Below are 113,153 nucleotides of genomic sequence, written 5' to 3'. Positions count from 1 at the left end.
CCTTGCTCGGAGCCGAACAGCTGCTGCAGGTCATCGGGTGGCAGCGGGCGCCCAAACAGATAGCCCTGGGCATAGTCGCAGCGCTCGCTTCTCAGAAATGCAAGCTGAGCCTGTTGCTCGACGCCTTCAGCGATCACGGTGAGCCCGAGGCTATGACCAAGCCCGATGATGGCCCGACTGATCACTGCCGAGTCTGCATTTTCTGCCGCGCGGGCGATGAAACTGCGGTCCACCTTCAGAATGTGCAGTGGAAACTGCTTGAGGTAGCCCAGCGAACAGTAGCCGGTGCCGAAGTCATCCAGCGCCAGCCGCACGCCGAGATCGGCAATGTCCTGCAACGCCGCGAGCACCGAGTCGCTGTGCTGCATCAGCAGGGTTTCGGTAATTTCCAGGACAAGGCTCGTAGGCGGGAGCTGGGTCTCCCGGAGAATGCTGACCAGACGCTCGACGAAGTCAGTCTGTTGCAACTGCCGGATCGACAGGTTCACCGAACAGTAGAGCTGCGCCTGTCCGGCCCGCTGCCAGCCCTGCACCTGGCTGCAGGCCTGACGCAGGACCCACTCTCCGACGCGAAGGATTTCGCGGGATTCCTCCAGGATGGGAATGAACTCCTGTGGCCCGACCATGCGTCCGTCATGTCCCCAGCGCAGCAGCGCCTCGACCCCGGCCAGGTGCGCTCGCCCGTCGACCAGCCGGCATATGGGCTGGTAACAGAGGCTGAATTCGCTTCTGCCAAAGGCCTGCGCCAGACTGCTTTCCAGCTCCAGTTGACGTCGGGCCGTGCTTTGTAGCCCATCGCAATAAAGCGCAAACTGATTCTTGCCGGCATCCTTGGCGCGATAGAGCGCCAGATCGGCTGCCTGCAACGCATCCAGCGGGCGACCGTCGCGCTGTAACGGTGCGATGCCAATGCTGGCACTCAGTGACAGGGTTCGCTCAGCCAGCTGAAACGGCGCTCGCAGCGCGTTGAGCATGCGCTGCGCCACCCGCTCGGCATCGCTGGCACACGCCAGGTCGCCCAGCAAGGCGACAAACTCATCACCGCCAAAACGGGCAAGGTGATCGCCTGGCCGAAGGCAACCGGCCAGGCGGCTGGCCACTTCCACCAGCACCTGGTCACCCACCCGGTGGCCGAGGCTGTCATTGATCAGCTTGAACCGATCGAGATCGACGAAGAGCAAAGCGGACTCCCGTACTCCGATCCGCTGTTGTGCGGCCTTGAGCAGTTCGTCCAGATGGAGCCGGTTCGCCAGCCCGGTGAGTGAATCGTGGCGCGCCGCATATTGCAGGCAACTCTCGGCGATCTTGCGCGCGCTGATGTTGGTTTGCGAGCCGGCCATGCGTCGCCCGCTGCGCTCGTCTTGCTCGACCACGCCGCGTACCAGTACCCACAGATACTCCCCATAATGCGTACGGATCCGGTATTCGTGATTCAACGAAGTCGTTCGACCATCCAGATGGGCAGCAATGGCCTCGCGTAATCCGGCCAGGTCGTCCGGATGCACCCTGCTGAACCAGCTGCTGCTGGAATAGGCCGGCTCGGCCGGAAGCCCCAGCATGGCCATCCAGCGTTCGGAGAGGTACAGCTGATCGGCATCGATGTGCCAGTCCCAGATACCGTCCTCGGTGCCTCTGAGCGCCCGTGCCAGTCGCGCCTCGCTTTCCTCGAGCGCCTGGCGCTGGGCCGCCGTGTAGGTATCGATGGCCAGGATCATGTCGAAGAACACGGCTTTGAGCAGGCTGTCGTAAACGGCGTAGCCTGGAGCATCGCCCAGCAGCTCGGCCAACATGTCGCCAAGGTACAGCCGATAGGCACCCAGATACCATTCCAGGTCCAGTCCTACCCGTTCATGCACGAGTCCGACCTTTAGCCGGTCAATGATATAGCTACGATCGTAGGGGCCGGTCCAGAGGCGCTTGTAGTAGCCTCGCTGGCTATGCTTGAGCCGCGCCAGGCGCTGCGGGTCATCCAGCAGGGCCATCGGTTTCTCGAAGGTGCCCAGATGGCCATATAGACGGTCGATAAACCGGACATGGGCGTCGTCCAGATCTGCAGCCGCACCGTTCAAGCGGGCCCCATCGCTGGCCTGCCATTCCAGAAAACGCAAGCGGGTGAGGATTGCGTCTGGCCCAAGGCCGATTCGGTCAATTAACGCCTTGAGCTCTTTATCCATCCGCACCCTTCCCGGCCCCTAGCCAAGCTGCGTTCGTCCCTGTCCTGCAGATGACAGCGCGCACGCAGCATTAATAGCTATACGCCATCAAGACTGACAGTAGCGTCGAAGGGAGGCATTGATTCAGATCAGCCCGACATCGGGGGCAAAGGCTGGCGCCTTCATCGCAGGGCTACCGGGGCGTTGCGCCCCGGCGTGCATCAATCAGGCAGCCTGCCGGGCGGCAAATTCCTTCTTCAAGCGGCTCTTCAGCTCGGCCATCTGCTCACCCATCTCGACCAGCTGGTCCTCACTGAACAGTTCACGGGCAGAGGGAAACATTTCGGACTCCTCTTCCTCGATATGGTGCTCAAGCAGTTCCTTGCAGACTTTCACGCGCCCGGAGAATTCAAGGGTCGAGGGATCGGTATTCTTCAGGTCGGGCAGCACCAGCGAATCCACGGCGCGGTGCTCTTCCTTGGCCTCGTGGAACATGGTCTTCTCCTCCTTGCCGCCGGCCTCCTTGAATGCCGGGTAGAGGATCTGCTCTTCAAGTTGCGTGTGGATGGAAACTTCCATCTCGAGCTTCTGAAGCAGCTCGGTACGGGTCTTGACAGCGCGTTCGGTGCTATCCGTAAGGCGCGAGAGTATGTCTTTGACTTTTTCGTGGTCGTCGATCAACAGGTCGATGGCGTTCATTCGGTTTTCCTCATCGGTTATCAGGTTCGTGCCGCATCCAGGCTCTTCGGCCCGGTCGTCAACACATGTATCGCAGCCTCACAACGGGGCGAACCTGCGGCAGTGCAGGTCCGCCCTTCGGTTCAGGCGTATTCGTAGGTCGGCAGGCCGGTGCGGCTCTGGCTTTGCAGCCGTGCGATGGCTGGCGACATGCCAGCCTCCAGGGCCAGGTCACGGCGAATCGAGCTGATGACCCATTCCAGCTGGATGTCGGTCTGTGTCTGCCCTTTGGACAGGGCCCGCTTGATGATGTCCCGATCATCGTTACGCAGTGTCAGCAGGAGCCCGCCATCCGGACGAGGTGCGGCGATGACTTCGAACTCGGGAAACGCGGCAGCGAGAATTTTTTCAGCGGCAATCATTATTGTGTACTCCGGTTATGTTCCAGCGTACCTAGCTAGAGCATCGTTCATGCCAACCGGAGAGCTTTGGATAATCCCCTGAATTCAGTGACTTGCGTCACATAATAGCGTTTTGCTCGCATGCAAAACGCATGACGGTTACGCTTACGGCATGCATTCTGCTTTGCAGGAGCGCCGAAGATACCAGCCGTTGTCCTGTGCTCAACCCTTGCGCCAGACGCTTGCCAGCCAGGGCTGCTGGTCCCTCGGCAAGCCCGCAGGCCGGTAAAAGTGCTCCAGCTCGACGAATCCGACCGTCTCCATCAGTTGCCGCCAGGTCGGCCAGTCGTACCAGGTGCCGTATCGCGCTCCGCTCCAACCTTCCTGGTTGTCGCCACGGGGATTCGAGCAGAACAGGACGCCAGCAGGACGTAGGGCCGCACGCAGCCTGGCCAAGACGCTGGCAATTTCGCTGCTGGGAAGATGGAACAACACCGCGTTGGCAAAAACTCCATCAAACGCTTCAGTCGGCAGATCCAGTTCGAGGAAATTCTGGTGCAGCACCTCACATCCGGTATCGGCCCGCGCCATCTCGACGAAGGGCTCCGCACCATCGAGACCGATCGCAATGTGTCCACGAGCCTTGAATGCCTTGAGGTCACGCCCGGGCCCGCAGCCCAAGTCCAGAATACGCAGCGGCGGCTCGCCCTGGATATGCCGCAGCAACGCATCGATGTTCTGGCTGACGTCGTGACCCCTCGTTCCCTCGCGAAAGGCTTCTGCATTGGTGCGGTAGTCGTTCAGCGTGAGTTCGGAAATGGCGCGGTTGTTTTCGTCAGGCATGGCGGGCTCCTATGATCGAGGTGGCAGCCTAGCTGCACAGCGATCCATTGCCAACGCGCAGGCATGAACACGGGAACTACGTGAATTTGGTCAATAACCAGTTGACGGATGGATGCACATCGCTGAACTTGCTGATCAGCTCGGCCTCCAACTGCTCGCCGCGTGGATCGCTGCTTCCGCATTGCTATGTTCATGAAAAGATGAGAATCGCTCCGATGAGCCAAGCACCAGAGAAAGTCGTTCTACTCGTCGAAGACGAACCTCACATCCTGTCCTTGCTGTCCGATTACCTTGCCGGTGAAGGCTACAAGGTGCTCGAAGCAGCAGACGCCGCACGGGCCTTCGAGATTCTGGCAACCAAGCCGCAGCTCGACTTGCTGGTAACCGACTTCCGCCTGCCGGGCGGCGTCTCCGGGGTAATGATTGCCGAGCCCGCGCTGAAGCTGCGCCCGGACCTGAAAGTCATCTTCATCAGCGGCTACCCGATCGAAATCCAGGAATCGGGCAGCAAGATTGCCCGCTCAGCGCCGATTCTGGCCAAACCCTTCTCCCTCGACACCCTGCGTAGCCAGATCCAGCAGCTGCTGGCCTAGCGCACTCACCTACACGGCCCATAACGCAACGAGCCCGCACTGGGCGGGCTCGTCTTTCGATGCATCAGTTTAGTTGACCTTGGGGTCCAACTCGCCGCGGGCATAACGCTCGAACATGGCGTCCAGGGAGATCGGCTTGATCTTCGATGCATTTCCGGCGGTACCAAAGGCTTCGTAACGGGCGATGCAGATATCGCGCATCGCGGTTACGGTCTTCGCCAGGTATTTGCGTGGGTCGAATTCGCTGGGGTTCTTTGCCATGAATTCGCGGATGGCACCGGTGGAGGCGAGACGCAGATCTGTGTCGATGTTGACCTTACGCACACCGTACTTGATGCCCTCGACGATCTCCTCGACCGGCACGCCGTAGGTTTCCTTTATGTCGCCACCGTACTCGTTGATGATCTTCAACCATTCCTGCGGGACCGAGGAGGAGCCGTGCATCACCAGATGGGTATCCGGAATGCGCTGGTGGATTTCCTTGATGCGCTGGATCGACAGGGTATCGCCGGTTGGCGGCTTGGTGAACTTGTAGGCACCGTGGCTGGTGCCGATGGCGATGGCCAGGGCGTCGACCTTGGTCTTGGCGACGAAGTCGGCCGCCTCTTCCGGATCGGTCAGCAGCTGGCTGTGATCCAGGGTGCCTTCGGCGCCGACACCATCTTCTTCACCGGCCATGCCGGTTTCCAGGGAGCCCAGGCAGCCGAGCTCACCTTCAACCGAGACGCCACAGGCGTGGGCGAAGGCTACGGTCTGCTGGGTGACGCGGACGTTGTACTCGTAATCGGAGGGCGTCTTGCCGTCTTCACGCAGCGAGCCGTCCATCATGACCGAGCTGAAGCCCAGCTGGATCGAGCGTTGGCAGATGTCAGGGCTGGTGCCGTGGTCCTGGTGCATGACCACCGGGATATGCGGGAACTCTTCCACCGCCGCGAGGATCAGGTGGCGCAGGAACGGCGCGCCAGCGTATTTGCGAGCGCCGGCCGAAGCCTGGACGATCACCGGGGAGTCGGTCTTGTCGGCCGCTTCCATGATGGCTCGCATCTGCTCGAGGTTGTTTACGTTGAAGGCCGGCACGCCGTAGCCGAATTCGGCGGCGTGGTCGAGCATCTGGCGCATGCTGATGAGTGCCATGTTTTCCTTTCTCCCGGTCAGGGTCGATTAATCATGTAAAGCCTGCCGCAGGGGCCGGCGCTGTTCAAGCACCGCGCGGTATGGCGCGGCATTGTAGTGGTGGATGGCTCAAAAGCCATCAGGACCGGCGAAAACGCCGTAGTACAGGGATCCGCCCGCCTTTAGATATTGATCAGTGACGCGCTGCAGCCGTGAGCCAGCAGTTTGTCATCGGCCAGACGATAGACCAGCGCACCCGTCCCCTTGTCGTGGAAGGCCACAACGCCATCGCTATAGAAAGCACCACGGGTCACGGGTTCCTTGCGCAACCTGTGAACCTCCTCACCGTTGCCGATTTTCAGCTCCACCGTCTGGCGGCTTTCATCGGCATAGCGCCAGGCTATGTTCTGCTGCCCCTGGCACTTCCAGCGAACAAAGGGTGCGTCCGGACCGGATTGCCAGTGACCGCAACCAGTCAGCAGGACCAGGATGGCAATCGGGATAGACAGGCCTTTCATCGATTCTCCAGGGCTGGTTCGGCTGCTTCAGGGGCAGTCCTGAACGTCGGCGGCAGTACCCGCAGTGGGATCACCCGTGCTTTGCATTTCGATGCGCTGATCGTTCTGCGCGGTCGGGCTTTGTACCGGTGGCGGGTCGATCACTTCACAGAGCGAGTCCGGCGAACCTCCGGCGCAACCGGCCAGGCCAAGACAGCAAACAGCTATTGCGGCGTAACGCATGGTGAGTCTCCATTCCTCGTCTGGACAGAACAGAGACAGCAACCAGTCGCAGGGGTTGCCTTTGCCGTTGTGCTTGTAACGACAAAAGGCCACCAGTTGTTAGCCGGCGCGCTGCTCCAGCACTTCAACTGCCGGAAGCACCTTGCCTTCGACGAACTCGAGGAAGGCGCCACCGCCAGTGGAGATGTAGGAGATTTGCTCAGCGACGCCATACTTGTCGATAGCGGCCAGGGTGTCACCGCCACCGGCGATGGAGAACGCAGGGCTTTCAGCAATCGCCTGCGCCAGAACCTTGGTGCCGTTACCGAACTGATCGAACTCGAACACACCGACCGGGCCGTTCCACAGGATGGTTTTCGACGACTTCAGCAGTTCGGCGAAGTTGGCTGCGGTCTGCGGGCCGATGTCCAGGATCATGTCATCTTCGGCCACGTCAGCGACCGCCTTGACCGTTGCTTCGGCGTCTTCGGCAAAGGCTTTGGCGACCACCACGTCGACCGGCAGCGGCACGCTGACTTTGGCGGCGATGGCTTTGGCGGTGTCGACCAGATCGGCTTCGTACAGGGATTTACCCACCGGATAGCCGGCAGCAGCCAGGAATGTGTTGGCGATACCGCCGCCGACGATCAGCTGGTTACAGACCTGGCTCAGGCTGTTGAGGACGTCCAGCTTGGTCGACACCTTGGAGCCGGCAACGATGGCGGCCATTGGCTGCGCCGGGCTCTTCAGTGCTTTGCCCAGCGCATCCAGCTCGGCTGCGAGCAGCGGGCCGGCACAGGCCACCTTGGCGAATTTGGCCACGCCGTGGGTCGAGCCCTGGGCGCGGTGGGCGGTGCCGAAGGCGTCCATCACAAAGACATCGCACAGTGCTGCGTATTTCTGCGCCAGTTCGTCAGTGTTCTTCTTTTCACCCTTGTTGAAGCGCACGTTTTCCAGCAGCACCAGTTCACCGGGCTGTACCTGAACGCCGTCGAGATAATCCTTGATCAGCGGTACTTCACGGTTCAGCGCCTTGCTCAGGTAGTCGGCGACCGGCTTGAGGCTGTCTTCCTCGCTGTAGACGCCCTCTTCCGGACGGCCCAGGTGCGAGCAGACCAGTACCGCCGCGCCCTTTTCCAGCGCCAGTTTGATGGTCGGCAGCGAGGCCAGAATGCGCGCGTCGCTTTTCACCGCACCATCCTTCACCGGGACGTTGAGATCCTCGCGGATCAACACGCGCTTACCCTGGAGGTCGAGGTCGGTCATCTTCAAAACGGTCATGTGATCTTCCTTAAGTTCAAAACGGCGATGTTGGCAGCGGCGGCCCGCTAGGCGCGGTGGGCAACGCGCAGGTAGTGATCGGCCACGTCGAGCATGCGGTTGGCAAATCCCCACTCGTTGTCGAACCAGGCCAGCAGGTTCACCAGTCGAGGACCGGAGGCACGCGTCAGGCTGCCATCGACAATTGCCGAATGCGGGTCGTGGTTGAAATCACAACTGGCATGGGGCAACTCGGTGTAGGCAAGCAGCCCTTTCAACGGGCCGGTTTGCGCAGCTTCCCGCAGGATCCGGTTGATCGTCTGGGCATCGGTATCGCGGGACGTCTGCAAGGTGATATCCAGACAGGACACGTTCACCGTCGGTACCCGCACCGCTTTGGCCTGAATCCGCCCCGAGAGTTCCGGGAGCAGGCGCTCGATGCCTTTCGCCAGGCCCGTTGAGACCGGGATGACCGACTGGAACGCCGAACGGGTGCGGCGCAGATCGTCGTGGTGGTAGGCGTCGATGACCGGCTGATCGTTCATCGCCGAGTGAATGGTGGTGATCGACACATAGTTGAGCCCCACCGCATCGTTGAGAAGCTTGAGCAAGGGCACGCCGCAGTTGGTGGTGCAGGATGCGTTGGATACCAGCCGCTCGGCGCCGGTCAGGCACTCCTGATTGACACCCATCACCACCGTCGCATCGATATCCGCACCGCTGGTCATCGGCTGCGAAAACAGCACGCGCGGTGCCCCTGCGTCGATGAACCGCAGGGCTTCGCTGCGGGTGTTATAGGCGCCTGAACACTCCAGGACGAGATCCACCCCCAATCCGCGCCAGTCGACCGCTTCCGGCGTCGAGTGGCGAAGCACCTTCACGCAGTGACCGTTTATATGCAGGCAGTCGCCCTCGACCGCCACGTCACCCGGGAAGCGGCCGTGGGTGGAGTCGAAACGGGTGAGGTATTCGAGACCCGCCATATCGGCCAGGTCATTGAGCGCGACGATTTCGAAGTCGAACGCAGCGTTGCGCTCGTAGAAGGCACGCAATACGCAACGGCCGATACGGCCGTAGCCGTTGAGGGCGATGCGGTAGGGACGCGGACGGGGTTGGGGCATGGATTCGGCCTGTTGCAAGCCGCTCGAAGGCTGAAGGCTGAAGGCTTGACGAAAAAGCAGCTCGATGCCGTCTGTCGTTCAGCCTCCAGCCTCCAGCCTCCAGCGCCTTGTTAGTCTTCGAGAAGCTCTTCGGCAACCGCAAGAATATTGTCGACCGTAAAGCCGAACTCCTCGAACAGCTGACCCGCCGGGGCCGACTCGCCGTAGGTGGTCATGCCGATGATGCGACCGTCGAGGCCGACGTACTTGTACCAGTAGTCCGCGTGCGCGGCCTCGATGGCGATGCGTGCTCCGACTTCGACCGGCAGTACCTGCTGCTTCCAGGACGCATCCTGGGCATCGAAGACGCTGGTGCACGGCATCGAGACGACACGCACATTGCGGCCCTGTTCAGTCAGCTTGTCATAGGCCTGGACGGCCAGGCCAACTTCCGAACCGGTGGCGATGAGGATCAGCTCGGGCTCGCCAACGCAGTTCTTGAGGATGTAACCACCCTTGGAGATGGACGCTTCGGTTTCGTTGTCGCGGATGTGATAAGGCAGATTCTGGCGCGAGAAGATCAGCGCGCTCGGGCCGTCCTTGCGCTCGACCGCGTGCTTCCAGGCCACGGCAGATTCGACCGTGTCGGCCGGACGCCAGGTGTCCAGGTTCGGCGTGGTGCGCAGGCTGGTCAGCTGTTCAATCGGCTGGTGGGTCGGGCCGTCTTCACCGAGACCGATGGAGTCGTGGGTAAAGACGTAGATGACCCGCTGTTTCATCAGTGCCGACATGCGCACCGCATTGCGGGCGTATTCCATGAACATGAGGAAGGTCGCGCCGTAGGGAATCAGGCCGCCATGCAGGGCCACGCCGTTCATGATCGCGGCCATGCCGAATTCACGCACGCCGTAGTACATGTAGTTACCCGAGGCATCCTCGGCGACCACCGGCTTGCAGCCCTTCCACAGGGTCAGGTTGGAGCCGGCCAGGTCCGCCGAGCCGCCCAGCAGTTCCGGCAGCAGCGGGCCGAAGGCATTCAGGCAGTTCTGGCTGGCCTTGCGGCTGGCAATGGTTTCGCCCTTGGTGGCCACTTCGCGAATGAACGCCGAAGCCTTCTCGGCGAAGTCGGCGGGCAGTTCACCGGCCATACGGCGTTTGAACTCGGACGCCAGGCCCGGGAACTCGGCTTCATAGGCGGCGAAGCGCTTGTTCCACTCGTTCTCCGCGTCGGCGCCCTTCTGCTTGGCGTCCCACTCGGCGTAGATATCGGCTGGGATCTCGAACGGGCCATGCGTCCACCCCAGCGCCTCACGGGTCAGGGCGATCTCGGCGTCACCCAGCGCGGCACCGTGGGACTCTTCCTTGCCCTGCTTGTTCGGCGATCCAAAGCCGATGATGGTCTTGCAGCAGATCAAGGTCGGGCGGTCGCTCTTGTGCGCGGTCTCCAGGGCGATCTTGATCTCTTCGGCATCATGGCCGTTGACGTTGCGGATCACCTGCCAGCCGTAGGCTTCGAAACGGCGCGGGGTGTCGTCGGTGAACCAGCCATGGACTTCGCCGTCGATGGAGATGCCGTTGTCGTCGTAGAAGGCGATCAGCTTGTTCAGCGACAGGGTGCCGGCCAGGGAACAGACTTCGTGGGAAATCCCTTCCATCAGGCAGCCATCGCCCATGAATACATAGGTATGGTGATCGACGACCTTGTGCCCGTCGCGGTTGAACTGCGCCGCCATGACCTTTTCCGCCAGGGCGAAGCCCACGGCATTGGCCAGGCCCTGGCCCAGCGGGCCGGTAGTGGTCTCGACGCCGGCGGTGTAGCCGAACTCCGGGTGGCCCGGGGTCTTGCTGTGCAGCTGGCGGAAGTTCTTCAGGTCGTCGATGGACAGGTCGTAGCCGGTCAGGTGCAGCAAGGAATAGATCAGCATCGAGCCGTGGCCGTTGGACAGCACGAAGCGGTCGCGGTCCGCCCACTGCGGGTTGGTCGGGCTGTGCTTCAGATGGTCACGCCAGAGGACCTCGGCGATGTCCGCCATGCCCATGGGGGCACCCGGGTGGCCGCTGTTGGCTTTCTGCACGGCATCCATGCTGAGGGCGCGGATGGCATTGGCTCGCTCACGACGGCTGGGCATCGCTAGATCTCCTGCGGGGTAGCTTCTGAAACGAAGGGGGCGGAAAAAGGCGGCCATTTTCCCTTACCGGGAGTGGCGGGGCAATGACTGAATGGCTCGACGTCGCCGCCATCGGCCGCATCACTCGAGCAGCACGACACCCTGATTGCCAATGTCGGGCAGATGCGCCAGCAGATAATCCTTCATTCGCGTCAGGGTCAATGCGGTTTCACCCGTCGCAGGCCAGACCAGGTAATAGCTGTCGCCGGAGCGCACTGCTTGCTGGAACGGCAGTATCAACGAGCCCTTCTGGAGCTCGGAGCCGACCAGTGCCAGGTCGCCGATCGACATGCCGTGCCCCTGCGCCGCAGCGGAAATGCCGAGCTCCAGCGTGTCGAACAGCTTGCCCTGCTGCCAGGCGATGCGATCGACCAGACCGACTCGCTGCAGCCAGCGACGCCAGTCTCGGCAGTCGCGTGAGGGATGTATCAATTCGGCACCGGCGAGTCGCTCGGCGGTCCAGGACGATCCGCCCTTGAATTCCGGCGCACAGACCGGCACCAGCCATTCATCGAACAGCTTGATCCGGTTCCAGTCGGCGGGGAAACCGCCGTGGCTCAGCAGGATGGCGCAATCGAAGGGCTCGTTGTGGAAGTCCACCGCATCGAGGTCCATCCAGGCACTGGTCAGTTGCACGCGATCCTGCGGATGGGTGAGCTGGAAATTCTCCAGCGCACCGAGCAGCCAGCGCATGGTCAGGGTCGAGGGGGCTTTCAGCCGGAGCGCATCCTGCTGGCGGTTGATCGCAATGCAGGCGTTTTCGATGGTTCGGAAGCCGACCTTGAGCTCCTGCGCCAGCAGCCGTCCGGTGTCGGTCAGTGCCAACCGCGAGCCGCGCCGCTCGAACAGCTGGCAGCCAAGGCTTTCTTCCAGCGTCTTCACGTGCCGACTGACAGCACTCTGGGTGATGCACAGGCTCTCTGCGGCCTGCGTGAACGACCCGAAGCGTGCCGCGACCTCAAAGGCACGCAGCGCGTAAAGCGGCGGCATGCGCAACGTCATGCCGCCAGCTTCCGGCATGAGTAAAACTCATCGGAGATGGCCGTTTTTTCCATTTTGCAACCCTCCAGGGCCCACCAATACTCGCCGGCAATCGGGCCAGCCATGCGTTGGCACCGACCCAACAAGAGGCCTCTGCCTTGTATAACGCTAGGGAAGGATGACATGCCCACTCGCGAGTTCGATCAACTTTTGTCTGCCAGCATTCGTCACGGGGGGCTCAGTCAGGCGCAGATAGCGGCCATCCTCGATTTCAAGCTGTTCGGCAACGCCAAAGGCTTTCTGCTGCTGGAGGGCACGCAGATCGGCGAAATTCCTCCCACTCCCGCCTCGCGCAGCGAACTGAACAAGCCGGACAACCGCAGCGAACGCTTGCTGCTCCAGGCCACCGCGCTGCTGGGAGAGCCGATCGGCTACGTGCAGGAATCGGGCGGTTGCATCGTCAACAACTTCTTCCCGCAGCAGACGCAGTCACGTGCCGCGACCTCGGACAGCTTCGACACCGAGCTGGACCTGCATACCGAAAATGCCTTCCATGCCATCCAGCCGGATTACCTGCTGCTGCTCTGCCTGCGTCAGGATCCGGCCGCCGAGGCCGTCACCTATATCGCGTCGGCCGAGCGCATCCTCGAGCGGCTTTCCTACGAAGACCAGGTGTTCTTTCTCAACGAGCCCTACAACTTTCTGTCCGACTACGGCCACAGCGAAAAGAACCAGCGCATCGATATCAACAAGCATCAAACCGTACTGTACGGCGACCCTGACGCCCCCTTCCTGCGCTTCGATCCACAATTCATGGTCGCCTACAGCGACCGGGCTCAACGCGCACTGGACCGACTGCGCGCCGTTGCCTGGGAGGTGGTCGAGCCAGTGCGCCTCACCCGCGGCGACCTGCTGATCATCGACAACCGCCGCACGGCACATGCACGCAGCCCCTTCACCGCCCGTTTCGATGGCAGCGACCGCTGGATGCAGCGCACCTTCGCCAGCTGCAACCTGCGCTTCTACACCGAGCGGCTAGGCAAGCAATCGCGCATCTTCGAACTGGTAACCGAGCTATGAACACCACCTATCTCGCCTTCGCTGCCGCGGTCGCCCTGCTGATCGCCTCCCCCGGCCCGGTCGTCGCACTGGTTATCGCCGACGCCCGGCGCAGCTGGCCGGCCTGGACCATTCTCGGCGGTGTGCTCTCGGCACAGATGCTGTTGATCGCTGCGCTGATGGTCATCTACCTGGCCCTCGATCTGAAACCAGTGATTCTCGAATGGGGCCAGGTGCTCGGTGGGCTCTACCTGATCTGGCTCGGTGCCGACGGCCTGTGCGGCGGCGGTGGAGAAGCCAAGGAGCTGCCGCGCCCGCAATCGCATTACTTCTGGCGGGCGATGGCGGTCGGACTGTCCAACCCCAAGGACATTCTGTTCTTTCTCGCGTTTCTGCCAGGGTTCATTCTGCCGGCGCAGCCCTTCGCGCCGCAGGCGCTGGCGCTGATTGCCATCTGGGCGCTGGTCGATGTCTCGATTCTGATCACCTACAGCCTGGTCTCACGTCAGTTGTCGAGCAACGACCGTATCCAGGGGCTGCTCGATCTGCTGCCCAACTTCTTTCTGCTGGCGCTGGGCCTGGTGTCCTGCGGCATGGGCATCAACAGCCTGATCAACTAAGCGGCGCCTTTCCAATATCAAAACTTTTTGATATTGCCATTGCTGGGTGAAAAACGACCGACTAGACTGCATCGCCTATGAGCCTGCGCATTCCCCAGATGTCATTCACCGACAGTGACCAACTCGCCGCCCTATGCAAGGCCGGCGGGGATTCGTTGCGGCTGAACGTGCTGCGTGCGCTGGCCAGCGATTCGTTCGGCGTGCTCGAACTGGCACAGATCTTCGCCACCGGGCAATCGGGCATCAGCCATCATCTCAAGGTGCTGACACAGGCCGGGCTGCTGGCAACCCGCCGGGAAGGCAACGCGATTTTCTACCGCCGCGCCCTGCCCCAACCCGATAGTCTCGGCGGCAAGCTGCATTCGGCGCTACTGGACGAAGTGGATCAGTTGGGTCTGCCGGCTGAGGTTCAGGCGCGTGTCGCCGCGGTGCATGCCCAGCGCAGCGCCGCCAGTGAAGATTTTTTCGCGCGCATGGCCGGTAGCTTCCAGGCGCGACAGGACATGATTGCCGGGCTTCCGCAGTACCGCGACAGCGTGGTCGCACTGCTCGATGCATTGAACCTCACGCCAGCAGCAACCGCGCTGGAGGTCGGCCCGGGAGACGGCGGTTTTTTGCCAGAACTGGCGCGACGCTTTGCTCGGGTCACGGCCGTGGACAACAGCCCGGCCATGCTGGAAATGGCCCGCAGTCGATGTGAACAGGACGCCCTTAGCAACGTCGAAGTCAGACTTGCCGACGCATTACATGACGCCTGCCCGACCGCCGACTGCGTCGTCCTGAACATGGTTTTGCATCATCTGGCGGCGCCGGGTGAAGCACTCAAGCAACTGGCGCGACTGGTGAACGTGGGCGGCAGCCTGCTGATCACCGAGCTGTGCAGCCATAACCAGAGTTGGGCCAGGGAGGCCTGCGGCGATCTGTGGTTGGGCTTCGAACAGGACGATCTGGCCCGTTGGGCCGATGCCGCGGGGCTCACGCCCGGCGAGAGCCTCTACATTGGCTTGAAGAACGGTTTTCAGATCCAGACCCGGTATTTTTCCCGGCTCGACGCTGATAGCCGACGCAACCACCGGTAATTAGGAACCGATTGATGAGCGAATATTCGATTTTCACCTCCGAGTCCGTGTCCGAAGGGCACCCGGACAAGATCGCCGACCAGATCTCCGATGCGGTCCTGGATGCCATCATCGCCGAGGACAAGCACGCCCGTGTGGCCTGCGAAACCCTGGTCAAGACCGGCGTTGCCATTGTCGCCGGCGAAGTCACCACCAGCGCCTGGGTCGATCTCGAGCAGCTGGTGCGCGACGTCATCATCGACATCGGCTACAACAGCTCGGAAGTCGGCTTCGACGGCGCCACCTGCGGCATCATCAACATCATCGGCAAGCAGTCGGTGGACATCGCCCAGGGCGTCGACCGCAGCAAGCCGGAAGACCAGGGTGCCGGCGATCAGGGCCTGATGTTCGGCTACGCCAGCAATGAGACCGATGTGCTGATGCCGGCACCGATCCGCTTCTCCCACGCCCTGGTCGAACGCCAGGCCGAAGCGCGCAAGAACGGCCTGCTACCGTGGCTGCGTCCGGACGCCAAGAGCCAGGTCACTTGCCGCTACGAAGGCGGCAAGGTGGTCGGCATCGACGCCATCGTGCTGTCCACGCAGCACAACCCAGAGGTCAAGCATTCCGACCTGCGCGAAGCGGTGATGGAGCTGATCGTCAAGCACGTGATCCCGGCTGAACTGCTGCACAAGGACACCCAGTTCCACATCAACCCGACCGGCCAGTTCATCATCGGCGGCCCGGTGGGTGACTGCGGCCTGACCGGACGCAAGATTATCGTCGACACCTACGGCGGCATGGCCCGTCACGGCGGCGGCGCCTTCTCCGGCAAGGACCCGTCCAAGGTCGACCGCAGCGCCGCCTACGCCGGGCGCTACGTGGCCAAGAACATCGTCGCCGCCGGCCTGGCCGAGCGCTGCGAGATCCAGGTGTCCTACGCTATTGGCGTGGCCCAGCCGACGTCGATCTCGATCAACACCTTTGGCACCGGCAAGCTCAGCGACGACAAGATCGTCGCCCTGGTGCGCGAGCATTTCGACCTGCGTCCCTACGCGATCACCACCATGCTCGACCTGCTGCACCCGATGTACAAGGCCACCGCGGCCTATGGCCACTTCGGTCGCGATCCCTATCAGATGACGGTCGGTGATGACACCTTTACCGCCTTTACCTGGGAAAAGACTGACAAGGCCGACGCCCTGCGCGCTGCTGCCGGGCTGTAAGCGCGACTGCGCCAGACAGAAGCCCCGCCGGCGCAAGCCGCGCGGGGCTTTTCGCTTTTGAAGCCTGAAGCTTGAAGCTTGAAGCTTGAAGCTAATTCTTCAATCGATAACCCGTCTTGAAGATCCACCAGATCAGCACCAGGCACAGCGCCAGGAAGCCCAGCGTCATAGCCAGGCTGATGCCGACATTGACGTCCGAAACGCCGTAGAAGCTCCAGCGAAAGCCGCTGATGAGATACACCACCGGATTGAACAGCGTGACCTTCTGCCAGAGCGGCGGCAGCATTTCGATGGAGTAGAAGCTGCCGCCTAAAAAGGCCAACGGCATGACGATCAGCGACGGCACGATCTGCAGCTTTTCCCAGCCATCCGCCCAGATGCCAATGATGAATCCGAACAGGCAGAAGGTGACAGCCGTCAGTACCAGGAACAGCGCCATCACCCAGGGATGCGCAATTTCGTAATCGACGAACAATCGCGCCGTGAGCAGGATTACCAGCCCGAGGATGATCGACTTGGTCGCCGCCGCGCCAACGTAGCCGATAACGATCTCCAGATAGGAAACCGGTGCCGACAGCACTTCGTAGATGGTCCCCGAATAGCGCGGCATGTAAATGCCGAACGAGGCGTTGGAAATGCTTTCGGTGAGCAGCGCCATCATGATCAGACCGGGAATGATAAAGGCGCCGTAGGGGATGCCGTGCATCGCCTCCATGCGCGAGCCGATGGCCGAACCAAAGACAACGAAATACAGCGAGGTGGAGATGACCGGCGTGGCGATGCTCTGCAGCAGTGTGCGCCAGGTGCGCGCCAGTTCGAACAGGTAGATGGCGCGGATTGCGTGAAAATTCATGTGCGGCTGCCCTTTACCAAACTGACGAAGATTTCCTCCAGGGAACTCTGACTCGACTGCAGATCCTTGAAGTCGATGCGGTGTTCGGCGAGGCGCCTGAGCAGGTCGGCGATCCCGGTGTCCTCATGCTGGGCGTCGAAGGTGAACACCAGCTGATTGCCCGAGTCGACCAATTCGAGCGGATAGCCGGCCAGTTCCGCCGGAATTTCGGCCAGCGGACGCTGCAGATGCAGGGTGAGCTGTTTGGTGCCAAGCTTTTGCATCAGCGCTTTCTTGTCCTCGACCAGGATGATCTCACCCTTGCTGATCACGCCGATGCGATCGGCCATCTCCTCGGCCTCTTCGATGTAGTGCGTGGTCAGGATGATGGTCACGCCGCGCTCGCGCAGGCGTCGGACCATTTCCCACATGTCGCGGCGCAGCTCGACGTCGACACCGGCTGTGGGCTCGTCGAGAAAGAGGATGGTGGGCTCATGGGACAGCGCCTTGGCAATCATCACCCGGCGCTTCATGCCGCCGGACAGCTCGATGATCCGGGCGCCCTTCTTGTCCCAGAGCGACAGGTCGCGCAACAGCTGCTCCAGATAGGCATCGTTCGGCGCCTTGCCAAACAGTCCACGGGAGAAGCGCACCGTCGCCCAGACGCTCTCGAAGCCTTCATTGAAGAGCTCCTGCGGCACCAGGCCGATCTTCGATCGCGCGGCACGGTAGTCACTGATGATGTCGCAGCCATCGACCAGCACACGCCCGCTGCCCGGATTGACGATGCCGCAGATGATGCTGATCAGGGTGGTCTTGCCGGCCCCATTGGGCCCGAGCAGCGCGAAGATTTCGCCCTGGTTGATCTGCAGGTCGATCTGCTTGAGCGCCGGATGGCCGGACGCGTAGGTCTTGCTCAACTGCTCGATGTTGATCACGGGGTGCACTGATGGATAGCTCCGCAAGGGGTTGGCGGACAATTGTATGCCGCTGGTTGATTGGCTCACCTATCGAATCCTGATTTGCCTGCCTGGAACTGACCTCGGTCATGGCCGTTCCCGCGCCTCAAGCGCATGCTTGACCAACGCTTCTGACGCAGCCTGGGAGGCACAACGCCATGAAACGGGTCCGGCAAACTCTTGTAGCTCTGCTCCTCGGGGTCGTATTGCTCTGGTTGTTGGCGAACGATTTCACGACCGGGAACTACTCCCGTTTCTGGCCGCTACGTACGGACATGGTTCACTTGAGCGGTCTCCTTGCGGTCGCCACGATGAGCGCAGCGGTCTATCTGGCCATCCGACCGCACTGGCTGGAGCGCCTGTTCGATGGGCTGGACAAGACCTACCGTCTGCACAAGTGGCTGGGAATTGCTGCCCTGACGCTGTCGACGGTGCATTGGGGCTGGGCCCAGGTCCCGAAGTGGCTGGTAGGGTTCGGTTGGCTGGAGCGCCCGGCCCGGAGAGGGGCGGGACAGACCGAGGAAGGGTTGCTCGGCTGGCTGCACGAACAGCGCGGGTTCGCCGAAACGATCGGCGAGTGGGCGTTCTACCTGGCCGCGGCGCTGATCGTTCTGGCCCTGATCAAACGTTTTCCCTACCGATGGTTTTTCACGACCCACCGCTGGCTGGCTCCCGTCTATCTGGTGCTGGTGGCGCATAGTCTCTTGCTGATGCCACCCGCCTATTGGCTTTCGCCGCTCGGCGCGGTGATGGCTGCCCTGCTGCTCGCGGGCACGCTGGCCGCCGGCGTTTCACTGCTGCGCCAGGTCGGGCGCAAGCGCCAGGTCGCCGGTCGTATCGACAACTTGGCCTACCACACCGACAACCGGGTGCTCAGCGTCGATATCGCCCTTGACGGAGCCTGGCCAGGACACGAGCCGGGGCAGTTTGCCTTCGTCACTTTCGACCAGAAGGAAGGGCCGCACCCATTCAGCCTGTCCAGTGCCTGGCTGGGCGACGGCAAACTGTCGTTCTCCATCAAGGGGCTTGGTGATTACACCCGCGCCTTGCCCCATTCTCTGCAGATAGGTGATGCGGTTACGGTCGAAGGCCCTTACGGCTGCTTCGATTTCCACGGACACAAGCCAGGCCAGCTCTGGATAGCCGGAGGCATCGGCATTGCGCCCTTCATCGCGCAGCTGCAGGCGCTGGCCGAAGCCGGCAGGGGCAACGACATCACCCTGTATTACTGCACCAGTGCACCGGACCAGGGCTTTATCGAACGCATCAGGCAGCTGGCAGAGCGCGCCCGGATAAGGCTGCAGATCATGATCGCCAGCGAGCAAGGGCTGCTGACGCCCGAGCGCCTGCGCCAGCAGGTGCCTGACTGGGAGCAGCGTGACGTCTGGTTCTGCGGTCCCGCCAGCTTTGGCGATGAGCTGAGGCGCGACCTGACGCGCCACGGCCTGCCGCCCAGCGATTTCCATCAGGAACTGTTCAACTTGCGCTAGCGCACGGTTGCCACGGGGTCGCCAGAGCACAATGGCGACCCACCCCGACGAGCAAGGATGCTCACTTATGTCACGCATGCATGCGATTTGGCTGTGCCTGGTACCGAGCCTGGTCATGGCGGATTGCCCGGACTGGTCAAACGACCGAGCCATGGCGGAAAGCAGTGCGCTGCAGCGCCAGCTGGCCGAATGGAACGATGCCTATCACCGCCGTGGAATCGCGCTGGTGGACGACGAGGTCTATGACCAGGCCAACCGACGCCTGCAGCTCTGGCACGATTGCTTCGCGCAAATCCCATCAGCGCCTCCGGCACCCCTGGTTACGGCTGCTGGCCCGTTGCCGCATCCCATTGTCCAGACCGGGCTGGCCAAGCTAGCCGACGAGGCGGCGGCTGGCGCCTGGATCAGGGCTCGCAGCGATCTGTGGGTCCAGCCAAAAGTCGACGGCGTCGCCGTGACCCTGCAGTACGAGGAGGGTCGTCTGATCCGCGCAGTCAGCCGCGGGGACGGGACACACGGACAGGACTGGACCCTTAGAGCCCTGGAAATTCCTGCCATTCCCAACGAGATACCAGCTGCCGGCGAAGTCATCCTGCAGGGCGAGCTGTACTGGAGGCTGGACAATCACGTTCAGGCAAGCGCGGGCAGTGCCGGCGCGCGCGGTCGTGTCGCCGGGGCGATGGCGAGGCAAACACTGGACGACTCAATCGCTTCGCGAATCGGCCTGTTTGTCTGGGACTGGCCCAACGGACCGGCAGCCATGCAGGCTCGCCTCGATGGACTGGTTGCAATGGGGTTCGCACAGAGCGCAGCCCTGACGCAACCCATCGCGACCGCCGAGCAAGCCCGGCACTGGCGGGACCACTGGTTTCACCACTCGCTTCCATTCGCCAGCGATGGCGTCGTGCTACGCCAAGGCGTGCGACCAGACGCCAGCCGCTGGCGAGCCCAGCCCCCAGAATGGGCAGTCGCCTGGAAATATCCCCTGCGCACCGCGGTGGCCAGGGTTCTCGACGTGGAGTTCACCATCGGCCGCAGCGGCAAGATAACCCCAGTGTTGCAGCTGGAGCCGATACAGCTCGATGACCGTCGCGTCAGTCGCGTCAGCCTGGGTTCCGTAACGCGCTGGAGGAAGGAGGATATTCGGCCGGGCGACCATGTGGCCATCGCCCTGGCCGGGCTGACCATCCCCCGCTTCAACGGAGTTGCCTGGCGGGCGCAGCAGCGCCAGCAGGTCGAGATGCCCGCCGCCGGCCGCTACCACCCTCTGAGCTGCTGGCAAGCCAGCCCCGGCTGCGAACAGCAATTCATTGCACGCCTCGTCTGGCTCAGTGGCAAAAAGGCCCTGAACCTGCCGCAGCTCGGTCCCGGCGCATGGACGATGCTGGTGGAATCCGGGCTGGTCAGGCATCTCCTCGACTGGCTGCACCTCGATGAGCACCGTCTACGGCAGGTTCCAGGCATCGGCGACGCCAGCGCCAGCAACCTGGCCGCCAGTTTCAGGCTGGCCCGTGAACGACCTTTTCGCCTGTGGCTGCACGCCCTGGGCATGCCGCCGAGCGAAGACGCCAATCTGGTCGACAACTGGGACAGTCTGGCGGCAACGACGCTGGCGCAATGGCAATCAAAACCCGGCGTTGGCTCGAAACGAGCCCTGCAACTACAGGCCTTCTTCACCGCGCCGGAAGTCCTCGGGCTTCGCCAGCAATTGAACGAGATCGGGATTGCCGGCTTCTGAGGGCACTTCGCCGACCGGGTCCAGTCATAGAACCTCGAGAACAAGAAAAAGGGAACTGGCATGCCCAGCCGCCAAACTGTCCGCCTTTCATTGCTGCTCAGCCTCTGCTGCGCCCAATCGGCCGTTGGGACGGCGGCCGAGACCGACGCTGCATGCAGCGAAGCGCGCGAGCGCATCAGCCAACAGATCAAGGAGGCGCGCCTGAAAGGCGATATCAGCCAGCGCGCCCATCTTGAGACACAGTTGCAAAGCCTGACCGAACGCTGCCGAGGCGTGGTTGCGCTACAGCCCAATCACGCCGAAATCGAGCGCGCCGCGCGCCTGGCTACCGTCCGCGAAGCGCAATTGCGCGACGCACTGGGCACCGGCGATTCTCAGGTAATCGAAGTGAGCAAACGGCGACTGGATCAGGCTCGCAGGCAACTGGACGACGCCAAACGCTAAGTCGCGAAGCGGCGGTCGTGACTGTCAGTAATTCCGAAATTCCTTGTGACAGGCTTCACAGGCATCCTCCACTTGCTGGAACGCCGGTGCGATACCCTCCGCTGTCACGGGTTTCTGCGCGGTAGCAGTGACCAACGCCGCGGTCCGTGCCTCGAGTTCCCGCGCCATCTCGTTGAAGCGTGCCTGTTTTTGCCAGACATCGTCGCGGGCCTCGCTCTGAGCTTCCTTGACTTCCGGGTAATACTGCCAGGGCTGACGCGACAGCTGATCAAGCTGCACCGCCCCAGCGGTGAAGCCTTCGGCATCGAAGGCCAGGCGGCCACGAAGCATGCCACCCATGTCCTCCTTGACGTCGAGCATCTGCTGGTAGGTGGCCTTGCGCTTGCCAAGCGGTGAGTTGGGATCGATGCGATCACAGCCCAACAGGGCCAGGACGGCGATCAGCGACACACTCAACGGCAACAGCTTCATGGGTAACCACTCGTAATCACAACGGTCGGTGATTATCACCGCTGCAGGCCGTTTAACCAAACCTCAACGGGTCATTGCGACCATTCACCGCCTCCGCTTTCGCAATCGATCTTGGCCTGCGCGTGGTCGGACGCCTTGTAGATATAGGTAACGATACGAGCCTGCTCAGGCAGGGTCGTGGGCACCGGCGTTGCGTTGGCCTGACTGCCCGTAGCGCGTTCATTGGCCAGCGTCGCCGGCGTCAGCGCGGCGGTGCAGACACCAATATGGCCTGAAGGGCAGCTCTGCAGGATTTCCCGCCGCGAATTCTTGATCGCTTCGTTGTTCTGGCAAACCCAGTCGATCTCGCTGTTTTCCATGCCTTCATAGCGGAAACACTTTTCGGTCACCACCGGCGGTGGCACTGCGCCGGACGTCTGGGCGCTGACGTAGCAGGAATTGGCGGCAGCAGGGAGGCTGAATACCGCGGCGGTGGCAAGCAGAACGGAACGAAGCAAGAGGTTCATGTTGGCAGCTCCTGAGGGTCATTCGCCCGGCGAGGTTCACCGAACCTTTCTCTTCGACCGCCCCGTCACGAACTGAGTTCGGCATTTCAGCCAGGCTTCGTTTTCGCCGCAGACCTGCGATTGAGCAGGCACCATTTCGGCCTCCGCCGAGTCCACTCTGCACAGCTATCGAATCCTTCACCGGGGACCCCATGCTCGAACTATCGGCCATTTTCATCAGCCTCACGGCGTTGCTTGCCTATCTCAACTACCGCTTCATCGGCTTGCCGCCCACCATCGGCGTGATGGCCACGGCGCTGGTGTTCTCGCTGCTGCTGCATGGATTGACGGTGTTGGGCCTGCCGCTGCTGGAAGAGCAGATCGAAACCCTGGTCGGCAGGATTGATTTCAATCATCTGCTGATGGATGGGATGTTGTCGTTCCTGCTGTTCGCCGGCGCCCTGCATATCAATCTGGCGGATCTGCGGGCTCGGCGCTGGGCCATTGGCCTGCTGGCGACCGTTGGCGTGCTGTTTTCCACCGCAGTGATCGGGATTGGCAGCTGGTGGATCCTCGACCTGTTTGGATTGCAGCCGCCGCTGATCTATTGCCTGCTGTTCGGCGCGCTGATTTCACCGACCGACCCCATCGCCGTGCTCGGCATCATGCGCTCGGCGGGCGCGCCAAAAGCTCTGGAAACCACCATCGTCGGTGAATCATTGTTCAATGACGGCGTCGCGGTGGTGGTGTTCACAGTGCTGCTGGGTGTGCTGGCGCGCGGAGAAGCGCCGGGGGCTGGCGAGGCTGTCTGGTTATTCTTCGAAGAAGCCGGAGGCGGCATCCTGCTCGGCGCCCTGCTCGGCGCACTGACCTTTGCTCTGCTCAAAAGCATCGACCAATACCAGGTGGAGGTCTTGCTGACCCTGGCGCTGGTTCTTGGCGGTTACACCCTGGCGACCCATCTGCACGTCTCCGGTCCGATCGCGATGGTGGTCGCCGGCCTGATCATAGGCAACCAGGGGCGCAGACATGCCATGTCCGATCACACCCGGGAGAACCTCGACAACTTCTGGGAACTGCTCGACGAGATTCTCAACGCTGTGCTTTTTGTGCTGATCGGCATGGAACTTGTGCTGCTGCCCTTCAGTACGCAATACCTGCTGATCGCTCTCTGCGTGACCATGCTCATCCTCGGCACCCGCCTGGTCACAGTCGGCCCGGCAGCCTTCGTGCTACGCAAGCTGGGGCGCGCGCTGCCCAACGGGACAGTACGCATTCTGACCTGGGGCGGGCTGCGTGGCGGAATCTCCGTCGCGCTGGTACTGGCGCTGCCAGCCAGTGAAGAGCGCAATCTGCTGCTCAACATTACCTACCTGATCGTGTTGTTCTCGATTCTGGTCCAGGGTTTGACCATAGGGCGTCTGGTCCGCCAGATCTGCACTCGCGACAGTTCAGGCGGGTGCTGACGGAGGACGCTGCGCCGGGCTTGGGATTGCGCGCGGTCACGGCTATAATCGCCGGGCTTCACACCGCCGACACCGTTCGGCCGTGCCCGCCACCTGTCCGAGGGGCGCTGCAGCAGGCTTACCATTCAGGGGTCTGTCAGGCTCGGACAGGGCGTTAACCATACGCACCAACGGCGCCCATTCGCACAAAACGAATGGAGAACTCTTCAATGAGCGCTGTCATGACGCCTGCAGGTTTCAACGATTTCAAGGTCGCCGACATTTCATTGGCCGATTGGGGCCGCCGCGAGATCATCATCGCCGAATCGGAAATGCCTGCCCTGATGGGCCTGCGCCACAAATACGCTGGTGAGCAGCCGCTGAAAGGCGCAAAGATCCTCGGCTGCATCCACATGACCATCCAGACCGCCGTCCTGATCGAGACGCTAACCGCCCTTGGCGCCGAAGTCCGCTGGTCCAGCTGCAACATCTTCTCCACTCAGGACCAGGCCGCCGCCGCCATCGCCGCCGCGGGCATCCCGGTGTTCGCCTGGAAAGGCGAGACCGAAGAAGAGTACGAGTGGTGCATCGAGCAGACCATCCTCAAGGACGGCCAGCCGTGGGACGCCAACATGATCCTCGACGACGGCGGCGACCTGACCCAGATCCTGCATGACAAGTACCCGCAGGTACTGGAGCGTGTTCACGGCGTCACCGAAGAAACCACCACCGGTGTGCACCGCCTGCAAGACATGCTCAAGAAAGGCACCCTGAAGATCCCGGCGATCAACGTCAACGACTCGGTCACCAAGAGCAAGAACGACAACAAGTACGGCTGCCGTCACAGCCTCAACGACGCCATCAAGCGCGCCACCGACCACCTGCTGTCCGGCAAGCAGGCGCTGGTCATCGGCTACGGCGACGTGGGCAAGGGCTCGGCCCAGTCGCTGCGCCAGGAAGGCATGATCGTCAAGGTCTCCGAAGTCGACCCGATCTGCGCCATGCAGGCCTGCATGGACGGCTTCGAACTGGTCTCCCCGTACAAGGACGGCCTCAATGACGGCACCGATGCCAGCATCGACACCGCGCTGCTGGGCAAGATCGACCTGATCGTCACCACCACCGGCAATGCCAACGTCTGTGACGCCGGCATGCTCAAGGCCCTAAAGAAGCGCGCCCTGGTATGCAACATCGGTCACTTCGACAACGAAATCGACACCGCCTTCATGCGCAAGAACTGGGCGTGGGAAGAGGTCAAGCCGCAGGTGCACAAGATTCACCGCACCGGCGCTGGCAGCTTCGATGCGCAGAATGACGACTACCTGATCCTGCTGGCCGAAGGCCGCCTGGTGAACCTGGGCAACGCCACCGGTCACCCGAGCCGAATCATGGACGGCTCATTCGCCAACCAGGTGCTGGCGCAGATCCACCTGTTCAACGAGAAGTTCGCTGACCTGCCGGTCGCCGAAAAGACCAAGAACGTCACCGTCATGGTGCTGCCGAAGAAGCTCGACGAGGAAGTCGCCGCGGAAATGGTCAAGGGCTTCGGTGGTGTCATCACCCGCCTGACACCGACCCAGGCCGAGTACATCGGCGTACAGGTCGAAGGCCCGTTCAAGCCGGATAGCTATCGGTATTAAATAGCTGGAAGCTGGAAGCTGGAAGCTGGAAGCAGTTCGGGAGTTCCCGCTGCCCTGGCTTCAGGCTTCAGGCTTCAAGCTTCAAGCTTGGTAAAAAATAAATGACTTCTCCGAATCGCCCCGCCATCAGCTTCGAGTTCTTTCCGACCAAGACCGACGCCGGGCATGAAAAACTGCTGGCCACCGCTCGCAGGCTGGCTGAATACAATCCTGATTTCTTTTCCTGCACCTACGGTGCCGGTGGTTCGACTCGCGACCGCACCCTCAACACCGTGCTCCAACTCGACGGTGAGGTAAAGGTGCCGACTGCGCCGCACCTGTCCTGTGTAGGCGACAGCAAGCAGGAGCTGCGCGAGCTGTTACAGCTGTATCGTAGCTCCGGCATCAAGCGCATCGTAGCCCTGCGCGGGGACCTGCCCTCGGGCATGGGCATGGCCAGCGGCGAGCTACGCTATGCCAATGAACTGGTGGAATTCATTCGCGCCGAAACGGGCGACCACTTCCACATCGAGATCGCCGCGTACCCGGAGATGCATCCGCAGGCGCGCAACTTCGAGGACGACCTGGCCAACTTCGTGCGCAAGGCCAAGGCCGGCGCGGACAGCGCCATCACCCAGTACTTCTTCAACGCCGACTGCTACTTCTACTTCGTCGAGCGTGTGCGCAAGCTTGGCGTGGAAACACCGATCGTCCCGGGCATCATGCCGATTACCAACTACAGCAAGCTGGCTCGTTTTTCCGACGCCTGTGGGGCCGAAATTCCTCGTTGGGTTCGCAAGCAGCTGGAGTCCTATGGCGATGACATGGACAGCATTCAGGCCTTCGGCACCCAGGTGATCACCGAGTTGTGCGAAAAGCTGCTTGCCGGCGGTGCACCCGGATTGCACTTCTACACCCTGAACCAGGCCGAACCCTGCCTGGCTATCTGGGACAACCTCAGGCGCGCTCGCTGAGCAGCTGTTCAGCTCCCTGTGCAAACAGGGAGCTGGCTAATGAACCTGCGAACTGCCACACTGTCCTACCAATGCGGTGTTAACAGGCTCTGTTATACTCCGCGCTTCCGCCAGGTTTACGCCCGGATGTCGTCATCGAAGAGATGCGGCAGGACCGGACGGGATCGCACGCCAGTCGCGATTCGAGCCAGGCATGATCATCCCAGGGCGTCGCCCTACACAAGACAGGATCTCTCATGTCCTTTGCTTCCCTCGGTCTCTCCGAGGCTTTGGCCGGTGCCGTCGAGGCCGCCGGCTACACCCAGCCTACACCGGTGCAACAGCGGGCCATTCCCGCCGTGTTGCAAGGACGCGACCTGATGGTCGCCGCGCAGACGGGAACCGGCAAGACCGGTGGCTTCGCGCTCCCCGTGCTGGAAATTCTGTTCCCCGGCGGACACCCCGACCGTGAACACCGCCATGGCCCTCGCCAACCGCGCGTGCTGGTGCTGACACCGACCCGCGAGCTCGCCGCTCAGGTTCATGACAGCTTCAAGCTGTACGCCCGCGACCTGCCGCTGAAAAGCGCGGTGATCTTTGGTGGCGTTGGCATGAACCCCCAGGTCCAGGCCATAGCCAAGGGCCTCGACGTGCTGGTCGCCTGCCCCGGCCGCCTGCTCGACCTGGCCAACCAGAAGGCGGTTGACCTGTCACACGTGGAAATCCTGGTTCTCGACGAAGCCGACCGCATGCTCGACATGGGCTTCATCCATGACGTGAAGAAGGTCCTCGCCAAGCTGCCGACCAAACGCCAGAACCTGCTGTTCTCGGCGACCTTTTCCAAGGACATTACCGACCTCGCCAGCAAGCTGCTGCACGAGCCGGAGAAAATCCAGGTCACGCCGCCGAATACCACCGTCGAGCGTATCGAGCAGCGGGTATTCCGCCTGCCGTCCTCGCACAAGCGCGCATTGCTGGCGCACCTGATTACCCAGGGCGCATGGGAGCAGGTACTGGTGTTCACCCGTACCAAGCACGGCGCCAATCGCCTCGCTGAATACCTGGACAAGCATGGGCTGCCGGCCGTCGCGATCCACGGCAACAAGAGTCAGAATGCCCGCACCAAAGCCTTGGCTGACTTCAAGGCGAATGCCGTACGCATCCTGGTTGCAACCGATATCGCCGCCCGCGGTCTGGATATCGATCAGCTGCCACACGTGGTCAACTTCGAACTGCCCAACGTCGAGGAAGACTACGTCCACCGTATCGGCCGTACCGGCCGTGCCGGCCGCAGCGGCGAGGCGATCTCGCTGGTGGCGCCAGATGAGGAGAAGCTGCTCAAGGGCATCGAACGGATGACCAAGCAGAAGATACCGGACGGTGACCTGATGGGCTTCGACGCCAGCACCATCGAGGCGGAAAAGCCGGAAGTGCGCGAGCCACGTCAGCCGCGCCCGCCTCGCAATGGCGAGCGCAAGCCGCGGCCCGAGCGCGCCGCGAAAGCAACCGAAGCAGGCGGCGAGTCGAAGGAACGCGATCGCAACCGCCGCGGTCGCAACAAGCCCCGCAACGCGAACGCGGGTCAGAGCGCGCCGGCCCAAGGCGCTGCCGCCGCACCGGTAAGCCGCCCGCCACGTCTACCCAGCGACCGCGATCCGGAAGTGTTTCTCGACGATGAGCTGGACAATTTCGGCAACAAGGTCGATTACGTCAGCCCCTATCAGAACAAGCAGGGCCGTGGTCGGCGCCCGGGTGGTCAACCCGGCGGCCAGCCGCGTGCGGCAAGCCCTCGCGGCGCTGGAGGCCCGACGGCCTCAGCAGGCGCACAGGGTAAAGGCAAGCGCCAGGGTCAGCCAGCCCGTGGCGTTCAGCCACGTCGCAAGAACGAAGGTCGTCGAATCGATGGCGAGGTCGGCGGCGCCCGGCGGGATGCGGCAGAGAAACCAAAGGACAAGCAGCCAGTGATCATTCACAAGGAGTCGAAGATCGACCGCCTGCCGAGTATCGAGCAGCTCGATCAATTGCCGTCCAAGCCTCGCAGCGAAAAGCCAGCATTGCTGACGCGCAATCGCTGAGACCTGGCATATAAAGAAACGCCGCCCCGGCTAACTGCAGGGGCGGCGTTTTTGTTTGCAGTAATCGAACAGTACCGCTACGGGCTCAACCTTCGCTGGGCAGTGGCTGCGCCTGTGCATCCCACCCGCCACCGAGGGCCTTGAACAGCTCGACTTCACTGATCATCTGCGACAGGCGATCGCTGATGAACTGCTGCTGCACTTCAAACAGCTGCCGCTGTGCATCGAGGAGGGTCAGGTAACTGTCAACACCAGTGCGGTAGCGCCGCTCGGCGAGCCGATAGTAGTCCTCACTGGCTTCCAGCAGATCACGCTGAGCCTGAAGCTGGCGCACATAGGTCGCCTGGGCCGCCAATCCGTCGGCCACCTCACGGAAAGCAGTCTGGATCGCCGATTCATACTGCGCTACCTGGATATTGCGGCTGATCTCGGCATAGTCGAGGTTAGCGCGCAGCTGACCGGCATTGAAGATGGGCACACTGATGCTCGGCGCAAAATTCCAGTAGCTGGAGCCCCCGTCGAACAGGCCGGAGAGCTCGCTGCTTGCCGTACCCACCGCGCCGGTGAGGCTGATGCGCGGGAAAAACGCCGCCCTGGCCGCGCCGATGTTCGCGTTGGCTGCACGCAACTGGTATTCGGCCTGGATGATGTCCGGACGCTTGTAGAGCAGATCGGAAGGCAGCCCCACGGGTACCGTGGCCAGCAGGTCGCGTTCCAGCCGACCGTCGGCAGGCAGATCGACGGGAATGCCCTGCCCCAGCAGCAGTGTCAGTGCATTGCGATCCTGAGCCACCTGACGGGTATAGCGCTCGATGCCCACCCGTGCGGTATCGACTGCACTGCGCGCCTGGCTCAACTCGAGCGCCGAGGCAACGCCCACGTCGAAACTGCGCTGGGTAAGCGAGAGGCTTTCCTCGTAGGTATCCAATGTATCGCGGCTGACCTGCAACAGGGCCTGGTCGGCTTGCAAGGTCAGCCAGGCGTTGGCCACGCTGGCGATCAGGCTTATCTGGGCACTGCGCTGGGCCGCCTCGGTGGCGAAATACTCTTGCAGCGCTTGCTCGCGCAGGCTGCCCAGGCGCCCGAACAGATCGAGTTCCCAGGACACGCCGAGGGTTGCACTGTACTGGCTGCTGATCGTGCTTTCACCGGTCTGATTCAGATCGCCCGGCGTGCGGGTGCGACTGCCGGCGCCATCACCGCTCACCAGCGGTAGCACATCGGCCCGCTGCACCCGATACAGGGCTCGATAGGCCTCGACATTCAGGGCGGCGACACGCAGGTCGCGGTTGTTCTCCAGGGCCACGCTTATCAATTCACGCAGGGCGGGATCTTTGAAAAACGTCGGCCAGTCCATCTCCATCTGCTGCCCTTTGGCGGCGCTGGCTGATGCAAGGTAGGCCTCACCCTCCGGCCAGCTGGCAGCAGTTGGCGCCTCGGGTCGCTGGTAATCCGGAATCAACGAGCATCCGCTCAGCGCTGCCATCAGCGCCAGACTCAGTACTGACTTGTTCATTGCGCCTCTCCGTTTTGCTCGACGCCGATGGTCTTTTTGCGCTTGCCCACCGAAGACACCACGACATAGAACAGCGGTACCCAGAAGATCGCCAGCAGCATGGCGCTGAGCATGCCGCCGATCACGCCGGTTCCGATCGCATGCTTACTGCCCGCACCCGCCCCGCTGGATATCGCCAGCGGAAGCACACCCAGCATGAAAGCCAGGGAAGTCATGATGATAGGACGCAAACGGATGCGGCAGGCCTCGATCGCCGCATCCGCCAGGGTCATGCCCTGCTCGTGCAAGGTCTTGGCGAACTCCACAATCAGGATCGCGTTACGCGCCGACAACCCCACGGTGGTCAGCAGCCCGACCTGAAAAAAGACGTCGTTCGACAAGCCGCGGCCCATGGTGAAAGCCAGCGCGCCAACAATGCCCAGCGGCACGACCAGCATGACCGAGAGCGGAACCGACCAGCTTTCGTACAGCGCCGCGAGCGCGAGGAACACCACCAGCAGCGACAGCGCATAGAGTGCGGGCGCCTGCGACCCGGACAAACGCTCCTCATAAGACTGACCAGTCCATGAGTAACCGATGCCCGCCGGCAACTGCTCGGCGATCCGCTCGACCGCAGCCATGGCTTCGCCGGAGCTGTATCCGGGCGCAGCCGCGCCCAGGATTTCCATTGCCGGCACGCCATTGAAACGAGTCAGCTTTGGCGGGCCATATGTCCACTCACCGGTGGCGAAGGCGGTAAACGGCACCATCTCGCCTGCATCGTTGCGCACATACCACTTGCCAAGGTCCTCCGGGTTCATTCGTGAGGTGGGCTCGCCCTGCATGTAGACACGCTTGACCCGACCCCGGTCGATGAAGTCATTGACGTAGCTCGAGCCCCAGGCGATGGACAGCGAGTCGTTGATCGCAGCAAGGGAAACCTGATGGGCACGCGCTTTTTCGTCGTCGATGATCAGGTGATACTGCGGTTCGTCACGCATACCGTTGAAGCGAACGCCCGTAAGGGTAGGATCCTCGGAAGCCAGCTGCATGAACTGGTCGCGTGCCTTGGTCAGGGCTTCATGGCCGAGCCCGGCCTGGTCCTGCAGGTACACGTCGAAGCCGGTGGCATTGCCCAGCTCCATCACCGCTGGCGGCGCGAAGGCGAACACCATGGCGTCGCGCAGGCTGAAGAAGTACCCCTGGGCGCGCTCAGCCAGCTCGAACACCCCCTGCCCGGCCTCGGTGCGCTCTTCCCACGGCTTGAGCATGATGAAGGCCATACCTGAACTCTGGCCGCGCCCCGCAAAGTTGAAGCCGGTGATGGTAAACACCGAGTTGACCGTCTCGCTTTCTTCAGTCAACAGGTATTCGCGCATCTGCTCGACGACTTCCTGGGTGCGACTCGCGGTCGAACCAGCCGGCGTCTGCACCTGGGCGAAGAGTACGCCCTGATCTTCTTCCGGCAGGAACGCAGTTGGAATGCGGGTAAACATCCAGATCATGATGCCGACGATGATCAGGTACATCAGCAGGTAGGGCGCCTTGCGCCGCAGCACGGCAGCCACTCCGCGCTCGTAGCGCAGGGTGCCGCGCTCGAAGGTGCGATTGAACCAGCCGAAGAACCCGCGCTTGCCTTCATGATCGCCGCTGTGCGGCTTGAGAATGGTGGCGCACAGCGCGGGCGTGAAGATCAGCGCCACCAGCACCGAGAGCACCATGGCCGAGACGATGGTGATAGAGAACTGACGGTAGATCACCCCGGTCGAGCCACCGAAGAAGGCCATCGGCAGCAGCACAGCCGACAGCACCACACCGATACCGACCAGTGCGCTCTGTATCTGGCCCATGGACTTGCGCGTAGCCTCTCGCGCAGAAAGCCCCTCCTCGCGCATCACCCGTTCGACGTTTTCCACCACCACGATGGCGTCGTCCACCAGCAGTCCGATGGCCAGGATCATGGCGAACATGGTGAGCGTGTTGATGCTGTATCCGAACGTCAGCAGGATGGCGAAAGTGCCGAGGATGACCACCGGCACCGCCAGCGTAGGGATCAGCGTCGCCCGCAGGTTCTGCAGGAACAGGAACATCACCAGGAACACGAGCACGAAAGCTTCGATCAGCGTGTGCACCACGCCTTCGATGGAGGCGGAAATCACCGGCGTGGTGTCGTAGGGATAAACCACTTCGACGCCCGGCGGGAAGAAAGGCTCGAGCTCGGAGATCGTCTCGCGGACCGCTGTTGCGGTGTCGAGCGCATTGCCACCCGCGGCAAGGCGTATCCCCAGGCCCGCCGCTGGCCGGCCGTTGTACTCGGCGCGGATCGCATAGCTCTCCGCTCCCAGCTCGACCTTGGCCACATCGCGCAGACGCACCTGAGATCCGTCGGCATTGACCTTCAGCAGGATTTTCTCGAACTGCTCAGGCGTCTCCAGCCGGGTCTTGCCGATGATAGTGGCGTTGAGCTGCTGGGTTTCAACTGCCGGCAGGCCGCCGAGCTGACCGGACGACACCTGTACGTTCTGTTCCTGGATCGCAGAGCGAACATCCACTGCGGTCAGCTGGAACTGCTGCAACTTGCCCGGGTCGAGCCAGATACGCATCGCGTACTGGGCGCCGAACACCTGAAAGTCGCCAACGCCGGGCGTGCGCGAGATCGGGTCCTGCACATTGGCGACGATATAGTTGGCCAGGTCGAAGTTGCTCTGCTGCCCGTCCTTGGACACCAGTGCCACCACCATCAGGAAGTTGCGCGCCGATTTCGACACACGAATGCCCTGCTGCTGAACCGCCTGAGGCAGCAGGGGCGTGGCCAGCTGCAGCTTGTTCTGTACCTGCACTTGCGCGATGTCAGGGTTGGTGCCCTGTTCGAAGGTCACATTGATCGTCATGCTGCCATCGGAGTTGCTTTCCGATGAGATGTAGCGCAGCCCGTCGAGACCATTGAGCTGCTGTTCGATGACCTGAACGACGGTGTCCTGGACAGTTCGCGCCGAAGCGCCCGGATAGTTGACCGAAATAGACACGTTCGGCGGCGCGATGCTCGGGTACTGGTTGACCGGCAGATTGAGGACCGCCAGCGTTCCGGCAAGCATCAGTACCAGGGCAATTACCCAGGCAAAGATTGGCCGATCGATAAAGAACTTGGACATGTCTGGTTATTCCCCTTGGCCAGCGGCCGGCGCTGCGCCTGCCTGACCACTGCTCTGTCCCGCCTGCTGGACATTCCCGGCAGGCCGCGGATTGACTTCGACACCAGGGCGAATGAATTGCAGCCCTTCGGTGATCACACGATCACCTGGCTGCAAGCCTTCGCTTACCAGCCAGCGATTGCCGACAGCACGCTCTGTCTTGATCTGACGCAGTTCGACCTTGTTGTCGGCGCCAACCACCATGGCCGTGGGCTCACCTCGGGCATCACGGGTAACGCCCTGCTGAGGTACCAGCAAGGCCTGTTCACGAACACCGGCCAGCAGACGCGCGTGAACGAACATGCCAGGCAGCAGGTCTTTCTCCGGGTTCGGAAACTTGGCGCGAATGGTGACCGAGCCCGTACCTTCATCCACGGCCACTTCGGCGACTTCCAACGTGCCGTCATGCGGATATTCGGAGCCGTCCGGCAGTATCAGCCGGGCCTTCGCTGCGCTGTCCCCGGCTTGCTGCAGCCGGCCGCTCTCCAGATCCCGCCGCAGAGCCATCAGATCCTGCACCGGCTGGGTCACATCGACATAGATCGGATCGAGCTGTTGGATAGTCGCCAGTTCCTGCGCCTGGCCATTGCTGACCAGTGCCCCCTCGGTCACCGCGGAGCGGCCAATGCGGCCGGAGATCGGCGCGAGCACCTTGGTATAGCGAAGGTCGATTTTCGCCCGCTCCAGCTCGGCCTGGGCTTGCAGAGATGCCGCCCGGGCCTCGTCATGGGCTTGCTGGCTCACCGCCTGCTCCTTGACCAGCAGCCCGTAACGATCCGCCAGCGACTTGGCCGACGCCAGCTGCGCCTGGGTGCTTTTCAGGGTGGCCTCGTAGACAGCAGGGTCGATTTGATAGAGCTGCTGACCTTTCTTGACGTCGCTGCCTTCGGTAAACAGACGCTTCTGAATGATCCCGCTGACCTGAGGCCGTACCTCGGCAACACGGAACGCAGTGGTTCGGCCTGGCAACTCGGTAGTCAGTTCGAACGGCTCGGTCTCCAGCGTCACGATGCCAACCTGAGGGGCCGGCTGCCCCGCCGGTGCCGCCGCTTGTTCTTCCTGACAACCGCTAAGCAGCGCTACGGCGATAAAGAGTGGAATCAGAACAGCACTGGCTGGCTTGATTGACATCGGGAGTGACCTCATTGAACAGATGGCCCTGGAGCAGAACAGCCCGGGCAGACTCGAATGGCAGAATGCGGCGAATATACTTACATGCAGGACTGTTTGTAAACAGTCGGTCACGTCTCCCACGGGCTATCGCGCCGATAGCCATAACGTCGTGCCGGGTCTTTCAGGTTTGCTCGGCGCAGTCGTGTCTGTCGGTCAGAAAGAAGAACGCCGGCTAACGCCGGCGTCTGGTGACTGCGATCGATTACTGGCGAATGCCTTCAACCGAGATGATCAGATCAACCGTCTGCGATGCCGGGCCAAGATCCATCTTGATATCGAAGTCCTTCAAGGTGAGCGTCGTAGTGCCCTCGAAGCCCGCACGATAGCCGCCCCACGGATCCTTGCCTTCGCCGAGGAACTTGGCAGCGATGACCACCGGCTTGGTGACGCCGTTGAGTGTCAAGTTACCGGTGATATCGGCAGTACCGTCGCCGGTCGGCTTGACCGAGGTCGACTCGAAGGTCGCAGTCGGGTGCTCGGAGACGTTCAGGAAGTCCTCGCTGCGCAGGTGCTTGTCACGCTCGGCATGGTTGGAAAAAACACTGTCCGTCTGCAACGTCACCTTCACACTGCTCGCTTCCGGGTTGGAAGCATCGAAACTGAAGTTGCCGTCGAACTCCTTGAACGAGCCCCACAACCAGCTGTAGCCGAGGTGGCTGATCTTGAAGTTGACAAAGGCATGCTGGCCTTTGGTGTCGATCGCGTAATCGGCAGCGAGCGCCTGGCCAGCAAAAATCATCGAGCCCAGCGCCAGTGCAGCGAAGCTTTTCTTCAACATGGAATACTCCTTTGGAGGTTTGTCAGGCATCGGCGCGGCCGAACATCCGTTTTAACGTCGGATCGCGATCGATGAAATGGTGCTTCAGAGCCGCCAGGGCATGCAGACCGGAGAAAATCACCAGTCCCCAGGCGAGGTATTCATGTACCAGACCAGCCAAGTCTTCCTGGTCCGGAATCGAGGTGATCAGTGCAGGCACTTCGAACCAGCCAAACACGCTGATGTCGCGGCCGTCCGCTGTCGAAATGAGGTAGCCGGAGATCATCACCGCGAACAGGCCAAGATATAGAGCACCATGACCAACCTTGGTCGCCATCCGCGTCAATTTCCCATGATTGGCGAGTGGCGCTGGACCGCTGTTGAGGAAGCGCCAGAAGACGCGCACGACCATCAAGGCCAGCAAGAGCAAGCCGATACTTTTATGAATGTCCGGCGCCGTACGGTACCAACTGCTGTAATAGGTCAGCCCGACCATCCAGTAACCCAGCGCGAACAGCCCAACCACAGCAACCGCTACCAGCCAGTGCATCGTGATGCTGACCAGGCCGTAGTTACTGGAAGAGTTTCGCCAATGCATTGCTAAGTCCTGAGCTGCAGAAGCGATTAGCCTAACGGCTAACCGATCGAAATGAATCGCATTTTTTCGTTTCAAAATATCGACCGGGCAGATAGATCGGCGCTGACGAGTGCGCCGAGGGTTTCTGCTAGGCTTCGCGCGACGCCGACGCCAAGGAGCAACGATGAGCCTGAATGACAGCTGGATGCAGCGCGACCTGTCCGTACTCTGGCATCCCTGCACCCAGATGAAAGATCACGAACAGCTGCCCCTGATTCCGATCCGGCGCGGCGAGGGCGTGTGGCTAGAGGATTTTGACGGAAAGCGCTATCTGGACGCCGTCAGTTCCTGGTGGGTGAATGTGTTCGGCCACGCCAACCCACGCATCAATCAACGCATCAAGGACCAGCTCGATCAACTCGAACACGTCATGCTTGCCGGCTTCAGCCACCAGCCGGTGGTGGAGCTTTCGGAGCGGTTGGTCAGCATTACGCCTGCCGGCCTCGACCGGGTGTTCTACACGGACAACGGATCGACCGGCATCGAAGTCGCGCTGAAGATGAGCTTCCACTACTGGCGCAACATCGGGCAACCAGCCAAGCAGCGGTTCGTCACCCTCACCAACAGCTATCACGGCGAGACGGTCGCAGCCATGTCGGTAGGCGATGTGGCGTTGTTCACCGACACCTACAAGCCACTGCTGCTCGACACCTTCAAGGTACCCAGCCCGGACTGCTATCTGCGTCCGGACGGCGTGAGCTGGGAAGAACATTCGCGCGCCATGTTCACCCATATGGAGCAGACGCTGGCCGAGCACCATCAGCAGGTGGCCGCGGTCATCGTTGAACCGCTGATCCAGGGCGCAGGTGGCATGCGAATGTATCACCCGGTCTACCTGAAGCTGCTTCGTGAAGCCTGCGACCGATACGATGTGCATCTCATCCACGACGAGATCGCCGTAGGCTTCGGCCGCACCGGGACTATGTTTGCCTGCGAGCAGGCCGGCATCACGCCGGACTTCCTCTGTTTATCCAAAGCGCTGACTGGGGGCTACCTGCCCATGGCCGCCGTGTTGACGACGGACAAGCTGTACCAGGCGTTCTACGACGATTACGCGACGCTGCGCGCCTTCCTTCACTCTCATACCTATACCGGCAACCCACTCGCCTGCGCGGCCGCGTTGGCCACGCTGGACATCTTCGAACAAGACAATGTCATCGAAGCCAACAAGGCGCTGGCGGCGCGCATGGCCACCGCCACCGCACATCTGACCGACCACCCACAGGTGGCAGAGGTGCGCCAGACTGGTATGGCACTGGCCATCGAGATGGTTCAGGACAAAGCCGGAAAGAAGCCCTACCCCTGGCAGGAACGACGCGGTCTCAAGGTTTATCAGCACGCTTTGCAGCGCGGCGCATTGCTGCGTCCGCTGGGTAGTGTCGTGTACTTCCTGCCGCCCTACACCATCACCGAAGAGCAGATCGATTTTCTCGCCGAGGTTGCAACAGAGGGCATCGACATCGCAACGCGCGCCGTCAGCGTCTCCGTCCCCGCGACTGGTCCGGAAGACTTCCGCGACCCCGGATAACCGCGGCAGTGTTCAGGCGCCGTCCGGAAAGCATTAGACTGCCGTTCCTTCATGCCTGCCTGTGCCCTAGCCCATGCGCCTATCCCGCTTTTTTATCGACGCGCCATTGTCCCTCGGCCTCCAGCGCTTGCCGGAGGCCACAGCCCATTACATCAGTCGGGTATTGCGGCTCACCGCTGGCGATGCCGTGCAACTGTTCGATGGCAGCGGTACGGAATTTCGCGGCGAACTGGCCGAGGTGGGCAAGAAACAGGTATCGGTAACGTTACACGAGCAGCTCGCAGGACAGCCTGAATCGAACCTGCGCATTCATCTCGGGCAAGGCCTATCACGGGGTGAAAGGATGGATTGGGCGATCCAGAAAGCCACCGAACTGGGTGTAGCAGAGATCACGCCGGTCGTCAGTGAACGCTGCGAGGTCAGATTGAAGGACGAGCGCGCCGACAAGCGCCTGGCTCACTGGCGCCAGATAGCCATAAGCGCGTGCGAACAGTGCGGTCGATCCGTCATTCCCGTCATCCATCCACCCGTTCAGCTTCAGGACTGGCTGACCGTGGAAGCGGAGCTGAAACTCGTTCTTCATCCGGTGGCCGAGCCGCTGTCGACTCACCAGCCGCCCCGCACGCTGGCCTTTCTGATCGGCCCAGAGGGAGGGCTCAAGGAAAACGAAGTCGACCTGGCGCTTGCCGCCGGCTTCCGGGCCGCTCGCCTTGGTCCACGGGTCTTGCGCACGGAGACGGCACCCGTCGTCGCGCTCAGCGTCGCCCAGCAGTTATGGGGCGATTTTCAGCAATAGAAGGTGCGGCAAAGGGGCTGAAAGGTCATCATATCAGGCCAGCATCCGCGAGCTTTTGTTCCAGGGCCACCAGATCGGGTATGCGCGCCTGGACGTCGCCAAGATTGACTGCATCCAGCTCCAGGGGAGCCAGGCGCACATCGGAACGCGCAAGGCCTGCATCTACCTTGATCGACCGTGGGATACCCTGGACCAGCAGAGCGATGAACTTGACGTGTTCGCGCCCGCCCAGGGCGTTGAGCACCGCGACTCGCGCGCGTGACCCCGCTTCGACCTGGCCACCGGATGCGGCCTCGAAGGATAGCAAGGGCAAATTCAGGTCTCTCCAGGGTACCTGCCCCAGAAACCAGTCCGGCCTGCCTGGTACGGCCTGCGGCGCGCGATAGGAAATCAGCTCCGCGACGGCAACGTTGGGCAGCAGTAGCGTACGGTCGGCCAACGGCACCAGAAGAGCGGTGATGCTGTCGGATGTGTCCTGGGTAACAACGGATTGGCTCATGGGGTATCCGGCTGCAGCGTGGCTAACGGCCGGCTGGCCAATTGCACACAATGGTTGACTAATGCCTGGGCAAGTTCTCGCGGATCACCGCTCTGGGAGCTGTAGCCGCCTTCGCGCAGACTGTCTGGCATGCTCGAGCAGACACAGGAATCCGCACGCTGCGTCCACACACTGGCGCCCTGGCGCAGCACATAGGCTGCCGCGGCGCTTCCGTCGCTGCCCATGCCGCTGAATGCGATGACGCCGCAGCGGTTGCCGTACTGCTGCGCCAGGTTGAGCAACATCTGGTCGATGGATGGGCTATAGGGTTCGGGCCAGCCGCGCCCGCAAAGGCGCATGCTGCCGTCCTCGTCGAAGCCAAGCTCCTCGGCGATCGGCGCAACGATGACTTCACCACAACGTATCCAGTCTCGCTCGCGGACCTGATTCACCTTCCACTGGCTGTGGCGCCCAACCGCCCTCGATAGCGCAGATTCGAAGCTTGCTTCGATGTGCTGGGCGTATATGAAACCTACTGGCAGTCCAGCTGGCAGCGCATCGAGAAACGCCTTGACCGCTTCCGGGCCACCGAGCGAAGCCGCCAGCAGCCAGACCTCGCGCGCCGGCTCGCCAGCCATGGTCAGTCCAGCCAGTGACGATGGCAAATCCAGAAGGCCCGGTCGCTGCTCTTGCTGTTCAAGCACTTCAAGCCGCGGCCCCACCGCACGCGATGGATCACCAACCAACCGCTTTAGCTTGCCAAACAGCCGCCGCTCCCAACGCGGATAATGTTCGGAATGTCGCTCAGGGGCATGCCCCTCACCAAACAGGACAGGGCAACGATCACGCTCCAGCAGTGCGTTGACCAGCGGCGAATCCTCGGTCTGGGCCAGATCCACCAGCCACAGGTCAGCCTCCACCGCCTCCAGAGCTGCATCATCCAGACGCGCCGGGTCGCTGTTCAAAACGACATCGTAACCATTGGCAGTAAGCGCCTGCTGCAGCACGTGACGCTGAAGCGATGTGTCAGCGATAACGCCGATACGTGCAGTCACGGGATCACTCATGATGCTTGACCAGCTGCTGAATCGTCTCAAGCAAGAGAGATTCCTGATAGGGCTTGCCGAGGTATTCGTTCACACCGATGCTCATTGCCCTGTCCCTGTGCTTCTCGCCGGTACGCGAGGTAATCATGATTATCGGCAGGTCCTTCAATCGCTCATCGTGGCGCACCAGCGTCGCCACTTCAAAGCCATCCATACGCGGCATCTCGATGTCCAGCAGCATGATGTCCGGCTTTCTTTCCTGCAGCTGGGTGATCGCATCGACCCCGTCCTTTGCAGTGAGCACATTCATCCCATTACGCTCGAGCAGGCGACCGGTCACCTTGCGCACCGTGACGGAGTCGTCCACCACCATGACCAGCGTCGGGCGATCGACTTCCACCTCAGCCGGCTCTTCGCCTCCGAGCAAACGCTGCGGCTGCTGTTGGGTAAGCAGGTGCGCATGCAACACGCGGATGGTCGCGAGCAGATCCAGAATTACCACCACCCTACCGTCGCCGAGGATGGTCGCTCCGGATATCCCAGGCACGGTGGCGAACTGCGGGCCGAGCCCCTTCACCACGATCTCGCGCGAGCCTGCCAGGCTGTCGACCTGGACCGCCACGCTGTGCTCGTTCGAGCGCACCAGGATGACCGGCAGCGGCAGACTTTGGCCAACCAGCTTGGGACGCTGGCCGTTGTTGAGCAATTCGCCTAGATAGCGCAGCTCGTAGGTCTGACCGGCATACTCGAATCGCGAAGCGCCTGGCTGGTAATAAGCTTCCAGCTCATACGGCGAGACACGCACGATACCTTCGATCGTGTTCAGCGGAATCGCGTAGAGATCGTCACCGGAATACACCATCAATGCACGGTTGACCGACACCGTAAACGGCAGGCGAATCAGGAAGCGAGTCCCTTGGCCCTGCTCGGACTCGATGCTCATCGAGCCACCGAGCTGCTTGACCTCGGAATGCACCACATCCATGCCAACGCCGCGCCCGGAGATTTGCGTCACCTTCTCCGCTGTGGAGAATCCGGCCTCGAGAATGAACTGCAGCATCTCATGGTCGGATAGCTCACTGCCGGGCACGATCAAACCCCGTTCGATGGCCTTGCGACGCACTGCGTCAAGGTTGATACCGGCGCCATCATCGCTGAGTGCAAGAACGATATCCCCACCCTCTCGCGTCAGCTCCAGACGGATGTTGCCCTGTTCGGGCTTGCCTGCGGCCAACCGCCTGGGGCCGGTTTCGATGCCATGGTCCACCGCGTTGCGCAGCATGTGCTCCAACGGCGCAACGATGCGCTCCAGCACACTGCGATCCATCTCGCCAGTAGCGTTGCCGACATGGAACTCGACCTGTTTGCCCAGTTCTCCTGCGACCTGGCGGACAATACGACGCAAACGAGGCACCAACCTGTCGAACGGCACCATGCGGGTGCGCATGAGGCCTTCCTGCAACTCGGTATTGACCCGTGCCTGCTGCAGCAGCAGTGTTTCGGCATCGCGGTTACGGGCAGCCAGGGTTTCCTTCAGGTCGAGCAAGTCGGATGCCGACTCGAACAAGGCCCGCGATAGCTGCTGGAGCTGCGAATGTCGATCCATTTCCAGTGGGTCGAAATCATCGTACCCGGCGCGTTCTGCCTCGGCCTGATAACGGCTGAGGATTTGCGCCTGGGTTTCGGTATCCAGTCGTCGAAGCTGGTCACGGACCCGCTCGATGGTGGCCTCCATCTCACCCAGGGTGAACCCGACGTCGCTAACCTGCTGTTCGACGCGGCCTCGGAAAATCGAGGTTTCCCCTGCCAGGTTGACCAGCCCCTCAAGTAGATCCGCAGGCACCTTGACCAGCTCCTGAGGTGCACGGCGCGACGCAGCGTCCAAAGCAGCCTGCTCGGCACGTCGGATGAAGGGCAAGACCTTCGCCGGGGCATTGGGCGCCGACACCTGTGCGCTAGCAGCAACGATCGGTGTCTCAAGGACTATCACAGGCGCGCCGGACGGTGCTTCTGGCTGCGGCTCTTCTGCTACCTCGCCTTCGTTGGGCTCGCTGTTAAGCCGCAACCGCATGGTCTCGACTTCCTTGAGCAGAGCGTCATAGCCGCCCTGCACATCCAGAAACAGGCTATCCGTCCAGGGCTGCTCCTGCAGCTGCGCCTCGCTGAGCCGCTGCTCCAGCTCATGGGCCATGTCACCGAGCTCTACTTGGCCCGCCAACCGCGCCCCACCCTTGAGGGTGTGCAGGATGCGCATCATGTCCGCAAGTGGCGCCGCGTTATCCCGGACCGCCTCCCAGCGACCAAGCGTCGACTCCATTTCCTCCAGCAGCTCGTCCGCTTCCTCGACAAAGATATCGAGGATCTCCGCTTCGGCAGCGTTTTGTGGTGCTTTAAGCACAACACTGCTGGGTATGCTCAATTGCTCGCCGGGGCTTGCCCGGAAGCGGCGGATGGTTTCGACCAGATCCAACCCGCCCGGAAGATCCTGATAGTCCCGTACCGCATCGAGCATCGCCGCAAGTCGGTCGTGACAGCTCTGCAACAAGGTGAACAGGGCCGGGCTCGCGCGGTAGTGGCCAGCACAGAGTCCTTCATAGAGGAATTCGAGCTCATGCGCGAGATCGCCTATCTCGGGAATATCGGCCATTCGCGCGCCACCCTTGAGGGTATGCAGGTCGCGCTGCAAGGCCTCTACCTCGAGCGTGTTATCCACATTGTCCATCCAGCGCTGCAGGGACGCCCCGGCACGCTCGATGATGTCGAAGCCTTCCTCAAGGAAAATCTCGACCAGCTCGGGGTCACGCTCCTCCCATCCCGAAGCCGGAAGCGGGTACAGCGCTTCAGGTTCGGACGTGACGCTGTCTGACAATTCATGAACGCTACTCGAAGCTTCGGTTACAAGCGACTCAGGTGTCGCGCTTTCGGCTTCGGGATCGCCTGCCGGGATTCCTAAAGTCTGCGTCGTTTCGCCATCATCGGCCAGCTCAGCGCCTTCTTCGGAAGGAAGCCAGGCTTCACTGATCGACTCGGGAGTATCAGTTTCCTGGGCTTCTGCCGTGAACGTCCGAGCATCAGCCTCATCTGCGTCAGACGCAGAACTGACTGGGCCTTCTTGCGTCGTCGCTGCATCAGGCTCGAAATCTGGTGCTATCCCATGTCGATAGTTGCGGATCGAATCGATCAGCCCTGCAGCCAGGTCCATGGGACGGTGGGCTTGCAATTGTTCAAGCTGCACCGCCAGCTGGTCATGGCTGCGTTGCAGCAGGCTGGCGAGCGCATCGGAATGAACGTAGCGGCCATCAGACAACCCCTCATAGAGTGTTTCGAGCTCATGGGCCAGATCTCCTATCGGGCGAATCTCGGCCATCCGCGCGCCACCCTTGAGCGTATGCAGATCTCGCAGCAATGCAGACAAGGCAAGCTGGTTGGTGGGATCGGTGAGCCACCGCTCCAGCGCACCGCCGGCGGTCTCGAGCAGGTCGACCGCCTCGTCCAGGAAAATCTCGACCATCTCCTGGTCTTGCTCGTCCTGCTCTAGCACCGAGTCGTCTGGCGAGGCTTCGGCTTCGGCTTCGGCTTCGGCTTCGGCTTCGGCTTCGGCTTCGGCTGTAAGGGTTTCGATAAATGCCGGCTCTGCAATAGCCTCGCTTTCAGCTTCTTCACCAATATCGGTGGGAAACTCCAGCTCAAGCGCCAGAGGGTCTATTGCCTCCGCCAGCAGGGCCTCGAGACGGGCAACCAGCTCAGGCTGGGCCGTGACCTGCAGCCCGGCAGCGACCTGGTCCATCATGCCGACCAGCGCTTCATGGCCTTGTTCGACATCGTCGAAGAAGCGCGCGCTGACGGCAAGCCGTCCGTCCTGAACCACTGCATAGAGATCCAGCAACACTCGACAGAGCGATTCGATTTGCGGCAACTCAGCCATTTGGGCACCAAGCCCGAGCGTCGTCAGTTCCTCAAGAAGCGCCGTCAGTTCCTGGCGCTCGGCTGGATGCTCACGCCAGCTCTGGAGCAGATCCTCAGCGTCCAGCAGAATGTTCATGCCTTCGGAGAGGAACAGCGCGATCATGCCAGGATCACGTACGTCGCCTTGTTCGTTCTCGCCGCGCTCCTGAGCATCAGCCAGACGGCCCTGATGCAGCGCATGCACCTGTTCGATGAACGCATCGGTGCCCTCAATCGGCGCCAACGGCTGACGGTCCAGATTATCCAGTCCGCGTCGCAGCATCTGCTCCGCCGTGTGGAGAAGCTCCGCCTCGGCCAGGTCCATCTGGATCAGGTTGGCCTTGAACTCCTTGACCATTTTTTCAAGAGGCGTGGCGATCTCCGCGACAGGGAGAATGCCCGCCATATGTGCGCTGCCCTTGAGGGTATGCAGTGCTCGCTGAAGTGCATCGGTGACTGGCTGTGGCAGGCTTTGAGCGCAGTCCGCCAGAAAATCTACCAGCGTGGTGAGGTGAGCCTCTGCCTCGTTGCGAAAAATTTCCAGCAGCTGTGGGTCGAGCCCCTCTTCCGCCTCAGATGCCGAGGTGGCAGTCTCCTCTGGCTTTGGCACACCGCCTTGGGGGTCTGGATCGAGAGGCTCTCCCTTGGCAAGAGCGTGAGCATTGGCTGCCAGGCGATCGACATCATCGCGCTGCTTTTGAGCCTTGGCGGCAAATTCTTCGACCAGTGAAGGCATCAGCGCGACGACGTCTGCAACCAGCCCCTTGACCGGCTCGCTGGCATCGATGCTTCGGTCCAGAACGCGGTTGAGCAGATTTTCAACAGACCAGGCCAGCTCACCGATGATCAGTGCGCGGACCATGCGACCGCTGCCCTTGAGCGTATGGAATGCCCGGCGCACCTCTCCCAGGGCCTCCTTATCCGAAGGGTCTGCATGCCATCTCGGCAGGTGCTCGCCAATCGTCTCGAGCACTTCGTCCGCTTCTTCGATGAAGACTTCGAGCAGCTCATCATCGACGGGTTCTTCGTCGGCCGGCGGAGGCAACAGGCTAGGTGGGACGTCGCGCGCGGGCGGATTGATAGCCTCGACCGGTGCGGCCATGACGTCTTCCACACTCATGGTGGGCTCAGCCGTTATCGAAGCCTCAATGCGCTCCGGCAGTACAATCTCGGGCATGTCCAACGCGGCCATCTCAGCCTCGTCCCAAGCCAATGGATGGTCGTCCGAAAGGTCATTGGGCGCTGTCGACGCAGGTGATAACCGTTCTCCGTCTTCGTCGCTTTGCTGCGGCAAGGACATTTCCTGCGGTTCAGGCGTATCGCTCGACTGCTCCTCGGAGCCTGGGTGATCGAGGTGTGCGGCTGGGTTCGTTTCAACCGCTGAAACGCCAGTTTCATCAATCTCGGCAGACGATGCTTGCATGCCGGCAACTTCGGCATGCTCGGGCTCGTAACAATCAGTCTGAACTGGCAGTGGCTCAGCGGCAGAATCCGGCTCGTTTTCTGGCAGCAGGACTTCCATCTCGTCCAGAGGATCGCCTAGAACCGGCTCTGCAACCGGATCCAGTTCGTCATTGACGTCTCGCAAGACCTGCTCTTGCAGTGGGTAACCCAGCGCCTGCAGGCTTTCTTGCGCTACATCGAGAATGAGGTCGCCCTGCGAGCTACCATCTTCGCTGAGGCGCTCGAGATAGTACTCGACGCTGGTTATCGCGTCGGCAAGGGTATCCAGACTCTGCCAATCCGGAATGGCCTGACGCGCCAGCAACTGCTCCTGAATATACCGATTGCAAGCGTCTAGTAGCGCTGCGGCTCGGGCAAGCGGAATCATCGCCAAACCACCGCGCGATTGGGTCAGGAGCTCCGGCACGCGCGCCAGGTGCTGGTGATTCCACTGCGAAGCAATGAATTCAATGATGGCATCCTTCGCCTGCTCGAGACCGGTTCGGGCTTCCCGTATGACCACTCGGTGAATCTGCGCCACGTCTGTCGTGGGCAGATGGGTTTCCTCGCTTCGCTCGTCAGACGTGCCACCGACCATGCCAGCCAGGGTGGCTTCCACGTAGAGCAACGCACCAGCGATATCCATCAGCGCAGCATCATCGGCTGCACGACGCCCTGCGGCCAGCGCCTCAACGAGGCCAATCTGATCGAGGATGATCTTGCGCGGCTGGCCGAAACCAAGCACCGCGAGAGTATCGGCGATCTGTTTCAACGGCGCCTGCAGGCTGCCCAACTCGGCCAATGCAAAGCGGTCGCTGCGAACGAACAGATCCAGACTGTCCTTTACCCGTACCAGTTCCTCGCAAAGCGCAGCTACCACCGACCGCATGGCACCGCGGTCCGGACCCGCCAACTGCGCCCGCTCCTGATCAACCACCGCGCTGTCTGGCAGTGCTTCGTCCAGGCTGTATTGCAGTTTCAGCGCTTGGACGCGCTCGGATTGCGCTGGCGCCTTGGCAACATAAAACAGCAAGTTCTTGATCAGCTCGTCAGGAGCAGCCTGGTTGATACCATCAGCACCCTGGACAACGAGGCGCTTTAGCTCCTTGTCTACCTGGCGCAACAGTGTGCGAACCGAGGTGCCATTGGCGACGCCTCCGCTGGCCAGCCCCTCCACGACGCCCGATGCTATCTGCCAGAGAGGCCCAAGCGGCGCGTCCTGGCAGAGTTTTTCCAATCGCGCAAACACCCGAGCCATGTAGCCAAGGTTGGTCGATAGATCCTGATTGCGAATGACCCCAACCAACGCCACCTGGAGCATCTGGCGCAGCTTGCGCAGCAAGGTCGGCAGGTCGGCTGTCTGCCGCTGTGCAAGAAATTCTGTCGAGAGGGCAGGAGCACGCACCGACATGTCCGGGGAGAAAAGGCTGGTTTCGGAAAGGAGCTTTTCACCACGGGCTGCTCGCAAGTCGTTGAGCAGTGGCAGCACGACCATCGGCAGGTCGCGGCGGGCGCTCTGGATACGATCCAGATAGGCCGGCATCTGCAGGATGGACTGCATCATAACTTCGAGTGATTCGGCCTGGCTGGAAACAGCCCCATCGAGCAACGCCCGGGCTAACTGCTCCATCTCCTCGGCGAGCAAAGCCGCGCCGTAGAACTCGACCATCTGCAATGTGCCGTGGACCTGATGTACATAGGTCATGCAGAAACGCATCCGCGTCGAGTCCTGCGGGTTTTCGACAAACGCTTCCAACGCCTGCCGCGCTTGCTTCAGCGTCTCGGCAATCTCGCCTTTCACCCACTCCAGGGCGACATAATCGTGCCGATCACCCATAGCGACTCCGCTCATAAACATTTCCGGGTAAAGGCCAGAACCTGGCTATCAGCTACCGGAACCAGGTCCGGATGCTGCCAGCCGACTACTTCTCCCGCGCCGATCACCAGCAAACCACCCGGAGCCAGACGCTCGACAAGGCGATTGAGGATCTCTCGGCGACGCCACCGGCGAAAATAGATCAACAGGTTCTGACAAAAAATGACGTCCAGATCGGACATTGGCGCACCAGCCAGTTCCAGCACGTTGAGCCTGGCGAAGCAAACACGCTCTGCCAGACTGGGTGATACCTGATATCGGTCCGCAGCCAGGGGATGGAAGTATCGGGACCGAAGCTCTGGATCCACGTGTTCGAGCCGGCGCAGGCTATAGACGCCCTCGCGTGAACGGCTGAGCGCGTTGAGGCTGATATCCGTACCCGTAACGCCAAACCTGGTATCAGCGTTTCCGCGCCCCAACACCTCCGCTGCGCAGATCGCCAGGGAGTAGGTCTCCTCGCCACTCGAACACCCCACGCTCCAAAACGACCAGGGCAATCCGCTGTGCCGGTTCTCGCTGCGCTGAAGAAGATAGCGCGCGAGCAGCTCGAATGACGGAGGATGCCGAAAGAAACGCGTTTCCTGCACCGTTAACCGGTCCATCAGGGTCGACCATTCCACTGCACCACGAGGGCCTGCCGTAACCTGCTGGTAGTAGCTGGCGTAATCTGCAGCACCCACTTCGCGCATGCGGCAACTGAGGTTGGCCTGCAAAAAGCTGCGACGCTGCTCCGAAACCACCATGCCGGAGCGCTCTTCGAGTAAAGCTTGCCAGTCATGAAACTCTGAAGGCGACATATCGGCCAAGGGCCTCAGTGACCAATCGACACCTGGCTGCATGCCCTGCCCCATACTCATGAACCCCTGTAACAGCCGTTCCCGGCTGCTACACCCTCAATCAGGCCTGATCTTGCGTATCGGGCAAGGTAAACCCGGATACCGAATGCCGCATCTCATTGGCCATCTTTGCGAGATTACCGATGCTCTTCGCGGTGGCGGTGGTACCGGAGGAGGTTTGGGAGGTAATTTCCTGGATAACGTTCATCGTGTTGGAAATATGGCCAGCCGATGACGCCTGTTGGCGAGCTGCGTTGGAGATGTTCTGAATGAGCGCTGCCAGGCTCCTGGATACCTTCTCGATCTCTTCGAGCGCCACGCCGGCGTCCTGAGCGAGACGGGCGCCACGCACCACCTCAGAGGTGGTCTGCTCCATCGAGATAACTGCCTCGTTGGTATCGGTTTGAATCGTCTTCACCAGCGCTTCAATCTGCTTGGTTGCTGCCGAAGACCGTTCCGCAAGGCGCTGTACTTCGTCCGCAACGACGGCGAAGCCTCGGCCCGCATCACCGGCCATCGATGCCTGGATAGCCGCGTTCAGAGCCAGGATGTTCGTCTGGTCGGCGATGTCGTTGATCAAGCTAACGATATCGCCAATCTCTTGCGAAGACTCACCGAGACGCTTGATTCGCTTGGATGTGTCCTGGATCTGCTCACGGATGTTATCCATGCCGGTGATGGTGTTGTGCACCACCTCGTTGCCCTTGTTCGCGATCGCTACCGACCGCTCGGCTACCGCGGAGGACTCGGCGGCGTTTGCAGATACCTGGTCAATCGAAACAGCCATTTCGTTGATTGCCGCCGAGGCACCGGCGATTTCCTGTGCCTGATGCTCGGAAGCCTCGGCGAGATGCATTGCGGTGGCCTGGGTCTCCTGAGCGGCGCCGGATACCTGCACGGCCGTCTGGTTGATCGTCTCGACGAGATCGCGCAGCTGGTCGATCGAGTAGTTGATCGAGTCGGCGATCGCACCGGTGAAATCTTCTGTCACGGTTGCCGCTACGGTAAGGTCACCATCGGCAAGGTCGCCGATCTCGTCGAGCAGGCGCAGAATCGCCGTCTGGTTCCGCTCGTTCTTTTCAGCTGTTTCGCTCAGGCGCCGGCGGGTCTCCTGAACCATGACAAGGCCAATTAGAAGGATCGAGGCCAGCGCCAGACCACCCAGGATATAGCCTGCCAGGGTGTTCATATAGCGAGCATCTGCTCGTGCCTGCAGACCCTGAGTCAGCGCTGACGTCTTGTCCAGCAGCGTCTGGGATACTTCGAAGATGCTGTTCGACGACTCACGCACCTGAAACAGTTCCGGTGATGTTTCGAGAATTTCATCCACCGAACCGGATACGAACTGGAACAGCTCGGAAATCTCTGCCAGACGATCCAGCGCCTCCGGATCGTTGACGCGCGAGATCCCCATGGCTTCGTTGCCTTCCAGCATCGCATTCAGGACGCGACCAAAAAGGCTGGCATCACGACCAAACATATCTGCGGCCTGTACGGAATCCTGGTCTCCCGATAGAACCTTGTTCACGGAACCGAGAATTCGCTCAGCGAGCAGCGACTGACGCTGGGCTACGGATACCTGGGCGGCTGGAGCGCCGCTCTCGAGAAGGATATCGACGACCTCCTCATATTCAACCTGAAGCTGAGGAATGGTTTCGGCGAGGGTTGCAGCGACCTGATGGAGCGACAGTACGGTTTGTTCACTGGCGAGAATGGCGTCGGTGTTTTGCCGAAGGGTATCCCAGTCCTGCTGCACAGCCGAGGCCTCTGCCTGCAGGGAGTCCGGCACTGCCGGAAGGCCGATGGCCTCGTCACCTTTTGACAGATAGCCCCAGCGCTGACTGAAATCGTTCCGCGCCTCTTTCAAGGAGGCGAACGCTTCAGGCGTACCCGTCGCAGCTTCTACCGCGTTTTTTGCGATACGTTGGGACAGAACTCGCAGCTCGCCTGCGTGTCCTAGGTACTCGTTGTCGTAGTCCGCTTGTGTGTTGACATAGGCGAAGTTGACGAACAACAGCACCATCGACACGAGCAACAGAATAAACAGGCCCGCAATCAACGTATTGGTACGTATTCCTGCCAGCAATGCATTCGCGTTCATTTTTTTCATCTTCCGGCCCCCGCCTGGACCACCCTTACGTTTCCCTCGAAGAACCAAAAGGCCGGCAGCAGCCGACCTCACCTACAACTAATAAGCCACGTCCAGAAAGGACGGATGGCTGGCCAGCGCGTGCGGGCTGAAGACAAGCCACGGCTGCTCGCGCTGGAATACCCCATGGATGAACGGTTGAATCGATGCCTCGACCGGCGGCAGCTCCTCGGAAAACGCATCCACTTGAAAATGCTGCATACCGAACACTTCATCGACGGTGAGCCCGGCGAAGACGTCCTGATGATCAACTACCAGGGTGCGTCGCTGCTTGCGCAGCGGAGACAACTCAAGCCCGAAATAGCCGCACAGATCCATTACCGGCAGCAGCCTGCCGCGCACGTTCGCTACGCCCTTGACCCACGGTTTTACCCCAGGCAACAACGTATAGCGCGGTTCGTGCAGTATTTCGCCAACCTCGCCCATCGGCGCGACAAAGAGCCGCCCACCCATGCGAAAGCCAATACCCGCCCAAGTCTGGATGGCTTCGTGCTGGGAGGGCAGACCTGCCGCCAGCGCTCGACAGCAAGCATCAATTTCCAGGAGCCGCTGGAATGGCGTTGGCGTATCCGACATGCTGACAACATCCCCTGTCCAAATTACAAGTGCGCAGGACTCAGCCAGCCAGGACGGCGCTCAGCGTCTTAAGCAGGGTCGCTTCGTCTATCGGCTTGGTCAGGTAGTCTTTGGCTCCCTGACGCTTACCCCAGACCTTATCGGTTTCCTGGTCCTTGGTGGTGACAATGATCACCGGAATGTGACTGGTTTCCGCATCTTTGGTCAGCTGCCGTGTCGCCTGGAAACCATTCAGGCCAGGCATGACGATATCCATCAACACTGCGTCGGGCTTTTCCTGACGAGCGAGCGCTACGCCATCCGCCCCGTTTTCTGCCTTGAGAACGACATGACCATGTTTCTCCAGCATGGCTGTCAGCTTGTACATCTCGGTTGGCGAGTCATCTACTATCAGAACGCGAGCCATGGTTTCTCCGTGGGAAAGGCTTCAATGGCGCAAGGCCATACTTCAGGATGCATGCTCTACAGGCGAAAAATCAGGCACATGCGCCTTGATCGCGCCGAGCAGTTCTTCTTTGCTGAAAGGCTTGGTGAGGTACTGATCCGACCCCACGATCCGCCCCTTGGCCTTGTCGAACAGGCCATCCTTGGAGGACAGCATGATTACCGGCGTCGACTTGAAAGAACTGTTGTTCTTGATCAGCGCACAGGTCTGATAGCCATCAAGCCGGGGCATCATGATATCGACGAATATGATGCGCGGGTGAGTATCGGCTATCTTGGCGAGCGCATCGAAGCCATCCACCGCCGTGATCACATCACAACCTACTTTCTTAAGCAGCGTTTCGGCAGTGCGACGAATCGTTTTCGAATCGTCGATCACCATGACCTTCAAGCCCTCGGAGTGCTGTTCCATTTTCGCCCTACCATCGCCTCGGTGAGTCGTAGTTTATCGTTATGTCAGTGCGCCAGAGGCCCTGCCAACGATGGGCTGCACCCAATCGCGGGACCTTTTTAGCACACTCCTTGATGCGCAAGCTATCTACCGCCGGGGCGGCTGGATTTTCCTTGACCCAACGCACATCCGCCGCCAATCTGCCTCGACATTTCATGCCCCGGGCAGCCTGTCCTGCCCCACATTGGAGACCACCACATGACTGTTCGCGTCGGGATCATCATGGATCCAATTGCGCAGATTTCCTTCAAGAAGGACAGCTCGCTGGCCATGCTCCTGGCAGCCCAGGCTCGCGACTGGACCCTCTTCTATATGGAGCAGCGCGACCTCTACCAGCTCGCTGGCGAAGCGCGAGCACGTATGCGTCCTCTTAAGGTCTTCAGCAACCCCGAAAAGTGGTACGAGACCGAAGACGAGATCGATACCCCGCTCGCTGCACTCGACGTGATCCTGATGCGCAAGGATCCGCCGTTCAACAGCGAGTACGTCTATGCGACCTATCTGCTGGAACTCGCCGAACAGGCCGGTACGCTGGTAGTCAACCGTCCTCACAGCTTGCGCGACTGCAATGAAAAGTTCTTTGCCACGCAGTTCCCGCAGTGCACCCCGGCAACGCTCGTCAGCAGACGGTCCGACATTTTGCGGGAGTTCGCCCGAGAGCAGCGTGACATCATTCTCAAACCACTGGATGAAATGGGCGGCGCTTCGATATTCCGTCATCGCGAGGGCGACCCCAACCTTTCGGTGATTCTCGAAGTCCTTACAGAGCACGGCAGCCGGCAGATCATGGCGCAACGCTACATCCCTGCCATCAAGGAAGGCGACAAGCGAATCCTGATGATCGACGGAGAACCGGTACCTTACTGTCTGGCGCGCATCCCGGCTGCCGGCGAGACGCGGGGCAACCTTGCTGCCGGCGGCCGCGGCGTGGCACAACCGCTTTGCGACCGAGACCGGGAGATCGCCAGCATCGTCGGGCCGGAGTTGCGCAAGCGGGGCTTGCTGTTCGTGGGGTTGGACGTCATTGGCGACTACCTTACCGAGATCAACATCACCAGCCCGACCTGCATTCGCGAGATCGACAATGCCTTCGACACACGCATCGGCGAGCATCTGATGGATGCCATTGCCGCAAAATTGCAACCCCGCTGAGAGCGCTCACCGAGCCACTGCCCGCTCTGGGCGTGATTCGCCACTTAGATAGCAGCCCGCCCGCTCGCCAGAACGGCGCGCCGCTATCGCAGTGACTCGCCAAAGCTGCCGCCTGGTTCATAGACTTTTGCAGCCACGCTGGGCAGACTGCGCGCACTTCGAGCCGACTGAATTTCGATGAACGCCGCCACTCGCCAACCCAACCCAGCCAGCTCCGGCATCCGCCCGGCGGATCGCCTTGGCTTTACGCTGTTCCTTGCGGCAGCGCTGCATGGGGCCTTGATTTTGGGCCTGGGGTTCTCCCTGAGCGAGCCAAGCCAGGTCAGCAAGTCGCTTGAGATCACCCTGTCGACGTTCAAGAGCGAAGACAAGCCCAAGGACGCTGACTTCATCGCACAGGATAATCAGCAGGGCAGCGGCACACTGGAACACAAGGCCTCGCCCAAGACAACAGAGCAAGCGCCCTTTCAGGATACCCAGGTGCGCAAGGTGACCCCAGCAACTTCTCCGCCTCCGAGCAGCCGCAGCGAGGCCCCCAGGACGACGGTAGCCACGCGCGCCCCACAGCCGGAGAAGACGCCCGATACGCCGCAAAAGAACAAGCCCCAGCCGCAGGCCGAGCCCGCCCCGGTTTATGACAGCTCCCAGCTGAGTTCGGAAATCGCCAGTCTGGAAGCTGAACTCGCCCAGCAACAGCAGCAGTACGCCAAACGCCCTCGCGTCAGCCGCCAGAACAGCGCCGCTACCATGCGGGACATCAGTGCCTGGTACCGTGACGAATGGCGCAAGAAGGTCGAGCGTATCGGCAATCTCAACTATCCCGACGAAGCGCGACGCCAGCAGATCTATGGCAGCCTTCGCATGCTCGTGGTGATCGACCGCAACGGAACGGTTCGGGAGCTTCAGGTACTGGAGTCGTCCGGGCAGCCGCTGCTGGACGAAGCCGCCATGCGCATCGTCAGGCTCGCAGCGCCCTTTGCGCCGTTTTCTGGTGAGCTAGCAGACAACTTCGACCGGGTCGAAATCATCCGCACCTGGCGATTCGAGCGCGGCGATCGCCTATCCAGCCGCTGAACCCCTTGCGCCAGTCATCCCACAATCAGCGCTGCAAGCGGCTTCACGCCTCCGCCCGCAGCGCTTAAGCTAGCGCCCATGAACGCGACCTCGCCAAGCTACCTCAAACACCATTTCCTGATCGCCATGCCGCATATGGCGGACCCCAGTTTTGCCCAGTCCCTGATCTATCTGGTCGAGCATTCACAGGACGGAGCCATGGGACTGATCGTCAATCGCCCCAGCGGGCTCAACCTGACGGATGTCCTTGAGCAACTGCGTCCTGACGAACCGGTGACTGCAGCCAGCCTGAACTTGCCCATCCTGTCCGGTGGACCCGTCCAGACGGATCGCGGTTTCGTCCTGCACCCAGCCGATGCGCAGTTCCAGGCGACGCTCGGTCTCGGTCAGCTAGGCATGACCACCTCCCAGGATGTGCTTTTCGCCATTGCCGACGGTTACGGGCCCAAGCGGCACCTCATTGCCCTGGGTTATGCCGGATGGGAGCCGGGCCAACTCGAGGCTGAGCTGCTAGAGAATGTATGGCTGAGCTGTCCTGCCCAGCCACACATCCTTTTCGACCTGCCTCATGAGCAGCGCCTGCATGCAGCTGCAGCGTCCCTTGGAGTCGACCTGAATCTACTCAGCAGTCAGGTCGGCCACGCATGAGCGCACTACGCCTGCTGCTCGGCTTCGACTACGGCACCAAACAGATCGGTGTTGCCGTTGGCCAGGCCATCACCGGCCAGGCGCGTGAACTCTGCATCCTGAAAGCGCGCGATGGCGTCCCGGACTGGACGCAGATCGAAGCGCTGTTACGCGAATGGCAACCGGACGCACTGGTCGTGGGCCTGCCGTTGAATATGGACGGCAGCCCCAGCGAAATGTCCGCCCGTGCGGAAAAATTCGCACGCCGCCTCAACGGCCGCTTCAACCTGCCGGTACATACCCACGACGAGCGCCTGACAACCTACGAAGCCAAAGGCGAGCGGCTGCGTGAAGGGCAGCGCGACGGCTACCGTGACCGGCCGGTCGACGCGCTCGCCGCGGCCCTACTACTTGAGGGCTGGCTGACAGCTCAGCAAACGGCCTGAAGTGGCTGAAGGAGAACCTGTGACCCTGCCGAACCCTGAACACCTGCTCCCAGAAATGGCCTCTGCGCTCGACAGCCATCTGAGCAGCCGCGGTATCACCGAGCCCCGTTTCGTCGGGATCCGCACCGGTGGCGTCTGGGTCGCGGAAGCGCTGCTGCGATTGCGCGACGGGCACGAAGCCCTGGGTATTCTGGATGTTTCCTTCTATCGCGACGATTTCACCCAAAACGGTCTTCATCCGCAGGTTCGTCCTTCGCAGCTGCCATTTGAAATTGAAGGCCAGCATCTGGTGCTGGTTGACGATGTGCTGATGAGCGGACGCACCATCCGCGCGGCTCTCAATGAGCTGTTCGATTATGGCCGCCCCGCCAGCGTCACCCTGGTCTGCCTGCTCGACCTCAATGCGCGCGAGCTACCGATCCGGCCAGACGTCGTCGGCGCGAGGCTTTCTCTGGAACCGGAGCAGCGCGTCAAGCTGCTGGGCCCAGGGCCTCTAGCACTCGAATACCAGACCCTCGCTTCCGCCAATTGAGACCCTTCGCGATGACGCCTACCGACGCCAAGCGCCCGCTGCAGCTGAACGACAATGGCCAGCTTCGCCATTTCCTCTCGCTGGACGGCTTGCCCCGTGACCTGCTGACCGAAATCCTCGACACTGCCGATTCGTTTCTAGAGGTCGGCGCCCGGGCGGTGAAGAAGGTCCCGCTGTTGCGCGGCAAGACCGTCTGCAACGTGTTCTTTGAAAACTCCACCCGCACCCGTACCACGTTCGAGCTTGCGGCCAAGCGGCTTTCGGCCGATGTGATCACGCTGAACGTATCGACGTCATCCACAAGCAAAGGCGAAACCCTCACCGACACCCTGCGCAACCTCGAGGCCATGGCGGCTGACATGTTCGTGGTGCGCCATGCCGACTCGGGCGCGGCCCACTTCATCGCCGAGCACGTCTGCCCGGACGTTGCGGTGATCAACGGTGGCGACGGGCGGCATGCGCATCCGACCCAGGGCATGCTCGACATGCTCACCATTCGCCGGCACAAGGGCGGGTTCGAAAAGCTGTCGGTAGCGATCGTCGGCGACATCCTTCATTCGCGGGTGGCGCGCTCCAACATGCTGGCGCTGAAAGCGCTCGGCTGCCCGGACATCCGTGTCATCGGGCCGAAGACACTGCTGCCGGTTGGCGTGGAGCAGTACGGCGTCAGTGTCTACAACGACATGAACGAAGGCCTCAGGGATGTAGACGTGGTGATCATGCTGCGCCTGCAGCGCGAACGCATGCAGGGTGGCCTGCTACCCAGCGAAGGAGAGTTCTACCGGCTCTACGGCTTGACTACGCAGCGTATGGCGCTGGCGAAACCTGACGCCATTGTCATGCACCCAGGGCCCATCAACCGCGGCGTCGAGATCGAGTCTGCCGTGGCCGATGGCGCCCAGTCGGTCATCCTCAACCAGGTCACCTACGGCATCGCGATCCGCATGGCAGTGCTGTCCATGGCCATGAGCGGGCAGACCGCTCAACGTCAACTTGAACAGGAAAACGCTGCCGAGGAGCAGAACTGATGCCTACCCACATCCTCGGCGCCCGCCTGATCGATCCAGCCAGCGGGCGTGACGAAGTCACCGACATCTATTGCCAGGACGGCAGGATCACCGCGTTCGGCCAGGCTCCGGCAGGCTTCAGCGCAGCCCGGACCATCGACGCGCGCGGGCTGGTGGTCGCGCCTGGACTGGTTGATCTGTCGGTAGCGCTTCGCGAACCCGGCTACAGTCGCAAGGGCAACATTGCCAGCGAAACGCTCGCCGCTACGGCCGGCGGCATCACCAGCCTCTGCTGTCCGCCACAGACCAGACCGGTGCTCGACACCGCAGCAGTCGCCGAGCTCATTCTCGACCGTGCCCGCGAATCCGGACATGCCAAGGTGTTTCCGGTCGGCGCGCTGACGCGTAATCTCGCAGGCGAGCAGCTGTCGGAGCTGGTCGCGCTGCGCGATGCAGGCTGCGTCGCCTTTGGTAACGGCCTGGCCAACTTCACCAGCAATCGCAACCTGGGCCGTGCCTTGGAGTACGCAGCGACCTTCGACCTCACCGTCGTCATCCATTCCCAGGACAGCGACCTGGCCGAGGGTGGCCTGGCCCATGAAGGACCGGCGGCGGCCTTTCTCGGTCTCGCCGGGATTCCCGAAACGGCGGAAACCGTCGCCCTCGCGCGCAACCTCCTGCTGGTGGAGCAGGCCGGCGTGCGTGCGCACTTCAGCCAGATCACCACCGCTCGCGGTGCGCAGATGATTGCCGAGGCCCAGGCTCGCGGCCTGCCCGTCACCGCTGACGTGGCGATGTACCAGCTGATCCTCACCGATGCGGCACTGCACGGCTTTTCCAGCCTCTACCATGTACAGCCGCCGTTACGCAGTGCAGCCGATCGCGAAGGCCTACGTCAGGCAGTCAGGAACGGGGTTATCTCGGCTATCTCGAGTCATCATCAGCCCCACGAGCAGGATGCCAAGCAGGCACCGTTCGGCGAGACCGAGCCGGGCATCAGCAGTGCCGAAATCCTTCTGCCCCTGGCCCTGACGCTGGTAGAGGATGGTCTGTTGGATCTGCCTACACTGCTGGCTCGCCTGAGCACTGGCCCGGCTGCCGCGCTGCGGCTTCCAGCCGGTCGCCTGATCATTGGCGGAGCCGCTGATCTCGTGCTGTTCGATCCAGACAGCTCAACCCTGGCTGGCGAACGCTGGCACTCCAGAGGCCGCAACTGTCCCTTCATCGGGCACTGCTTGCCGGGAGCAGTGCGCTACACCCTGGTTGATGGCCGAGTCGCCTATCAGGCCTGATCTCTTACGGAGCCTGGAGCCCGGCACGAGGCTCCGGGCTGCCGGTGCCACACTGTTTACCAGCGCTTCTCGATGTTCCGCATCGAGATCTGGCTGTTGAGAGTCCAGAAGTCATACAGAACTCCGACAAAGAACAACCCGCCCGTGCAGAGATAGATCAAGCCGGTGATCCACTTGCCCTGATACATCCGGTGCACGCCAAACACGCCCAGGAAGGTCAGCAGAATCCAGGCGACGGTGTAGTCGATCGGGCCAGGCTCAAAGCGCAGATCCGCCTCGCGATCCATCGCAGGGATCAGGAACAGGTCGATGATCCAGCCGACAAAGAACAAGCCGAGCGTGAAGAACCAGATGGTGCCGGTAATCGGCTTGCCGTAGTAGAAGCGGTGAGAACCGAGAAAACCGAAAATCCACAAGAGATAGCCGATCACGACGCTATGAGTGTTCTGCTGCATCTGAGCCTCGCTTTTTTGAGCTGAACCTGTTTCCGAGCTTACCCCAATTACCCAAGTCAGACCCTTCGGCCAGGCGGACGTTGCGTCTGGTCGCATGCATGATACTGTACATGCAAACAGTGCCCAGATGACCGACATGCTACTGACCGAAAAGCTCGCCGTCCTCGCCGATGCGGCCAAATACGATGTGTCCTGCGCCAGCAGCGGCGCTCCCAAGCGCAGCTCCAGAGGCAGGAGCGGACTGGGCGCCACTGATGGCATGGGCATCTGCCACAGCTTTACCCCTGATGGTCGTTGCGTGGCGCTGCTGAAGATTCTGCTGACCAATTTTTGCCTGTATGACTGCCAGTACTGCGTCAACCGGCGCTCCAGCGATGTGCCTCGTGCTCGCTTCACTCCGGAAGAGGTGGTCACGCTGACCCTCGATTTCTATCGTCGCAACTGCATCAGCGGCCTGTTTCTCAGCTCCGGTATCATCCGCACGGCTGACTACACCATGGAGCAACTGATTCGTGTGGCCAGGCTGTTGCGCGAAGAGCACGAATTCCGTGGCTACATACACCTCAAGACCATTCCCGACGCAGACCCGCAGCTCATTGCCGAGGCTGGCCGCTACGCCGATCGTCTGAGCGTCAACATCGAACTGCCGACCGAGTCCAGCCTGATCCGTCTCGCACCGGAAAAACAGGTCGTGACCATCAAGCAGGCAATGCTTGCCATCCACGAAGGCGAAACCGAAGCGCGGGTCGAAACAAGCCGCAACGCGCCCCGCTTCGCACCCGCGGGCCAGAGCACCCAGATGATCATTGGTGCTGACGCCACGGATGACAGCACCATCCTTCATACGGCGCAGTCACTTTATGGCGATTACCGTTTACGCAGGGTCTACTATTCGGCGTTCAGCCCCATTCCACATAGCCCGAAGACGGTCCCCTTCGAAGCACCGCCACTGTTGCGCGAACATCGCCTGTACCAGGCCGACTTCCTGATGCGCGGCTACGGTTTCAAGGCCAGCGAGTTACTGTCGGGCCCGGGCAACCTGCCGCTGGACATCGATCCCAAGCTGGCGTGGGCGCTGTCAAACCGCGAGCATTTTCCGGTTGACCTGAATCATGCGGAACCAGCGCTCATCGCACGCATCCCCGGCATCGGGATGCTCAGCGCCAAGCGGCTGGTCGCCCTGCGAAGGCAAAAACGCATCCGCTTCGAAGACCTGACACGCCTTCGCTGCTCGCTGGAGAAAGCCAAGCCCTTCGTCATCACCCAGGACTATCGGCCAAACATGGCTTACCGTGAGTCCAGCACCTTGCGCCATCAGCTCAGCGAAGGCGCAAGGCAAATGGCGCTGTGGTGATGCAGCAGGTACGTGTTGACGGCAGCTTCGATGGCTGGCGCAGTGCTGCCCGCGGGCTGTTGCACAGAGGGGTTGCACCCCACCAAGTGGAATGGCTCGGCCTTGAGGATATGGGCGGCCTGTTCGATGAACCTTGCACGCCCGAGCCAAAGGACTCAGCACCGGCGCCTCGCATCCCTCGGCAACTGATGATCGAACTGCAGAGTGCGGCGCGTTTTCGCGGGCAGGACCGCTGGAGTCTGCTGTATCGCATTCTCTGGAGGATTGCCAAAGGGGATCAAACGGCACGGCTAATGGGCGACCCTGACGGCAGCGAACTGCATGCACGGATCAAGGCTGTACGCCGCGAGACGCACCATATGCATGCCTTTATCCGCTTCAGCCCGACGAACCAAGAAGACGCCCCGGACTATGTAGCCTGGTTTGAGCCCATGCACGACATCTTGACCAGCGCCGCACCGCACTTCGCCGAGCGGATGGGGCTGCATTCATGGCTGATCGCGACGCCCGATGACGCGGTGCTTTGGGACGGTGGAGTCATGCACCACGCCACGCCCTGTCCAGCCGCCTGGCGACAACTGGCACGGACCGCCCAGGACACTGGTGCTGAACTGTGGAAAACCTACTACGAAAGCACCTTCAACCCGGCGCGGCTGAACAGCGATGTCTTGCAGAGCAATCTGCCGGTGCGATTCTGGAAGAACCTGCCGGAAGGGCCGCTGATCCCTCAGTTGATGAGCCGCGCCCGAGCCGGAGCTCAGCGTGATGGTCAGGCCGAGCGCGTTGCCAACAAGCCGGGCAAGCGTATCGGCCCGCACGCAAAAGCCTGATCAGCGAAAGCTGCGGCCCGGTTCGTCATCACTGACTTCCAGCGTCAACCCCTGGGATACGCTGGTCAGATGCTCTCCATCCGTCTCGGAACCAAGCTTGATCATCAGCCGCAGATCGTTGGACGAGTCGGCGTGCGCCAAGGCGTCTTCATAGGTGATCTCGCCCTGGACGTAGAGGTTGTACAGGGCCTGATCGAAGGTCTGCATGCCAAGATCGGTGGAGCGCTTCATCAGTGACTTGAGCTCATGCACCTCCCCCTTGCGGATCAGGTCAGCGGCCAGCGGGGTATTGATCAACACCTCGATGACCGCACGGCGGCCCTTGCCGTCAGGCGTAGGAATCAGTTGCTGGGCAACGATGGCCTTGAGGTTCAGCGAGAGGTCCATCCAGACCTGCTGCTGCCGATCGGCAGGGAAGAAGTTGATGATGCGGTCCAGCGCCTGGTTGGCGTTGTTGGCGTGCAGGGTCGCCAGGCAGAGATGCCCGGTCTCAGCGAATGCCACCGCATAGTCCATGGTTTCGCGGGTACGCACCTCGCCGATGAGAATCACATCGGGGGCCTGGCGCAGGGTGTTCTTCAGCGCCACGTCGAAGGAGTCGGTATCGATACCGACTTCCCGCTGGGTGACGATGCAGCTCTGATGCTGATGAATGAACTCGATGGGATCTTCGATGGAAATGATGTGGCCGCTGGAGTTCTTGTTGCGGTAGCCGATCATCGCCGCCAGCGAAGTGGACTTGCCGGTACCCGTCGCGCCGACAAACAAGACCAGCCCGCGCTTGGTCATCGCCAGCTTTTTCAATACCTCCGGCAGTTTCAGCTCTTCCAGGGTCGGAATGTTGGTCTCGATACGGCGCAGCACCATGCCGGCCAGGTTGCGCTGATAGAAGGCGCTGACGCGGAAACGACCGATTCCCCGGGCGCTGATGGCGAAGTTGCATTCGTGGTTTTCCGCGAACTCGCGCCGCTGCTGTTCGTTCATCACCGCATGTACGGTTTCGCGGGTCATCTCCGGTGACATCGGCGTCTTGTTCACCGGCAGTATCTTGCCGTTCACTTTCATCGACGGCGGCACGCCGGCTGTAATGAACAGGTCGGAACCGCCCTTTTCCACCATCAGGCGCAACAGTTTCTCGAATTCCATCGTCAGTCTCGTAGTCAGGCGTCGCTGCGTTGTTGCAAGGCGCAAGGCCCGGGCAACAGCGGTCCAGGGGCCCTGGGGTTCAGAAGTTTTCCGGCTGCTTGGCTTTTTCTTTCGCGCTATCGCGGGAGATCAGGCCCTTGGCAAGCAGGCCCTTGAGGCAGGAGTCGAGCGTCTGCATGCCCAGCGAGCCGCCGGTCTGGATCGAGGAGTACATTTGCGCCACCTTGTCCTCGCGGATCAGGTTCCGGATTGCGGGCGTGCCGATCATGATTTCATGAGCCGCCACCCGGCCACCGCCGACTTTTTTCAGCAGGGTCTGGGAAATGACTGCCTGCAGGGATTCCGACAGCATCGAGCGCACCATGGATTTTTCTTCTGCCGGGAATACGTCCACCACCCGGTCGATGGTCTTGGCCGCCGAGGTGGTGTGCAGCGTGCCGAACACCAGGTGCCCGGTTTCGGCGGCGGTCAGCGCCAGGCGGATGGTCTCCAGGTCTCGCATTTCGCCAACTAGAATGATGTCCGGGTCTTCCCGCAGCGCAGAGCGCAGGGCCTCCGAGAAGCCCAGGGTGTCGCGGTGCACTTCGCGCTGGTTGACCAGGCACTTCTTCGATTCGTGAACAAACTCGATCGGGTCTTCGATGGTGAGGATGTGGTGATACTTGGTGTTGTTCAGGTAGTCGAGCATTGCCGCCAGGGTGGTCGACTTGCCCGACCCCGTGGGGCCCGTGACCAGCACCAGCCCGCGCGGTACATCGGTGATCTTGCGGAAGACCTCGCCCATGCCGAGATCCTCCATGGTGAGGACCTTGGAGGGAATGGTCCGGAATACGGCACCGGCACCGCGGTTCTGATTGAACGCGTTGACTCGGAAACGCGCCACGCCGGGCACTTCGAACGAGAAGTCGGTCTCGAGGAATTCTTCGAAATCCTTGCGCTGCTTGTCGTTCATGATGTCGTAGATCAGCGCATGCACCTGCTTGTGGTCCATTGCCGGCAGGTTGATCCGGCGTACGTCGCCGTCGACGCGGATCATCGGCGGCAGGCCGGAAGACAGGTGCAAATCCGACGCACCCTGCTTGGCACTGAAGGCCAGCAGCTCTGTGATATCCATGGGACTCCCCAATTACAAGCAAGCAGGTAGAATGCCGCGCAGACTCTAAGGTGGCAGGCGCGGGTAATGTCCACGATAGCGACGAATATTGCAAAGGTCCGAACGCGCATCCGTGAGGCGGCGCAAGCTGTTGCGCGTGATCCCGACGAGGTGCAGCTGCTTGCCGTGAGCAAGACACAATCGGCCGGGGCTATCCGGGCGGCCAGCGAAGCGGGATTGCGGGATTTCGGCGAAAACTATCTGCAGGAAGCGCTGGAAAAACAGGCCGAGCTAACCGACCTGCCGTTGTCCTGGCATTTCATCGGCCCCATCCAGTCGAACAAGACAAAACTGATCGCTGTGCACTTCGACTGGGTGCACTCGGTGGATCGTCTAAAGATAGCCCAGCGCCTCTCGGCCCAGCGTCCTGGGCACCTGGCCCCGCTGAACATCTGCCTGCAGGTGAATGTCAGCGGCGAAGCAAGCAAGTCTGGCTGCGAGCCGCAAGAGGTATACGAACTGGCGCACGCCATCACTGCACTGCCCCGTCTGCGCCTGCGCGGCCTGATGGCGATTCCTGAACCAACTGAGGACCCAGCCGAGCAGCGTGCAGCCTTTGCCCGCCTGCGCCACCTGCAGACCGAACTTCAGCTGGACCTGGACACTCTCTCCATGGGCATGAGCCGGGACCTCGAAGCAGCCATCGCTGAAGGCGCCACCTGGGTCCGCATTGGCACTGCTCTGTTCGGCGCCCGTGCTTACCGATCGCAGGCAGCTACCGACGCCCCACCGCATGAATAAAAGGAACCCTACATGAGCACTCCCCGTATCGCCTTCATCGGCGGCGGCAACATGGCCGCAAGCCTGATCGGCGGCCTACGCGCACAGGGCATTCCAGCCTCCGCGATCTGTGCCAGTGATCCCGGCGCCGATAAACGCGCCGAACTGGAAGCCGCCCATGGCATCGACGCTTTCTCTGATAATGCCCAGGCCATCGCGGGCGCAGACGTGGTGGTGCTGGCGGTCAAGCCGCAGGTAATGCAGGCGGTCTGCCGCGACCTGGCTGCACATCTACAAGCGAATCAGCTGGTCGTGTCGATTGCGGCCGGCATCGATTGCGCCAGCCTTCAGGCATGGCTCGGTGAGCAGACACCACGAGCGATCGTACGCTGCATGCCGAACACCCCCTCCTTGTTGCGTCAGGGTGTCAGCGGGCTGTTCGCCAACGATCAAGTGACCGACACGCAAAAACAGCAGGCCGAGCAACTGCTATCAGCGGTTGGGCTGGCGCTCTGGCTGGACAAGGAACCACTGATTGACGCGGTGACCGCCGTGTCGGGCAGCGGCCCGGCTTATTTCTTCCTGATGATCGAAGCGATGACCGCCGCGGGGGAGCGTATGGGATTGCCGCGTGACACCGCGGCACAACTGACCATGCAAACTGCCCTGGGTGCTGCGCGGATGGCCTGCGAAAGCGATGTGGAAGCCGCCGAACTGCGACGCCGCGTCACCTCACCGAACGGAACCACCGAAGCGGCAATCAAAGCCTTTCAAGCGGGCGGCTTCGAACGGCTGATCGAGCAAGCGATGAATGCAGCCGCACAACGCTCAGCCGAACTCGCTGAACAACTGGGCAAATAAGGAGCCTTCATGTCGCAACTCTCGCAAGCCCTGATCCTGATCATCCAGACGCTCGGCAGCCTTTACCTGCTGATCGTACTGTTGCGCTTCATCCTGCAGCTGGTCCGGGCCGATTTCTACAATCCCCTGAGCCAGTTCATCGTCCGCGCGACGCACCCGCTGCTCAAACCATTGCGACGCGTGATCCCCAGCGTCGGCGGGCTGGACCTGTCCTCGCTTGTGCTGGCCATTGTCGTGCAAATGATCCTGATGGCAGCCATCCTCATGATCGCCTATGGCAGCATCGGCAATCCGCTGCAGCTACTGATCTGGGCGGTCATCGGCGTGACCGGACTGTTCCTCAACATCTTCTTTTATGCATTGATCATCAGCGTGATCCTTTCCTGGGTCGCGCCGGGCAGCCATAACCCCGGCGCCCAGCTGGTCAGCCAGATCTGTGAGCCGGCGCTGGCGCCCTTTCGCCGTTTGCTGCCGAACCTGGGCGGACTGGACATATCCCCCATTTTCGCGTTTCTCGCGATCAAGCTGCTGGACATGCTGGTTATCAACAACCTGGTAATGATGACGCACATGCCGAACATCCTGCGCGGTTTGATCTGAGGCTCTGGAACCGCCCTTTCGCTTCTTTCAGATTTGGGCGGTAGTTCACAGCGGGTTCGATTGACCCGCACCGGGCGACTGGGATAATCGCCCGCTTACGCCTTTCAGGAAACAGACGATCATGGAACGACTCGACCGGCAGGTGGATGCCTACGTCACCTGGAAGCGCGAACTGATACGTGAAATCACCCGCTACCGCAGCTGGCTCGCCCACAACCGACTCACGTCGGAGACGGTAGATGCCAGACTCGAGCGCGGGCTCAAGCTGTTGCGCACCGACCATATCACCCTTGCGTTTGTGGGCGAGTTCTCTCGCGGCAAGACCGAACTCATCAACAGCCTGTTCTTTGCCGAGTATGGTCAACGGATCCTGCCCTCCAGAGCAGGGCGAACCACCATGTGTCCGACCGAGCTGTTCTACGACCCGCGCTCGGATCGCTCCTACATACGCCTGCTGCCGATCGAATCGCGTCTTGAAGACATCAGCATTGCGCAGCTCAAGCGCAACCCGCGCCTCTGGTTGAACCTGCCGCTGGACACGACGAACCCGGAGGGGATGGCCGAGGCCTTCAATCAGGTCGCATCCACCAAGTCGATGCCGGTTGAGCAGGCCGTCCAGCTCGGCTTTAACCCGGACGCGCTGGAAGACGCAAGCACGCCCGGCGAAGTAATGGTGCCGGCCTGGCGCCACGCCATGGTGAACTTCGATCATCCGCTGCTCAGGCAAGGCCTGCGGGTTCTGGACACCCCTGGGCTAAACGCGTTGGGCAGCGAGCCCGAGCTGACCCTTTCGATGTTGCCTAATGCGCAGGCGATCATCTTTCTGCTCTCGGCCGACACGGGAGTGACCGCCAGCGACATGAACATCTGGCAGCAGCACATCCGCCAAATCGGGGATGGCGGCCGCAACCGTCTGTTCGCCGTACTGAACAAGATCGACGTGCTCTGGGACGATGTGTCAGGCGAAGCATTCGTGCAGACCGCTATCGAGCAGATCCAGGCCAGCACTGCCCATCAGCTCGGCATCACCACCCATGACGTCCTCCCACTGTCCGCCAAGCAGGCGCTACTGGCCAGGATTCGCGGTGACCAGGCCTTGTTCCAACGCAGTCGACTGGTGGCGCTCGAGCAACTGCTCTGTGACCGAATCCTCGCGCAAAAGGAGCATTTGCTGGAACAGCAGGTAGTGCGCCAGGTCCTGGCACTGCTGCAGAACAGTCAGCAGATCCTCAGCCAGCGCCTGGCCAAGGTGCGCGAGCAGTGCGAATTGCTGGACAGTCATCGTCAGGACAACGGCCAGCTGCTCATCGAGCTGACCGCCCGCACCCGCCACGACCACAACCAACACCACAAGCGCCTGCTGCAGCTGAAAACCAATCAGCGTCTGCTGCAACGCCAAGGCGAGCTGCTGAGCTCGACCGTACGCGCCGAACGCCTTGAAGAGCACCTCACCCGACTGCGCCGCAGCCTGACCGGCAGCCTGACCACGCTGGGCATCAACCTCAGCATTCTTCATTTCTTTCGCTCAGTGGAGCAGGACCTGGGCACCCTGGAGCAGGAAGCTGCGCTGGCGAACAAGATGGTTTCGGCGATATACCGACGTCACAACGAAGAAAATCCCCTGCATGGCGTCGACACCCCGCTGTTCCGTCTGGCGCCGTACCAGAAGGAACTCAAGGGCCTGCAGAGCAAGGCTGACGAGTTCCGCCTGCAACTCAAGACGCTGCTCACCGAGCAGCGCACCCTGACCCGACGCTTCTTCGCAACCCTTGTGCAGGAGGTGGTGGCGATGCATCAGCGACTACGCCAGGAAGCCGAGCAGTGGGCAGGCGAAGCGCTGATGCCTCTGATGCAGCATTCGCTGGAGCACAAGCAACAGCTTGAAGCCCATATGCTGCGCCTGAAGAGCCTGGCCCAGGACAGCCAGCAGAGCAGCCAGCGCGGTCGCCTGCTGGCGCGTTACAGCCACGAACTCGAGCAGCAACTGGCCCAGGCCAGCGAAATGCTGCGGCTGTTGCGGCGGCCCGCACCGATCCGTCGCCAGGGCAAGGTCGTCAGCCTTACCAGTGCCAGCCTGGGCTGACCTCTGTTGCGATTGAGGATGAATTGAGGCGCGCTAACCTTTAGACTTTGCCGCCTTCTTCCAGTACGAGCCAGGGTCGATGCCCACTGCTATTCCAGCCGATTCCGTTGGTCTGGTGAGTCCGAAGGTCGCGCATTTTGCCGAGCCGCTGGCGCTTGCCTGCGGCCGCACGCTTGCCGGCTACCAGCTGATCTACGAGACCTACGGCCAATTGAACCCGTCGCGCAGCAACGCCGTGCTGATCTGCCATGCGTTGTCTGGTCATCACCATGCCGCCGGCTTCCACGATGCCGAAGACCGCAAACCCGGCTGGTGGGATAGCTGCATCGGTCCCGGCAAGGCAATCGATACGGACCGCTTCTTCGTCGTGAGCCTGAACAATCTAGGCGGATGCAACGGATCGACCGGCCCCAGCAGCGACAATCCTGCTACCGGCAAACCCTACGGTGCCGATTTCCCGGTGGTCACGGTAGAGGACTGGGTCAACAGCCAGGCGCGCCTGGCCGACCTGCTGGGCATCGAGCAGTGGGCAGCCGTAGTCGGCGGCAGCCTCGGTGGCATGCAGGCTATGCAATGGACGATGAGCTACCCGGAGCGTGTGCGCCATTGTGTTGCGATCGCCTCGGCACCAAAGCTCTCGGCCCAGAACATCGCATTCAACGAGGTCGCACGCCAGGCCATCCTGTCCGACCCGGAATTCCACGGCGGCCACTTCCTGGAACAAGGGGTCATTCCCAAGCGCGGCCTGATGCTGGCGCGAATGGTCGGCCATATCACCTACCTGTCCGATGACGCCATGGGCACCAAGTTCGGGCGCGGCCTCAAAAGCGAAAAGTTGAACTACGACTTCAACAGCGTCGAGTTCCAGGTTGAAAGCTACCTTCGCTACCAGGGCGAGGAGTTTTCCGGGCGCTTCGATGCGAACACCTATCTTCTGATGACCAAGGCGCTGGACTACTTCGATCCGGCGGCAGCCTACGATGACAACCTTGCCAAGGCCCTGTCGACGGCCAAGGCGGACTTCTGTGTCATCTCGTTCACCACCGATTGGCGCTTCTCCCCGGAGCGCTCCCATGAGATCGTCGATGCGCTGATGGCGGCACGCAAGAACGTCTGCTACCTGGAGATCAATGCACCCCAGGGCCACGATGCCTTCCTGATTCCGATCCCCCGCTATCTGCAGGCCTTTCGCGGCTATATGAACCGAATCGTCGTATAAGGAACCCAAATGCGCGCCGACCTGGAAATCATCCAAGACTGGATACCGGCAGGAAGCCGCGTACTCGACCTCGGCTGTGGCAACGGTGACCTGCTGGCCTGGCTGCGGGACACCAAGCAGGCAAGCGGCTACGGCCTGGAGATCGATCCTGACAACATCGCTGCCTGCATCGAGAAGGGCGTCAACGTCATCGAGCAGGATCTGGACAAAGGCCTCGGCAACTTCGCCAGCAACAGCTTCGATATTGTCGTCATGACCCAGGCCCTCCAGGCCGTCCATTACCCGGACGAGTTGCTGCGGGAAATGCTCAGGGTCGGCCGCGAATGCATCATTACCTTTCCTAATTTCGGCCACTGGCGGTGCCGCTGGTACCTGGCCAGCAAGGGCCGGATGCCAGTATCCGAATTTTTGCCCTACACCTGGTACAACACCCCGAACATCCACTTCTGCACCTTCGAGGACTTTGAGCGGTTGTGCCGGGAACTGGATGCGAAGGTGCTCGAGCGGCTGGCTGTCGACCGTCATCACAAGCATGGCGTGGCGAGCCGTTTGTGGCCAAACCTGATTGGCGAAATCGGCATTTACCGTGTCACAGGCGCTGTTCGATGACTTCTAACGCTGGAGAGAGACCATGAGATCTAGCCTGATATGCCTGCTCACCCTGCTGCTTGCACTGCCAGCAATGGCTGAGCGCAAACACAGCGTCGGTGAATATGATGTGCACTATATCGCCTTCAATTCCGGCTTCCTGCAGCCCGACATCGCTGCCGCTGCAGGCCTGGTGCGCAGCAAGACCCAGGGCGTAGTCAACATTGCCGTGCTCAAGTCCGGCAGGCCGACAGCAGCTCAGGTCCGCGGCTCGGTCAGGAACCTGCTCGGTCAGGATTATCCGCTGAGCTTCAAACAGCTCAAGGAAGGCGAGGCTATCTATTACCTCGCACAGTTTCCCTTCGAATCCCGGGAAACCCTGCGTTTCACCGTGAACGTCCAGCCCGTAGGCGCACCTGCGATCGATTTCGACTTCAGCCAAGAATTCTTCCCGGACGAATGATGCCTTTTACAGAACTGGTACTGGCCAGCCACAACGCCGGCAAGCTCAAGGAGCTCCAGGCCATGCTGGGCGACGCCATCCGCGTCCGCTCGATTGGCGAGTTCAGCGCTATCGAACCGGATGAAACCGGACTTACCTTCGTCGAGAACGCCATTCTCAAGGCGCGCAACGCGGCGCGGATCTCCGGTTTGCCTGCGCTGGCAGACGACTCCGGCCTGGCGGTCGATTACCTGGGCGGCGCGCCGGGCATCTATTCGGCGCGCTACGCGGACGGCCAGGGTGACGCGGCGAACAATGCCAAACTGCTCGATGCCCTGAAAGACGTGCCGGACGCCGAGCGTGGCGCGCAGTTCGTCTGCGCCCTGGCACTGCTGCGGCATGCCGACGACCCCCTGCCGATCCTCTGCGAAGGACTCTGGCAGGGCCGCATCCTGCACAGCGCCCGGGGTGAGCAGGGCTTCGGTTATGACCCCCTGTTCTGGGTGCCGGAGCGCGACTGTTCCAGCGCCGAGCTGACGCCGCAGGACAAGAACCGGCTCAGCCACCGCGCCCGCGCCATGGCCCTGCTCAAACAGCGGCTGGGGATCGCATGACCGCAGTCTCCAACGGCGGCGCTTCCGAGCCACCTGCGGTATCGCCTCTGCAGCTGCCACCCCTGTCAGCCTACGTACATATCCCCTGGTGCGTGCGCAAATGCCCCTATTGCGATTTCAATTCCCACGCCGCTGGCCCGGTCCTGCCTGAAGACGCTTATGTCGAAGCGCTGCTGGCCGACCTGGATGCGGATCTGGAGCAAACCCAGAACCGCCCGCTGACTTCGATCTTCTTTGGTGGAGGCACGCCAAGCCTGTTCTCGGCCAGCGCGCTGGCGCGAATACTCGATGGGCTGCATCGGCGGGTCGGCTTTGCCAGCGATATCGAGATTACCCTGGAAGCCAACCCAGGCACCTTCGAGCAGGCGAAGTTTCGCGACTATCGCAGCCTCGGGATCAACCGGCTGTCCATCGGCGTGCAGAGCTTCCAAGCTGAAAAACTGAAGTCGCTCGGGCGTATCCATGACGGCGACGAAGCGGTCCGGGCGGCGGATATGGCACGCGCGGCGGGCTTCGACAACTTCAACCTCGACCTCATGCATGGGCTGCCAGAGCAGAGCCTGGATGACGCGTTGAGCGACCTGCGCATCGCCATTGCCCAGCAACCGACGCATCTGTCCTGGTATCAACTTACGGTCGAGCCAAACACCGAGTTCTGGAGCAAGCCCCCCCGATTGCCGGAAGACGAAACCCTGTGGGACATCCAGGAGGCCGGCCAGGCACTGCTCGCCGAGCATGGCTACGCCCAGTACGAAACCTCGGCCTACGCACAGCCTGGCCGGCAGGCGCGGCACAACTTCAATTACTGGACATTTGGTGATTTCCTCGGTCTAGGCGCCGGCGCGCATGGCAAATCGACCAGGGCGAACGGTGAAATCTTTCGCCATTGGAAGACCCGCCTTCCAAAAGACTACCTGGACCCGACAAAGCGCTTCCGTGCTGGCGAAAAGCGGCTCGAGCGGGAAGAAATTCCCTTTGAATTTCTGATGAACGTGTTGCGCCTCACTGAAGGCGTGCCGTCAGCGCTGTTTACTGAGCGCACCGGTTTTTCGCCTGACCTGCTGGCCAGCGGGCGGTGTGAGGGCGAAGCGCGAAGCCTGCTGGAGCGCGACCCCAATCGCCTGGTCGCCACGCCCAAAGGCCAGCTGTTTCTCAACGATCTGCTGCAACTTTTCCTGCCCTAAGGACCCGCATGGACCTCCTACTCGACCTCATCGCCACCCTGTCGCGCTGGAGCCGGCACCACCTGTTCGACATTTCCCTGGCGATCATGGCCACCCTCTTTGTGCTCTTCGGGCCAGCACTCAACGGCTGGGTGCAGAAGAACATCGGCGGGCTCAATTTCATCCTTCGCACCCTCGCCTTCGTCATCTTCTGCGCCCTGGTCTACGGCCTCGGCATCATCTACCTGACGCCATGGCTGGCCAAGGGACTGGCGCAGTTCAACAACTACACGCTGGCCCCCGTACTGCTGCTGGTGCTGTTCATCGTCGGTGTAGTGGCCGACCGCAACTGACTCAGGGACTGCTGTCGTTCAAAAAACGATCCAGATCCACCGGCTCGCCGGGCATGCCGTGCAGCTGGTCGCGCAGGTCCTCGAATAACGGATCGTAAACAGCATGGAACCCGAACAGGACGTCCCGGTGCAGGTGCAGCCCATGCTTGCGCAAGCATTGCCCAATGCGCTGCAGAAAATTGAATGCCACGTCGCGGTGCATCGAAAAACGGTCATCGACGGGCGTTTGATCGACTTGCCCGTGCAGGTGAAAGCAAGCCCATTCCGGCTTAGGGTCCGATCCCTCGACGTGGTAGTCGAGGATCAGGTGGTAGCCGGGAAAGGCTGACGATGCCGGTCGGCTGACTTCCGCATGACCCGGTGTGAACATAGATCCCCCCTCTTGTTTCTACGCCATGCACAGCGTCTAGAACGGGGCTTCCCGGCGCATGGCGTATTGCCTTGGTAGCCGCTTTCATCCTGACACCGCCCTCCTCGATCTTTCTTGACGCCTGTCATAACCGCTTCCCGGATGTAGGCATTCAATTACCCCAGCTACTCGCGATCCATTGAAGGAGACAGGGTCATGGCTGGACATCCGAAACAACTGAAACTCAGTGCGCTAGTGGCACTGGTCGTGGGCTCGATGATCGGAGGCGGAATCTTCTCGCTGCCGCAGAACATGGCCGCGAGCGCGAGTGCCGGCGCCATCCTTGTCGGCTGGGCCATCACTGCTGTGGGCATGCTGAGCCTGGCCTTCGTCTTTCAGAACCTGGCCAACCGAAAGCCTGAGCTTGATGCCGGCGTGTATGCCTATGCCAAGGCCGGCTTCGGCGACTACATGGGGTTTTCTTCCGCCTGGGGCTACTGGATCAGCGCCTGGATCGGCAACGTCAGCTACTTCGTCCTGCTATTCAGCACCCTCGGCTATTTTTTCCCCATGTTTGGCGAGGGCAACACCCTGTCAGCCATCCTCGGCGCGTCTCTGGTGCTCTGGAGCGTGCACTTGCTGGTGCTGCGCGGCATCCAGCAGGCAGCGTTCATCAACCTCATCAGTACGATCGCCAAGATAGTGCCGTTGCTACTCTTCATCCTGATTGCAGCGGTGGCGTTCCGTCTGGACATCTTCACAGCCGACTTCTGGGGCAGTGGAAATCCTGAACTCGGCAGCGTCATGCAGCAGGTGCGCAGCATGATGCTGGTCACTGTGTGGGTATTCATTGGCATTGAGGGCGCCAGTGTCTACTCGGCCCGTGCGCAACGCCGCAGCGATGTCGGTAAGGCGACAGTGATCGGCTTCATTACCGTGCTGGCACTGCTGGTACTGGTGAACGTGCTGTCGATGGGGATCATGAGCCAGCCGGAGCTGGCCGGGCTGAAGAACCCTTCGATGGCCGGCGTGCTGGAGCAGGTGGTCGGTCGCTGGGGCGCAATACTGATCAGCGCAGGGCTGGTGATATCACTGGCCGGGGCCTTGCTGTCCTGGACCCTGCTGTGCGCCGAGATCCTTTTCGCAGGCGCACGTGACCACACCATGCCGGGTTTCCTGCGCAAGGAAAACGCCAATCATGTTCCGGTCAATGCGCTGTGGCTGTCCAACGGGCTGATCCAGCTGTTCCTGATCATCACCCTGTTCAGCGCCTCCACGTACCTGAGCCTTCTGTATCTGGCCACCTCCATGATCCTGGTGCCGTACTTCTGGTCCGCAGCCTACGCCTTGCTGGTCGGCATTCGCGGCGATGGCTATGCAGGCAATGCCGGGGACCGGCGCAAGGACCTGTTGGTATCGGCCATCGCAACGCTCTATGCGCTGTGGCTGGTCTACGCCGGCGGCATCCAGTACCTGCTGCTCTCCGCCCTGCTTTACGCCCCGGGTGTGCTGCTGTTCGCCAAGGCCAAGCGTGAGCTCGGCCAGCCCGTATTCAGTGCGCTGGAAAAGCTGATCTTTGCCGCGGTACTGGTCGGTGCTGCAGTCGCTGCCTACGGCCTCTACGACGGATTCCTCTCGCTGTAATCCGGGGCCACCACCCGGGTAAATCTCGATCGCTGCCACAAGCAGTGGCGAGCCAACGAGCACCTACAGGTGCGAAGACTTGATAGGAGAAGTTGTCATGACCCCGCAACCGCGTGAGCTGGGCGTCCATTCCGAAGCCGGGAAACTGCGCAAGGTGATGGTCTGCTCGCCGGGCCTGGCCCACCAGCGCCTGACGCCAACCAACTGTGACGAGCTGCTGTTCGACGATTTGCTCTGGGTGAACCAGGCCAAGCGCGACCATTTCGACTTCGTTACCAAGATGCGTGAACGGGGCGTCGAGGTCCTGGAAATGCACAACCTGCTGACCGATACGGTAAGCAACCCCGAGGCCCTGAAATGGATACTCGACCGAAAAATCACGGCCAACCAGGTCGGTATCGGGCTGCAGGACGAGGTGCGATGCTGGCTCGAGGAGCAACAGCCCCGACAGCTCGCCGAATACCTGATCGGGGGCGTCTCGGGCAGTGACTTGCCGGGCACCCGCAGCGGTGAAATCGTCAGTCTGTTCCGTGACTTTCTCGGTCACTCCAGTTTCATCCTGCCGCCCTTGCCCAACACCCTGTTCACCCGTGATACCAGCTGCTGGATTTATGGCGGCGTGTCCCTCAATCCCATGCACTGGACCGCGCGCCGCCAGGAGACCCTGCTCACCGCTGCGATCTATCGTTTCCATCCGCAGTTCGCCGGGCAGGACTTCAAGGTCTGGTATGGCGACCCTGAACTCGACCACGGTCTTGCGACGCTGGAGGGCGGCGACGTGATGCCGATCGGCAAGGGTGTGGTCCTGATCGGAATGGGCGAGCGCTCCTCACGTCAGGCCATCGGTCAATTGGCGCAGTCCCTGTTCCGTCATGGCGCAGCCGAACGCGTCATCGTCGCGGGCCTGCCACGCTCACGCTCGGCGATGCATCTGGACACCGTATTCAGCTTCTGCGACCGCGACCTGGTGACTATCTACCCCGAGGTCGTGCACGGCATCGTTGCGTTCAGCCTGCGGCCCGACGAGAGCAAGCCGGGCGGCATCGATCTGCGTCGCGAAAAAGCAGGATTCGTCGAAGTTGTCGCCGAGGCGTTGGGCCTGCCAGCCCTGCGCACCGTGGCGACCGGAGGCGACAGCTACGAGGTCGAACGCGAGCAGTGGGACGACGGTAACAATGTGGTCGCGCTCGAGCCCGGCGTGGTTATTGGCTACGACCGCAACACCTTTACCAACACGCAGCTGCGCAAGGCCGGAGTCGAGGTAATCACCATCAGCGCGGGTGAACTGGGCCGAGGCCGTGGCGGCGGTCATTGCATGACCTGCCCGATCGTGCGTGACCCACTCGACTACTGATCGCCGCGCCCGACAGCAACCGGCCCGCAACCTGAGGATTTCAACCATGGCTTTCAACATCCACAACCGTAGCCTGCTCAGCCTGATGCACCATAGCGAACGCGAGCTGCGCTATCTGCTCGACCTGTCCCGCGACCTCAAGCGCGCCAAGTACACCGGAACCGAACGCCAGCATCTGAAAGGCAAGAACATCGCGCTGATATTCGAAAAGACCTCGACCCGTACCCGCTGCGCCTTCGAGGTAGCCGCCTATGATCAGGGCGCCAATGTCACCTATATCGACCCGAACTCTTCGCAGATCGGCCACAAGGAAAGCATGAAGGACACCGCCCGCGTGCTCGGGCGCATGTATGACGCCATCGAATACCGCGGCTTCAAGCAGGAGATCGTCGAGGAACTGGCGCGCTACGCCGGGGTGCCGGTCTACAACGGGCTCACCGACGAATATCACCCCACCCAGATGATCGCCGACGTGCTGACCATGCGCGAACACAGCGACAAGCCGCTGCACCAGATCAGCTACGCCTACCTCGGGGACGCGCGCAACAACATGGGCAATTCGCTGCTCCTGATCGGGGCGAAGCTCGGGATGGACGTACGTATTGCCGCTCCGCGCGCGCTCTGGCCGAGCGAAGCGCACATCAAGGCATGCCGGGAGTTCGCCGAGCAGAGCGGCGCTCGGCTGTTGCTCACCGAGGACCCGACCGCTGCCGTGGCAGGCGTCGATTTCGTTCATACCGATGTCTGGGTATCGATGGGCGAACCGGTCGAAGCCTGGGCCGAACGCATCGAGCAGCTTCTGCCCTATCAGGTGAATGCCGGGCTGATGCAGGCGACGGGTAATCCACGCACCAGATTCATGCACTGCCTGCCGGCGTTCCACAACAGCGAGACCAAGATTGGCAGGGAGATCGCGGCCCAATACCCGCACCTGGCCAACGGCATCGAGGTGACCGAAGAAGTGTTCGAGTCGCCAGCCTGCATCGCGTTCGAACAGGCCGAAAACCGTATGCACACCATCAAGGCGATTCTGGTCTCGACCCTTGCCGACATTTGAGCGGTAAAGCGCCCGGGTCTACTCGGGCGCTATCTGGAGGAAAACAGCATGCGTATCGTCATCGCTTTGGGTGGTAACGCCTTGCTTCGCAGAGGCGAGCCGCTAACGGCGGAAAACCAGCGTGAGAACGTCCGGACTGCCTGCGCTCAGATTGCACGAATCGCCCCGGGCAATGAACTGGTCGTTGCTCACGGCAACGGACCACAAGTCGGTTTGCTCGCGCTTCAGGGCGCGGCATACAAAGAGGTTCCGGGTTATCCGCTGGATGTCCTTGGCGCGGAAACCGAAGGCATGATCGGCTATATCATCGAGCAGGAGCTGGGCAATATGCTCCCGTTCGAAATGCCCTTCGCCACCTTGCTGACCCAGGTGGAGGTGGACCCGAGCGACCCGGCCTTCAGCCAGCCGAGCAAGCCAATCGGACCGGTCTACAGCCGGGAGGAAGCAGAGCGATTGGCTCGCGAAAAGGGCTGGACCATCGCAGCGGACGGGGACCGATTCCGCCGCGTGGTGCCAAGCCCCAGGCCGAAGCGAATCTTCGAGATTCGCCCGATCCGCTGGCTACTGGAAAAGGGCAGTGTGGTGATCTGCGCCGGAGGCGGGGGCATTCCGACCGTATATGACCAGAACGGGAGGCTGCGCGGCATCGAAGCAGTGATCGACAAGGATTTGTGCAGCGCGCTGCTTGCCGAGCAGCTCGAGGCGGACCTGCTGGTAATCGCGACAGATGTCGATGGCGCCTACCTGGATTGGGGAACACCGCAGCAGCGACGCATCGACCAGGCGCATCCTGATGAACTCGAACGCCTAGGCTTCGCCGCGGGCTCGATGGGACCGAAGGTACAGGCGGCCTGCGAGTTCGCTCGCAACACAGGCAAGGTTGCAGTGATCGGGTCGCTTGGGGAAATTGACGCCATCGTACGGGGGCGTGCCGGAACGCGGGTCAGCCTGTGACCAGGCGGCTCCCGCGCAGGTCGGACAGAGGCGCCCGAGGGCGCCTCTGTGATTCACACCGCTAGTTGCCACCCCGCCGCAAAGCCGCAGGCGAGAAATCGCGCGGGCTGAGCTTGGCTTCGAAATCGTACATCGGCTCGTTGTTGTCCAGGCCGTCGACGAAGTAGTTGCCATCCTTGAGGTGGTAGAGCGTTTCGACCGTGCTGTTGAACATCGGCACATCGTAATAGCTGATCGGGTGGCTTTCCTGCAGTCCGATCAACTCCCCCTGCTCGTCGTACAGGTCCACGGCGAGAATCGACCAGCTGTCCTCGTCGATGTAGAAACGACGCTTGTCGTAGGGATGACTGAATCCCTTGCGCAGGGTCGCGTCGACTACCCAGACCCTGTGCAATTCGTAGCGCAACAGGTCGGGGTTCAAGGTCTGAGGACCGACGATATCGTCGTAGGAGATGCCCTTCTGGTGAATCGCATAGCTGTTGTACGGCATCAGCATCTCGCGCTTGGCCACCAGCGACCACTCGTAGCGGTCCGGCGCGCCATTGAACGAATCCACCACGTCGGCCGTGGCCAAACCGCTCGTATCGGGCTGTAGCGAATCATAGGCGAGCGATGGCAGGCGCCGCACCCGGCGATCGGCCGGGCTGTAGCGCCAGGCCTTGCGCACGGCAAGCACCTGATCCAGCGGATCCTGAACCACCAGGGCGGTGCCGGACAGCTTGGCCGGCGCAGTGACCCGGTACTTGTAGTACAGCGAGGTGTTCTCCAGGTCGGCCTGGCTCATGCCCTCGCGGTTATAGACGTAATAGATATGGCGGTCGCGTTTGATGTAGGTCGGACGGCCGTTGATGACGACGGCCTGATTGTTGACGAAATGAGTCTGATCGCCCTTGTAGTGCAGGACATGATTCCAGATCACTTCCATCCCGGTCTGCGGAATCGGAAACGGAATTCCGGCCGAGGCACCCTTGATGCCGTTGCCATTGGCGATCAGCTCCGCGTTGACCGCGTTCAGCCGCGTGGCGTCGTAGATACGCTGCGGATTGGCAGCACTGCGGCGCGATGGGAAGACCCGCAGGTAGAAATCAGGGTGTCGCTCGATCAGTGCTCGCAGCCCCTCCGGCAACAGCGCAGCGTATTCGGCAAGGTTGCTGCGGTCGACTCGGTAGAGCACCGGATCGGCTGCGTAGGGATCAGGGTGATGCATGCCCGGCTCATAGCCGGCGGGCGGCTCGACGCCGCCGGTCCAGGCGGGGATCGTTCCGGTGGCATTGGCGGCGCGTTCGGCACCCAGTGGAGTCAGGTCCTGCCCCAGGCGTACGGCCTGGGCGTCATCGACTTTGGCGAAGGCATGGCTGGCGCAGGCCGCCAGCAACAGAGTTGCGAATTTCCTATACATTGTCTTTTGCTCCTTGCTGCGCAACGGGCGCGCGGCAGCTGACGGCCCCTGCCAGTAGGAAGGGGCACTCGTGAGGCGTTGGGGATCGGGCCTTCCTGGCGTTCCGCTCTTTTCAGATCTTCCCTGGGCCGTTGCGACGGCTCTAGTAGGCGCTCCAGGGCGCCTGTGCTCTCTATCAGTCGATACGCTCGAACTTGAGGTCCCAGACACCATGCCCCAAGCGCTCACCACGACGCTCGAACTTGGTGGTCGGGCGTTCCTCTGGCCGCTCGACGTATTGCCCGTTGGCGGCCTGGTTGCGAAACCCGGGCGCGACGCTCATGACGTCGAGCATGTGCTCCGCATAGGCTTCCCAGTCGGTTGCCATGTGTAGCACGCCGCCAATCCTGAGTTTTTGCCGGACCAGCTCGGCAAATGCGGGCTGGACGATGCGCCGCTTGTGGTGGCGACTTTTGTGCCAGGGATCGGGAAAGAACAGCAATACGCGGTCCAGGCTCGAATCGGCGACACATTCACGCAGTACTTCCAGTGCATCGCAACTGTAGACCCGCACGTTGTTTAGATTTTGTGACAAAAGTCCGTTAAGCAGCGCCCCCACGCCGGGTGAATGTACTTCCACGCCAATGAAGTCGTGATCAGGAGCCGCGGCAGCCATTTCCAGCGTGGAATGCCCCATGCCAAATCCGATCTCAAAGGTTCGCGGCGCCTGTCGGCCAAACGCCTGATCGAAATCGCACAGCCCATCGGCCAGTTCGAGACCGAAGCGCGGCCAGCCCTGATCCAGACCACGCTGCTGGCCCTCGGTCATGCGCCCGGCACGCATGACAAAGCTTTTGATGGTGCGCATGCGACGCTGACCATCGGCCGGAGAGGAAATGTCACTCATGAACAGACCTGTAGATAAGGCGACCGCGCCAGGCATGGCGCGGCCAAAAGGAGAGTGCTAGCGAATCAGGCCTTCGAGGGGCGACGAAGCGCTGGCATAGAGTTTCTTGGGCATGCGCCCCGCCAGGTAGGCCAGACGACCCGCGTCGATTGCGTACTTCATGGCTTCGGCCATCAGCACCGGATTCTGCGCATGGGCAATGGCGCTGTTCATCAGCACCGCCTCGCAACCGAGCTCCATGGCGATGGTGGCGTCGGATGCAGTGCCGACACCGGCGTCAACCAGAACCGGAACCCTGGCCTCCTCGAGAATGATGCGAAGGTTATAGGGATTGCAGATACCAAGCCCCGTTCCGATCAGGCCAGCCAGCGGCATCACCGCAATGCAGCCCATCTCTGCCAGTTGGCGCGCGATGATCGGGTCGTCGCTGGTGTAGACCATAACGTCGAAGCCATCCTTGACCAGAATCTCGGCGGCCTTGAGGGTTTCGATGACGTTAGGGAAGAGGGTCTTCTGGTCGGCCAGCACTTCCAGTTTGACCAGCTTGTGGCCATCGAGCAGCTCTCGCGCCAGACGGCAGGTCCGCACCGCTTCATCGGCGTCATAGCAGCCGGCGGTGTTGGGCAGGATGGTATAGCGATCCGGCGAAATGACGTCCAGCAGGTTGGGCTCATCGGGGTTCTGGCCGATGTTTGTGCGGCGCACCGCCACAGTGACGATCTCGGCCCCCGAAGCCTCGATCGCGGCGCGGGTTTCGTCGAGGTCCTTGTACTTGCCGGTGCCCACCAGCAGGCGCGACTGATAAGTGCGGCCGGCAAGTGTGAATGGTTTGTCGTGCGGAACTGGGCTCATGCGACCATCCTGTTCAGATGTAATGAAGCGAGAAATACGCCGCTGCACGGGCGACGCCGATAATGTCGATGCGGTGGAGTCCTTAGCCGCCACCAATGGCATGCACGACTTCGATCTGGTCACCTTCGGCCAGAACCGTTGTCGCATGCTGGCTACGCGGGACGATATCGCGGTTGAGTTCGACCGCCAGCCGGCGCCCAGTCAGCTCCAGGCGCTGCAGCAGATCGGCCACCGACTGACCGTCAGGGAGCTCATAGCGCTCGCCGTTCAACTGAATGTGCATTAGTGACTGCCACCATTGCGAAAGGGCCCGCATTCTAGCCCGATCGACTCCATCGACCAAGGCAGCCGCCGCCACCATTCATCCCTGGCCACACGCGCATCAGATCAGACCCGCAGGTTCCAGGCGGCCAGTATCAGGCAGATCCAACCAGCGAGAAACGCCGTGCCGCCAAACGGGGTAATGATTCCAAGCTTGCCGATACCTGTCAGGGTCAACAGGTAGAGGCTGCCGGAGAACAGCACGATCCCCAGCACAAACAGTCCTCCAGCCGCGCCTAACAGGCGACTCGGGACATGCAGGGCGAGCAAGGAAACACCGATCAGCGCCAGCGCATGGATCAGCTGGTAGTGCACGCCGGTCTGAAACACGGCCAGATAGTCGGCGCCAAGGCGGCTCTTCAGACCGTGGGCGGCAAACGCGCCCAGCGCGACACCCGTGAGGCCGAAGAATCCGGCAAGCAAGAGAAACGAACGAATCATTCGGAGGGCTTCCGGTCAGGGAGTAGATGCCCCGTTATAATGCCCATTCTCTCTGGTTGCGACCACGCCCGATGCTCCGAGCCCTGCTACGCCGACTCACCAAACTGCTCATAGGGCTGGTTGCGCTTTCCGTTCTGCTGGTTCTTGTATTGCGCTGGGTGCCGCCGCCTTTCACTGCGCTGATGGTCGAACGCAAGATCGAATCATGGATCGATGGTGAAAGCATCGATCTGCAACGCAGCTGGCGGCCCTGGAAAGAACTGCCGGACGACCTCAAGATGTCTGTCATCGCGGCTGAGGACCAGAAGTTCGCTGATCATTGGGGCTTCGATATCGCAGCGATTCGCGCCGCATTGGAGCATAACGAGCGCGGCGGCTCGTTACGGGGTGCCAGCACCCTCAGCCAGCAGGTGGCGAAGAATCTCTTTCTCTGGTCTGGGCGCAGCTGGTTGCGCAAGGGGCTGGAAGTCTGGTTTACCGCCTGGATAGAGCTGTTGTGGCCAAAACAGCGAATCCTGGAGGTCTATCTCAACAGCGTCGAATGGGGAAGCGGTGTCTTTGGTGCCGAAGCGGCCTCGCAACATCACTTCGGCATCGGCGCACCTTATCTGTCCGCCAGCCAGGCCAGCCAGCTGGCTGCCGTCCTGCCAAACCCGCGCGAGTGGAATGCCGGCCGACCCGGCCCGCATGTGCGCAGGCGCGCTGGCTGGATTCGCCAGCAGGTGAGGCAGCTGGGCGGCAGTCACTATCTCGGCAAGCTGCGCCCGCACAAGATTCCGGGCAGTGGCTTTTGGGAATCCCAGAAAGACAACTGAACCCCCGGCGCACGTGCTGCCCAAGCCTCCCCAGTGCGGTGAGCCGGGTCAGTTGACCCAGGACAGCTTGCCGCCACCGGCGCAGGCTTACAGTGGCCTGACGGAGCGTTATGGCAGTGCGCCACCCCAGGGGTTAAGCTCGTCGCCTACACAGCGGTACTAATTCCGTAAGGTGCAGTACCCTTCTCCTCCTTCGCCAAAAGAGCGCACGGCAGCGAACGCATGAGCGAAACTGAGACCGCAGACAGCACACCCGTCAGCCACGTCCGGCAACTGCTTACCTGGCGTAACAGCGCTGCCTGGTTAGTGCTGGCCTTTGCCTTGCTGGTCGGTCTCGTCGTGCTTCAGCATCTGCGCGCGAACGAAGAGCGCGCGGCCAGCCAGCAATTCGCGTATCTGACCGAAGAGGCAGCAGAAGCCATCGGCAAGCGCCTGGTCAACCATGAACAGATCCTGCTGGGCGCAGCGGGCCTGTTCGATGTCAACGCCCGCGTCTCACGTGAGCAATGGCGTGCCTATAACGAGCGCCTTGCGCTGGCGACACGCTTTCCCGGCATTCTGGGCGTGGGCTTTGCGGAGGCCGTGCGGCCCGAGCAGCGCGCGGCCCACGTTGAGAGCGTACGTCAGGAAGGATTCAACGACTACGCCATAACCCCAAGCGGTGAACGTGCGTTCTACACCCCCATCCGGTACCTGGAACCCTTCAGCGGACGTAACCTCGCCGCCTTCGGCTACGACATGTTCTCCGAGCCGATCCGCCGGCAAGCCATGCAGGCGGCGGCCGAATCGGGTCAGACCCGGATGACCGGCAAGGTAACGTTGCGCCAGGAAACCCATGGCGAGGTACAGGCGGGCGTGCTGATGTACGTCCCTCTGTACCGCGCCGGCGAGCCCACCAGCACGCCTGAACAGCGCTTGCAGGCCCTCGATGGCTTCGTTTACAGCCCCTACCGTATGGGCGACCTGATGCGTGGCATTCTTGGCGCCTCGGATCTGAACTTGAGCCTGCGTATCTATGCCGGCCCGCAGGAGCAGGCTGAGCAGCTGCTCTTTGCCAGCCAGGATAACGAACGCGACCAGCCGGCACGCTACAGCCGCGTCATCCGGCTCGACCTCTACGGACAGACATGGACATTGCGCCTGGAAAGTCTGCCGGAATTCGACAGTTTCTATCACGGCAACGACGGCCTGGTGATCGCCCTTGGCATAGGCTTCAGCCTGCTGCTGTTCTTCCTGATCGCTTCACTGTCCGTCCGGCGAGCTCGCGCCGAGGCACTGGCGCAACGGATGACCGAGGATATCCGCGAGAACAGACGTGCGCTGCAACTCAGCGAAGAACGCCTGAGCCTGGCCTTGAAAGGCAGCAACGATGGCTTGTGGGACCTGAACCTGGACGCCGGGTCGTTCTACGCGTCCTCGCGCGCCTGGCACATGCTCGGCTACCGTCCCGGTGAACTCGACTCGGATCTGAAGTTGTGGGAGCGAGCCCTGGTCCCGGAGGACCTGCCCCAGGCCAAGGCACAGCTGGCAAAAACCATGCTTTCGCCAGTTGACCAGTTCACTACCGAGCTTCGCTTCAGACACAAGAACGGCAAGGTGATACCCGTCCTCGTGCGCGGCTACATCCAGCGCGACCGGGACGGCCAGCCGTTGCGCATCAGCGGCACCAGCATGGACCTGACCGAGCACAAGCGCATCGAGCAGTTGAAGGATGACTTCGTATCTACCGTCAGCCATGAACTGCGCACACCACTGACCTCGATCAGCGGCGCACTGGGCCTGATAACCGGCGGCGCGCTGGGAGAGATTCCAGAGGCCATGCGGCAGATGCTGGAGATTGCCCATCGCAACAGCTTGCGCCTTGGCCATCTGATCAATGATCTGCTCGACATGGAAAAGATTGCTGCCGGCAAGATGGCGTTCGACATGCGTGAGCACTCGTTGCGGCGTGTACTGGACGAAGCCCTGGCCTGCAATCAGGCATTCGCCACCCAGCTGGGCGTGAACTGCGTGTTGCGCAACGCGGCGAATGTCAACGTGTGGGTCGACGATCTGCGCCTGCAGCAGGTGCTGAACAACTTCCTCTCCAATGCCATCAAATACACCCCGGAAGGCGGCGAAGTCAGCGTGCACTGCAACGCGACCGGCAATGGCAACATACGGATCAATGTCACCGATCAAGGCCCCGGCATATCGCCTGGCTTCCGGTCTCGCGTATTCGAGAAATTTGCCCAGGCGGACGCGTCGGATAGCCGTCAGAAAGGCGGGACGGGCCTTGGGTTGGCCATCTCCAAGGAATTCATCGAGCGCATGGGCGGCCGGGTCGGTTTCGATACCGCTGCAGGCGAGGGGACCACGTTCTGGTGTGAGCTGCCCATCCTGGAAAATTCGACACTAACCCAGGACCACGGCCAGCTGCGCCTGCTGGTGGTCGAAGACGAACCGGACACCGGCCGCCTCTTGCACCTCATGCTCAGCGACGCCGGGTATTCGGTCGACAGGGTACAGAGCCTGCATGCTGCACGGATCAAGCTGGCCGATATTCGTTACGAAGCCATGACCCTGGACCTCCACCTGCCTGATGGTGGCGGGCGCGAGCTGATCGACGAGGTGCGCAACAACCCTGCCACGCGGGACCTGCCGATCATCGTGATCACCGCCGCCAGCCAGTTCGAGCGACAGGACGATGATCATGCCATCAGCTGGCTACACAAACCCATCAGCGCCGCACAGCTGCTGATCGCGCTGTCCGATGCGCTGGAAAGGGCCAGACCACACCCCTAGGCAGCCAATGCATGCTGCCGACAAAAAAAGGCGCTGCAGGGCTGCAGCGCCTCTGGGTGGAACTCGCTGTCAGGCCTGGATAGAGCCCTTGAGCTTGTTCATCGCGTTCTTTTCCAGCTGCCTGATGCGCTCGGCAGACACGCCATATTTGGCTGCCAGGTCATGCAAGGTGGCCTTGTTATCGTTCAGCCAGCGCTGTTGGAGAATGTCCCGGCTACGTTCGTCGAGCGACTCCAGCGCCTCATGCAGGCTTGAGTTGGAGCTATCGCTCCAGTCGGCATCCTCCAGCTGGCGGGCCGGATCGTAACGATGGTCCTCCAGATAATGCGCCGGGGACTGGTAGGCACTGTCGTCATCAGCGTCAGCCGAGGGGTCGAATGCCATGTCATGCCCGGTCAGACGACTTTCCATTTCGCGTACTTCGCGGGCCTCAACGCCAAGGCTGTCGGCGACTCGCTCCACTTCCTCGTTGTTAAGCCAGGCCAGACGCTTCTTCTGGCTGCGCAGATTGAAGAAGAGTTTGCGCTGCGCCTTGGTCGTGGCGACCTTGACGATACGCCAGTTGCGCAGGATGAACTCGTGAATCTCGGCCTTGATCCAATGCACCGCAAAGGACACCAGACGAACGCCCATCTCCGGATTGAAACGTTTCACGGCCTTCATCAAGCCGACGTTGCCTTCCTGGATCAGGTCGGACTGAGCCAGACCATAACCCGAGTAGCTACGAGCGATGTGCACCACGAATCGCAGGTGGGCAAGAACCATCTGGCGAGCGGCCTCAAGATCCTGCTGATAAAACAGGCGCCCAGCCAGTTCGCGCTCCTGCTCGACCGTAAGCAGCGGAATGCTGTTGACCGTCTGCACATAAGCCTCGAGATTGCCTCCCGGGACCAGCGCTTGAACAGGTTGCAGAGAAGTTGTCATGCAGTTCCTCCGATAATGAAGCTGCAGCAGTTTAGCACTGCCGAGTCAGACTGCAAGCCTGCAGAAAAGTTCCACAGGCTTCCTGAAAACCCCTTATATAACAACTAGTTATCAACGAGGAGCAAGCTCGCTCAGGTGGCGGGCCACGGCCAGCCAGGCGCCGATGTAACCCAGCAGCAAGGCGCCAAGCACCAGCGACAGGCCATCTTCGGTCGGCACCCCGGCCAGGCCGAAATCGCTGCCGTAGAGCCCGGCCAGACCTACTACCGCCTCATTGAGCCACCCCAGGCCATAGGCCAGCAGGGCCCAGGCAATCAGACCGGCACCCAGCCCGTACAGCACACCCATATACAGAAACGGGCGACGAACATAACCGTCGGTTCCGCCCACCAGTTTGACTACCTCAATTTCGGTTCGCCGGTTCTCGATATGCAGGCGGATCGTATTACCGATTACCAGCAGCAGGGTTGCGATCAGCAGCAGGCTCAGGCCGAAGACGAAGCGATCGCCGAGCCTGAGGATTGCGGTCAGCCGTTCCACCCAGACCAGGTCCAGCTGCGCCTGCTCGACTCCGGGTAGTTCAGACAGGCGCTGACGCAGTGCTTCGAGATTGTCTCGATCCACCTCACTTGGGGTCACCAGGATCACGCCTGGCAAGGGGTTATCCGGCAGCTCGCGCAACGCCTCACCCAGACCGGACAATTGCTGAAATTCCTCCAGCGCCTGCTCGCGGCTGATCCAGCTGGCTTCCGACACATCCGGCATCGCCTGGATTTCCTCACGGAGTGCCTGCCCCTGCTGCGCATCGATATCCAGCTGCATGAACAGCGAGATCTGCGCTGCGCGTTGCCAGGAGCCACCAAGCCGCTCGACGTTGTCCAGCAACAGAGCCAGTCCCATGGGCAGGCTCAGGGCGACGGCCATGACCAGGCAGGTAAAGAAGCTGCCGATGGGCTGCTTCACCAGACGACGAATGCTGTCGACCATGCTGGCGCGGTGGCTTTCCAGCCACGCGTGGAACAACACCTTGAAGCCTGGCTCGTCGCTGGCGGGCTGCTCGGGCTTGCTGCGCACGCCACCGGCGCGCTCGACGGGATTCGGGTTCTGCTCAGGCGTACTCATCGGGCGGCCTCCCCGTCACCGATCAATCGGCCTCGCTGCAGCGTGAGCATGCGATGGCGCATCCGGGCAATAAGGGCCAGGTCATGACTGGCGATCAGCACGGTAGTGCCTAGGCGATTGATATCTTCGAAGACTCCCATGATTTCTGCGGCCAGTCGGGGGTCGAGGTTACCGGTTGGTTCGTCAGCGAGCAGCAGTGCCGGACGGTGAACCACGGCGCGTGCGATACCGACGCGCTGCTGCTGACCTGTGGACAGGTCGGACGGATATTGCAGAGCCTTGTCCTTCAGGCTGACGCGCTCCAGCGCGGTCATCACCCGCTGGCCTATCTCGCGCTTGCCAAGCCCAAGAATCTGCAGGGGCAGCGCGGCATTATCGAATACGGTGCGATCGAACAGCAGCTGGTGGTTCTGGAACACCACGCCGATCTGCCTACGCAGAAAGGGGATCTGCGCGTTGCCGATCCGTGACAGATCCTGTCCGGCGAGCAGCAGTTTGCCGCTGGTAGGCCGCTCCATTGCCAGAAGAAGGCGCAACAGCGTGCTCTTGCCGGCACCGGAATGTCCGGTGACGAAGAGAAACTCACCGCGCTGCACATGAAAGGAAAGTTCATGCAACCCGATATGGCCGTTGGGATAGCGTTTGCCGACCTGTTCGAATCGGATCATGACGAGGCCCCGCCCGCTCCCTTTTCAGCGAACAACGCATTGACGAATGCATCCGCCTCGAAGGTGCGCAGGTCGTCAATCCCCTCCCCGACACCGATATAGCGAATCGGCTTGCCGAACTGCTTGGCCAGGGCAAAGATCACGCCGCCCTTTGCGGTGCCATCGAGCTTGGTCAGCGCCAGCCCGGTGAGCTCGACAGACTGGTTGAATTGCTTGGTCTGGTTGATGGCGTTCTGCCCGGTACCGGCATCAAGCACCAGCAGGACTTCGTGGGGAGCGCTGTCGTCGAGCTTGCCCATCACCCGACGGACCTTCTTGAGCTCTTCCATCAGGTTGTCCTTGGTATGCAGACGGCCGGCGGTGTCGGCGATCAGCACGTCGATGCCTCGCGCCTTGGCGGCCTGCACCGCATCGAAGATCACCGACGCGGAGTCGGCTCCCGTATGCTGCGCGATCACCGCGATGTTGTTGCGCTCACCCCAGACCTGCAACTGCTCGACGGCCGCCGCGCGGAAGGTATCACCGGCCGCCAGCATGACTTTCTTGCCTTCCAGCTGCAGCTTCTTCGCCAGTTTGCCGATGGTGGTCGTCTTGCCGACGCCGTTTACGCCGACGACGAGAATCACGAAAGGTCGCTTGCTGCTATCTATCTGAAGCGGTTGCTCGACCGGCTTGAGCAGGCTGGCCAGTTCTTCCTGCAGCGCCTTGTACAACGCCCCACTGTCGGCCAGCTCCTTGCGCGATACCCGCCGCGCCAGGTTCTGCATGATCGCCGTGGTGGCCTCGACGCCGACATCGGCGGTCAGCAGGCGCGTTTCCAGCTCTTCGAGCAGATCGTCGTCGATGGCCTTCTTGCCCAGGAACAGACTGGCCATGCCCTCGCCAATGCTGGCGCTGGTCTTCGACAGGCCTTGCTTGAGCCGGGCGAAGAAGCCCAGCTTGGCTGGAGGCTCCTGTATGGCCGGTGCCGCGGCAGGCTCGACGGCAATCTCCGCGAGCAGCGGCGATTCGGGCACCTCTTCAGGCTGAACGAGTTCCGGTACAGGTTCGGGCTCGGGCTCGGTCCGCAGCCCTGCGTCCGGCTTGATCAGTGGTGCGACTTCCGCCTCCGTCTGGGCGGTCTCAGGCTCAGCGCGCCCGGACTCTTCGCGTGCCTGTGCCTCGTCGCGCGCTGCAGCATCGGGCTCGTCAGCGAACGGCTGGCTGTCTTCCAGCGGCTCGGCAGGCGGTGGCTCGGCCGCGGGAGCCTGCGGCTTCTTGCGCAGCCAGCCGAACAAGCCTTTCTTCTCGCCAGCCGCGGCCGGCGCCTTCTTATCGTCGTTGGAACCAAACATGGAGAAAATTTTCTCAAGAGGGCGATACGCCGGCGGCCACGCCACCGGCCAGACGGGCGCTATCCTAGCACTGAGCATCGGCCTTCGCTAAGCGTGGCCATCCGCCCCATCGTCTGCCGACGGGCAAGCGGGCCCCAGGCCTTTGCCCTGGCACCGAGGCCCCAGTACCATGACCTGCGTGTCCGCACCAGCCGGCGACGCCGCAGGCGGAATCATCACTGAACGAGCCTTTTCTATGCCTCCGATGCTACGCCGCGCCGCAGCCCTGCTGCTCGGCGCCCTATACCTACCACTGGTAGTTGCTGCCGACACCCAGCCCACCCACGAATTCTTCCTGGACAACGGCCTCAAGGTCATCGTGCGCGAAGACCATCGTGCGCCCGTTGTGGTATCCCAGCTCTGGTACAAGGTCGGCTCCAGCTACGAGTCGCCCGGCCAGACCGGCCTGTCTCACGCCCTTGAGCACATGATGTTCAAGGGCAGCCGCAAGCTGGGGCCCGGCGAGGCCTCGCGCATCCTGCGCGAACTGGGCGCTGAGGAAAACGCCTTTACCAGTGACGACTACACGGCGTACTACCAGGTGCTGGCCCGTGACCGGCTGGCCGTTGCCTTCGAACTGGAGGCCGATCGCCTGGCGAGCCTGAAACTGCCGCCGGAGGAGTTCGAGCGTGAGATCCAGGTGATCATGGAAGAGCGGCGCCTGCGCACCGATGACAAGCCCAGCGCGCTGGCCTTCGAGCGCTTCGAGGCGATGGCCTACCCTGCCAGCGGCTATCACATCCCGACCATTGGCTGGATGGCCGACCTGAAACGGATGACCGTCGAGGAGCTGCGCACCTGGTACGAGCGCTGGTATGCGCCCAACAACGCCACCCTCGTAGTGGTCGGCGACGTCACGGTGGAGGAGGTACGGACCCTGGCCGAACGCTACTTCGGGCCGATCGAGAAAAGGGACGTGCCGAACGCCAAGCGTCCCCTCGAGCTGAACGAACCCGGCGAGCGCCGACTGCGCCTGCAGGTACAGACGCAGGTACCCAGCCTGATCATGGCGTTCAACACGCCGAGCCTGGCCACCGGTGGCGAGCCGAGGCAGATTCACGCGCTGCGCCTGATCACCGCGCTGCTCGACGGTGGCTACAGTGCGCGCCTGCCGCAGCGGCTCGAGCGCGGCGAGGAACTGGTGACCAGCGCCTCGGCCTGGTACAACGCCTATGCCCGCGGCGACACCCTGTTCGTGCTCAGTGCCGCGCCGAACGTGCAGAAAGGCCGGACCCTCGAAGAGGTCGAAACGGGGCTCTGGGAGCAGCTCGAACAACTCAAGCAGCGTGCGCCTTCAGCCGAGGAGCTCGAGCGGGTCCGCGCCCAGGTCATCGCTGGCCTGGTTTACGAGCGCGACTCCATTACCCAGCAAGCGACGACCATTGGGCAGTTGGAGACCGTGGGGCTGTCCTGGCGACTGATGGACGAGGAGCTCAGCGCCCTCGAAGCGGTTACGCCGGAAGACATCCAGAGTGCCGCTCGCACCTTCTTTACCCGCTCACGCCTGAGCGTCGCCCATGTTCTACCCGAGGAGTCCAGCGATGAGTGATCGCCACCTGTTGCGTCGCGGCCTGCTCGGCCTGGCGCTGGTATCCTGCCTGGGCCTGGCCGCCTGTAGCGATGGATCCAGCGAGACCGCCGCAGTCATTCCGGTACCCAATGAGGCATCCGTGGCCACACCGGCCGAATCCGGACAGGCCATCGCCCGGGAAGCCGAGGCAGAACGCACCCGACTGGAGTCCCTGGACGAGCTCGGCGACAAACCGCTGGGTCGCCGTGAACTGGACATCCAGAGCTGGGAGACGGAGGGCGGCGCCAGGGTGCTGTTCGTCGAAGCCCACCAGCTGCCGATGTTCGACCTGCGCCTGACCTTCGCTGCGGGCAGTAGCCATGACGACGGCGTGCCCGGTCTGGCGATGCTGACCAATGCCATGCTCAACGAAGGCGTCGAAGGCAAGGACGTGACTGCCATTGCCGAAGGTTTCGAAGGCCTCGGCGCGGAATTCGGCAACGGCTCCTACCGCGACATGGCGGTCGCAAGCCTGCGCAGCCTCAGCGCGCCAGACAAACGTGAAGCTGCTCTGCAGCTGTTCAGCCAGGTACTGGGGCAGCCGGCTTTTCCACAAGACTCGCTGCAGCGCATCAAGAACCAGGTGCTGGCCGGGTTCGAATTCCAGAAGCAGAACCCGGGCAAGCTGGCCAGCCTCGAGCTGTTCGAACAGCTGTACGGCAATCACCCCTACGCACATGCCAGCGAAGGCACACCGGAATCGATCCCCGGCATCAGCGTGGCCGAGCTGCGGGCGTTCCATCAGAAAGCCTATACCGCCGGCAATGCCGTCATCGCCCTGGTCGGCGACCTCAGCCGCGAGGAGGCCGAAGCCATCGCCGCCCAGGTTTCCGCCGCGTTGCCCCAAGGACCGGCACTGCCGCCACCGCCTTCGCCGGACGAGCCAACACCGGGCATGCAGCGCATCGAGTTTCCGTCCAACCAGACCCACCTGATGCTGGCACAGCTAGGCATTCCTCGTGGCCACCCCGACTACGCCGCGCTGTATCTCGGCAACCAGATTCTCGGTGGCGGCGGTTTCGGCACACGTCTGATGGAGGAAGTCCGGGAAAAACGCGGCCTGACCTATGGTGTCTATTCCGGCTTCAGCCCGATGCAGGTTGCCGGCCCCTTCATGATCAACCTGCAAACCCGCGCCGAACTGGCCGAAGGCACACTGGAACTGGTGCAACGACTGGTCGCCGATTTCCTGCAGAACGGGCCGACCTTTGCCGAACTCGAGCGCAGCAAGCGCGAGGTTGCAGGCAGCTTTCCCCTGTCCACCGCCAGCAATGCCGACATCGTGGGCCAGCTCGGCAGCATAGGCTTCTATAACCTGCCGCTGACCTACCTGGAAGATTTCATGCAGCAAGTCCAGGCGCTGTCGGTGGAAGACGTTAAGACGGCGATGAACAAGCACCTGAGCCCGGATGAGTTCGTCATCGTCACGGCCGGACCGCAGGTCGAGCAAAAGCCGCTGCCGGCGCCCAGCGCCCAGCCTCTCGAACAACCCAGCAGCGTTCCGGAGCACTGATGACCAATCCACCCGTTCGCCCCTCTGCCCACGGCGGCCAGGGTCAGTTGCGCATCATCGGCGGAGAATGGCGCAGCCGGCGCTTCGGATTCCCCGATGCCGAGGGCCTGCGACCGACACCCGATCGCGTGCGTGAAACACTCTTCAACTGGCTCGCGCCTTACCTGTCCGGTGCCCGTGTATTCGATCCGTATACCGGCAGTGGCGCGCTCTATCTTGAAGCGCTGTCGCGGGGCGCCAGCATGGCCCTCGCGCTGGACGTAAATGCCAACGCCATCGCCAGCCTGCGCAAACACCTGGACACCCTCAAGTGCGGTCAGGGCCAGCTGTTGCAAAGCGATGCGCTGCGCTATCTGGAAACCCAGTCGCCGACGCCCTTCGACCTGGTGTTTCTCGATCCGCCGTTCAACAAGAACCTTCTGCAACCCACCTGTGAATTGCTGGAGAACAAAGGCTGGCTTGCCACGCAAGCCTGGGTCTATACCGAGAGCGAAGCCCTGCCCTCGAGTCTTGGCCTGCCTGGCAACTGGCGCCTGCACCGTGAAAAGCAGGCCGGCAAAGTGAACTATGCGTTGTGGGAACGCAGCGGCGAAGCCTAGGTGTCATCAGCGGTCCAGCCGACCAGGCTGGACCGAAGCAAGAGACGTCGGCCACACGCAAATGCTCAGGGGCATCCATGTCCGCCACCATTCCAGATACCGGTATCGGTACAGTCTCCGAAACGGCTCGCCCCTTTGCCCCGGCCTGGTGGCTGCCCGGGGGTCACCTGCAGACCCTCTGGAATCCGTTCTGCCGGCGCGCCCCAGCGTTGCGGCGGCGCCGCGAACGGCTCTGGCTGGCCGATGGCGATTTCATCGACCTCGACTGGCACGGGCCGCATGATCCCGAAGCGCCGCTGGTCCTGGTACTGCACGGCCTGACGGGCTCATCGCGCTCGCTCTATGTGCTCGGCCTGCAACAAAGGCTGGCCTCCCAGGATTGGGCCAGCGTAGCGATCAACTGGCGCGGCTGCTCGGGTGAGTCGAACCTGCTGCCGCGTGCCTATCATTCCGGCGCCAGCGATGACCTGGCCGAAGTCATCGCGCATCTGCTGACTACACGACCGCAGGCACCGCTATACGCGGTGGGCTACTCACTGGGCGGCAACGTGCTGCTCAAGTATCTCGGCGAAACGGGCCGGGCGGCACCGCTGCACAAAGCCGTTGCGGTATCCGTGCCCTTCCGGCTGGACCAATGCGCCGACCGCATCGGCCTCGGCTTTTCACGCGTCTACCAGGCGCATTTCATGCGTGAAATGGTCGCCTACGTGAAGGACAAGCAGCGGCTGTTCACCCGCCTGGGCAATGAGGAACACCTGTCCATGCTACAAGGCCTTGGCTCGCTGGATGGCATGCGCACCTTCTGGGATTTCGATGGCCGTTTCACCGCCCCACTGCACGGCTACGCCGACGCAGCCGATTACTACCGACGCGCATCGAGCCGCTACTTCCTGCCCGACATCCGCATCCCCACCCTGCTGATCCAGGCCGAAGACGACCCCTTTGTCTTCCGCCACAGCGTGCCCGAGCCCGACGAGCTATCAGCCACCACCACACTGGAACTGCATGCCACCGGAGGCCATGTCGGCTTCGTCGAGGGTCCGCTGCACAAGCCAGGCTATTATCTGGAGCGACGGGTGCCAGCGTGGCTGATGGAACCCAGGGGCACGGCAACCTCCATGGCGGATGACCGTGCGCTTTCACTGGCCGAAGACTGATGCCAGAGGCACATCCAGGCGGTTGCACAGCTCATTGAAAGCAGGCCGGGCATGTTCGACTACAAACCCCTCTTCGAGCACCAGCACCTGATAGATACCACGCCGCAGCATCAGCTCGCTGACACCTTCAGGTCGTTCGCCAGTCGTACAGAGGAACCGAACCCAGGACGTCACGATAATCCACGCATTAAGCGCAACGGCCTCGACCTGCGATTCGGTCATGGCCAGTAATCCGGCATCGACAAATCCCTGGTAAATCCGCCGGGCCACGTGCAGGTGCCTGTCGGCGAATCCGCGGTACCGCGTGGCCAATTGGTGATCCTCACCCAGCAGATGCTCGAGATCGCGGTGGATGAAGCGGTACTGCCACATCGCCGCGAGCAGCGATTCGAGGTAGAAGGTTTTGTCGTCCATGGTCACGGCACGACCATCCGGCAGCTGCATGAAATCATCAACGGCAGCCTCGTAGCGGTCGAACAACTCGGCGATGATCATCTGCTTGTTGCGGAAGTGGTAATACAGGTTGCCCGGCGAAATCTGCAGATGTGCCGCGATGTGATTGGTCGTCACGCTGCGTTCGCCCTGGGTATTGAACAGCTCGAGGCTGGCCAGCAGGATTCGTTCTCGGGTCTTGGGTTTTGGCGGCATTCTGGCGTTCAGGATTGGCTGGGCACAGGCTGCAAAGGTACCTTTTCCACCGCCCGTAAGGCAGCTCGATTGACAGATTAGAGCAATCACTCTAAATAAGTTGCTCAACTTTTCGGAGCTCTGCCCGTGCTTGCCGATATCGCCTACCTGGACCAGACGCACCTCGTCATCGAGCGGCTGCCTTCGATCATGGATCGTCAGCGCATTGCTTTTACAGCGAACCCCAGGCCCGGCGCCGAGGAGAGGTTGCAGTGGCTCGAGGCCTTGCGCGATCTTCTCCACAGCCAGCAGCAAGCCTTGATCGAGGCCATCAGCCGGGATTTCGGGCATCGCTCGGCGGACGAAACCCGGCTGGCAGAGATCATGCCGAGCCTGCACGGCATTCGGCATGCACAGCGCAACCTGCGACGCTGGATGAAACCATCTCGGCGCTCGGTTGGGCTGGCCTTTCAGCCTGCAAGCGCTCGCGTGGTCTACCAGCCGCTCGGGGTGGTCGGCATCATCGTGCCGTGGAATTACCCGTTGTACCTGGCCATCGGTCCGCTGATCGGCGCCTTGGCCGCCGGCAACAGGGTGATGCTGAAGATGAGCGAGTCCACGCCGGTCACCGGCCAGCTAGTCAAGGAGTTGCTCGCGCAAATCTTTCCCGAGGATCAGGTCGCGGTTGTCCTCGGCGAGGCAGATGTGGGCATCGCGTTTTCCAGGCTACCTTTCGACCACCTGCTGTTCACCGGCAGCACCCGTGTGGGTCGTGAGGTGATGCGCGCCGCCGCTGAAAACCTGACCCCGGTGACACTCGAACTGGGTGGCAAATCGCCTGCTATCGTCTCGGACGACGTGCCGCTCGCCGACGCTGCCGAGCGCATCGCCTTTGGCAAGACGCTCAATGCGGGACAGACCTGTGTCGCGCCCGACTACGTGCTGATCCCACGGCAGCGCATCGATGGCTTTGTCGAGGCCTATCGAAAGGTGGTTCAGCGTTTCTACCCCCAGCTGGCAGACAATCCCGACTACACCTCGATCATCAACCGTCGCCAGCATGCCCGGCTGCAGGGCTACCTGGACGACGCCCAGGCCAAGGGGGCGCGTTTGCTGCCACTGTTCGAGCGGGGCCAGGAGCGCCGAATGCCACACTGGCTGCTGCTCGATGTGAACGATGACATGCAGGTGATGCAGGACGAGATCTTCGGTCCGCTGCTACCAGTTGTCCCCTACGACGGCATCGACGACGCAATCAGCTACGTCAATGCACGGCCACGCCCGCTGGCGCTCTATTACTTCGGATACAACAAGGCCGAGCAACGCCGCATCCTCCAGCAGACCCACTCCGGCGGGGTCTGCCTCAACGACACCCTGCTGCATGTCGCCCAGGATGACCTGCCCTTCGGTGGTGTCGGCCCGTCGGGAATGGGTCATTACCATGGGCACGACGGTTTCCTTACGTTCAGCAAGGCCAAGGGCGTCTTTATCAAGCAACGTTTCAATGCTGCCCGGATGATCTATCCCCCTTATGGCAAGGGCCTGCAGAAACTGATCTACAAGCTCTTCGTGCGCTGACAGCCGTGACAGATACGGGCCGGCCCCGTCGTGGCTGCAAATTGCGATCACACGTTGGTATCTGAGCTAATCCGTCAATTGGCCGAACGATTGAAAAATGCGTGAACGGCATCGTTGTGCTGACATTCGGCAGCCATCCGCTTTGATGCTTTACGCTGCCGACACCGAGCCGCTACCATCCACCCCCCACGCATGCGTCAGGACGCCGCGATGAATCGAGTGCTGTATCCGGGAACCTTCGACCCGATCACCATGGGCCATACCGACCTGGTCGAGCGCGCCTCGCGCCTGTTCGACGAAGTCATCATTGCCGTCGCTGCCAGCCCGAACAAGAATCCCCTGTTCCCGCTCGAGCAGCGCGTCGCACTGGCCAAGGAAGTGACCTCGCATCTGCCGAACGTCAAGGTCATGGGTTTCTCCACGTTGCTGGCGCACTTCGTCACCGAGCAGAAGGCCAACGTGCTGCTGCGCGGCCTGCGGGCAGTGTCGGACTTCGAATATGAATTCCAGCTGGCCAACATGAACCGCCAGCTGGTCCCGGACGTGGAAAGCCTGTTTCTGACTCCGTCTGAAAAGTTTTCCTATATTTCCTCGACCCTGGTCCGCGAGATTGCGCGACTCGGGGGTGATGTCAGCAAATTCGTCCACCCCTCGGTGATGAAGGCACTGACCGAGCGCTACGCCTCGCGCTAAAGGCACCAGGGCTCCACTCGCCGGACGGTTACCGACAGAAGGGCGATCACTGCCACGTGCACCGGGCGGCCCGATGCGGCAAAATTGGCGGCCCGTTTATACCTGCGCTGCGGCTCATGCCGCAGCTGGAGCACGCTGGATGTCCCTGATAATCACCGATGACTGCATCAACTGCGACGTGTGCGAGCCCGAGTGCCCGAACAGCGCGATTTCCCAGGGTGAGGAAATCTATGTCATCGATCCCAACCTCTGTACCGAATGCGTCGGCCACTACGACGAACCGCAGTGCCAGCAGGTCTGCCCGGTGGACTGCATCCCGCTCGATGAAAGCAATGTCGAGAGCAAGGACGAGCTGATGCAGAAATACATGATCATCACCGGCAAAGCCTGATCTACCCTCCGATCTTGCCTGCAGGCGAGGTCACACCCGCCCAGCAGGCGCCTGTCTTTCACACCGTAGCAAGAGCTGCCTGACCCACCGCATGAGTTCAGGCCGACCATGACTGCTGTGCTGTCATTGCCACAGCGTGCCTGCTGCCGCGCAGCACGCTAGACACGCACCAGCCAGAAACGACACGGCCCCGCACGCGATAAGCGGCGAGGCCGTGAGGCAGGCCGGATGCTTCCGACCGGTAAAGCTGACCGCCGGATCAGTCCTGGCGGTTGTAGCCGACGCGGGTACAACCCAGGCAACGGGCGAAGGTCGCGGCGCCCGGCTCGACCACCAACGCCTGGCCAGTCTCCTTGATGCCGCCACCCAGGGCGCTGAACGGCAGGCTGACAACGAACAGACCCGCACCGATGGCGGTCGCCGCGATCAACAGCGGGCGGGCGATCAACAGATCTCCGACAATGGAAAAGGCCTTGGGCGCCTCGACGGTGTACATCGGATCGCCGCTGGCGTTCTGCTGCACCGACTGCGCCTGCACAGGCATGGTCAGCAGACCGGTTGTCAGGGCCAAGGCAACAGCAGTGGAGCGAAACAGATTCATGGTGTGGTCCTTCAGCTGGGCGAAACGAGGCAGATGATAGTTGTGACGGCCACTATAGCAGCGGCCAGCGGTTGTTGATCGTGAACGCCGTCAATGCCTGTGCAGTGGCGTGGCCGATCGGTCGCGTCATCGCTGGCAGCGTCCGCAATAGACGCTGGCACGCTGACCGAGGCGAATCTCCCGCAAGGTCGAGCCGCAACTCTTGCACAGATCCCCACCCCGACCGTAGACAAACAGCTCCTGCTGGAAATAACCCGGCTTGCCGTCGCCACCCACGAAATCACGCAGCGTGGTGCCGCCGCGCTCGATGGCATAGGCCAGGATCCGCTTGATCTCAGCTGCGAGCTTCATATAACGCGCCCGCGACACCGCACCGGCGGCCCGCCGTGGATCGATCCCCGCCGCGAACAGCGCCTCGCTCGCGTAGATGTTGCCCACACCGACCACCACCGCGTTGTCCATGATGAAAGGCTTGATCGCCATGCTGCGCCCACGTGACATCTGGTACAGGCGCTCGCCATCGAAGGCATCACTGAGCGGCTCCGGCCCGAGGCTGGCGAGCAGCACATGGCTCAGCGGATCATCGCTCCACAGCAGGGCACCGAAGCGACGCGGATCGGTGTAGCGCAGCGCCATGCCGGACTCCAGCACGATATCAACGTGCTCATGCTTGCCCACCGGCAAATCGGCCGGCACCAGGCGCAGGCTGCCGGACATCCCCAGATGCGCGATGAGCGTTCCCACTTCAGCCTTGATCAGCAGGTACTTGGCGCGCCGCTCCACCGCCTCGATACGCTGCCCGGACAGGCGCACGTCGAGGTCATCGGGTATCGGCCAGCGCAGCCGCCGCTCACGCACGGCGACCTGGCTGACACGTTGCCCGACAAGATGCGGCGCGATACCGCGACGGGTGGTTTCGACTTCGGGAAGTTCGGGCATACGGGCGAATCGATGGATGGCAGGAAGGCGACCTTAGCAGCTAAAGCGCAGCCGGGTCAGCCGAGGCCGAGTTCGCGGATGCTGTCGCGCTGACATTCGAAGTCGTAATCCGACAGGCCTACGTATTCCAGAACCAGCTGCGAGACGGCATCCCATTCATGATCCGCCTCCTGCTCGCCAAGGACGCGATGGCAGGCACAGATATGCTCGGCCATCTTCAGGATCGCCAGCAGCGTCTTGATCTGCGGATCGCCCCACTCGTCGTTGAACAGGGCCAGCGCGTTGTGGTGATTGGCAATGGTCTCGCACAGAGGCTGCGGCAGCTTCCAGGAACGCGCGACGAAATAGCCGACCACGGCGTGATTGGTCTGCAACACCCGGTTCTCGATGTCGGTGATGCGCGTGCCCTCGCCGACACTGGCGTAGGCTTCTTCGAGAACAGCCATGTAGCCAGGGAAGCGGGCCAGCATCAGCGGGATGCCGCAATTGTGGAAAAGGCCCAGGGTATAGGCCTCGTCAGGAGCCCGGTAACCAATACGCTTGGCCAGGACAAGGCAGGTGCTGGCGACGTCCTGCGCCGAATCCCAGAAACGGTTGAGGGTCACAATGGCGGCATCGGTCAACTCGCCGCGGATCGACTGCGCATTGATCAGGTTGACCACCGAGTTGCAGCCCAGCAGGTTGACCGCCTGCTGGATCGAAGCGATGCGCTTGGCGACGCCGAAGAAGGGCGAATTGACAGTCTTCAGCAACGCGCCGGAGAGGCCGGGATCCTGGCTGATCAGCCGGGCGATGGCTCGCAGGTCGGGTTCCGGCATGACCTGTTCCATTTGCAGATCGACCATGATTTGCGGTTGCGGAGGGATACTGATCCCCTGCAGCACGCTGCGGATCTGCTCGTCGGTGAGTTCGATTGACATGGTGACGGCCCGCCTCGTGAATAGCACAAGGCCACTAGAAGAAAGGCTGCGAACTTTGACCGAGTTCATGGTCGGATTCAAGTACACCACCATGCAAATCGACGGGAGGCAACGAAATGGCTGACACCCTGAAAGGCAAACGCATCGCGATCCTGGTAACCGACGGATTCGAGCAGGTCGAGCTGACCGGCCCGAAGGACGCGCTGGAACAAGCGGGTGCGACCGCCGAGATCATCTCGTCATCCAACGGCGAAGTGACCGGCTGGAACCACACCACCCCTGCCACCAAATTCCATGTCGACAAGACCTTCGACAGTATCCACATGGAAGACTACGACGCTGTACTGCTGCCTGGCGGGGTGGTCAATTCCGACACCATCCGCACCGACGAAATGGCCCAGGAGCTGGTCCGTGACGCCGCGCGCGCCAACAAGACCATTGCGGTGATCTGCCATGGCGCCTGGCTGCTGGTTTCGGCCGACCTGGTCAAGGGCAAGCGCATGACCAGCTGGCCCTCGCTGACCGACGACCTTAAAAACGCCGGCGCCGACTGGGTCGATGAGCAGGTCGTGGTCGACGGCCACCTCATCAGCAGCCGCAAACCGGACGATATCCCGGCATTCAGCGACGCGTTGATCAAGGCCCTCGAGGGCTGAGGGGAGCTGGGAGGAAGCTGGAAGCTGGAAGCTAGAAGCTGGAAGCTGGAAGCTGGAAGCCGAAGGAGGCTGGAGGCTGGAGGCTGGAGGCTGGAGGCTGGACGTAGGGTGGATCGCGCTTCATCGATCCACCGCAACATGGTTTCGGTGCTCCTTGAAGCCGGGAGAGCAGCCAACCTCCAGCCAGCCCCAAAAACAAACCCTTTTCAACGCCCTTCTGCCCAGCCTCGACCATCGTCCAGCGCTGTTATCGTCCAGCGCTTTTATCGGCTTTTATCCCTATAATCGCGCTCTTTGACCGGAGCCCTCCCGATGAGCCTGCCCAGCCTGCGCCTCAAAGCCAATGCCGATCGCCGCCTGCGCGCCGGGCATCTGTGGGTCTACAGCAACGAGGTGGACACCGCAGCCACTCCGCTGTCCGGTTTCCAACCCGGTGACCAGGCGATCCTCGAAGCCGCTGGCGGCAAGCCGCTGGGCATCGTCGGGGTATCGCCAAACAACCTGATCTGCGCCCGCCTGTTGTCTCGCGACCTCAAGCACAGCCTGGACAAGTCACTGCTGGTCCATCGCATCCAGGTCGCCCTGTCGTTGCGCGATCGTCTGTTCGACCAGCCCTGCTATCGTCTGATCTACGGTGACTCGGACCTGCTGCCGGGCCTGGTGGTGGACCGCTTCCACGATCACCTGGTGGTGCAGCTGGCCTCGGCCACCATGGAGCGCAACAGGGACGCCGTGCTCGAGGCGCTGGTGCAGGTGCTCAAGCCCCGCGGCGTCTTGTGGAAGAACGATTCCAGCGCCCGCGACGCCGAGGGCCTGGAGCGCTACGTCGATACCGCGTTCGGTGTAGTCCCGGAGTGGGTCGCGCTGGAAGAGAACGGCGTGAAATTCGAAGCACCGGTACTGCAGGGCCAGAAGACCGGCTGGTTCTATGACCACCGCATGAATCGGGCGCGTCTGGCGCCCTACGTCAAGGGCAAGCGCGTGCTCGACCTGTTCAGCTACATCGGCGGCTGGGGTGTGCAGGCCGCTGCGTTCGGCGCCAGCGAAGTGTTCTGTGTCGATGCCTCGGCGTTCGCGCTCGATGGCGTCGAGCGCAACGCGGCCCTCAATGGGGTCGCTGAAAAGATGACCTGCGTGGAAGGCGATGCCTTCGAGGCGATGAAGGAGCTGAAGAACGCCGAAGAACGCTTCGACGTGGTCATCACCGACCCGCCGGCGTTCATCAAGCGCAAGAAGGACATCAAGAACGGCGAAGCCGCCTACCGCCGTCTGAACGAAACCGCCATGCGCCTGCTGACCAAGGACGGCATCCTGGTCAGCGCCAGCTGCTCGATGCATCTGGAGGAAGACAACCTGCAGAACATCCTGCTCGGCAGCGCTCGCCATCTGGATCGCAACATCCAGCTGCTTGAGCGCGGCGCCCAGGGCCCGGATCATCCGGTGCACCCGGCAATCACCGAGACGCGCTACATCAAGAGCCTGATCTGCCGGCTGTTGCCGAGCTGATCGAGTGCCCTTCGGTGCACGTCTCGCAACCCCAGGGCATCCCCGAGTGCGACCTCGCCGTCCTGCAGCGGGTTTTCCAGATCGTGACCGATCCCCTGCTGATCCTGGATGCGGACGGCGGGCTGCTGCGGCTCAATCCTGCGGCCTGTCGCCTGCTGAAGCAGGCGGAGGGCGCGCCCTCACGGCTGGATGCGCTTATGCATCCAGCGGATTTCCCGCTATTGGTCGGGGCCCTGCGTTTACACGCTGCAGCCGATGAGCAGGCGCTGGACGACGCTCGCTACCGGTATCGGGACGGGTTTCGCTGGGTTCGCCAGTTCCTGAGCAGTGTTCACACCGGTGACGCTGGCCGATATCTGCTGCGCCTGCAGGTGCCGCCACTGCCGGCCGAGCTGCTGGCGAGCCTTCCTCTGGACCAGATGAACGACGGCATGGTGCTGATCGACAAGCAGACCTGTCTGCGCTTCGCCAACAGCGCTGCCTGCCGGCTGCTGGGCCAGCCTCTCGCAGCGCTGCTCGACCGCCCGCTCAACAAGGCCATCGCGCCATGGCGCGAGCACGCCTCGGACCATCTCTGGCAGCAGCTGTGCAGCCAGCGCCGCTTCACGGTAGACCTGACGAGCCCGCTGGACGGCACGCGCGTCACCGTGGCGCTTGGCTTTCAACGGTTTCAGTATCCCGACAGCCAGTATGCCCTGCTCAGGCTGGAGGACATCAGCGAGCGCTTGGCGCGGGAGGCCAGGGTCACCGAGAACGAGCGGCGCTTTCGCACCCTGGTGGAAAACGCACCGGACGGCATCGGACGTTTCTCGCCAGACTGCCACCTGCTTTATGCCAACCCTGCCCTGCAGCGGCTGCTGAACGACAGGTCGCCACCCGGAACAGCGGTAGCCACCGCACCGGCGTTCGGCTTCGAACAGCAGCAGCACGAGGAATTCGCGACCCTGGTGGCCTATACCGTCGAGACGGGCGAGAGCCTCGAACGGGAGTTCGTCCATGGCCTGCCCACAGCCGGGCGAGCGCCCAGACACCTGCTGGTGCGCCTGGTGCCGGAACTCGACAGCGAGGGACTCATCAGCAGCGTGATCGCCATCAGCCGGGATATCACCGGCATCCGCACCACCGAACGCCATCTGGAGGACTCTAACGCCCGCCTGCGGGAACTGGCCAGCCGGCGCGAAAGCGCCCGCGAGGAAGAACGCAAACTCGTGGCGCGGGAGATCCATGACGAGCTCGGTCAGCACCTGACCGCACTGCGCATGGGCATCTCGATGCTGCGCCTGCAGTTCGGCAGCCTCGAGCCAGGGCTCGGCGCCCCGGTCGAACGCCTGCTGACCCTCTGTGACGGGACCATCCAGGTGGTCCGCCACCTGGCCACGCAGTTGCGCCCGGCCGCGCTGAACATGGGCCTGGTTGCCGCGCTGGAATGGCTGGTGGACGAATTCCAGCGCAATACCGGCCTGAACTGCACCCTCGACCTGCCCGGCCAGCGGGTGGAGCTGGACGATGCACGGGTGACCGCGGCCTTCCGCATCGCCCAGGAAGCCCTGACCAACGTCGCTCGCCATGCCCAGGCGAGCCGAGCGACGATCACCCTGCAACTGCGCGAAGGCAGCTTTCTGCTGGAGGTGCATGACAACGGGCAGGGCTTCGACCCGCGCCAGGCCGCCAGTCGCTCGCTGGGGCTGGCCGGCCTGCATGAACGCGGCCTTACCCTCGGCGGCCAGGTCATAGTGTTCAGCCATCCCGGCCAGGGCACGACCGTTCAGGCCCTGTTTCCCCAGCATCTTCCCGTCAAGGAGTCGCCATGATCCGCCTGCTTATCGCCGACGACCACGCCATCATGCGCGAGGGGCTCAAGCAGCTCATAGGTCTCGATCCACTTCTGCAGGTGAGCGCCGAGGCAGAAAACGGCGCCCAGGTACTCGAGCGCCTGCGCGAGGGCGAATACGACCTGCTGCTGCTGGACATGAGCATGCCCGGCATCTGTGGCGAGGCACTGATCGCCAGGGTGCATACCGGGCACAGCAAGCTGCCGATCCTGGTACTGAGCATGCACAACGAACCGCAGATCGCCCTGCGCGCGCTGCGTGCCGGCGCCTCCGGTTATCTGACCAAGGACCACAATCCGGAAACCCTGCTGGCCGCCATCCACAAGGTGGCCAAGGGCGGCCGCTATATCGATCCGCGCCTGGCCGAGCAGATCGCCTTGGCCAACACCGATCCCGAGCAGCCTGTCGAAGCCTTGTCGGACCGCGAGTTCCAGATCCTGCGCCTGCTCGGCCAGGGCCTGGGCGTCAACCAGATCGCCGACCAGCTGGTGATCAGCAACAAGACGGTCAGTACCCACAAGACCCGCCTGATGAAGAAGATGGGCTTCCAGTCGAACGCCGACATCGTGCGTTACGCCATGAACAAGGGCCTCGAGTGATCTGCCCGTAGGCATTTCCCTACACCCGTCGCGGTAATTCCTACTGCAGGATCGGAATGAGCCGATGTTTGCCTGACATCGGCTGCGCCATGCTTCGCCCGTGAATCCGTGCCATCAAACTGATATCAGTCTTGTGGTCTCGGGCACAGCGTTGGCGGGCCCCTGGCTCCGCTGAAATGAAACGGCGGAGATTGCCCAAGTGACCGATTCGACCCCTGCCTCCGGCCTGCTGCCTGCTGCGTTCCCTGCTACGGCAAGCGCGCTGTTGGGCGCCCTCGCCGTGCTCTGGAGCGGTGCCGGAAGCCTTGGCGCCTGGCCAGTGGCTGCCCTGGTACTGGCCGCCGGCCTGGCCACGGGCGCCTGGCAACACCGTCAGCTGCAGGCAATGCGTCGTTCCCTTGAACATCCCGAGACAGAGGCACCTGTGACCTTGCCTGATAACGAACTAGAAGCCGCCTGCCAGCAGCTGGCTCCGGTGTGGGCCGAGCATATCGAAACTGCACGCAGCCAGACCGAGCAGGCCATCACCGCCCTGGCCGAGCGTTTCGCCCTGCTCTCCGGGCGCATCCAGGCCAGCATCGATGCCAGTCAGGACAGCGACCTGGTCGATCTGCTGTCGAGCAGCGAGCGGGAACTGGAGGCTATCGTCACCGCCCTGCGCCAGGCCCTGGACAGCAAGCAGGCCCTGCTCGAGGAGGTCACGCGGCTGTCCGGCTTTACCGTGCAACTGCACGGCATGGCCAAGGATGTCGCCGATATCGCCAAGCAGACCAACCTGCTCGCCCTCAACGCAGCCATCGAAGCGGCGCGCGCCGGCGAGGCCGGTCGTGGCTTTGCCGTGGTCGCCGACGAGGTGCGCAAGCTGTCTTCGCTGTCCGGCGAGACGGGACAGAAGATTGGCGAGACGGTCGCGACGGTCAGCGCGGCCATCGACAAGACACTCGATGTGTCGCGCGCATCCACCGACACGGACATTGCTGCGCTGGACAACGCCAACCGGGTGATTCACGAGGTGATAGGGCAGTTGCGCCAGAGCGCCGGGCGGCTGGTCGACGGTCGCGAGGCGATGCGCCGAGACAGCGAGGCGGTGGGGCTGGAGCTTGCAGAGGTGCTGGTATCCCTGCAGTTCCAGGACCGCGTCAGCCAGATGCTCGGCCATATCCGCGATGACCTGGAGAAGTTCAACCAGCACCTGCAGCTGCGCGAAGGCTGCAGGTCCGCCGGCGAGGCCGCTCCGCTGCTGGACGGCAAGCGCTGGCTGGATGAACTGGCGCGCACCTACACCACCCCCGAGCAGCACCAGATTCACCGCGGTCAGCGCCCCGGCGCGGCCGGTGATTCCGACATCACGTTTTTCTAAGGACACGCCATGAGCAAGACCATTCTCATCGTCGACGACTCTGCCTCCATCCGCCAGGTCGTTGGCATCAGCCTCAAGAGTGCCGGCTACAGCGTGGTCGAAGCGGTCGACGGCAAGGACGCGCTGAGCAAGCTGGACGGCCGCAAGGTGCACCTGATGATCAGCGACGTGAACATGCCGAACATGGACGGCATCGCCTTTCTCAAGGCCGTCAAGCAGCTGCCGGCCTACAAGTTCACCCCGGTGATCATGCTCACCACCGAGGCCGGCGAGGCACGCAAGCAGGAAGGCCAGGCCGCAGGCGCCCGCGCCTGGATCGTCAAACCCTTCCAGCCGGCACAGATGCTCAATGCCGTCTCCAAGCTGATCCTGCCGTGAACCTGACGAGAACTCCCATGAGTGCCGAAGACATCCGCACCATCCGGCTGGAAGGCTCGCTGACCATTTACAGCGCCGCCGACAGCAAGCCGACCCTGCTGGACCAGCTGAACCCGCCGGGTCGGCTGGCCCTGGACCTCTCGGCTGTCGACGAGATCGACTGCGCCGGCCTGCAGCTGCTGGTGCTGGCACGCGAGGAAGCCCGTCGCGCCGGCGGCGAACTGCAGCTGGGCGAGTGCAGCGAGACCGTGCACGAGGCGCTGGTGATCGGCGGCCTGGTGTCGTTCTTCGCCACTGCAGAGGAGGCAGACGCATGATCGACATGGCCGAAGTGCTTCAGACCTTTATCGCCGAGAGCCAGGAACTGCTGCAGCAGATGGAGCAGGCCCTGCTCGACATCGAGCAGAATCCCGACGACCCGGACACCCTCAACGCCATCTTTCGTGCCGCGCATACCATCAAGGGCTCGGCCGGGCTGTTCGGCTTCGATCTGATCGTGGCCTTTACCCATGTGGCCGAGAGCGTGCTGGACCGGGTACGCAGTGGTGAGCTGCCGATCGACGGCACCCTCAGCGCGCTGTTGCTCGAGGCAGGCGACCACCTGGCCGGGCTGATTGCCCAGCTCGACGCCGGCGCCTCGCTCGAGGCGCTGCCAGTGGCGATCATCGACCGCGGTGAAACGCTGATCAGCCGCATGGGCAGGTACTTCGAGGCGTCTCCAGGCGAAGCCCGCGGCGAAACGGTCGCTTCCGCTAGCGCCGCAACCGAGGCCGACATGAGCCGCGACGGGGGCCACTGGCACCTGTCGCTGCGCTTCGGCACGGACAGCCTGCGCAATGGCATGGACCCGCTGGCCTTTTTCCGCTACCTCAACACCTTCGGTCGCATCCTGCATGTCGAGGCGCTCACCGAGCAGCTGCCGACCGCCGCCGAGATGGATCCGGAGAGCTGCTACCTCGGCTTCGAACTGGCCTTTGCCAGCGATGCCGACCGGGCCGCGATCGAGGGCGCCTTCGAATTCGTCCGTGAAGACAGCCTGGTGCAGGTCCTGCCGCCGGCGGCCGGACCCGATGCCTTGCGCGCACACCTGGACGCCCTACCGGAAGACGCCGCCGAGGCCGGCGAGCGGCTGCTGCGCTGTGCCAGCGTCAGCCGCGCCGAACTGGACGCCGTGCTGGCGCCTGTGCCGGCGATGGTCGAGACGGCTGCCGAGATGACACAAGCCACCCCGAGCCAGCAAAAGGCGCCGGTCGATGGTCCAGCCCCCGCGGCCAGAGTGCGCGGCGACAACAGCCTGATCCGCGTCGACGCTGGCAAGCTCGACCAGCTGATCAACCTCATCGGCGAGCTGATCATTGCCGGCGCCGGTGCGCGCATGATCGCCCAGAGCAGCGGGCTGAGCGCCATGGTCGAAGCCACCGAAGTGCTCTCGCGGCTGGTCGAAGAAGTCCGTGACTCGGCGCTGACCCTGCGCATGGTGCAGATCGGCGGCACGTTCAACCGCTTCCAGCGCGTGGTGCGCGATGTTGCCCGCGAGCTGGGCAAGGACATCACGCTGCAGATCAGCGGCGGCGATACCGAGCTGGACAAGACCGTGGTGGAAAAGATCGGCGATCCGCTGACCCACCTGGTGCGCAACGCCATGGATCACGGCATCGAGCCGCTCGAGGTGCGTCGCGCTGCCGGCAAGCCGTTGCAGGGGCGGGTCAGCCTCAATGCCTACCACGAGGCCGGCGGCATCGTCATCGAGGTTTCCGACGACGGTGGCGGCCTCGACCCGCAGAAGATCCTGGCCAAGGCCCTGCAGCGCGGCCTGGTGGCGGACGGACAGGCCCTGGCCGAGAAAGACATTCTCAACCTGATCTTCGAACCGGGCTTTTCCACTGCCGAAACCGTCAGCAACCTCTCCGGACGCGGCGTCGGCATGGACGTGGTCAAGCGCAACATCACGGCCCTGCGCGGCACCGTCGAGCTGGACAGCAGCCTCGGCATCGGCACCTGCGTGCGCATCCGCCTGCCACTGACCCTGGCCATCATCGACGGCTTCCGCATCGGCGTCGGCCAGGCCAGCTATGTGGTGCCGCTGGACATGGTGGAGGAATGCATCGAACTGCCGGCGGGCCATCTGGACGGGCAGGATTACCTCGACCTGCGCGGCGACGTCCTGCCGTTCATCCGCCTGCGCCAGCTGTTCGACGAGAACAGCACGCCGCCGCGCCGCGAAAACGTGGTGGTGGTGCGCTACGCCGGCAGCCGCGCCGGCCTGGTGGTCGACCAGTTGCTCGGCGAATTCCAGACCGTGATCAAACCGCTGAGCAAGGTCTTCGACCAAGTCTCCGGTTTCAGCGGCTTCACCATCCTGGGCAGCGGCGCCGTTGCCCTGATTCTGGATATTCCAGGGTTGCTCGGGCGTGTCGCCCGCGCGCCACTCGACCTGCGCCAGGCCAGCCCTGTCGCAACCCTCACCTGACGAGAGCCACGACCATGACCTTTACCCGCCCCTTGTTCGTGCTGGTCGCCGCCGCGCTGGCCAGCCTGACGGCCCTGACCCTGACCCTCCTGCAGAACGTTGGCAACGGCGTATTGCCCCTGGTGGCGCTGGCTGGCGTCCTGGTACTGGCCATCCAGGGCCTGGCCCTGGCTCGCAGCCTGCGTACCCTGGGCGCCGAGCTGCAGCACATGACCGACGAGCACGCCCTGGGCGACATCGATGTGGTGCTTGACCTCCACCGCTTCGGCGGCAGCTTCAAGGCGCTGGCCCACGGCATCAACGAGCTGGTGGCTGCCCACATCATCGTCAAGAAAAAGGCCATGGCCTGCGTCAAGGCTTTTGGCGAGGGGGATCTGACAGCCCCGCTGGAGCGCTTCCCCGGCAAGAAGGCCTTCATCAACGACAACATCGAGCAGCTGCGTGACAACCTGACCGGACTGATGGACGAGATGCGCCACATGTCCGACGAGCATGACCGCGGCGATATCGATGTGGTGATCGATGCCGAGCGCTTCGCCGGTTCCTACCGCGAGATCGCCCACGGCATCAACGCCATGGTTGCCGGGCATATCAGCGTTAAGAAGAAGGCCATGGCCGCGGTTCGCGCCTTTGGTGAGGGTGACCTGTCCGCACCGCTGGAACAGTTCCCGGGCAAGAAGGCCTTTATCAATGACAACATCGAGCAACTGCGCAGCAACATCCTGGCGCTGATCGAAGACACCCGCATGCTCAGCGAGGCGGCCATGCTCGGCCAGCTCGAGGTGCGTGCCGACGCCTCGCGCCATCGCGGCGACTTCCAGCGCATCGTCAACGGCATCAACGGCACTCTCGAGGCGATCATCGTCCCGCTCAACGAGGCCATGGCAGTCATCGCCCGCCTGGCCGAGGGCGATCTGTCGCGGACCATGGAAGGGGAATGCCAGGGTCACCTGCTTGCCTTGAAAAACTCGATCAATACCACGGTCGAGAAACTGGCTGAAGTGATCGGCCGGGTACACCACTCCACCGACATTCTCAGCAGCGCCGCCGAGGAAATTTCCGCCACCGCCCAGAGCCTCAGCCAGGCAGCTTCCGGCCAGGCAACCTCGGTCGAGGAAACCTCGGCGTCGATGGAGCAGATGTCCGCCTCGATCGAGCAGAACACCGAAAACGCCCGCATCACCGATGGCATGGCCGGCAAGGCCTCCTGCGAGGCTGCCGAGGGTGGCCAGGCGGTAAAGGACACCGTGGCGGCGATGAAAGTCATCGCCGAGAAGATCGGCATCGTCGACGACATCGCCTACCAGACCAACCTGCTGGCGCTCAACGCGGCCATCGAAGCGGCCCGCGCCGGCGAGCACGGCAAGGGCTTTGCGGTGGTCGCCGCCGAGGTGCGCAAGCTGGCCGAGCGCAGCCAGGTGGCGGCGCAAGAGATAGGCCAAGTGGCCAAGAGCAGCGTGTCGCTGGCCGAGCGCGCCGGCTATCTGCTCGACCAGATGGTGCCCTCGATCACCAAGACCTCCGACCTGGTTCAGGAAATTACCGCCGCCTCCCAGGAACAGACCTCGGGAGTGGGCCAGATCAGCGCCGCCATGAACCAGCTCAGCGAGATCACCCAGCAGAACGCCTCCGCCTCCGAAGAGCTGGCCGCCACTGCCGAGGAAATGAGCGGCCAGGCCGAGCAGCTGCAACGTTTGATGCAGTTCTTCAGCCTGGAGGGCCGCCAGCCCTTTGCAGCCTCGGCCGAAATGACCATCCCGAGCCTGCGCGAGCGACGCGGCAATCTGCGCGAGATGACCGATGGCGGCTTTGTCCGCTTCGGGAGCTGAGCCATGACCACCGACCTCGCCCTGTTGTTCAACCAAGGACAACAAAGCCAGTACCTGACCTTTCGTGTCGGCCAGGACGCATATGGCGTCGCCATCCGCTACGTGCGGGAGATCCTGGAGTTCGGACAGATCACTTTCGTGCCGATGATGCCCAGGCTGGTACGTGGCGTGATCAATCTGCGCGGCGCCGTAGTGCCGATCATCGACCTGGCCGAGCGCTTCGGCCATGGTCGCACCACACTCGGCGCGCGCACCTGCATCGTCATCGTGGAGATCGTCTACGAGGGGGAGACCCACCTGATGGGCGCCCTAGTCGATGCGTTCAACGCCGTGGTTGAAATCGAAGCGGGCGCCATCCGCCAGGCACCCGCGTTCGGCAGCCGTATCCGCGGTGAATTCATCGAGGACATGGCGCGTATCGACGAGCACTTCCTCACCCTGCTGCGCATGGAGCAAGTGCTGTCGGTCGCCCAGATCGCAGACATGGCAAGCCAACCCAATGCCCCTACCTTCTTTCCATGTGATGCGCGCGAGCGCGCAGGAGCAAGTCAATGACCATCAGCAAAAAAATGATCCTTCTGGTTCTCTCGGCCCTTCTCGGCATCGTTCTACTGTCCGGCCTGGGCTACCAGCAAATGCACAAGGTGTTCACCGCAGCCAACTACGGCAACGTCAACTCGGTTCCCAGCCTTTCCGCCTTGAACAAGCTACGAAGCGCCGTCAACGTGCAGCTCCAACTGATCTACAGCCATATCCTGACCGTAGACGATGTGTCGATGGCCGAGATAGAGAAGCAAATCCATATCAACCGAGGCGATATCCAGCAAGCCATTGATGAATACACCCAGGTGTTGTCCGACGACAAGGACGCCCAGCTCCTCGAGGCAGACCGCCAAGGTATAGCCGCCCTCCTGCAGGGCGCCGACGTCGCACTGAGCATTTCGCGCAGGAACGAGAACGAGGCCGCCCGCGACGCCATGATCGCGCTGCAGAAAGACCTCATGGATCCGCTGCGCAACGCCCTCAACGCCCATCTCGAATACAACATCGATGCTGCCAACAAGGGCAGCGCGACTGCAGAGGACACGCTCGAGCGAGCTACGCTGATCTCCATCGTTGTATCGCTGATCACTTTGCTGGTCATCGGCCTGCTTGGCACCCTGATCACCCGCAACCTGCTGCGCCAGCTGGGCGGCGAGCCGGCCTATGCTGCCGATGTGGTGAGTCGCATCGCCGGGGGCGATCTGAGCATCGACGTAACGACCAGACCCGGTGACGACAGCAGCATGCTGGCCGCCATCAGGCAGATGAGCGAAAAGCTCGCGCAAATCATCGGCGAGGTGCGCAGCAACGCCAACTCGCTGACCAGCGCCGCCGAGGAGATTTCCGCGACGGCCCAGAGCATGAGCCAGGGCGCCTCCGAGCAGGCCGCCTCGGTCGAAGAAACCTCGGCGTCGATGGAGCAGATGTCCGCGTCCATCGAGCAGAACACCGAGAACGCCCGCGTCACCGACGGCATGGCCGGCAAGGCAGCAGGAGAAGCCACCGAAGGCGGCCAGGCGGTAAAGGATACCGTGGCAGCGATGAAGGCCATTGCCGACAAGATCGGCATCGTTGATGACATCGCCTACCAGACCAACCTCCTGGCGCTCAACGCCGCCATCGAGGCGGCTCGCGCCGGCGAGCACGGCAAGGGCTTTGCGGTGGTCGCCGCCGAGGTGCGCAAGCTGGCCGAACGCAGCCAGGTGGCGGCCCAGGAAATCGGCGAGGTGGCGCGCGGCAGCGTGGCACTCGCCGAACGCGCCGGCAATCTGCTCGACCAGATGGTGCCTTCCATCACCAAGACCTCGGACCTGGTACAGGAAATCGCCGCGGCCTCCCAGGAGCAGACTGCAGGGGTCGGCCAGATCAATACCGCCATGGCCCAGCTCAGCCAGATCACCCAGCAGTCGGCATCCTCCGCCGAAGAGCTGGCCGCCACCGCCGAGGAGATGAGTGGCCAGGCCGAGCAGTTGCAGCAATTGATGGGGTTCTTCCGGGTCGGAGCCGAGCCGCAACAGCCCCAGCCAGCACCGAAAGGCCAACGCCTGGAAACCCTGAAAACCGCCATAGGCGCCGCCTTTTCCGAGGGCAACGCCAGCCAGGCGGCCCTGCCCGCCGGTTTCGTACGCTTCAAGGGGTGATGCCATGCCAGACAGCCAGCAGACCGCGAGCCGGGCACACGCCGCGCCCGCCCAGTACCTGACCTTTACCCTCGGCACCGAACTGTTCGCCGTCGAGACCCTGAGCGTTCGCGAGATCATCGAGTACGGCACGCTGACGCCGATTCCAATGATGCCGCCCTCGATCCTCGGGGTGATCAACCTGCGCGGCGCGGTCGTGCCGGTGGTCGATCTGCGGCTGCGTTTCGGTGACGGGGCCACGCCCCTTGGCCGGCGCACCTGCATCGTCATCCTCGAGGTGGCGCAGGCGGATGCCACCCAGGTGATCGGCGTGGTGGTCGATGCGGTCAATGCTGTGCTGGAGATCGGTGCCGCCGACATCGAGCCGGCGCCGCGTTTCGGCGGTCGCCTGCGGGCCGAGTTCATGCGTGGCATGGGCAAGGTCGACGGCCGCCTGGTGATCCTGCTGGACATCGGCAGGGTCCTTTCAGTCGACGACCTGGCCCTGCTGGCCGACCTCGAGGAGGCCGGGCAGGCTCAGGCCTGACGGATGCCCATGGACACCATCACCCTCAGCGACGTCGAGTTTCGTCAGTTCCGCGGCCTGATTCACCAGATCGCCGGGATCAGCCTGTCCGACGCCAAGAAGCCCCTGGTCGTCGGCCGCCTCGGCAAGCGCCTGCGCCAGCACGGGCTGGCCAGCTATGCCGATTACTTCCATCTGGTGCAGCGCGACCGCGGCGAACTGCAGGTGGCGGTGGACCTGCTGACCACCAACGAGACCTACTTCTTCCGTGAGCCGAAGCACTTCGACTTCCTGCGCCAGCTGCTGGAGGGCGAGCTGCGCACCGGCCGCGGCCCCCTGCGCATCTGGAGCGGCGCCTGCTCCAGCGGCGAGGAGCCCTATACCATCGCCATGCTGCTGGCCGAACACCTCGGCCAGCGCCCCTGGGAAATCCTCGCCTCGGACCTGAGCACGCGGATTCTCGAACAGGCACGCTCCGGCACTTATCCTCTGGAAGAGGCCGAGGGCATTCCCCTCGAACTCCTGCATCGTTATTGCCTCAAGGGCACCGGCCGCCATGAAGGGCTGTTCGCCATCGACCCGGCAATAGGCAAGCGGGTGCAGTTTTCCCAGATCAATCTCAACACGACCCTGCCCGATGTCGGCCAGTTCGATGTGATCTTCCTGCGCAACGTGATGATCTACTTCAATCCCGAAACCAAGCGCCAGGTGGTGCAGCGCCTGCTTGCCCACCTGCGTCCCGGCGGCTATTTCATCATCAGCCATTCGGAAAGCCTGAACGGCATCAGCGACGCCCTGAAGGTGATTCGCCCCTCGATCTACCGTAAGCCCGATGCCTGATCGCGGACGCTTGGCAGACATCTACCTGCAGCCCGGCGAGCTGTATTTCGGCGACCGCCGGGTACGCCTGCGCACCCTGCTCGGTTCCTGCGTGTCGCTGGTGTTCTGGCATGCCGGGCGGCGCATCGGCGGCATGAACCATTTCATGCTGCCCAGCCGCACGCGCCCGGCCGGCGCCGCACTGGACGGTCGCTACGGTGATGAGGCCGTCGCGCTGCTGCTGCAGGCGATCCAGGCCTCGGGCACCCGCGCCCAGGACTACCGGGTGCACCTGGTGGGGGGCGGCGACATGTTCCCCCGGCTGGGCCGGCAACCTGACGGCAGCGTTGGCGAGCGCAACGTCGAGGCCGCCCGACGACTGCTCGCCGAACATGGCCTGCAATACCATGGCGAGCACGTCGGTGGCAGCGGCCACCGCAATCTGATCTTTGATATCTGCAGCGGCCAGG

The 113,153-nt window shown here is 62.1% G+C and carries 104 protein-coding genes, 2 pseudogenes and 1 riboswitch (2 of these 107 cut by a window edge); of the genes and pseudogenes, 61 read left to right on the top strand and 45 right to left on the bottom strand.

Annotation, left to right across the window (positions count from 1 at the left end; all coding sequences use genetic code 11):
- The 4 genes from AC4LFW_RS20780 to AC4LFW_RS20765 form a co-directional block, all read right to left on the bottom strand.
- Positions 1-2,174 carry the 5' portion of a putative bifunctional diguanylate cyclase/phosphodiesterase gene (locus tag AC4LFW_RS20780; protein ID WP_491821703.1) on the bottom strand. It extends 43 nt beyond the left edge of the window, so the window shows 2,174 of its 2,217 coding nt (coding positions 1-2,174); it begins with the start codon at positions 2,172-2,174; its stop codon lies off the left edge, out of view.
- Between the two features lie 204 nt (positions 2,175-2,378).
- Complete coding sequence (locus tag AC4LFW_RS20775; protein WP_491821701.1) at positions 2,379-2,852, bottom strand: PA2171 family ribosome-binding persister protein; 474 nt, start codon at positions 2,850-2,852, stop codon at positions 2,379-2,381.
- Between the two features lie 122 nt (positions 2,853-2,974).
- Entirely contained in the window at positions 2,975-3,253 is a 279-nt protein-coding gene (locus tag AC4LFW_RS20770; protein ID WP_491821699.1) for a DUF3509 domain-containing protein, read from the bottom strand.
- A 201-nt stretch (positions 3,254-3,454) separates the two neighbouring features.
- Complete coding sequence (locus AC4LFW_RS20765; RefSeq protein ID WP_491821697.1) at positions 3,455-4,075, bottom strand: class I SAM-dependent methyltransferase; 621 nt, start codon at positions 4,073-4,075, stop codon at positions 3,455-3,457.
- Positions 4,076-4,290: 215 nt separating this feature from the next.
- Here AC4LFW_RS20765 and AC4LFW_RS20760 point away from each other — a divergent pair, with 215 nt between their 5' ends.
- Complete coding sequence (locus tag AC4LFW_RS20760) at positions 4,291-4,668, top strand: response regulator (RefSeq protein ID WP_491821695.1); 378 nt, start codon at positions 4,291-4,293, stop codon at positions 4,666-4,668.
- 69 nt (positions 4,669-4,737) lie between these two features.
- Here the strand turns inward: AC4LFW_RS20760 and fba are convergent, their stop codons facing one another.
- The 7 genes from fba to AC4LFW_RS20725 all read right to left on the bottom strand — a co-directional run bounded on the left by fba (position 4,738) and on the right by AC4LFW_RS20725 (position 12,030).
- Positions 4,738-5,802, bottom strand: coding sequence for a class II fructose-bisphosphate aldolase (gene fba / locus AC4LFW_RS20755; RefSeq protein WP_045423785.1), 1,065 nt, complete (start codon positions 5,800-5,802; stop codon positions 4,738-4,740).
- Positions 5,803-5,963: 161 nt separating this feature from the next.
- The gene (locus AC4LFW_RS20750) at positions 5,964-6,299 is read right to left on the bottom strand and encodes an MliC family protein (protein WP_491821693.1); all 336 of its coding nucleotides are present in this window, start codon (positions 6,297-6,299) and stop codon (positions 5,964-5,966) included.
- Positions 6,300-6,326: 27 nt separating this feature from the next.
- The gene (locus AC4LFW_RS20745) at positions 6,327-6,521 is read right to left on the bottom strand and encodes a hypothetical protein (RefSeq protein WP_491821691.1); all 195 of its coding nucleotides are present in this window, start codon (positions 6,519-6,521) and stop codon (positions 6,327-6,329) included.
- Positions 6,522-6,620: 99 nt separating this feature from the next.
- Positions 6,621-7,781, bottom strand: a complete 1,161-nt coding sequence (locus AC4LFW_RS20740) for a phosphoglycerate kinase (RefSeq protein ID WP_491821689.1) — start codon at positions 7,779-7,781, stop codon at positions 6,621-6,623.
- 47 nt (positions 7,782-7,828) lie between these two features.
- Positions 7,829-8,881: an erythrose-4-phosphate dehydrogenase gene (epd, locus tag AC4LFW_RS20735; RefSeq protein ID WP_491821687.1), complete on the bottom strand. Its 1,053-nt coding sequence runs from the start codon at positions 8,879-8,881 to the stop codon at positions 7,829-7,831.
- 110 nt (positions 8,882-8,991) lie between these two features.
- Positions 8,992-10,989, bottom strand: a complete 1,998-nt coding sequence (gene tkt / locus AC4LFW_RS20730) for a transketolase (protein WP_491821685.1) — start codon at positions 10,987-10,989, stop codon at positions 8,992-8,994.
- 120 nt (positions 10,990-11,109) lie between these two features.
- Positions 11,110-12,030: a LysR substrate-binding domain-containing protein gene (locus AC4LFW_RS20725; protein WP_491822219.1), complete on the bottom strand. Its 921-nt coding sequence runs from the start codon at positions 12,028-12,030 to the stop codon at positions 11,110-11,112.
- 162 nt (positions 12,031-12,192) lie between these two features.
- On the opposite strand from AC4LFW_RS20725, the gene AC4LFW_RS20720 reads away from it, so the two are divergent.
- From AC4LFW_RS20720 to metK, 4 genes are all read left to right on the top strand, one after another.
- The gene (locus tag AC4LFW_RS20720; protein ID WP_491821683.1) at positions 12,193-13,089 is read left to right on the top strand and encodes a TauD/TfdA family dioxygenase; all 897 of its coding nucleotides are present in this window, start codon (positions 12,193-12,195) and stop codon (positions 13,087-13,089) included.
- Entirely contained in the window at positions 13,086-13,688 is a 603-nt protein-coding gene (locus AC4LFW_RS20715; RefSeq protein ID WP_491821681.1) for a LysE family translocator, read from the top strand. Before AC4LFW_RS20720 ends, AC4LFW_RS20715 begins: the two co-directional genes overlap by 4 nt.
- A gap of 77 nt (positions 13,689-13,765) precedes the next feature.
- Entirely contained in the window at positions 13,766-14,767 is a 1,002-nt protein-coding gene (locus AC4LFW_RS20710) for an ArsR/SmtB family transcription factor (protein ID WP_491821679.1), read from the top strand.
- A gap of 14 nt (positions 14,768-14,781) precedes the next feature.
- Positions 14,782-15,972: a methionine adenosyltransferase gene (gene metK / locus AC4LFW_RS20705; protein WP_491821677.1), complete on the top strand. Its 1,191-nt coding sequence runs from the start codon at positions 14,782-14,784 to the stop codon at positions 15,970-15,972.
- A 91-nt stretch (positions 15,973-16,063) separates the two neighbouring features.
- Here the strand turns inward: metK and AC4LFW_RS20700 are convergent, their stop codons facing one another.
- A complete protein-coding gene (locus tag AC4LFW_RS20700; RefSeq protein ID WP_045423768.1) occupies positions 16,064-16,825 on the bottom strand; it encodes an ABC transporter permease in 762 nt (253 codons plus the stop codon).
- Positions 16,822-17,751: an ABC transporter ATP-binding protein gene (locus tag AC4LFW_RS20695; RefSeq protein ID WP_491822217.1), complete on the bottom strand. Its 930-nt coding sequence runs from the start codon at positions 17,749-17,751 to the stop codon at positions 16,822-16,824. The genes AC4LFW_RS20700 and AC4LFW_RS20695 overlap by 4 nt, the downstream gene beginning before the upstream one ends.
- A gap of 170 nt (positions 17,752-17,921) precedes the next feature.
- Between AC4LFW_RS20695 and AC4LFW_RS20690 the strand changes: the two genes are divergently transcribed.
- The 3 genes from AC4LFW_RS20690 to AC4LFW_RS20680 all read left to right on the top strand — a co-directional run bounded on the left by AC4LFW_RS20690 (position 17,922) and on the right by AC4LFW_RS20680 (position 21,435).
- Positions 17,922-19,253 carry a ferredoxin reductase family protein gene (locus tag AC4LFW_RS20690; protein ID WP_491821675.1) on the top strand — a complete coding sequence of 444 codons (1,332 nt, stop codon included), beginning with the start codon at positions 17,922-17,924 and terminating at the stop codon, positions 19,251-19,253.
- A 67-nt stretch (positions 19,254-19,320) separates the two neighbouring features.
- The gene (ligB, locus tag AC4LFW_RS20685) at positions 19,321-20,991 is read left to right on the top strand and encodes an NAD-dependent DNA ligase LigB (RefSeq protein WP_491821673.1); all 1,671 of its coding nucleotides are present in this window, start codon (positions 19,321-19,323) and stop codon (positions 20,989-20,991) included.
- Between the two features lie 60 nt (positions 20,992-21,051).
- A complete protein-coding gene (locus tag AC4LFW_RS20680) occupies positions 21,052-21,435 on the top strand; it encodes a DUF1090 family protein (RefSeq protein ID WP_491821671.1) in 384 nt (127 codons plus the stop codon).
- A gap of 24 nt (positions 21,436-21,459) precedes the next feature.
- On the opposite strand, the gene AC4LFW_RS20675 is transcribed toward AC4LFW_RS20680, so the two are convergent.
- Together AC4LFW_RS20675 and AC4LFW_RS20670 are read right to left on the bottom strand one after the other, a co-directional pair.
- Entirely contained in the window at positions 21,460-21,906 is a 447-nt protein-coding gene (locus AC4LFW_RS20675) for a c-type cytochrome (protein WP_491821669.1), read from the bottom strand.
- Between the two features lie 71 nt (positions 21,907-21,977).
- Positions 21,978-22,412, bottom strand: a complete 435-nt coding sequence (locus AC4LFW_RS20670; RefSeq protein WP_491821667.1) for a hypothetical protein — start codon at positions 22,410-22,412, stop codon at positions 21,978-21,980.
- Between the two features lie 191 nt (positions 22,413-22,603).
- Here AC4LFW_RS20670 and AC4LFW_RS20665 point away from each other — a divergent pair, with 191 nt between their 5' ends.
- From AC4LFW_RS20665 to rhlE2, 4 genes are all read left to right on the top strand, one after another.
- A complete protein-coding gene (locus AC4LFW_RS20665) occupies positions 22,604-23,857 on the top strand; it encodes a cation:proton antiporter (protein WP_491821665.1) in 1,254 nt (417 codons plus the stop codon).
- A 93-nt stretch (positions 23,858-23,950) separates the two neighbouring features.
- Positions 23,951-24,043: riboswitch (S-adenosyl-L-homocysteine riboswitch) on the top strand.
- Positions 24,044-24,066: 23 nt separating this feature from the next.
- On the top strand, positions 24,067-25,476 hold the full coding sequence (gene ahcY / locus AC4LFW_RS20660) for an adenosylhomocysteinase (RefSeq protein WP_491821663.1): 1,410 nt from the start codon (positions 24,067-24,069) through the stop codon (positions 25,474-25,476).
- Positions 25,477-25,577: 101 nt separating this feature from the next.
- Positions 25,578-26,429 carry a methylenetetrahydrofolate reductase [NAD(P)H] gene (gene metF / locus AC4LFW_RS20655; RefSeq protein WP_491821661.1) on the top strand — a complete coding sequence of 284 codons (852 nt, stop codon included), beginning with the start codon at positions 25,578-25,580 and terminating at the stop codon, positions 26,427-26,429.
- A 236-nt stretch (positions 26,430-26,665) separates the two neighbouring features.
- The gene (gene rhlE2 / locus AC4LFW_RS20650; protein WP_491821659.1) at positions 26,666-28,483 is read left to right on the top strand and encodes an RNA helicase RhlE2; all 1,818 of its coding nucleotides are present in this window, start codon (positions 26,666-26,668) and stop codon (positions 28,481-28,483) included.
- Between the two features lie 85 nt (positions 28,484-28,568).
- Here the strand turns inward: rhlE2 and adeC are convergent, their stop codons facing one another.
- The 5 genes from adeC to AC4LFW_RS20625 all read right to left on the bottom strand — a co-directional run bounded on the left by adeC (position 28,569) and on the right by AC4LFW_RS20625 (position 35,697).
- On the bottom strand, positions 28,569-29,999 hold the full coding sequence (adeC, locus tag AC4LFW_RS20645) for an AdeC/AdeK/OprM family multidrug efflux complex outer membrane factor (protein WP_491821657.1): 1,431 nt from the start codon (positions 29,997-29,999) through the stop codon (positions 28,569-28,571).
- Positions 29,996-33,130: an efflux RND transporter permease subunit gene (locus AC4LFW_RS20640; RefSeq protein WP_491821655.1), complete on the bottom strand. Its 3,135-nt coding sequence runs from the start codon at positions 33,128-33,130 to the stop codon at positions 29,996-29,998. The genes adeC and AC4LFW_RS20640 overlap by 4 nt, the downstream gene beginning before the upstream one ends.
- A 6-nt stretch (positions 33,131-33,136) precedes the next feature.
- The gene (locus AC4LFW_RS20635) at positions 33,137-34,300 is read right to left on the bottom strand and encodes an efflux RND transporter periplasmic adaptor subunit (RefSeq protein ID WP_491821653.1); all 1,164 of its coding nucleotides are present in this window, start codon (positions 34,298-34,300) and stop codon (positions 33,137-33,139) included.
- Positions 34,301-34,544: 244 nt separating this feature from the next.
- Positions 34,545-35,120 (bottom strand): YceI family protein, encoded by a 576-nt coding sequence (locus tag AC4LFW_RS20630; protein ID WP_491821651.1) that lies wholly within the window; start codon positions 35,118-35,120, stop codon positions 34,545-34,547.
- Between the two features lie 22 nt (positions 35,121-35,142).
- Positions 35,143-35,697, bottom strand: a complete 555-nt coding sequence (locus AC4LFW_RS20625) for a cytochrome b (protein ID WP_491821649.1) — start codon at positions 35,695-35,697, stop codon at positions 35,143-35,145.
- Positions 35,698-35,860: 163 nt separating this feature from the next.
- Here AC4LFW_RS20625 and AC4LFW_RS20620 point away from each other — a divergent pair, with 163 nt between their 5' ends.
- Together AC4LFW_RS20620 and AC4LFW_RS20615 are read left to right on the top strand one after the other, a co-directional pair.
- Positions 35,861-37,264 carry an adenosylmethionine--8-amino-7-oxononanoate transaminase gene (locus AC4LFW_RS20620; RefSeq protein WP_491821647.1) on the top strand — a complete coding sequence of 468 codons (1,404 nt, stop codon included), beginning with the start codon at positions 35,861-35,863 and terminating at the stop codon, positions 37,262-37,264.
- A gap of 73 nt (positions 37,265-37,337) precedes the next feature.
- The gene (locus AC4LFW_RS20615; RefSeq protein WP_491821645.1) at positions 37,338-38,060 is read left to right on the top strand and encodes a 16S rRNA (uracil(1498)-N(3))-methyltransferase; all 723 of its coding nucleotides are present in this window, start codon (positions 37,338-37,340) and stop codon (positions 38,058-38,060) included.
- A 28-nt stretch (positions 38,061-38,088) separates the two neighbouring features.
- Here the strand turns inward: AC4LFW_RS20615 and AC4LFW_RS20610 are convergent, their stop codons facing one another.
- The 8 genes from AC4LFW_RS20610 to pilG all read right to left on the bottom strand — a co-directional run bounded on the left by AC4LFW_RS20610 (position 38,089) and on the right by pilG (position 51,265).
- Complete coding sequence (locus tag AC4LFW_RS20610; RefSeq protein WP_491821643.1) at positions 38,089-38,559, bottom strand: chemotaxis protein CheW; 471 nt, start codon at positions 38,557-38,559, stop codon at positions 38,089-38,091.
- Positions 38,556-39,605, bottom strand: a complete 1,050-nt coding sequence (locus AC4LFW_RS20605; protein ID WP_491821641.1) for a chemotaxis protein CheB — start codon at positions 39,603-39,605, stop codon at positions 38,556-38,558. Before AC4LFW_RS20605 ends, AC4LFW_RS20610 begins: the two co-directional genes overlap by 4 nt.
- A complete protein-coding gene (locus tag AC4LFW_RS20600; protein ID WP_491822215.1) occupies positions 39,598-46,809 on the bottom strand; it encodes a hybrid sensor histidine kinase/response regulator in 7,212 nt (2,403 codons plus the stop codon). Before AC4LFW_RS20600 ends, AC4LFW_RS20605 begins: the two co-directional genes overlap by 8 nt.
- Positions 46,810-46,820: 11 nt before the next feature.
- Positions 46,821-47,687, bottom strand: a complete 867-nt coding sequence (locus AC4LFW_RS20595; protein ID WP_491821639.1) for a CheR family methyltransferase — start codon at positions 47,685-47,687, stop codon at positions 46,821-46,823.
- A gap of 58 nt (positions 47,688-47,745) precedes the next feature.
- Positions 47,746-49,794: a methyl-accepting chemotaxis protein gene (locus tag AC4LFW_RS20590; RefSeq protein WP_491821637.1), complete on the bottom strand. Its 2,049-nt coding sequence runs from the start codon at positions 49,792-49,794 to the stop codon at positions 47,746-47,748.
- A gap of 78 nt (positions 49,795-49,872) precedes the next feature.
- Positions 49,873-50,409, bottom strand: a complete 537-nt coding sequence (locus tag AC4LFW_RS20585; protein WP_491821635.1) for a chemotaxis protein CheW — start codon at positions 50,407-50,409, stop codon at positions 49,873-49,875.
- Between the two features lie 40 nt (positions 50,410-50,449).
- Entirely contained in the window at positions 50,450-50,815 is a 366-nt protein-coding gene (gene pilH / locus AC4LFW_RS20580; RefSeq protein WP_491821633.1) for a twitching motility response regulator PilH, read from the bottom strand.
- Between the two features lie 42 nt (positions 50,816-50,857).
- The gene (gene pilG / locus AC4LFW_RS20575) at positions 50,858-51,265 is read right to left on the bottom strand and encodes a twitching motility response regulator PilG (protein WP_491821631.1); all 408 of its coding nucleotides are present in this window, start codon (positions 51,263-51,265) and stop codon (positions 50,858-50,860) included.
- Between the two features lie 237 nt (positions 51,266-51,502).
- Here pilG and gshB point away from each other — a divergent pair, with 237 nt between their 5' ends.
- The 7 genes from gshB to AC4LFW_RS20540 all read left to right on the top strand — a co-directional run bounded on the left by gshB (position 51,503) and on the right by AC4LFW_RS20540 (position 57,434).
- Positions 51,503-52,456: a glutathione synthase gene (gshB, locus tag AC4LFW_RS20570; RefSeq protein ID WP_491821629.1), complete on the top strand. Its 954-nt coding sequence runs from the start codon at positions 51,503-51,505 to the stop codon at positions 52,454-52,456.
- A gap of 177 nt (positions 52,457-52,633) precedes the next feature.
- Positions 52,634-53,530 (top strand): energy transducer TonB, encoded by an 897-nt coding sequence (locus AC4LFW_RS20565; protein ID WP_491821627.1) that lies wholly within the window; start codon positions 52,634-52,636, stop codon positions 53,528-53,530.
- Positions 53,531-53,608: 78 nt separating this feature from the next.
- The gene (locus AC4LFW_RS20560) at positions 53,609-54,178 is read left to right on the top strand and encodes a YqgE/AlgH family protein (protein ID WP_491821625.1); all 570 of its coding nucleotides are present in this window, start codon (positions 53,609-53,611) and stop codon (positions 54,176-54,178) included.
- Positions 54,175-54,603, top strand: coding sequence for a Holliday junction resolvase RuvX (ruvX, locus tag AC4LFW_RS20555; RefSeq protein WP_491821623.1), 429 nt, complete (start codon positions 54,175-54,177; stop codon positions 54,601-54,603). Before AC4LFW_RS20560 ends, ruvX begins: the two co-directional genes overlap by 4 nt.
- A gap of 19 nt (positions 54,604-54,622) precedes the next feature.
- Positions 54,623-55,135: a bifunctional pyr operon transcriptional regulator/uracil phosphoribosyltransferase PyrR gene (gene pyrR, locus AC4LFW_RS20550; protein ID WP_491821621.1), complete on the top strand. Its 513-nt coding sequence runs from the start codon at positions 54,623-54,625 to the stop codon at positions 55,133-55,135.
- Positions 55,136-55,146: 11 nt separating this feature from the next.
- The gene (locus tag AC4LFW_RS20545; RefSeq protein WP_491821619.1) at positions 55,147-56,163 is read left to right on the top strand and encodes an aspartate carbamoyltransferase catalytic subunit; all 1,017 of its coding nucleotides are present in this window, start codon (positions 55,147-55,149) and stop codon (positions 56,161-56,163) included.
- Positions 56,163-57,434 carry a dihydroorotase gene (locus tag AC4LFW_RS20540; RefSeq protein WP_491821617.1) on the top strand — a complete coding sequence of 424 codons (1,272 nt, stop codon included), beginning with the start codon at positions 56,163-56,165 and terminating at the stop codon, positions 57,432-57,434. The genes AC4LFW_RS20545 and AC4LFW_RS20540 overlap by 1 nt, the downstream gene beginning before the upstream one ends.
- A 56-nt stretch (positions 57,435-57,490) precedes the next feature.
- On the opposite strand, the gene AC4LFW_RS20535 is transcribed toward AC4LFW_RS20540, so the two are convergent.
- A complete protein-coding gene (locus tag AC4LFW_RS20535) occupies positions 57,491-57,889 on the bottom strand; it encodes an NINE protein (protein ID WP_491821615.1) in 399 nt (132 codons plus the stop codon).
- Positions 57,890-58,025: 136 nt separating this feature from the next.
- Here AC4LFW_RS20535 and AC4LFW_RS20530 point away from each other — a divergent pair, with 136 nt between their 5' ends.
- Positions 58,026-59,243, top strand: coding sequence for a putative DNA modification/repair radical SAM protein (locus tag AC4LFW_RS20530; protein ID WP_491822213.1), 1,218 nt, complete (start codon positions 58,026-58,028; stop codon positions 59,241-59,243).
- Positions 59,243-60,073 carry a TIGR03915 family putative DNA repair protein gene (locus AC4LFW_RS20525; protein WP_491821613.1) on the top strand — a complete coding sequence of 277 codons (831 nt, stop codon included), beginning with the start codon at positions 59,243-59,245 and terminating at the stop codon, positions 60,071-60,073. The genes AC4LFW_RS20530 and AC4LFW_RS20525 overlap by 1 nt, the downstream gene beginning before the upstream one ends.
- Here AC4LFW_RS20525 and AC4LFW_RS20520 read toward each other — a convergent pair whose 3' ends face one another.
- Both AC4LFW_RS20520 and pilT read right to left on the bottom strand, forming a co-directional pair.
- On the bottom strand, positions 60,074-61,219 hold the full coding sequence (locus AC4LFW_RS20520) for a PilT/PilU family type 4a pilus ATPase (RefSeq protein ID WP_491821611.1): 1,146 nt from the start codon (positions 61,217-61,219) through the stop codon (positions 60,074-60,076).
- Positions 61,220-61,298: 79 nt separating this feature from the next.
- Complete coding sequence (gene pilT / locus AC4LFW_RS20515) at positions 61,299-62,333, bottom strand: type IV pilus twitching motility protein PilT (protein ID WP_014851216.1); 1,035 nt, start codon at positions 62,331-62,333, stop codon at positions 61,299-61,301.
- 66 nt (positions 62,334-62,399) lie between these two features.
- Between pilT and AC4LFW_RS20510 the strand changes: the two genes are divergently transcribed.
- From AC4LFW_RS20510 to AC4LFW_RS20465, 10 genes are all read left to right on the top strand, one after another.
- The gene (locus AC4LFW_RS20510; protein WP_491821608.1) at positions 62,400-63,113 is read left to right on the top strand and encodes a YggS family pyridoxal phosphate-dependent enzyme; all 714 of its coding nucleotides are present in this window, start codon (positions 62,400-62,402) and stop codon (positions 63,111-63,113) included.
- 12 nt (positions 63,114-63,125) lie between these two features.
- Positions 63,126-63,953, top strand: a complete 828-nt coding sequence (gene proC, locus AC4LFW_RS20505; protein WP_491821606.1) for a pyrroline-5-carboxylate reductase — start codon at positions 63,126-63,128, stop codon at positions 63,951-63,953.
- Positions 63,954-63,962: 9 nt separating this feature from the next.
- Positions 63,963-64,553 (top strand): YggT family protein, encoded by a 591-nt coding sequence (locus tag AC4LFW_RS20500; RefSeq protein WP_491821604.1) that lies wholly within the window; start codon positions 63,963-63,965, stop codon positions 64,551-64,553.
- A 121-nt stretch (positions 64,554-64,674) separates the two neighbouring features.
- Positions 64,675-66,636, top strand: a complete 1,962-nt coding sequence (locus AC4LFW_RS20495; protein ID WP_491821602.1) for a dynamin family protein — start codon at positions 64,675-64,677, stop codon at positions 66,634-66,636.
- 79 nt (positions 66,637-66,715) lie between these two features.
- Positions 66,716-67,855, top strand: coding sequence for a homoserine O-succinyltransferase MetX (gene metX, locus AC4LFW_RS20490; protein WP_491821600.1), 1,140 nt, complete (start codon positions 66,716-66,718; stop codon positions 67,853-67,855).
- Positions 67,856-67,864: 9 nt separating this feature from the next.
- Positions 67,865-68,464, top strand: a complete 600-nt coding sequence (gene metW / locus AC4LFW_RS20485) for a methionine biosynthesis protein MetW (RefSeq protein ID WP_491821598.1) — start codon at positions 67,865-67,867, stop codon at positions 68,462-68,464.
- A gap of 22 nt (positions 68,465-68,486) precedes the next feature.
- Entirely contained in the window at positions 68,487-68,906 is a 420-nt protein-coding gene (locus AC4LFW_RS20480) for a DUF4426 domain-containing protein (RefSeq protein WP_491821596.1), read from the top strand.
- The gene (gene rdgB / locus AC4LFW_RS20475; protein ID WP_491821594.1) at positions 68,903-69,499 is read left to right on the top strand and encodes an RdgB/HAM1 family non-canonical purine NTP pyrophosphatase; all 597 of its coding nucleotides are present in this window, start codon (positions 68,903-68,905) and stop codon (positions 69,497-69,499) included. The genes AC4LFW_RS20480 and rdgB overlap by 4 nt, the downstream gene beginning before the upstream one ends.
- Complete coding sequence (hemW, locus tag AC4LFW_RS20470; RefSeq protein WP_491821592.1) at positions 69,496-70,683, top strand: radical SAM family heme chaperone HemW; 1,188 nt, start codon at positions 69,496-69,498, stop codon at positions 70,681-70,683. Before rdgB ends, hemW begins: the two co-directional genes overlap by 4 nt.
- A gap of 8 nt (positions 70,684-70,691) precedes the next feature.
- Positions 70,692-71,015, top strand: a complete 324-nt coding sequence (locus AC4LFW_RS20465) for a DUF3392 domain-containing protein (protein ID WP_491821590.1) — start codon at positions 70,692-70,694, stop codon at positions 71,013-71,015.
- A 1-nt stretch (position 71,016) separates the two neighbouring features.
- Here AC4LFW_RS20465 and AC4LFW_RS20460 read toward each other — a convergent pair whose 3' ends face one another.
- Complete coding sequence (locus AC4LFW_RS20460) at positions 71,017-71,385, bottom strand: DUF5064 family protein (RefSeq protein WP_491821588.1); 369 nt, start codon at positions 71,383-71,385, stop codon at positions 71,017-71,019.
- A gap of 195 nt (positions 71,386-71,580) precedes the next feature.
- Here AC4LFW_RS20460 and arcD point away from each other — a divergent pair, with 195 nt between their 5' ends.
- The 4 genes from arcD (at position 71,581) to arcC (ending at position 76,373) form a co-directional block, all read left to right on the top strand.
- Positions 71,581-73,008 (top strand): arginine-ornithine antiporter, encoded by a 1,428-nt coding sequence (gene arcD / locus AC4LFW_RS20455; protein WP_491821586.1) that lies wholly within the window; start codon positions 71,581-71,583, stop codon positions 73,006-73,008.
- Positions 73,009-73,105: 97 nt separating this feature from the next.
- Positions 73,106-74,362, top strand: coding sequence for an arginine deiminase (gene arcA, locus AC4LFW_RS20450; RefSeq protein ID WP_491821585.1), 1,257 nt, complete (start codon positions 73,106-73,108; stop codon positions 74,360-74,362).
- 46 nt (positions 74,363-74,408) lie between these two features.
- Positions 74,409-75,419: an ornithine carbamoyltransferase gene (locus tag AC4LFW_RS20445; protein ID WP_491821583.1), complete on the top strand. Its 1,011-nt coding sequence runs from the start codon at positions 74,409-74,411 to the stop codon at positions 75,417-75,419.
- A gap of 48 nt (positions 75,420-75,467) precedes the next feature.
- On the top strand, positions 75,468-76,373 hold the full coding sequence (arcC, locus tag AC4LFW_RS20440; RefSeq protein WP_491821581.1) for a carbamate kinase: 906 nt from the start codon (positions 75,468-75,470) through the stop codon (positions 76,371-76,373).
- Between the two features lie 61 nt (positions 76,374-76,434).
- Here arcC and AC4LFW_RS20435 read toward each other — a convergent pair whose 3' ends face one another.
- From AC4LFW_RS20435 to AC4LFW_RS20415, 5 genes are all read right to left on the bottom strand, one after another.
- Positions 76,435-77,772 carry a DUF1329 domain-containing protein gene (locus tag AC4LFW_RS20435; RefSeq protein WP_491821579.1) on the bottom strand — a complete coding sequence of 446 codons (1,338 nt, stop codon included), beginning with the start codon at positions 77,770-77,772 and terminating at the stop codon, positions 76,435-76,437.
- Between the two features lie 175 nt (positions 77,773-77,947).
- The gene (trmB, locus tag AC4LFW_RS20430; protein WP_491821577.1) at positions 77,948-78,658 is read right to left on the bottom strand and encodes a tRNA (guanosine(46)-N7)-methyltransferase TrmB; all 711 of its coding nucleotides are present in this window, start codon (positions 78,656-78,658) and stop codon (positions 77,948-77,950) included.
- A 57-nt stretch (positions 78,659-78,715) separates the two neighbouring features.
- A complete protein-coding gene (locus tag AC4LFW_RS20425; protein WP_491821575.1) occupies positions 78,716-79,510 on the bottom strand; it encodes a thiazole synthase in 795 nt (264 codons plus the stop codon).
- A gap of 82 nt (positions 79,511-79,592) precedes the next feature.
- Positions 79,593-79,793, bottom strand: a complete 201-nt coding sequence (thiS, locus tag AC4LFW_RS20420; protein ID WP_491821573.1) for a sulfur carrier protein ThiS — start codon at positions 79,791-79,793, stop codon at positions 79,593-79,595.
- Positions 79,794-79,897: 104 nt separating this feature from the next.
- A complete protein-coding gene (locus AC4LFW_RS20415) occupies positions 79,898-80,272 on the bottom strand; it encodes a DUF423 domain-containing protein (RefSeq protein ID WP_491821571.1) in 375 nt (124 codons plus the stop codon).
- 71 nt (positions 80,273-80,343) lie between these two features.
- On the opposite strand from AC4LFW_RS20415, the gene mtgA reads away from it, so the two are divergent.
- Together mtgA and AC4LFW_RS20405 are read left to right on the top strand one after the other, a co-directional pair.
- Positions 80,344-81,087, top strand: a complete 744-nt coding sequence (gene mtgA, locus AC4LFW_RS20410; RefSeq protein ID WP_491822211.1) for a monofunctional biosynthetic peptidoglycan transglycosylase — start codon at positions 80,344-80,346, stop codon at positions 81,085-81,087.
- A gap of 222 nt (positions 81,088-81,309) precedes the next feature.
- Positions 81,310-83,871 carry a hybrid sensor histidine kinase/response regulator gene (locus AC4LFW_RS20405; RefSeq protein WP_491821569.1) on the top strand — a complete coding sequence of 854 codons (2,562 nt, stop codon included), beginning with the start codon at positions 81,310-81,312 and terminating at the stop codon, positions 83,869-83,871.
- A gap of 69 nt (positions 83,872-83,940) precedes the next feature.
- Here AC4LFW_RS20405 and rpoH read toward each other — a convergent pair whose 3' ends face one another.
- From rpoH to ftsY, 4 genes are all read right to left on the bottom strand, one after another.
- Positions 83,941-84,795 (bottom strand): RNA polymerase sigma factor RpoH, encoded by an 855-nt coding sequence (rpoH, locus tag AC4LFW_RS20400; protein WP_491821567.1) that lies wholly within the window; start codon positions 84,793-84,795, stop codon positions 83,941-83,943.
- Between the two features lie 111 nt (positions 84,796-84,906).
- Positions 84,907-85,917: a permease-like cell division protein FtsX gene (ftsX, locus tag AC4LFW_RS20395; protein ID WP_491821565.1), complete on the bottom strand. Its 1,011-nt coding sequence runs from the start codon at positions 85,915-85,917 to the stop codon at positions 84,907-84,909.
- Entirely contained in the window at positions 85,914-86,585 is a 672-nt protein-coding gene (ftsE, locus tag AC4LFW_RS20390) for a cell division ATP-binding protein FtsE (protein WP_491821563.1), read from the bottom strand. The genes ftsX and ftsE overlap by 4 nt, the downstream gene beginning before the upstream one ends.
- On the bottom strand, positions 86,582-87,919 hold the full coding sequence (gene ftsY, locus AC4LFW_RS20385) for a signal recognition particle-docking protein FtsY (protein ID WP_491821561.1): 1,338 nt from the start codon (positions 87,917-87,919) through the stop codon (positions 86,582-86,584). Before ftsY ends, ftsE begins: the two co-directional genes overlap by 4 nt.
- Positions 87,920-88,154: 235 nt before the next feature.
- Between ftsY and AC4LFW_RS20380 the strand changes: the two genes are divergently transcribed.
- The 4 genes from AC4LFW_RS20380 (at position 88,155) to AC4LFW_RS20365 (ending at position 92,797) form a co-directional block, all read left to right on the top strand.
- Positions 88,155-89,507, top strand: a complete 1,353-nt coding sequence (locus AC4LFW_RS20380) for a M16 family metallopeptidase (protein WP_491821559.1) — start codon at positions 88,155-88,157, stop codon at positions 89,505-89,507.
- Positions 89,500-91,041, top strand: coding sequence for a M16 family metallopeptidase (locus AC4LFW_RS20375; RefSeq protein ID WP_491821557.1), 1,542 nt, complete (start codon positions 89,500-89,502; stop codon positions 91,039-91,041). Before AC4LFW_RS20380 ends, AC4LFW_RS20375 begins: the two co-directional genes overlap by 8 nt.
- Positions 91,041-91,640 (top strand): 16S rRNA (guanine(966)-N(2))-methyltransferase RsmD, encoded by a 600-nt coding sequence (rsmD, locus tag AC4LFW_RS20370; protein WP_491821555.1) that lies wholly within the window; start codon positions 91,041-91,043, stop codon positions 91,638-91,640. The genes AC4LFW_RS20375 and rsmD overlap by 1 nt, the downstream gene beginning before the upstream one ends.
- Before the next feature lie 77 nt (positions 91,641-91,717).
- On the top strand, positions 91,718-92,797 hold the full coding sequence (locus AC4LFW_RS20365; RefSeq protein ID WP_491821553.1) for a hydrolase: 1,080 nt from the start codon (positions 91,718-91,720) through the stop codon (positions 92,795-92,797).
- Here AC4LFW_RS20365 and AC4LFW_RS20360 read toward each other — a convergent pair.
- The gene (locus tag AC4LFW_RS20360; protein ID WP_491821551.1) at positions 92,780-93,445 is read right to left on the bottom strand and encodes a TetR/AcrR family transcriptional regulator; all 666 of its coding nucleotides are present in this window, start codon (positions 93,443-93,445) and stop codon (positions 92,780-92,782) included. The two genes, AC4LFW_RS20365 and AC4LFW_RS20360, sit on opposite strands and share 18 nt — an antisense overlap.
- Positions 93,446-93,571: 126 nt before the next feature.
- Here AC4LFW_RS20360 and AC4LFW_RS20355 point away from each other — a divergent pair, with 126 nt between their 5' ends.
- The 3 genes from AC4LFW_RS20355 to AC4LFW_RS20345 all read left to right on the top strand — a co-directional run bounded on the left by AC4LFW_RS20355 (position 93,572) and on the right by AC4LFW_RS20345 (position 96,086).
- The gene (locus tag AC4LFW_RS20355) at positions 93,572-95,002 is read left to right on the top strand and encodes a coniferyl aldehyde dehydrogenase (RefSeq protein WP_491821549.1); all 1,431 of its coding nucleotides are present in this window, start codon (positions 93,572-93,574) and stop codon (positions 95,000-95,002) included.
- Positions 95,003-95,212: 210 nt separating this feature from the next.
- Complete coding sequence (coaD, locus tag AC4LFW_RS20350) at positions 95,213-95,695, top strand: pantetheine-phosphate adenylyltransferase (protein ID WP_045423625.1); 483 nt, start codon at positions 95,213-95,215, stop codon at positions 95,693-95,695.
- A gap of 139 nt (positions 95,696-95,834) precedes the next feature.
- Entirely contained in the window at positions 95,835-96,086 is a 252-nt protein-coding gene (locus AC4LFW_RS20345) for a YfhL family 4Fe-4S dicluster ferredoxin (protein WP_045423623.1), read from the top strand.
- A gap of 259 nt (positions 96,087-96,345) precedes the next feature.
- On the opposite strand, the gene AC4LFW_RS20340 is transcribed toward AC4LFW_RS20345, so the two are convergent.
- The 3 genes from AC4LFW_RS20340 to AC4LFW_RS20330 all read right to left on the bottom strand — a co-directional run bounded on the left by AC4LFW_RS20340 (position 96,346) and on the right by AC4LFW_RS20330 (position 98,546).
- A complete protein-coding gene (locus AC4LFW_RS20340) occupies positions 96,346-96,687 on the bottom strand; it encodes a multidrug transporter (RefSeq protein ID WP_491821546.1) in 342 nt (113 codons plus the stop codon).
- Positions 96,688-96,813: 126 nt separating this feature from the next.
- Positions 96,814-97,626 (bottom strand): bifunctional DNA-formamidopyrimidine glycosylase/DNA-(apurinic or apyrimidinic site) lyase, encoded by an 813-nt coding sequence (gene mutM, locus AC4LFW_RS20335; RefSeq protein ID WP_491821544.1) that lies wholly within the window; start codon positions 97,624-97,626, stop codon positions 96,814-96,816.
- Positions 97,627-97,682: 56 nt separating this feature from the next.
- Positions 97,683-98,546, bottom strand: coding sequence for an HDOD domain-containing protein (locus tag AC4LFW_RS20330; protein WP_491821542.1), 864 nt, complete (start codon positions 98,544-98,546; stop codon positions 97,683-97,685).
- 116 nt (positions 98,547-98,662) lie between these two features.
- On the opposite strand from AC4LFW_RS20330, the gene AC4LFW_RS20325 reads away from it, so the two are divergent.
- The 15 genes and pseudogenes from AC4LFW_RS20325 to AC4LFW_RS20255 form a co-directional block, all read left to right on the top strand.
- Positions 98,663-99,202: a type 1 glutamine amidotransferase domain-containing protein gene (locus AC4LFW_RS20325; protein WP_491821540.1), complete on the top strand. Its 540-nt coding sequence runs from the start codon at positions 98,663-98,665 to the stop codon at positions 99,200-99,202.
- Between the two features lie 312 nt (positions 99,203-99,514).
- Entirely contained in the window at positions 99,515-100,708 is a 1,194-nt protein-coding gene (locus tag AC4LFW_RS20320) for a class I SAM-dependent rRNA methyltransferase (protein ID WP_491821538.1), read from the top strand.
- Between the two features lie 14 nt (positions 100,709-100,722).
- Complete coding sequence (locus tag AC4LFW_RS20315) at positions 100,723-102,519, top strand: sensor histidine kinase (RefSeq protein ID WP_491821536.1); 1,797 nt, start codon at positions 100,723-100,725, stop codon at positions 102,517-102,519.
- Positions 102,516-103,139 carry a response regulator gene (locus AC4LFW_RS20310; RefSeq protein WP_491821534.1) on the top strand — a complete coding sequence of 208 codons (624 nt, stop codon included), beginning with the start codon at positions 102,516-102,518 and terminating at the stop codon, positions 103,137-103,139. The genes AC4LFW_RS20315 and AC4LFW_RS20310 overlap by 4 nt, the downstream gene beginning before the upstream one ends.
- Before the next feature lie 199 nt (positions 103,140-103,338).
- Positions 103,339-104,499 carry a methyl-accepting chemotaxis protein gene (locus AC4LFW_RS20305; RefSeq protein WP_491821532.1) on the top strand — a complete coding sequence of 387 codons (1,161 nt, stop codon included), beginning with the start codon at positions 103,339-103,341 and terminating at the stop codon, positions 104,497-104,499.
- 9 nt (positions 104,500-104,508) lie between these two features.
- A complete protein-coding gene (locus AC4LFW_RS20300) occupies positions 104,509-104,877 on the top strand; it encodes a response regulator (RefSeq protein ID WP_491821530.1) in 369 nt (122 codons plus the stop codon).
- A gap of 17 nt (positions 104,878-104,894) precedes the next feature.
- Positions 104,895-105,194 (top strand): STAS domain-containing protein, encoded by a 300-nt coding sequence (locus AC4LFW_RS20295; RefSeq protein WP_491821528.1) that lies wholly within the window; start codon positions 104,895-104,897, stop codon positions 105,192-105,194.
- Complete coding sequence (locus AC4LFW_RS20290; RefSeq protein ID WP_491821526.1) at positions 105,191-107,347, top strand: chemotaxis protein CheA; 2,157 nt, start codon at positions 105,191-105,193, stop codon at positions 107,345-107,347. The genes AC4LFW_RS20295 and AC4LFW_RS20290 overlap by 4 nt, the downstream gene beginning before the upstream one ends.
- A gap of 14 nt (positions 107,348-107,361) precedes the next feature.
- Entirely contained in the window at positions 107,362-109,176 is a 1,815-nt protein-coding gene (locus tag AC4LFW_RS20285; RefSeq protein WP_491821524.1) for a methyl-accepting chemotaxis protein, read from the top strand.
- A 3-nt stretch (positions 109,177-109,179) separates the two neighbouring features.
- Positions 109,180-109,731: a chemotaxis protein CheW gene (locus AC4LFW_RS20280; protein WP_491821522.1), complete on the top strand. Its 552-nt coding sequence runs from the start codon at positions 109,180-109,182 to the stop codon at positions 109,729-109,731.
- Positions 109,728-110,192: pseudogene (locus AC4LFW_RS20275) on the top strand (MCP four helix bundle domain-containing protein); the annotation flags it as partial. The gene AC4LFW_RS20280 and the pseudogene AC4LFW_RS20275, both read left to right, overlap by 4 nt.
- Positions 110,193-110,462: 270 nt before the next feature.
- Positions 110,463-111,359: pseudogene (locus tag AC4LFW_RS20270) on the top strand (methyl-accepting chemotaxis protein); the annotation flags it as partial.
- A 4-nt stretch (positions 111,360-111,363) separates the two neighbouring features.
- A complete protein-coding gene (locus tag AC4LFW_RS20265; protein ID WP_491821520.1) occupies positions 111,364-111,885 on the top strand; it encodes a chemotaxis protein CheW in 522 nt (173 codons plus the stop codon).
- Positions 111,886-111,894: 9 nt separating this feature from the next.
- Positions 111,895-112,704: a CheR family methyltransferase gene (locus tag AC4LFW_RS20260; RefSeq protein ID WP_491821518.1), complete on the top strand. Its 810-nt coding sequence runs from the start codon at positions 111,895-111,897 to the stop codon at positions 112,702-112,704.
- Positions 112,697-113,153 carry the 5' portion of a chemotaxis protein CheD gene (locus AC4LFW_RS20255; RefSeq protein WP_491821516.1) on the top strand. 74 nt of this gene lie beyond the right edge of the window, so the window shows 457 of its 531 coding nt (coding positions 1-457); it begins with the start codon at positions 112,697-112,699; its stop codon lies off the right edge, out of view. Before AC4LFW_RS20260 ends, AC4LFW_RS20255 begins: the two co-directional genes overlap by 8 nt.

This window comes from Stutzerimonas sp. C6.4V (genome assembly GCF_058536345.1).
Note: the sequence above shows the minus strand (reverse complement) of the source record. Positions and strands in the feature narration are given on the sequence as shown.

Coding starts and splice junctions, on each gene's coding strand:
- AC4LFW_RS20775 (WP_491821701.1), bottom strand. CDS start 2,852: ATGAACGCCATCGACCTGTTGATCGACGACCACGAAAAAGTCAAAGAC.
- AC4LFW_RS20770 (WP_491821699.1), bottom strand. CDS start 3,253: ATGATTGCCGCTGAAAAAATTCTCGCTGCCGCGTTTCCCGAGTTCGAA.
- AC4LFW_RS20765 (WP_491821697.1), bottom strand. CDS start 4,075: ATGCCTGACGAAAACAACCGCGCCATTTCCGAACTCACGCTGAACGAC.
- AC4LFW_RS20760 (WP_491821695.1), top strand. CDS start 4,291: ATGAGCCAAGCACCAGAGAAAGTCGTTCTACTCGTCGAAGACGAACCT.
- fba (WP_045423785.1), bottom strand. CDS start 5,802: ATGGCACTCATCAGCATGCGCCAGATGCTCGACCACGCCGCCGAATTC.
- AC4LFW_RS20750 (WP_491821693.1), bottom strand. CDS start 6,299: ATGAAAGGCCTGTCTATCCCGATTGCCATCCTGGTCCTGCTGACTGGT.
- AC4LFW_RS20745 (WP_491821691.1), bottom strand. CDS start 6,521: ATGCGTTACGCCGCAATAGCTGTTTGCTGTCTTGGCCTGGCCGGTTGC.
- AC4LFW_RS20740 (WP_491821689.1), bottom strand. CDS start 7,781: ATGACCGTTTTGAAGATGACCGACCTCGACCTCCAGGGTAAGCGCGTG.
- epd (WP_491821687.1), bottom strand. CDS start 8,881: ATGCCCCAACCCCGTCCGCGTCCCTACCGCATCGCCCTCAACGGCTAC.
- tkt (WP_491821685.1), bottom strand. CDS start 10,989: ATGCCCAGCCGTCGTGAGCGAGCCAATGCCATCCGCGCCCTCAGCATG.
- AC4LFW_RS20725 (WP_491822219.1), bottom strand. CDS start 12,030: ATGACGTTGCGCATGCCGCCGCTTTACGCGCTGCGTGCCTTTGAGGTC.
- AC4LFW_RS20720 (WP_491821683.1), top strand. CDS start 12,193: ATGCCCACTCGCGAGTTCGATCAACTTTTGTCTGCCAGCATTCGTCAC.
- AC4LFW_RS20715 (WP_491821681.1), top strand. CDS start 13,086: ATGAACACCACCTATCTCGCCTTCGCTGCCGCGGTCGCCCTGCTGATC.
- AC4LFW_RS20710 (WP_491821679.1), top strand. CDS start 13,766: ATGAGCCTGCGCATTCCCCAGATGTCATTCACCGACAGTGACCAACTC.
- metK (WP_491821677.1), top strand. CDS start 14,782: ATGAGCGAATATTCGATTTTCACCTCCGAGTCCGTGTCCGAAGGGCAC.
- AC4LFW_RS20700 (WP_045423768.1), bottom strand. CDS start 16,825: ATGAATTTTCACGCAATCCGCGCCATCTACCTGTTCGAACTGGCGCGC.
- AC4LFW_RS20690 (WP_491821675.1), top strand. CDS start 17,922: ATGAAACGGGTCCGGCAAACTCTTGTAGCTCTGCTCCTCGGGGTCGTA.
- ligB (WP_491821673.1), top strand. CDS start 19,321: ATGTCACGCATGCATGCGATTTGGCTGTGCCTGGTACCGAGCCTGGTC.
- AC4LFW_RS20680 (WP_491821671.1), top strand. CDS start 21,052: ATGCCCAGCCGCCAAACTGTCCGCCTTTCATTGCTGCTCAGCCTCTGC.
- AC4LFW_RS20675 (WP_491821669.1), bottom strand. CDS start 21,906: ATGAAGCTGTTGCCGTTGAGTGTGTCGCTGATCGCCGTCCTGGCCCTG.
- AC4LFW_RS20670 (WP_491821667.1), bottom strand. CDS start 22,412: ATGAACCTCTTGCTTCGTTCCGTTCTGCTTGCCACCGCCGCGGTATTC.
- AC4LFW_RS20665 (WP_491821665.1), top strand. CDS start 22,604: ATGCTCGAACTATCGGCCATTTTCATCAGCCTCACGGCGTTGCTTGCC.
- ahcY (WP_491821663.1), top strand. CDS start 24,067: ATGAGCGCTGTCATGACGCCTGCAGGTTTCAACGATTTCAAGGTCGCC.
- metF (WP_491821661.1), top strand. CDS start 25,578: ATGACTTCTCCGAATCGCCCCGCCATCAGCTTCGAGTTCTTTCCGACC.
- rhlE2 (WP_491821659.1), top strand. CDS start 26,666: ATGTCCTTTGCTTCCCTCGGTCTCTCCGAGGCTTTGGCCGGTGCCGTC.
- adeC (WP_491821657.1), bottom strand. CDS start 29,999: ATGAACAAGTCAGTACTGAGTCTGGCGCTGATGGCAGCGCTGAGCGGA.
- AC4LFW_RS20640 (WP_491821655.1), bottom strand. CDS start 33,130: ATGTCCAAGTTCTTTATCGATCGGCCAATCTTTGCCTGGGTAATTGCC.
- AC4LFW_RS20635 (WP_491821653.1), bottom strand. CDS start 34,300: ATGTCAATCAAGCCAGCCAGTGCTGTTCTGATTCCACTCTTTATCGCC.
- AC4LFW_RS20630 (WP_491821651.1), bottom strand. CDS start 35,120: ATGTTGAAGAAAAGCTTCGCTGCACTGGCGCTGGGCTCGATGATTTTT.
- AC4LFW_RS20625 (WP_491821649.1), bottom strand. CDS start 35,697: ATGCATTGGCGAAACTCTTCCAGTAACTACGGCCTGGTCAGCATCACG.
- AC4LFW_RS20620 (WP_491821647.1), top strand. CDS start 35,861: ATGAGCCTGAATGACAGCTGGATGCAGCGCGACCTGTCCGTACTCTGG.
- AC4LFW_RS20615 (WP_491821645.1), top strand. CDS start 37,338: ATGCGCCTATCCCGCTTTTTTATCGACGCGCCATTGTCCCTCGGCCTC.
- AC4LFW_RS20610 (WP_491821643.1), bottom strand. CDS start 38,559: ATGAGCCAATCCGTTGTTACCCAGGACACATCCGACAGCATCACCGCT.
- AC4LFW_RS20605 (WP_491821641.1), bottom strand. CDS start 39,605: ATGAGTGATCCCGTGACTGCACGTATCGGCGTTATCGCTGACACATCG.
- AC4LFW_RS20600 (WP_491822215.1), bottom strand. CDS start 46,809: ATGGGTGATCGGCACGATTATGTCGCCCTGGAGTGGGTGAAAGGCGAG.
- AC4LFW_RS20595 (WP_491821639.1), bottom strand. CDS start 47,687: ATGCAGCCAGGTGTCGATTGGTCACTGAGGCCCTTGGCCGATATGTCG.
- AC4LFW_RS20590 (WP_491821637.1), bottom strand. CDS start 49,794: ATGAAAAAAATGAACGCGAATGCATTGCTGGCAGGAATACGTACCAAT.
- AC4LFW_RS20585 (WP_491821635.1), bottom strand. CDS start 50,409: ATGTCGGATACGCCAACGCCATTCCAGCGGCTCCTGGAAATTGATGCT.
- pilH (WP_491821633.1), bottom strand. CDS start 50,815: ATGGCTCGCGTTCTGATAGTAGATGACTCGCCAACCGAGATGTACAAG.
- pilG (WP_491821631.1), bottom strand. CDS start 51,265: ATGGAACAGCACTCCGAGGGCTTGAAGGTCATGGTGATCGACGATTCG.
- gshB (WP_491821629.1), top strand. CDS start 51,503: ATGACTGTTCGCGTCGGGATCATCATGGATCCAATTGCGCAGATTTCC.
- AC4LFW_RS20565 (WP_491821627.1), top strand. CDS start 52,634: ATGAACGCCGCCACTCGCCAACCCAACCCAGCCAGCTCCGGCATCCGC.
- AC4LFW_RS20560 (WP_491821625.1), top strand. CDS start 53,609: ATGAACGCGACCTCGCCAAGCTACCTCAAACACCATTTCCTGATCGCC.
- ruvX (WP_491821623.1), top strand. CDS start 54,175: ATGAGCGCACTACGCCTGCTGCTCGGCTTCGACTACGGCACCAAACAG.
- AC4LFW_RS20545 (WP_491821619.1), top strand. CDS start 55,147: ATGACGCCTACCGACGCCAAGCGCCCGCTGCAGCTGAACGACAATGGC.
- AC4LFW_RS20540 (WP_491821617.1), top strand. CDS start 56,163: ATGCCTACCCACATCCTCGGCGCCCGCCTGATCGATCCAGCCAGCGGG.
- AC4LFW_RS20535 (WP_491821615.1), bottom strand. CDS start 57,889: ATGCAGCAGAACACTCATAGCGTCGTGATCGGCTATCTCTTGTGGATT.
- AC4LFW_RS20530 (WP_491822213.1), top strand. CDS start 58,026: ATGCTACTGACCGAAAAGCTCGCCGTCCTCGCCGATGCGGCCAAATAC.
- AC4LFW_RS20525 (WP_491821613.1), top strand. CDS start 59,243: ATGCAGCAGGTACGTGTTGACGGCAGCTTCGATGGCTGGCGCAGTGCT.
- AC4LFW_RS20520 (WP_491821611.1), bottom strand. CDS start 61,219: ATGGAATTCGAGAAACTGTTGCGCCTGATGGTGGAAAAGGGCGGTTCC.
- pilT (WP_014851216.1), bottom strand. CDS start 62,333: ATGGATATCACAGAGCTGCTGGCCTTCAGTGCCAAGCAGGGTGCGTCG.
- AC4LFW_RS20510 (WP_491821608.1), top strand. CDS start 62,400: ATGTCCACGATAGCGACGAATATTGCAAAGGTCCGAACGCGCATCCGT.
- proC (WP_491821606.1), top strand. CDS start 63,126: ATGAGCACTCCCCGTATCGCCTTCATCGGCGGCGGCAACATGGCCGCA.
- AC4LFW_RS20500 (WP_491821604.1), top strand. CDS start 63,963: ATGTCGCAACTCTCGCAAGCCCTGATCCTGATCATCCAGACGCTCGGC.
- AC4LFW_RS20495 (WP_491821602.1), top strand. CDS start 64,675: ATGGAACGACTCGACCGGCAGGTGGATGCCTACGTCACCTGGAAGCGC.
- metX (WP_491821600.1), top strand. CDS start 66,716: ATGCCCACTGCTATTCCAGCCGATTCCGTTGGTCTGGTGAGTCCGAAG.
- metW (WP_491821598.1), top strand. CDS start 67,865: ATGCGCGCCGACCTGGAAATCATCCAAGACTGGATACCGGCAGGAAGC.
- AC4LFW_RS20480 (WP_491821596.1), top strand. CDS start 68,487: ATGAGATCTAGCCTGATATGCCTGCTCACCCTGCTGCTTGCACTGCCA.
- rdgB (WP_491821594.1), top strand. CDS start 68,903: ATGATGCCTTTTACAGAACTGGTACTGGCCAGCCACAACGCCGGCAAG.
- hemW (WP_491821592.1), top strand. CDS start 69,496: ATGACCGCAGTCTCCAACGGCGGCGCTTCCGAGCCACCTGCGGTATCG.
- AC4LFW_RS20465 (WP_491821590.1), top strand. CDS start 70,692: ATGGACCTCCTACTCGACCTCATCGCCACCCTGTCGCGCTGGAGCCGG.
- AC4LFW_RS20460 (WP_491821588.1), bottom strand. CDS start 71,385: ATGTTCACACCGGGTCATGCGGAAGTCAGCCGACCGGCATCGTCAGCC.
- arcD (WP_491821586.1), top strand. CDS start 71,581: ATGGCTGGACATCCGAAACAACTGAAACTCAGTGCGCTAGTGGCACTG.
- arcA (WP_491821585.1), top strand. CDS start 73,106: ATGACCCCGCAACCGCGTGAGCTGGGCGTCCATTCCGAAGCCGGGAAA.
- AC4LFW_RS20445 (WP_491821583.1), top strand. CDS start 74,409: ATGGCTTTCAACATCCACAACCGTAGCCTGCTCAGCCTGATGCACCAT.
- arcC (WP_491821581.1), top strand. CDS start 75,468: ATGCGTATCGTCATCGCTTTGGGTGGTAACGCCTTGCTTCGCAGAGGC.
- AC4LFW_RS20435 (WP_491821579.1), bottom strand. CDS start 77,772: ATGTATAGGAAATTCGCAACTCTGTTGCTGGCGGCCTGCGCCAGCCAT.
- trmB (WP_491821577.1), bottom strand. CDS start 78,658: ATGAGTGACATTTCCTCTCCGGCCGATGGTCAGCGTCGCATGCGCACC.
- AC4LFW_RS20425 (WP_491821575.1), bottom strand. CDS start 79,510: ATGAGCCCAGTTCCGCACGACAAACCATTCACACTTGCCGGCCGCACT.
- thiS (WP_491821573.1), bottom strand. CDS start 79,793: ATGCACATTCAGTTGAACGGCGAGCGCTATGAGCTCCCTGACGGTCAG.
- AC4LFW_RS20415 (WP_491821571.1), bottom strand. CDS start 80,272: ATGATTCGTTCGTTTCTCTTGCTTGCCGGATTCTTCGGCCTCACGGGT.
- mtgA (WP_491822211.1), top strand. CDS start 80,344: ATGCTCCGAGCCCTGCTACGCCGACTCACCAAACTGCTCATAGGGCTG.
- AC4LFW_RS20405 (WP_491821569.1), top strand. CDS start 81,310: ATGAGCGAAACTGAGACCGCAGACAGCACACCCGTCAGCCACGTCCGG.
- rpoH (WP_491821567.1), bottom strand. CDS start 84,795: ATGACAACTTCTCTGCAACCTGTTCAAGCGCTGGTCCCGGGAGGCAAT.
- ftsX (WP_491821565.1), bottom strand. CDS start 85,917: ATGAGTACGCCTGAGCAGAACCCGAATCCCGTCGAGCGCGCCGGTGGC.
- ftsE (WP_491821563.1), bottom strand. CDS start 86,585: ATGATCCGATTCGAACAGGTCGGCAAACGCTATCCCAACGGCCATATC.
- ftsY (WP_491821561.1), bottom strand. CDS start 87,919: ATGTTTGGTTCCAACGACGATAAGAAGGCGCCGGCCGCGGCTGGCGAG.
- AC4LFW_RS20380 (WP_491821559.1), top strand. CDS start 88,155: ATGCCTCCGATGCTACGCCGCGCCGCAGCCCTGCTGCTCGGCGCCCTA.
- AC4LFW_RS20375 (WP_491821557.1), top strand. CDS start 89,500: ATGAGTGATCGCCACCTGTTGCGTCGCGGCCTGCTCGGCCTGGCGCTG.
- rsmD (WP_491821555.1), top strand. CDS start 91,041: ATGACCAATCCACCCGTTCGCCCCTCTGCCCACGGCGGCCAGGGTCAG.
- AC4LFW_RS20365 (WP_491821553.1), top strand. CDS start 91,718: ATGTCCGCCACCATTCCAGATACCGGTATCGGTACAGTCTCCGAAACG.
- AC4LFW_RS20360 (WP_491821551.1), bottom strand. CDS start 93,445: ATGCCGCCAAAACCCAAGACCCGAGAACGAATCCTGCTGGCCAGCCTC.
- coaD (WP_045423625.1), top strand. CDS start 95,213: ATGAATCGAGTGCTGTATCCGGGAACCTTCGACCCGATCACCATGGGC.
- AC4LFW_RS20345 (WP_045423623.1), top strand. CDS start 95,835: ATGTCCCTGATAATCACCGATGACTGCATCAACTGCGACGTGTGCGAG.
- AC4LFW_RS20340 (WP_491821546.1), bottom strand. CDS start 96,687: ATGAATCTGTTTCGCTCCACTGCTGTTGCCTTGGCCCTGACAACCGGT.
- mutM (WP_491821544.1), bottom strand. CDS start 97,626: ATGCCCGAACTTCCCGAAGTCGAAACCACCCGTCGCGGTATCGCGCCG.
- AC4LFW_RS20330 (WP_491821542.1), bottom strand. CDS start 98,546: ATGTCAATCGAACTCACCGACGAGCAGATCCGCAGCGTGCTGCAGGGG.
- AC4LFW_RS20325 (WP_491821540.1), top strand. CDS start 98,663: ATGGCTGACACCCTGAAAGGCAAACGCATCGCGATCCTGGTAACCGAC.
- AC4LFW_RS20320 (WP_491821538.1), top strand. CDS start 99,515: ATGAGCCTGCCCAGCCTGCGCCTCAAAGCCAATGCCGATCGCCGCCTG.
- AC4LFW_RS20310 (WP_491821534.1), top strand. CDS start 102,516: ATGATCCGCCTGCTTATCGCCGACGACCACGCCATCATGCGCGAGGGG.
- AC4LFW_RS20300 (WP_491821530.1), top strand. CDS start 104,509: ATGAGCAAGACCATTCTCATCGTCGACGACTCTGCCTCCATCCGCCAG.
- AC4LFW_RS20295 (WP_491821528.1), top strand. CDS start 104,895: ATGAGTGCCGAAGACATCCGCACCATCCGGCTGGAAGGCTCGCTGACC.
- AC4LFW_RS20290 (WP_491821526.1), top strand. CDS start 105,191: ATGATCGACATGGCCGAAGTGCTTCAGACCTTTATCGCCGAGAGCCAG.
- AC4LFW_RS20285 (WP_491821524.1), top strand. CDS start 107,362: ATGACCTTTACCCGCCCCTTGTTCGTGCTGGTCGCCGCCGCGCTGGCC.
- AC4LFW_RS20280 (WP_491821522.1), top strand. CDS start 109,180: ATGACCACCGACCTCGCCCTGTTGTTCAACCAAGGACAACAAAGCCAG.
- AC4LFW_RS20265 (WP_491821520.1), top strand. CDS start 111,364: ATGCCAGACAGCCAGCAGACCGCGAGCCGGGCACACGCCGCGCCCGCC.
- AC4LFW_RS20260 (WP_491821518.1), top strand. CDS start 111,895: ATGGACACCATCACCCTCAGCGACGTCGAGTTTCGTCAGTTCCGCGGC.